The following is a 111,948-nucleotide window of genomic DNA, read 5'->3' as shown; positions in this document are numbered from 1 at the left end:
CTTGGCCTGCCCGACGGCACCGTGCTGGCGCTCGGCGAGCGCGACTGCTCGGTGCAGCGTCGCCACCAGAAGGTCGTGGAGGAGTCTCCCTCTCCCGGGATCACGCCCGAGCTGCGCGAGCGCATGCTGGCGGCGGCGGTCAAGGCGGGCGAGGCGGTCGGCTATCTCGGAGCGGGCACGGTCGAGTGCCTGGTCGACGCCGACAAGCAGGACTTCGTGTTCCTCGAGATGAACACCAGGCTCCAGGTGGAGCATCCCGTCACCGAACTCGTCACCGGGCTCGACCTGGTCGAGCTCCAGCTCAGGGTCGCCGCCGGCGAGAACCCGTCGGTCACCTCCGAGGTGAGGGGCCACGCCATCGAGTTCCGCGTCTACGCGGAGGACCCGAAGCGCTTCTTCCCCGGCCCCGGCGCGATCACCGTGTGGGAGGAGCCGTCCGGCCCCGGCATCCGCGTCGATTCCGGCTACGCTGCCGGCACCACGGTCACGCCGTTCTACGACCCGCTGATGGCCAAGCTCTGCGTGTACGGCGCCAGCCGTGCCGAGGCCATGGAGAAGGGCAGGGAAGCGGTGGAGTCGTTCAAGGTCGAAGGGCCGAAGAACAACCTGCCGTTCTGTGCCGAGCTGCTCGACCACGCCGAGTTCGTCAGCGGCGACTACGACACAGGCCTGGTCGGCCGCATGCGCGCCAAGTGAACGTGAAACAGTTGAGGCACTGAAAGAGGGGAGTTGCGGTGGCTGAGGTACACGCCGAGATGGTGGCGAACGTGTGGAAGGTCGTCGTCGCCGAGGGTGACACGGTCGAGGAGGGCGACACGCTCGTGATCCTCGAGTCCATGAAGATGGAGATCCCGGTGCTGGCCGAGGACGACGGCGTGGTCACGCTGAAGGTGGCCGAAGGCGACGTGGTGCAGGAAGGCGACCTGATCGCCGTCATCGGCTAGACGTACCGCCTGGCGCGAGCCGCCCGAGGAACCTTTCCCTGTCGACGACCACCCGCTCGATCGTGCCCTTCCCCACCAGCGTGGCGCGATCGTGGGCGGTGAAGCCGAACACCAGGCGCCTGCCGTCGACCGCGGTCAGCTCGGCGCTGATCTCGATGTGCGTGCCGACGGGGCTGGCGGCCAGGTGGTCGAGCTCCACCCGGGTGCCGACGGAGGTCTCGCCCGCTTCCAGATGCTCTCTGACCGCCTGGACGGTCGCCATCTCCGCCAGCGCGAGCAGTCGCGGCGTGGCCAGTACGGGCACGTCGCCACTGCCGATCTTGGTGGCGAGGTCCTCCCTCTCGACCATGATCAGCAACGAGGCGCGGAGACCTGGGGCGAGCGTCATGCGGCCAGCCTACTGAGATCACATCTCGGCTTTCGGGCAGACAGGATTCCGTCCGGGCCGCCAGGATAGGTTTGTACGGCTTGCGGCAATTTTGTGGTGACGGAATGGCGCAAGCCGTACACTTCTCAGAATTCCGTGACCTCTGCGTTACCTCGCCGCGATACAAATCCGCTTTGTTGGAGAACCCTGGGGTGGGAGAGGTTCCAGACGACAGGGGGTAACGGGGGAGACATGGTGGCCCAAGGGACGACGCTGGCGGGGCGATATCGCCTGGATACCCGCATCGGCGCCGGCGGCATGGGCGAGGTGTGGCGTGGAGAGGACATCGTCCTCGCCCGCACCGTCGCCGTCAAGGTGCTGCTTCCGGGCCGCACGGACGACCCGGGTTTCGTCGCCCGCTTCCAGGGCGAGGCGAGGGCGATGGCGACGATCAACCATCCCGGTGTGGTCGACGTCTACGACTACGGGGTTCATCAGGTGGCGGGCGCGGGGGCGACCGTCTATCTGGTGATGAAGTTCGTCGACGGCGAGCCGCTCGACCGCTTACTGCAGCGCATGGGGCGCATCGCGCCCGAACCGGCCATGGAGCTGATCGCCCAGGCGGCGTCGGCGCTGCAGGCCGTACACGACCAGGGCATCGTGCATCGCGACGTCAAGCCGGGCAACCTGCTGGTGCAGCGCGACGGCACGCTGGTCCTGACCGACTTCGGGATCGCCCGCCAGGACGTGGCCAACCGGCTCACCGACGCGGGCATGGTGCTGGGCACCGCCGCCTACTGCGCGCCCGAGCAGGCCGAGGGCGCGCCGGTGACGCCCGCCGTCGACATCTACGCGCTCGGCGTGGTGGCCTACGAGTGCCTGGTGGGTGTGCGCCCGTTCGACGGCGACAGCCCCGTCACGATCGCGCTGAAGCACATCAGGGAGGCTCCGCCGCCGCTGCCCGCCGAGATCCCGCCCGCGGTGCGGGCGGTGGTGGAGCGTGCGCTGTCCAAGGACCCTGTGCGGCGCCATCCCAGCGGCGCGGCCATGGCGGCGGCCGCCAGGCAGGCCGCGCAGTCTCCCCATGCCCCCGGTTCGCCGCCTTCGCTGACGGACCTGTCGGTGGTGACGGGCGCGGTCGCCGCCGCGCCGTCGCCGGCCACGGGAGCGATCCAGCCGCCCGACCAGTCCACGGTCGCCACGCAGGGGTCGCGGCGCGGCGCCCGCAGGGCCGCCAAGGCCGCCAGGGCGGGCGGCGGCAGAGGTGTGCTGGTGGCGGGCATCGCCGCGGTGGCGGTGCTGGGCGTCGGAGCGGGCGCCGTCGCGCTCACCGGCATGGGCGACGAGAACGGAGGCACGACGGCGGTCACCACGTCGCCGGTCGCCGGCGGCACCAAGACGACCCCGAGCAAGACCTCGAAGTCGCCCAAGCCGCCCAGGCCCACAGAGCCGACCGAGGAGCCGGAGCCGACGCAGGAGGAGCCCCCCACCAGGACGCCTTCCACGCCGCCGACGACGAAGAGGGCCGTCGTCGAGCCCAGCGAGACGCCGACGCCGACGCACGTGAAGCAGCCGTTGGTGCCGAGCGTCCTCGACATGTACGTGGACCAGGCGACCAAGACGCTGGCGAAGGCGGGCTACAAGATTCGGGTCAAGGCCGTCATGGTGATGGAGCCGGACAGCTGCCCGAAGGTCTCGGCGCAGCTGCCCGAGGCGGGCAAGGCGCTGGCGAAGGGCATGACGGTGACCGTGTCGACGGTGAGCGACCAGTGCCCGCCGGGCAGGTCGCCCAGCCCCTCTCCGTCGCCGAGCCCGACGCCCGGCTCCGGTTCGCCCACGCCGACCAACGCCAAGCAGTAGCCGCTCAGACGCCCGTGGTGGTGCGCGGGTAGGCGACCTGCGGATCGGTGGCGATGTTCACCAGGTACGGCACGCCGGAGTCGAACGCGCGCCGCAGGGCGGGCCCGATCTCCGATGGCTTGGTGACCAGCTCGCCACCTCCGCCGAGCGCGGTCACGACCTGGTCGTAGCGCGTCTCGGGGCGCAGCTCGGCGGCCACGTCGTAGCCGTACAGCATCTGCATGGGGTGCTTCTCCAGGCCCCACATGCCGTTGTTGCCGCACACCATGACCACCGGCAGGTTGTGCCTGACGAGGGTGTCGACGTCCATCAGCGAGAAGCCCGCGGCGCCGTCGCCGAGCAGCAGCACCACCTGCGAGGAGGGGCGGGCCAGGCGGGCGGCGATGGAGTAGCCCAGCCCGGTGCCGAGGCAGCCGTAGGGGCCCGGGTCGAGCCAGTTGCCCGGCTGGCGGGGCTCGACGTACTTGCCCGCGTAGGAGACGAAGTCGCCGCCGTCCCCGATCACCACCGCGTCGTCGTCGAGGATCTTGCCCAGCTCGCCGTAGACGCGCATGGGGTGGATCGGGTCGGAGGAGGCCGACAGGAGCCCGGCGTCACCCGCGATGGCCGCTGCGGCCGCCTGGGAGAGCGTGTCGAGCCATGGCGCGTAGCGGGAGGGCTTCACCCCCGCGTCGCCACAGGCCGTGCCGAGGCTCCAGAACACCAGCGACAGGTCGCCCGCGGCGGAGGCGGCGGGCTTCATGTGGGTGGCCAGCTGCGAGGGGGCGTCGGCGAGATGGACGACGCGGGCCGGCGGCGCGCCCTCCTTGCCGCCGAACCAGCCGTAGCCGAGGCGGAAGTCCAGCGGGGTGCCGATGACGATCACCAGGTCGGCCTGGCCGAAGGCGAGGCCGCGGGCGCGGGTGACCAGTAGCTCGTGCCCCGCGGGCAGGATGCCGCGGCCCTGGCCGTTGGGGATGACGGGCAGCCGCCACGCCTCCACGAAGTCGCGGGCCGCCTCCTCGGCGCGGTCCATCCACACGTCGGAGCCGAGCACGACGACAGGGCGCTCGGCCTCGGCCAGCAGCGCCGCCACGCGGGCGACCGCGTCGGGGTCGGGCTCAAGCGGGGAGGGGGTCTGCGTCTGCGCCTGGTGCATCTCCGACGGGGAGAACAGGTGGTCCATGAAGAAGTCGACGAACACCGGGCCTCTGTGCGGGGCGATGGCCGTGCGGAAGGCGAGCTCGACGTCCTGGCCGATCGAGTCGGCCGCGGAGGCCGTGAACGACAGCTTGGTGATCGGCTCCAGCAGCGGAGGATGGTCCATCTCCTGCAGCGCCCCGCTGCCCCACCGCGACTGCGGTGCGCGCCCGCCCATGACCACGACGGGTGAGCCGTTGAAGTGCGCGGTCGCGATGCCGCTGACGCCGTTGGTGATACCGGGCCCCGCGGTGAGGACGGCGAGGCCGGGATTCCTGGTCAGCCTCGCCGTCGCCTCGGCGGCGAACACGGCGCTCTGTTCGTGCCTGACGTCGAGGATGCGCATGTCCTCGTGCACGGCGCCGTCGTAGAGGGGGAAGACGTGCCCGCCGGAGAGGGTGAACATGGTCTCGATGCCGTAGGCCTTGGCGACGGCGACAGCGGCGTCGCCAGCGTGCTTCGCAGACTCCATGGCCGGGAACCTACCAGCCAGTCACCGTTCCAAACAGGTGCGTGGTCAGGGCTTGCGTCCGACGGCGCCGTACCCGTCCACCTCGGGAGGCGTGATCCCCTCGGGACGCCACCTCGACACCGACACCAGTCCGGGCTCGACCAGCTCCAGTCCGTCGAAGAATCGGGCGATCTGTTCGGGACTGCGCTGGATGTACGGCAGTGCCCCGCTCTCGTTGTACTGCTGGTGCGCCTGCCTGTTGGCCTCGCTGTGCACGTTCGTGCCGTCGTTGAGTGCCAGGTAGCTGCCGGAGGGAAGCGCGTCGAGCAGCTTGCGGACGATCGACAGCGCCGTCTCGTCGTCGGCCACGTGGCCCATGATCCCGCTCAGGTTGAGCGCGATCGGCGCGTCGAAGTCGAGCGTCTTGGCGGCCGCGGTGAGGATCGCCTCCGGCTCGCGCACGTCGGCGTCGATGTAGTCGGTGGCGCCCTCTGGCGTGCCGGTCAGCAGGGCGCGGGCGTGGGCGAGGACGAGAGGGTCGTTGTCGACGTAGACGACGCGGGCCTCCGGCGCGATCCGCTGGGCGATCTGGTGGGTGTTGTCCGCCGTCGGCAGGCCCGTGCCGATGTCGAGGAAGTGCCTGACCCCGGCCTCGGCCGCCAGCCAGGTGATCGTCCGCCGCAGGAACGCCCTGGAGGCCCGCGCGCCCGCCGCCATGCCAGGGAAGATCTTCAGGAACTCCTCGCCGGCGATCCTGTCGACCTCGTAGTTGTCCTTGCCGCCGAGCCAGTAGTTCCAGATCCTGGCCGAGTGCGGCACGCTGGTGTCGATCTCACTCATCGCCCCAATGTAGCGATCAATAGTGTGAGAAAGCAGGACACGCGGGCCCGCGTGATCCGCACCTCTGGGCCCGGGAGAGCCGGCCCGCTCCGCCGAGGTGACGTGCCTGCTACCCATTCGTCACCAACTTCGTCCGGCGTCGTCGCGTCTATCAGGCATGGGGATGATGACGACGGGGGCGGCGGTCATGACCGCCGCGAGCATGCTGATGGGAAGCGCGGCCACGACGCTGCCGAAGGGCTTCCTGCTGTGGGAGAACAGGTCGAGCGGCTGGGACATCTGGGAGGTGTCGGACCGGGCGTCGACACCGCTCATGATCGACGCCTGCCATGACAGCTACTGGAACAAGCGGGGCGGCGTCGAGAAGGGGCGCGTCGCGGCCAGGACCATCTACCGGCAGCAGGAGATCGACCTCGGCGGCGAGCAGGTGGCGCTCTACCAGGACGAGTCGGGCGCCCGTGCCGCCATGGACGCGATGCGGGCCGAGCTGAAGAGGTGCGCGTCGCGGGGCGAGGGCATCGAGAAGATCACCTACTACAGCAAGCCGCTCAAGCTCGGCGACGAGGCCATCAGGGTGGGGGCCAGGTACTGGGAGGGCGGGCTCAGGCAGGTCGCGGTGCGCAGGGGCGCGGCGGTCATGGTCTACACGGAGACGGCGTGGCCGGCGCCTTCGCTGCCGATGAAGGAGTTCAAGACGTTGCTGGGGGACGCCAGGGAGATGGCAGGCAAGGTGTGCTGGCTACCCGAAGTCTCCTGCCAGTGACCCTGGTAAGGCATGGCCGCAGGGCGGGGGCCCTACGGCCATGCCTGCCGTACCGGGGCCGTCTCGTCAAGGACGGCGCAGGCGGGTGACGAACTTGTAGCGGTCGCCCCGGTAGAGGGACTGGGCCCACTCCACCGGGTTGCCGTCGGCGTCGAAGGCGTGCCTGGTGAGCAGCAGCATCGGCAGGCCCACGTCGACGCCCAGCATCTGCGCGTCGTACGGCGTCGCCAGGACGGTCTCGATGACCTCCTCGGCGTCCGTCAGCCGCACGTTGTAGGCGTTGTGCAGCGTCTCGTACAGCGACGAGTGCACCTCGAGCTCCCGCCGGAGCCTCGGGAAGCGGCGCGCCGACAGGTGGGTGGTGTCGATCGAGACGGGCTCGCCGTTGGCCAGGCGGAGCCGGTGGATGCGCAGCACCCTGCCGCCGGGGTTGATCGCCAGCCGCCTGGCCAGCGCCTCGTCGGCGGTGATGTAGCTGATGTCGAGGATCTTCGTGTCGGGCTCGAGCCCGGCGGTCCGCAGGTCGCCGATGTAGGAGGTGAGCTGCAGCACCTGGGCGACCTTCGGCTGGGCGACGAAGGTGCCCTTCCCCTGGATGCGTACCAGCCGGCCTTCCACCACCAGCTCGGTCAGCGCCTGGCGGACGGTCGTACGGGAGGTCTCGAAGCGAACGGCGAGGGTCCGCTCGGGCGGCAGCGAGCTGCCCGGCGTGAGGCTCTTGGTGAGCTCCAGCAGGCTCCGTTTGACGTCGTAGTACTTAGGTACGCGAGGGGACTCTTCTGTCACGCTCTCACCTTCACTCCAGCCACGGCGGTGAGGGCGTGTCTGATCACCGCGAGATCATCGGAACTCAGATTGGCCCGAGTGGTCAACCGCAGGCAAGAGTGGCTTGCGGGCACCCGGATCCGTTGGGCCCTCGCACGCGCATATATGGGCTGCTCGGGCTGATTGTGAAGGATATCCATGGCCGTGAGTGCGGTGACAACCGCCTCTGGTCTCGCACGCCGGATCAAGGCCTCGACCACTTTCCTGCGCTCCGCGGTGTGATGGTTCTCACAATGTGAGATGCCCCAAAAGCGCTGTAACCGCACTTTGCGCAGGGCGAGTTGGTTGTTGTGGCCGAAACCACGCATGATGCACTCGTGCCGACTCTCAGCGACCTCGTCGTCCGCCATACCGCGCTCGACGCGGCGGACCTCGACTGGCTGCACTCGCTGGTCTCCGACTGGCAACTGCTCGCCGACCTGTCGTTCGCCGACCTCATCCTTTGGGCTCCGCTGCTCGACCGCGGAAGCCAGGCCGGCGTACCCGCGGCGGAGTCCGACCAGCCGCGGGGCGACAGCGGATGGATCGCGATCGCGCAGATGCGGCCGACCACGGGACCCACCGTCTACCACGACGACATCGTCGGCAGCGTCGCCGCCAAGGGCGAGCGCAACCTCATCGACACCGCCTGGAACGAGCGGCGCATCTGCAGGGAGGGCGACCCCGACTGGTCCACGGGCGTGCCGGTCCGCGAGGAGACCATCCCGGTACGGCGGGCGATGCCCGACGGCGACGGCCGCTTCCTCGGCGTGATCCAGCGCTCGACGAACCTGTCGTCGGCCCGCACCCCCTCGCGCCTGGAGCTCACGTACCTGCAGAGCGCGTCCGACCTGGCGCAGATGGTGGCAGAGGGCCGCTTCCCGTTCTCCGGCGAGGAGCCGATCCTGGTCCGCTCGCCCCGCGTCGGCGACGGCCTGCTGCGGCTCGACCGCGCGGGCAGGGTGACCTACGCCTCGCCGAACGCCCTGTCGGCCTACCGCAGGCTGGGCTTGCACGCCGATCTGGTGGGCGCCGAGCTCGGCAGGCTGACTGCCGCGCTCTGCTACTCCGACGAGCCCATCAACGAAGACCTGATGATCGTGGCCAGTGGCCGCGCGGCCAAGGAGACCGAGGTCGAGTCGGGCGGCACGATCGTCCAGCTGCGGGCAATCCCGCTGATCGTCGGCGGCGGCCGCATCGGCGCCCTGGTGCTCATCCGCGACGTCACCGAGCTGCGGCGGCGCGAGCGCGAGCTGATGACGAAGGACGCGACGATCCGCGAGATCCACCACCGCGTCAAGAACAACCTGCAGACCGTCGCCGCCCTGCTGCGGCTGCAGGCGCGCCGCCTGCAGGTCCCCGAGGGCCGCGAGGCGCTCGAGGAGGCGGTACGGCGGGTCGGCTCGATCGCCATCGTCCACGAGACGCTGTCGATGGCGCCGGAGGAGTTCGCCGACTTCGACGAGATCGCCGACAGGGTCATCGCCATGGCGGGCGAGGTGTCGGCGCCCGAGGCGGCGGTGACGCCGCGCAGGGTCGGCACCTTCGGGGTCCTGCCGTCGCTCATCGCGACGCCGCTGGCGATGGCGCTGACCGAGCTGCTGCAGAACGCCCTGCAGCACGGGCGGCCCAGACGGCTCCAGGTGGTGGTGGAGGCGGGGGGCGACCGGCTCAACGTCGTGGTGTGGGACGACGGGCGCGGGCTGCCGGAGGACTTCGACCTGGACAACACGACCAGCCTCGGCCTGCAGATCGTCCGCACGCTGGTGGAGGGTGAGCTGTCGGGCAAGCTCTCGATCGAGCCGCGCGGAGGTGGGGGAACCGAGGTCACGCTGTCGATCCCGCTGCCCGCGTCGTGACCCGGGCGGACGGGCCGGGCGTCGTCCGGAGGCGCCTGCGACGGGCTCGGGCCCGGACGGCGGCCGAGGACAGAGGCCGTGAAAGACCGCGGTCCGCGCCCCGTCGTGCGGGGCGCGGACACTGGTCTCGCGTTCCGCGGCCCCTCGGGGCCGCGGGCCTGGCAGGAAAGACTCACTCGCCAGGCGTCATGGAGACGATGGGGTTCAGGCGGTGGCGCGAGCGCGGGCGCGGGCCGTGCGGCGCTTGAGGGCGCGACGCTCGTCCTCGCTGAGACCGCCCCACACACCGGCGTCCTGTCCGGATTCGAGGGCCCACTTCAGGCACGAGTCGACGGCCGAGCAGGAACGGCAGACCTGCTTGGCCTCCTCGATCTGCATCAGGGCCGGGCCCGTGTTGCCGATCGGGAAGAACAGCTCAGGGTCCACGTCACGGCAGGCAGCTCGGTGGCGCCAGTCCATGCGTCCACTCCTTCGTAGATGGAGCCGTCGCTAGCCGGCTCCGTGCGGTCTACTTTGTGAAGACTTTCACTAACTAGCGCGAGCCTTTACCCGAATCCTGGGTTGGACCCGGGGGTGTCCGCGCCGTCGCCGGTAGGAGCCTTGGGTGGTTTAAAGGTCCTACGTTCCGACGTCACTGATGAGACTTCCAGCCACGCTTAGTACACGCAAGAGGTTTGGGGCGAAGTTTTGGTGGATATGGATGTCGGATGCATCACACAATGACCGAATGTAACCGTCTAGACCAGTACTTGTAACGCGTTCGGGATAGACCGGAACGTTACGGACTCGCGTTCTCCGAGGTAGTCCCCGTCGAGCTGGAAGGCGACAGGGCGCTCCGCGGAGATCGTGAACTCGGGCTCGTCATGGAGCTGGACGAGGTGCCTGCCCTTCGGAAGGGTGTCACGCTCCGTGAGGATCTGATGGATGATCGAGGCCATCGACGGGAGGCCCATGCGCTGGAGCCCCAGCAGGTCGAGCCCGGTCTCGAAGCTCGCCCATGGAGTCGGCGAGACCGCCTGCGAGCCGACGTAGGTCCATGGAGTGGTGTTGCAGATGATCGCCATGAAGACGCCCTCGGCGGTCGGGATGCCGGGGCCCTTCACACTCATCGCGGCATGCCGCTTGTCCGTGGACAGATAGTGCCGCAGAGCGGTGTTCACATAGCGTGCGGGAGTCGCCTTGCGGCCGGCGCCACGAAGGCCCTCGACCGCGCGCACCACCTCGGCGTCGTAGCCGAGCCCCGAGCAGAAGGTGAAGTAGCGGCTCTGGTCGTCCCAGAGGGCCTGACCCAAACCCACCGACCTCTTGCGGCCCTCCTGCAGTGCCTCCAGCACCGCACCGGTCGCCTGGACAGGGTCGTTCGGCAGGCCCAGCGCGCGGGCGAAGACGTTCGCGCTGCCGCCGGGGATCACCAGGAGGGACGGGCGTTCGCCCTGGTCATGGCCTTCGCCTTCGAGCAGGCCGTTGACCGTCTCGTTCACCGTGCCGTCGCCGCCGAGCACCGCGACGGTGTCGTAGCCCTTGGCGTGCGCGGTGCTCGCCAGCGCTGCCGCGTGCCCTCGGTAGCCGGTCTCCTCGACCGTCAGGTCGACCGCCGCGCTGAGGGCGCGGATGAGCACGTCTCGCGTGCGGTGATTCGTCGTCGTGGCCTTGGGGTTGACCAGGAGCATCGCGCGCATACGGCCAGCGTAGCCAACGATCCATGTCCGTCTTGTCCATAAACGGTCACGGCTGACCAAGATGTCGGCTTGGGTGGCTTTCGTGCAGGGCGGCCGGTTGGGAGACCGAAGGGGCGGAGCGGGATGATGGGAGATCGCAAGCCGGTCCATCGATCCCGATGTGACGGCGGCCGGCCGAAGTCCCGCTGGAGTAGCGTGGAGGACGGCCGGTCACCGGTGACCGGCGTTGGCCTTGACCCCGCTTGCCGTACAAGAGGAAAGAACACACGCATGCGCCCTTGGAGTTTGGTGGTGGCGGCCGCGATCGTGGCGCTGGAAGGGCTCGTGGCGCTCGGGCTCGGGATCTACGCGGCGGTCGGCACCCTGGCAGGGCAGGCGGGCGACACCACCGCGGCCGTCGCCGAGGCGGCGTTCGGCATCCTCATCGGCGCGGGACTGATCTGGGTCGCCTGGGGCGGGCTGCTCAGGGCAGAGCGCTGGGGCAGGGCACCCGGCGTACTGACCCAGATCTTCATGATCCCCGTGTCGGTGACGGTGATCCAGTCGGGCCAGCCCGCGATCGGCATACCACTGCTGGTCGTCGCGATCGCGGGACTGGGCACGCTGCTCGCGCCGCCGACCACGAGGGCGTTGTACGGCGGCTAGTCCTCGGCCGTCAGCCCCTCGCGCAACTGCGCGAGCGTGCGGGCCAGCAGCCGGGACACGTGCATCTGCGAGATCCCCAGCTCGGTGGCGATCTGCGACTGGGTCATGTTGCCGAAGAACCGCAGCAGCAGGATGCGCTTCTCGCGCGGAGGCAGCCGCTCCAGCAGCGGCTTGAGCGACTCGCGGTACTCGACGCCCTCGAGCGACTCGTCCACGATCCCCAGCGAGTCGGACACGGCGGGCGCGTCGTCGTCGCCCGAGTCGGGGGCGTCGAGCGAGACCGTGGAATAGGCATTGGCCGACTCCAGACCCTCGAGCACCTCCTCCTCGGTCATCTTCAGGTAGGCGGCCAGCTCGGCCACCGTCGGCGCACGCCCCTCGCGCTGCGAAAGCTCGCTTATCGCCTTGGTCAGCGACAGCTTCAGCTCCTGGAGCCTGCGCGGCACCCGCACGGCCCAGCCCTTGTCACGGAAGTGACGCTTGATCTCGCCGACGATGGTCGGCGTCGCGTACGTGGAGAACTCCACCCCGCGCGCCAGGTCGAACCTGTCGATCGACTTGATCAGGCCGATGGTGGCGACCTGGGTCAGGTCGTCGAGCCATTCGCCCCTGTTGCGGAAGCGACGGGCCAGGTATTCCACCAGGGGGAGATGAAGCTCGACCAGCTCGTCCCTGATGCGCTGCCTGCGCGGCTCGTCGGGGCCCAGCTCGGCCAGCTCGGCGAAAAGCATGCGGGCGCGCACCCTGTCGGGCACGGCGTGGTCGCTGGCGGCCATGGCTCCAGTCCTTTCCGTCACGCCGGCCTCGCCGCGCCTCGGCGCTTACGCAGAACGATCGCCATGCGGTCGGGGGAATCGGTGACCGCGTCCACGTCGTCGGCCAGGGCGGTCAGCACCATCCACGCGAAGTCATCGCGCTTCGGCGCCGAACTGCCCACGGTCGCGACTTCCACCCTGACCTGCATCTCCTGCCCGGTCAGTTCGAACTCGGCCGTCAAGTCGGTGCCCGGCACCGCCTCGTTCAGCAGCATGGCGCACGCCTCGTCGACGGCGATGCGCAGGTCCTCGATCTCGTCGAGCGTGAAGTCAAGCCGTGCGGCCAGGCCGGCGGTCGCCGTACGCAGCACGGACAAGTACGCGCTCGCGGCGGGAAGCCTGACGCTCACCACATCACGGATCACGCGCGCCTCGGTGTCCTCGGTCACGTTCCTCCTCGCGTATAGGACGCTCTCTGCAACTTACCGCCACCTGGAGCCGATTGGCGTCCTCAGACGCGCCAACCAACGAAAAAGGCCCCGCAGTCGCGGGGCCCTTCAGCGGCTGTTCAGGCCGCCTTCGTCTCCCAGAAGATCTTGGAGATCTCGTCGATCTTGCCGAGCAGCTCGTCGGCCTTGCCCACGTCGACCGTGCCCTTGCCGCCCGCGGCGCCCGCGAGCTTGGTGGCCTCCCAGAACAGCTGGTGCAGCTGAGGGTAGGTCTCCAGGTGCGGCGGCTTGAAGTAGTCGGTCCACAGCACCCACAGGTGGTGCTTGACGAGCTCGGCGCGCTCCTCCTTGATGGTGAGAGCGCGGGCGCGGAAGACGGGGTCCTCGTTGCCGGCGTACTTCTCCATGATCGCCTTGACCGACTCGGCCTCGATCCGGGCCTGCGCGGGGTCGTAGACGCCGCAGGGGAGGTCGCAGTGCGCCGAAGCGACGTGCTTGGGTCGTAGCAGTCGTGCGAGCATCAGAAAGTCCTTCCTTGATGCTGTGTCAGCTTGGTCCAGTTACCGACCTTACTCGTGCAGGGAGATCGCAAGCCCATGAGGGTGCGTGTCGAAGGAGACTCCATGCGGCCCGCGCTGCGGCCGGGTGACTGGCTGCTGGTACGGCGTGGCGCGGCGGTCCATCCCGGCGACCTGGTCGTGGCCAGACTGCCCGGCGAGCCCTCGAAGCTGATCGTCAAACGCGCCCAGTGGCACGGGGCCGAAGGGTGGTGGCTGGAGAGCGACAACCAGCGCGCCCCCGGACGCAGGGACAGCTGGGACTTCGGGCCCGTCGACGACATCGTGGGCCGCGTCGTGCTGCGCTACTGGCCGCTTCTGCGGCGGGTCAGGTAGGTCCTGCCGCTGCCGCGCGGCTACCGGCCGCTCTTACGGCGCGCGCGGTAGGCGGCGACGTTCGCCCTGCTGGCGCAGCGCTCGGAGCAGTAGCGGCGCGAGCGGTTGGAGGAGGTGTCGACGAACACCTTCGAGCACCGCGCCTCCCTGCAGACGCCCAGCCTGTCGGCGCCCAGCTCGGTGACCACGACGGCCAGGCCCATCACCGGGCCGCCCTCCGACAGGTGGAGGTGCCAGTCCTGCCCGTCGTGCGCGGAGATCTGCGGACGCACGGGATGCCGCGCGAGCAGCACGTTGAGCAGCTCGACCGCCTCCTCGTGCTTGCCCGCGTCGGCGAGCGCGAAGACGGACGCCAGTTCCTCGCGCAGGCCGTTCTCGTCAGGAAGCTCACCGTTGATGAGAAGGACCGCCAACTCCGCGTATGAGGTCAGATCCAACCTGTTAACACTCCTTACACATGCGCGCGTCTCAGTATGTGGCAGAATCAAAAAACGGGTGACCCCCGTACCCCCTCACGAAGACGCCTGCTCCACGACACCTTTCGTGCGGCGTCTGGTTCGTGCCCATTCCGATGACTACTGGGGTCGCTGTGGCTGTCACGCCCGCTTCTGTCTCTCTCGAATCCCTCGACCTGGATCCCGCCTTCGCCCTGCACCGCGGGGGCAAGCTCGAGGTCCGCTCCACCATCCCCGTCCGCGACGCGGACGACCTCTCCCTCGCCTACACGCCAGGCGTGGCCAAGGTCTGCACGGCCATCGCCGAGTCCCCCGAACTCGCCAGGGACTACACCTGGGTGTCCAACGTCGTCGCGGTCGTCTCCGACGGCACCGCCGTCCTCGGGCTCGGCGACATCGGCCCCTCGGCCGCCATGCCGGTCATGGAGGGCAAGGCGCTGCTGTTCAAGGAGTTCGCCGGGGTCGACGCGGTGCCCATCTGCCTCGACTGCACCTCGGTCGACGCCCTGGTGGAGACCGTCGCCAGGCTCGCGCCCTCCTTCGGCGGCATCAACCTCGAGGACATCAGCGCACCCCGCTGCTTCGAGGTCGAGGACAGGCTGCGGGACCTGCTGGACATCCCCGTCTTCCACGACGACCAGCACGGCACGGCCATCGTCGTGCTGGCCGCCCTCCAGAACGCCGCCCGCCTGACGGGGCGCCCGCTCAGCGCGCTGCGCGCCGTCGTCGCAGGGGCCGGGGCCTCGGGCGTCGCGGTCACCCGCATGCTGCTCAACGCGGGCATCGGCGACATCGCGGTGTCCGACTCGCGCGGCATGATCTACGAGGGCCGCTCCGGTCTGAACCCCTTCAAGGAGGCCCTGGCGGCCGACACCAACAGGAACGGGCTCACGGGCTCGACCGAGGAGGCGCTGTCGGGCGCCGACGTGTTCGTCGGCCTGTCCGGCTCGACCGTGTCGGAGGCGGCCATCGCCTCCATGGCGGCCGACTCCATCGTGTTCGCGCTGTCCAACCCGACGCCCGAGGTGCACCCCTCGGTGGCCGCCCGTCACGCGCGGGTGGTGGCGACGGGGCGTTCCGACTTCCCGAACCAGATCAACAACGTGCTGGCCTTCCCCGGCGTGTTCAGGGGGGCGCTGGACGTCCGGGCCTCCACCATCACCGAGAACATGAAGGTGGCGGCGGCGACGGCGCTCGCGGACGTGGTCGGTGACGAGCTGCGGGAGGACTACGTCATCCCCAGCCCGTTCGATTCCAGGGTCGCCCCCGCCGTGATCGCCGCGGTGGCCGCCCAGGCCCGCGAGGACGGCGTGGCCAGGCTCTGACACTCGCGTGGGCCCCCGGCACGGTCACCGCCGGGGGCCTTCCGCGTCCGGCGCGTCTCCCCACCGTCGTCCGCCCTGGGCGATCCACGATCCCGAGTGTGGCGGCGGTGTGGAGGTATCGGGCAGGTCGTGTGCAAACAGTCGCCCGGGCGGGGCATCGCGCCTACCGTCGCAGGATATGCAGACAGTGGATGTCCTGGTCGTGGGTGCGGGCCTGGCCGGCCTGCACACGGCCCGCCTGCTCGCGCGACAGCGACTGAAGGTGATGGTGGTCGACCGCCGCAGGTCGCTGTCGACGGGTATTCGCACGACCGGGATCTTCGTGCGTCGCACCCTCGATGACTTCGACCTGCCGGACCATCTGCTCGGGCCCGGCGTGCGGGACGTGCTGCTGTATCCGCCGTCGCGGCGGGCACCGATCCGGCTCGCCAGTGACCGCGACGAGTACCGCGTGGCCGACATGGCGGCCGTCTACGAGCACGCGCGCCGCGCGGCGGAGTCGGCCGGGGCACGGGTCCTCCTGGGCGTACGGTATGTCGACGCGTCGATGGGTGTCGTGCGGTTCGCGGGTGCGGGACCGGTGACGGCCCGTTTCGTCGTTGGCGCGGACGGCGCCCGCTCCCGGGTGGCCCGTGATCTCGGCCTCGATGTCAACCGGCGCTTCCTCGTCGGTTCCGAGCTCGTCCACCCGATCGCGTCGGGCACGACGACCCCGGCGTTCCACTGCGTGCTGGACCCACGGGTCGCTCCGGGGTACCTGGGGTGGGTCATCGACGACGGCCGGCACGCGCATGTCGGCGTCGCCGGGTATCCGGAGGCCATGCGCACCGGCATCCGCCACCTGCTGGACGCTTTCGCCGCGGACGCGCCAGGCCGCGCGGCGCCGGCCGGTCAGGTCGAGCGCCGAGGTGGTCCGATCCCGGTCGGCGGTGTGCTGCGACGGTTGGCGTGCCCCGCAGGGCTGCTCGTCGGAGACGCGGCGGGCGCGGTGTCGCCGCTGACGGCCGGCGGGTTGGACCCCTGCTTGCGCATGTCCGAACTGGCCGCGGCGGTCGCCGCCGGGTACCTGCGTACCGGCGACCGGCGCGTGTTGAGCCGGTACGACGGGGATGCGTTGCGGCGCCGGTTCCGTGGCCGGCTGTTGCTGCGCCGCGTGTTCGCCGGCATCCGATCTCCCGCCGCGGCAGAGGCGGCGGTGACCGTGCTACGCGGACGTGCCGGTCGTGCCCTGGCGGCGCGGATCCTGTTCGGTGACGGCTCGTTCCCCGATGTCGGCCCACGGCCGGCGGACCCACCGATCGACCGTCCATGCCGGTAGCGCCGCCCGGCTCGCCTGACCCGGGCGGTGCGACCCGCGGGTCAAGGGCAGGTCCAGGTGCGTGGCGGCGACCTGTCTCGCGGGGAAGTTTGCCGTTCCTTTTGGGAACGGCGATATTGGCGTTACGTTCCGTGCTACAACTGGAGCTCCCTGTAATGACGTGCGACTCTCCGCTGGGGGGCCCATGGAACGTGAGGCCAACCGGCCGCTCCAGGCGCTCATCGCCGAAGCGGGCTTCTCCCACAAGGGGCTTGCCCGCAGGCTCAACGACCTGGGCGCGGCCAGAGGCACGCCAGGCCTGAAGTACGACCACAGCTCCGTTCTCCGCTGGATCGGTGGCCAGCGGCCGCGTGACCCCGTCCCCTCGCTGCTGACGGAGATCTTCGCGCTGCGTCTCGGCCGCAAGGTCACACCGGAAGATCTCGGTATGCCGGTCATCGCGACGCCCCTCCACCTCGGGCAGGAGTTCACGCACACCTGGCAGGAGGGGGTCGCGACAGTGACAGCTCTGTGGCGAGCGGACGTGGAACGACGCAAGTTCCTGGTCGACTCCACCTTCGCGATCGGGGCGGGTTCGGTCGGAGCCATCCGCTGGCTGACGTTCCCGCCCGAGGCGCACCCCTCGGCGACCGGCGGGCGCAGGGTGGGGATGGCCGACATCTCCGCCATCCACGAGGTCACCCGCTCGTTCGGCGAGCTCGACAACCGATTCGGCGGGGGCAGGGTCCGCTCGGCCGTGGTCAAGTACCTCGACACCGCCGTCACGCCGCTGCTCAAAGAAGGTTCGTACGGCGAGAGCACGGGCAAGCGCCTCGCCTCGGCCGCCGCCGAGCTGACCAGGCTGGCCGGCTGGATGGCCTACGACCTCGAACAGCACGGCCTCGCCCAGCGCTACCTCATCCAGGGCCTCCGGCTGGCCCGCGGCGCCGGCGACGACGGGCTGGGTGGCGAGATCCTCGCCGGGATGAGCCACCAGGCCCTCTACATGGGACAGCCCGCCCACGCGCTCGACCTGGCCCGCGCCGCCCAGCAGTCCGCGCTGCGGGCGGGCATCCACACGCTCATGGCCTCCTGCCACGTCCTCGAGGCCCACGCGCACGCCGGGCTGGGCGACAAGACGTCGTGCGCCGCCTCGCTCAACGCCGCCGAACGCGACTTCGCGCGGCGGGCGCCGGGGGAGGAGCCAGCCTGGCTGTCCTACTTCGACGAGGCCTACCTGGCGGCGAAGTTCGCCCACTGCTACAGGGACCTGGGGGAGGGGGAGCGGGCCGTACGATACGCACGCAGATCGCTGGAGATGGACGGCCGGTACGTGCGAGGGCGGATGTTCAACCTCTCGCTGCTGGCGGCCGGGCTGCTGCAGTGCGGGGAACTCGAGGAGGCCTGCGAGACGGCCACGGAGGCGCTGGGGCTGGCCAACGAGCTCCAGTCGGTCAGGACGCGGACCTACGCGCTCGACCTGCGGCGGCGGCTGGAGCCGTACCGCTCGGAACCACCGGTGGTCGCCCTCAACGAACACGTCAAGGAACTCACCCCTGTGTGACGCGCATGAGGCGGCCCGGCTGGTGGCGAGCCGGGCCGCCGCACACACTCAGCCGAGCATCTCGCCCTTGGGGCCGATGATGCTCTTGGTCTCCGCGAACTGCGCCTTGTTGTAGACGTCGGCGGTCTCACCGTCGAAGTACGCCGAGCTGATCAGGTCGACCCGGTCGTTGCCGTCCTGGTCGTGGAACAGGCTGGTCACGCCGTTGACGTAGCCGAGGCGCTTGCTGTTGCTGTACTTCAGCAGCCACGGCCCGCCGTCCGCGCCGCCGGTCATCGAGCACTTCAGGACCTGGTGGGTCTCGACCCTGAAGCTGTTCACCTGGTACGTCTTCGTGCCCGTCTTGCCGTAGCAGTACTTGGGCGTGACGCCGGTGTACGGCTTGCTGCCGTCGGGGTGCTCGTCCGCGGGGTAGCCGAAGGCGAACACCGGCTGGCCCTGCGGCTGGTTCCATGCCATGCCCTGTCCGCCGACTGTGTCGCCGAGCTTGCCGGTGTCCTTGGCCAAGCCGATCATGAAGTGCGGGTCGCCAAGGAAGTAGGCGGCGTCGGCCCCGGGAATGATCCACTGCTTGACGTAGTACCTGGTGAGCTTCGCCGAGCCGGCTCCGCCCGTCACGGTTCCGAGGAAGGACTCCGACTTGTCCCAGTACTTGACCTGGTTCTTCTCGAAACGCTCGGCTCGCTGGGCTGCGGTCAGCGCCTTCAGGCTCTGGTACTCCGCGGCCTCCTGGTCGGAGAGGACGGTCGTGGTCGAGCGGGCCTTCGCACCGATCCGCGTCACATCGAGCCCTGCCGCGTCGTCGTAGGTCTCCGACGAGACCTCCTTCGGCTGGAAGACCCCTCGCTTGTCCTCAGGCCCCGTGGTCTGGGTGGCGACACCGTCGACGATCCTGCCGAGTCGCCCGGCGTTGACGCCCTTCTCGTAGTCGTCCTTCGCGACCTTCTGCCACCTGTTGTCGACCCACTTGTCGCCCTTCCACTCAGCGAACTCGCTCGGGGAGACCTCACGCGAGCCTGGAAGGTCGAAGCCGTTGTGGACCGCCACGAAAGCGAAGTCGCCGTCGTAGTCGTCGTAGGTGTCGAGATCGTAGGTGGTGAAGGCGTACGCGCCGGCGAAGACACCGAAGGGTGCCTTGCCCTGGTAGTAGCCGGGCACGAAGACCCATTTGGCGAACACGTCACGGCCGCGCTCGTACACGCAATGGCCCGCGGTCGCGACCAGGTTGCGGTGCCTGGACTGGACCGAGGTGGCCGAGCACCAGCGGTAGTCGCCCTTGCTGTCGACGAAGAAGACCTTGCCGATCGTCTTGGGCAGGTTGACGTTCTTCACCTTGCCGCCGGTCGTCGCGGCGCCGATGGGGGCGACGACGCCGGGCTTACCGTCATCGGGGGTGTCGCTGCTCACCCGGACAAGCTTGGTGATGTTCTTGTAGTCCCAGTGGTACTGGGCGGCCTTCTTCAGGGCAGCGCCGTTGGCGTCGAGCCAGAACAGGGCGGTGCTGTAGGCGTCCGCGGGCTTGGGTGCGAGGGGATCGGTGACCCAGCTCGGCGCGGCGGCGGCCGGCGCGGCGAGAGCTGCGGCCGCCAGGCCGGCAGCCGCCAGGGGGATGAGCAGGCGCTTCAACGGGAGGCTCCACAGAGTTAACAAAAGGGTGTAAGGACCCTATCGACCCTTGCGTCACTTGCGTAAGGGATCTTTTCTGAGTGTTTTCTCCAGAAAAGGCCGAAGGGCCCGGCAGAAGCCGAGCCCTTCGGATGAAGCATGGTGGAGTTCCGAGGTTTGGACCCTCAGGCTCCGGGTGATCGCGAAGACTAGCTACCGACGGTCGGCAGGATCTTGCCGGACGCCTGGTTGGCAGCAGCCTTGTACACGGCGGCGGTCTCACCGTCGAAGTACGGGCTCGAGATGTAGTCGACGCGCTCGTTGCCGTCCTGGTCGTTGAAGGTGCTGGTGACACCGTTCACGTAGCCGAGACGCTTGGCGTTGCTGTACTTCAGCAGCCACGGGCCACCGTCGTAACCGGGGGTCACGGGGCACTTCAGCGCCACGTGCTCCTCGATCTTCTTGGCGGCGGAGCCAACCAGCTTGGCGCTGGTCTTGCCGTAGCACCACTTCGGCGTCACACCGGTGTACGGCTTGGAGCCGTCGGGGTGCTCAGCGTAGGGGTAGCCGAAGGTACGGACGATGCCACCGGTGGGCTGGTTGTACGCGAAGCCCTGGCCACCGACGACGTCACCGAGACGGCCCGTGTCAACGAGCTTCTCGATGATGAAGTGCGGCTTGAAGATGAAGTACTGCGCGTCCGAGCCAGCGATGACCCACTGCTTCACGTAGAAGCGGTCGATCTTCCACTGCTTGGTGGCGGGGTCCTGGTACGCCTTGCCCAGGCCCGGCTTCTCAGCCTCCTGCTCGGAGACGACGGTGGTGGTGACGAACGCCTGCGCGCCGACCTTGACGTCGGTCGGCCCGCCGACAGCCGCAGCGGCCTTGTAGTCGGCCTCGTTGACTTCCTTGGGCTCGTACACGCCGCGCGAGTCCTGCGGACCAGTGGTCTGCGGGGCGGTGGCGGGCACGACGTCACCGGTGTTGCCGGTGGTGGCAACCCACTTCTCGTACTCGTCCTTGGAGACCTTGATCTTCTCGACCTTGACGTCCTTGCGACCCGTGTGAGCCTTCCACGCGTCGTAAGCGACCTCCTGGCCACCCACGCCACCGATGCCGTTGTACACGGTCACGAACGCGTAGTCGCGGTCGTAGTCCTCGTACACGTCGAGGTCGTAGTGGGTGTAGGCCTGCTTGCCGACGAAGATGCCGTAAGGCGTCTTGCCCTGGTAGTAACCGGGGACGAAGACCCAGCGGGACACAACCTCGCCGTTGTTGGCCAGGTCGTAGACGCAGTGACCGGCAGTCGAAACCAGGTTCTTGTAGTTCGACTGGATCGAGGTGCCGGAGCACCAGTACAGCTTGCCGTCCCGGGCCTCGAAGAAGACCTTACCGATGGTCTTCGGCATGTTCACGTTGTGAACCTTGGCCGCGACCTTCTTCTCCTCGCCGATGGGCGCGACGACACCCGGCTTGGTGTCGGCGGTGTAGCCACCCTTGGAGACGAGCTTCTTAACTTCCTTGTAGTCCCAGTGGTAGGCCGTGGCCTGCTTCAGGGCGTAGTTGTTCGACTTCGTCCAGAAGTCGATCGTGTTCAGAGCAATCTCGGTGCTCTTCGCGAGGTACTCGTCCTGGGGAGCAGGCGTCGCCGAGGCGGTACCGGCGAGACCAGCGGCCAGCAGACCGGTGGCCAGAACGGCACCACCAGCAGGGAGGAGGATGCGCTTCAAGGTAACTCCTTGCGCTGTCGTGGAACGCCTCTTGCGTCCCATGCGTCAGTAAAGGGATAGCCAGGAACATACAGTGCCGATCTTGAAAACTGGAAGCCGCTTTGGCAGGAAAAGGCCGCACAAGTCGGGCGTGATCGTTCTGTGATGTTTAGGCGTCCGAAGCGCACGCTGGGTGTCCGCGGGGACAGGGGACTGTTTCCGCAGATCATCATAAAGATGTGGTTAGTGTGGCGAATGAGGTTGCAGTGCCCCGGTCGCACCGGGTGAGGATCGCGTGTGATGCAGATCACATTCGTCTGATGGCACCGTTTCGCGCCGTCGTGCGTCGAAGGGGCCAGCAAATTTCGATCAGACCTACGAATGTCACCCAAACGCAGAGGGGCCCGACTGTCGTCGGGCCCCTCTGGTGTTGCTAGGTAAGCCGAGGATCACCCCTCAGCTCGGTTGTACGACAGCTCAGCCGGTGATCTTGCCGGACCACACGTTCGCAGCGGCCTTGTAGACGGAGTTGGTCTCACCGTCGAAGTAGGGGCTGGAGATGTAGTCGACGCGGTCGTTGCCGTCCTGGTCGTTGAAGGTGCTGACGACACCGTTCACGTAGCCGAGACGCTTGGCGTTGCTGTAGTTGAGCAGCCAGGGGCCACCGTCGGCGCCCTCGGTCATGGAGCACTTCAGTGCGATGTGCTCCTCGATCTTCTTGGCGGCGGAACCAACGGTCTTGGCCGTGGTCTTGCCGTAGCACCACTTGGGCGTGATGCCGGTGAAGTTCTTGTGACCGTCGGGGTGCGCCGCAGCCGGGTAACCGAACACGCGGACGTACTTGCCGGTGGGCTGGTTGTAGGCGAAGCCCTGACCACCGACGTTGTCACCGAGGCGGCCCGCATCCGTCACGGGGACGATGATGTAACGGCTCTCGATGATGTAGTACTCGGCGTCCTTGCCGGGGATGACCCACTGCTTGGTGTAGTAGCGGTCGATCTTCCACTGGCCGTTGGCCTTGTCCTCGTAGGCGTTGCCCGGGCCCTTGTAGGCCGCCGCCTCTTCCTTGGACACGAGGGTCGTGGTCTTGAACGCCTGGGCGCCCACCTTGATCACGGTCGGGCCGCCGACGCTGGCCGCGTCGTTGTAGGCCTTCTCGCTGACCTCGAGCGGGGTGTAGACGCCGCGGTTGTCCTCGGGGCCGGTCGTCTGAGGCTTGACCTCGTCAACGACCTTGCCGACTCGACCGGTGGTGCCGACCCACTTCTCGTACTCGTCCTTCGTGACCTTGACGTCCTTCTCGTCCACGAACTTCGGACCCTTGAAGGCGTCGAACTCGGACTTGGTGACCGTCTTGGCACCGTCGAACTTGATGCCGTTGTAGACGGTGACGAACGCGTAGTCGCGGTCGTAGTCCTCGTAGACGTCGAAGTCGTAGTGCGTGAACGCCTGCTTGCCGACGTAGATGCCGAACGGCGTCTTGCCCTGGTAGTAACCCGGGACGAAGACCCACTTCGACATGACGTCGGAGTTACCGGCCGTGTCGTAGACGCAGTGACCGGCCGTGGCGACCAGGTTGCGGTACCTCGACTGGATCGAGGTGGCGGAGCACCACCGGCGCTCGCCCTTGGAGTTGATGAAGAAGACCTTGCCGATGGTCTTCGGCATGTTGACGTTCTGCGACTTGGTCGCGGTCTTCTTCTCTTCGCCGATCGGCGCGACGACACCCGGCTTGGTGTCGGCGCTGTAGCCGCCGGTCGACTTCAGCTTGGCGACGTCCTTGCTGTCCCAGACGTTCGACTCCTTGGCGGCCCTGAGGGCGGCACCGTTCGACTCGGCCCAGTACTTGGCGATGGACGTGGCGACTTCAGCGTTCTTCGCCAGCGGGTCGCTGGCGATGTCGCTGGCGGCCTGAGCGGTACCGGCCAGACCGGCAGCCAGAAGGCCGGTGGCCAGAACGGCGCCGCCGGCGGGGAGGAGGATGCGCTTCAAGGGAACTGCTCCTTGCTCTGTCGTGGGACGCAACATGTGTCCCATGCGTCAGTAAAGGGATAGCAAGGACCATAACGCGGTGATCTTTGCAGGTGGAAGCCGTCTCGAGGCATCTGAGAATCGCCCTTACCGGCGTGACCCTTCCGTTATCAGTCAGAGATGATCGCGGGGAGTGATCGTCGCACCACGTTTTCGCAGGGTCTCGTGGGGTTGTTGCGCATGAGGCGGAAGTGGAGTGAGTGGGGGGACACTCTGCGTAAGGGCTCTAATGTGACTCAGATCACAGGAACCGGATGGCACCGAATCGGGACTCACTCCGTCTAATATCACTCGATCTTGCCAGGAAACGTTCAGGAAAGAGACTTCGGGCTACGTTTCGGGCGCTTGCCGTAACGGTGAGTGATCGCGTTGGCACGGTCCATGGAAGGGCAACAGAACGGGCCGCCCCGTGGGGCGGCCCGTTGGTCGGTTTTCAGTCAGGTTTTGAGGAAGTCCGGGGGTGATTCCGTCCACCCGGGGGCCTTCAGCGCGTTGAGCGCAGCGGTGATCTGGCGCTCCTCGAAGGCGAAGTGGGACTCCATGATGGCGGCCAGGCCGTCGAGCTCCCGGCTTACTCGCTGGACCTCGGCCTCGCCCGGCTCTATCCCGGCGTCGCCGGCCAGGGCCTCGATTCTGCGGAGGATGTCGGCCACCAGGTGGTGGTCCTGCTGGAGTTTCTCCAGGACGGGGCGGAGGTCGGGGAACTCCTCGGCCAGGGCGGGGAAGGCGGTGTCGTCCTCGCCCGTGTGGTGCCTTTCGAGGGCCGAACAGAAGGTCAGGCAGTGGGCGCGGAGTTCGCGCGGGCGGCGGGTGTTGCCCTCCAGGCTGTCACGCAGCTTCGAGAGCTCTTCGCGGAGCCAGAAGTGAACGTCGATCAGTTGGGTGCCGAACGCTTCGAGGCGTTCGGCGGGGTCGGTGGGTGATGGCACGTGTTTCCCAGGTTTTCGGCGCCTCCATGCCCGCGGCGGTCTCTTTGCCGGGTGCACTGCGACGCTGACCCGGGATCTCATCACCCTTTGGAGAAGCCGTCAATCGGGCGTGGCCACCGACCGTCCTGCTCGTGGTGACCGGCGAACGGGTGGGGGGACGCGCCGCGCGGTACGAGGCCGGCCTGTGGTCCCCGAGGAGAGTCGCGGCGCGTGTGGCGATGTGGGGTGCGTGGGGGGTGGTCGCTCGACCTGGTGGGCGGCGGGCAACCTGAAGGCCTTCTGGCTCCGGGGGATTCGAGGACGCCCCCCGGTGGGGGAGCACAGAAAGAAGGGTGTTGGACGCGGGGACGCCGGGTGGAGACATGGAGAAGGGCCCGGCGGGGGCCGGGCCCTTCTCAGGAAACGCTGGGTGTTACTTGAGCAGCTCGCCGCTCGGGCCGACGATCTTGCCGGATGCCGTGTTCTTGGCCGCGTTGTACACAGCGGCCGTCTCGCCGTCGAAGTACGGCGAGGAGATGTAGTCGACGCGGTCGTTGCCGTCCTGGTCGTTGAAGGTGCTGGTGACACCGTTCACGTAACCGAGACGCTTGGCGTTGCTGTAGTTGAGCAGCCACGGGCCACCGTCATAACCGGGGGTCACGGGGCACTTCAGCGCCACGTGCTCCTCGATCTTCTTGTCCGGCGCGCCGACGGTCTTGGCCGACGTCTTGCCATAGCAGTTCTTGGGGGTGACACCGGTGTACGGCTTGCTGCCGTCGGGGTGGGGCGCGTACGGGTAGCCGAAGGTGCGCACGATCTTGCCGGTCGGCTGGTTGTAGGCGAGGCCCTGGCCGCCGACGTTGTCGCCGAGACGGCCCGCGTCCTCGGACAGCAGGATGTAGCGGCCGCCGAACTTGGGCCCGACGAAGCGGTCGTAGTCGCGGCCGTCGACCTGCTTGACGCCGGTGAAGCGGATGCCGTTGTAGACGGTGACGAACGCGTAGTCGCGGTCGTAGTCCTCGTAGACGTCGAAGTCGTAGTGCGTGAACGCCTGCTTGCCGACGTAGATGCCCCACGGCGTCTTGCCCTGGTAGTAGCCGGGGACGAAGACCCACTTGGACATGGTGTCGGCGTTGCCGTCGGTGTCGTAGACGCAGTGACCGGCGGTCGCGACCAGGTTCTTGTAGTTGCCCTGGATGGAGGTGGCCGAGCACCAGCGGGGACGGCCGCTGGCGTCGAGGAAGAACACCTTGCCGATGGTGCGGGGGATGTTGACGTTCTGGGCCTTGCCGGTGCTGGTGGAGTTACCGGTCGGGGCCACCATGCCGGGGTTGCCGTCGGGGGTGTAGCCGCCCTTGGAGACGAGCTTCTTGACCTCCTTGGAGTCCCAGTAGTAGGCGCTGGCCTGGCGGAGGGCGGCGCCGTTCGACTTCCACCAGAAGGTCGCGATGGAGGCGGCGTCGCCGGCGTTCCGCGCCATGGGGTCGGAGGCGATGTCGCGGGCGGCCTGGGCGGTGCCGGAAAGGCCAGCGGCCAGGAGACCGGTGGCCAGGATCGCACCACCAGCGGGGAGGAAGATGCGCTTCAAGGTATAACTCCAGGTTTCCTTTGCGCTGACCGTGACGCCTGTTGCGTCCCAAGAGTCAGCAAACGGATAGCAAAGGAACCTACAGGGGCGGCTTCGGTCATGTGAATTTCCACTTGATCACGTCAACGGACAAGTCGGGCGAACTGCGCGGACCGTGATCTGTCTGAGATGAAGTGACCTTGCGTGATCTGTGCTGATCAGCGCGCCCTTGACGCGTAGGTGATCAAATGGTTGCCACGAGTGTGTGTGATCTGGGCCACATTTTGCCGAGGTGGCCGTCCGAAATCCCGAAATTTCAGGTGATGGAGTCGTTGGCCGCGTGATCGTAGACCTCGAACGTCGTCGCGGCGAAGTACGGCGAGGACACCGCGTCGTACTTGCCCACCGCGTCCAGGTTCCACGTGAGGCTGTTGATCCCGTTGAGGTAGCCCAGGCCCGTCGACGGCTTGTAGCCGAGCATCCACGGCCCGCCACTGGCTCCCGCGCTGAAGTCGCAGCCGGTGAGCAGCACGCCCCACTGCAGGTTGCGGGTCGGGTTGACGGTCCGCTTGGTCTTGCCGTCGCACGTCTTGAGCGTGCGGCCGTCGAACGGGTGCGAGTTGTCGGGCTGCGCGCCCGCGGGGTAGCCGAAGGCGCTGACCTGGTTGCCGGTCTTCTTGCCGACCGTCAGGCCCAGCCCGCCGACGTTGTCCGCCAGCCTGCCGACGTCCTTCATGACGGCCTTGCCGTTCTCTGTCGTCCAGCGGAAACCGCGGTGGACGGAGATGAAGGCGTAGTCGTAGTCGTAGTCGCCGATGGCCGCCCAGTCCTCGTGCATGTAGAGCGTCGAGCCGACGTAGACGCCGTCGGGCGCGTCGCCGTCCTTGCCGGGGTTGGGGACGAACACCCAGTTGGCGCTCTTGCCGAGGCGCGGGTCCCACGCGCAGTGGCCCGCGGTGGCGACGAGGCTGCGGTTCTTGGCGGCGACCGCGCTGGCCGAGCACCAGAACTCCCTGCCGCCCTGCTGGAAGTAGACCTTGCCGATCGTCTTGGCGACGCCGCCCTTGGCGGGTGCGGCCGGCGCGATGTCGCGTGGCGCGCGCCTCTTGGCGGCGCTGTTGTTGATCAACGAGCCCGCCGAGGTGGAGGGCGAGGACGACGGCGTGGACACCTTGGTGCCGGGCGTGGCGGGGGAGTTGTTGTCGGCGTCCTTGAGGCGCTCGGGCTTCCAGTACTCGGCGACCTTGCGCATCTCGGCGTCGGACTTGGCCAGCGGCTCGGAGTAGACGTAGTCGGGCGGAGCGGTGGCGGCGGCGTGGGAGACCCCCGTGATTGCGGGCAGCATCAGCAGAACGCCGCTGGCAGCGGCGATCGCGAGTTGCCTCATGCGGGGGATCATGAAATGCCTTCCTTGGACCGTAACGAGCGATTTTTCCAGATCGTAAGCGCTATTGCAGCCTGGATTGGCGATCGTTATCTGATCAAGAAAGGCAAGTGCTTGTATGAGGGCATCGTCCGATAGGTGCCCAATATCCCGCGCGTCGGTCGTTGTCCCTGGTCAAAGGCCCAGGAGAGGCTTCTTGTCATGAGAAGACTCGCATGTTTGGCCGTGCTTTGCTGTACGGCTTTCGCCGCGTCTCCCGCGCCCGCGACGGCGACCCCCGACCCGAACCCTGATCCTGTGCGGGGGATCGCCGACGTGATCATGAAGAAGGTCAACCAGAAGCGGATGATCATTCTGAGCGCCGGGTCGCGCCTGGCACTTCTGACGTGTGATCCGTCCCAGGCCTCCACGCATCCGAACCCGCAGCAGGCCTGCGCGGAGCTCGACGCGGTCGGCGGCGACCCCGCCGCGCTCGAGCCCGACCCGAGCCTCAGATGCACCGCGGGGTACGAGCCCGTCCGCGCGACCGCCACCGGCGTGTGGGACGGCAGGACGATCAAGTACAGGGAGACCTTCAGCAACGCCTGCAAGATGCGGGCCGAGACGAGATCGGTCTTCACCTTCAGAACGGCGACATCGAGGCAGCGGCCCGAGGAGGGCGACTTCGGGCGCCGACCCGGCGAGGGCGACCTCAGGGGGATGACCTGGAGCGGTCGGTTCCAGGGCGAGGAGCACAGGGGGGCGACCTCACGTGATCGGATCCCCGACGAGGAGCACAGGGGGACGGGCTCGCGGGGCTGGTTCCCCGGTGGCGAGCACAGGGGGACGGGCTCGCGTGGTCGGTTCCCCGACGGCGAGCGCGGGGGGATGGGCTCGCGGGGCTGGTTCCCCGGTGGCGAGCACAGGGGGACGGGCTCGCGTGATCGGTTCCCCGGCGGCGAGCGCGGGGGGATGGGTTCGCGGGGCTGGTTCCCCGGTGGCGAGCACAGGGGGGCGACCTCGCGTGATCGGTTCCCCGGCGGCGAGCGCGGGGGGATGGGTTCGCGGGGCTGGTTCCCCGGTGGCGAGCACAGGGGGACGACCTCGCGTGGTCGGTTCCCCAACGAGGATCGCGGGGGGATGGGCTCGCGGGACTGGTTCCCCGGAGGCGAGCACAGGGGGACGACCTCGCGTGGCCGGTTCCCCGACGGGGAGCACAGGGGCATGACCTCACGAGGCCGGCTCCACGAGGGTGACCTCAGAGGGGTGAGCTCGCGAGGTCGGCCGCACATGAACGACCTCAGGTGGGGGCCCATGGACGGCCGCCGGTAGGCGGCGACACCGGATCGAGGCCCGAGGCGGACAAGCTCTCGCGGACGGCCCCTGCGCGTCCTCGGGCAGGGGCCGGGCGGCGGACGGCGGCGCCGAGGCTGCCGAGGGCGGCGATGCCGCGCGCGAACCCTCCGCCGACACCGCGACCACGTTGTCCGCCTGCCCGACGAGCAGCAGCCCTGCGAGCCGACGGCCCGCGCTCGGACGGCCCGCGCTCGGCATGTCTCGACATGTAGCGTCGAATTCATGAAGTACATGTTGATGATCTACACGAACGCCTCCGCAGCGCAGGCCGTCAGCGAGAACATCGACCAGGCCATGGCGACGGTGGAGGACCTCATGGCCGAGCTCACCGCCGCGGGCGAGTGGGTGGGCGGCGAGGCGCTCGCCGACCCGGCCGGCTCGCGGACGATCACGCTGAAGAACGGCGTGCCGGCTGTCACCGACGGGCCCTTCCTGGAGTCGAAGGAGTACCTCGCGGGCTACTGCGTCATCGACTGCGCCTCGCCCGAGCGGGCGCTCGAGGTGGCCATGCGCTGGCCGGACGTGGCCTACGGCGGCGCGATCGAGCTGCGTCCCGTCTTCGAGGAATGACGCGGGCATGAGGGAAGAACTGCTGAGAGAGCCGGCGCCGCAGGTGCTCGGTGAATGACGCGGGCATGAGGGAAGAGCTGCTGAGGGAGCTGGCGCCGCAGGTGCTCGTGCGGCGTTACGGCCGGTTCGACGCGTGCGAGGACGCGGTGCAGGAGGCGCTGCTCGCGGCGGCGACGCAGTGGCCGAAGGACGGCGTGCCGGACAATCCGAAGGCCTGGCTGGTCACGGTCGCCTCCCGCCGGATGATCGACGAGATCCGCAGTGAGGAGGCGCGGCGGCGCAGGGAGGTGGAGCAGGCCTACGAGGAGCCGCCGGAGGTCTCCGACCAGGACGACACGCTGACGCTGCTGTTCATGTGCTGCCATCCCGCGCTGACGCCCGCCTCTCAGATCTCGCTGACGCTGCGCGCGGTCGGGGGTCTGTCGACCGCGGAGATCGCAGGGGCCTTCCTGGTGCCCGAGTCGACGATGGCCCAGCGGATCAGCAGGGCGAAGGCGACGATCAAGAAGTCCGGCGCCACCTTCGAGCTGACGCCCAACCGGCTCGACGTGGTCATGCACGTGCTCTATCTGATCTTCAACGAGGGTTACACCGCCACCTCGGGGCCCGACCTGCATCGCGCCGACCTCACCGGTGAGGCGATCAGGCTGGCCAGGACCGTGCGCCGGCTGCTGCCGGACGACGGCGAGGTGGCGGGGCTGCTGGCGCTCATGCTGCTTACCGACGCCCGTCGCGCGGCGCGCACGAGCGTGGACGGCGCGCTGATCACGCTGGACGAGCAGGACAGGAGCCTGTGGGACAAGGATCTGATCGGCGAGGGCGTCGAGCTGGTGACGGCGGCGCTGTCGCGGGGGCCGCTGGGGCCGTACCAGCTCCAGGCGGCGATCGCCGCCGTGCACACCGAGGAGGGGGAGACCGACTGGCCGCAGATCGTGGCGCTGTACGAGCTGCTGGCGCGGGTGGCGCCGGGGCCGATGGTGACGCTCAACCGGGCGGTGGCGGTGGCGATGGCGCGGGGGCCGCGCGAGGGTCTGGCCCTGCTCGACACCATCGAGGGGCTCGACGGGCATCACCGGCTGCATGCCGTACGGGGGCATCTGCTGGAGATGGCGGGGGAGGAGCGGGCCGCGCGCGAGTCGTACGCCAGGGCGGCGGCGCTGACGGCCAGCGTGCCGGAGCGGCGCTACCTGGAGGAAAAGGGGAGGCCCCGGCCCTGAGAAGGACCGGGACCCCGGTGGCAGGTGCTGCCCTCGATGTCTAGCCGGGCTGGTTGCCGCTCCAGCGGTTGGCGGCGGCCTTGTACACCTTGTAGGTGTCGCCGTTGAAGTACGGCGAGGAGATGCGGTCGTAGCGGTCGTTGCCGTCGGTGTCCCAGGCGACGCTGTTGACACCGATGAGGTAGCCGGTCCTGCTGGAGTTCTTGTAGTTGTACAGGAACGGTCCTCCGCTGGCGCCGGCGGTGAAGGAGCACTTGAAGCCGATGTGCTCCTCGATGCGGAACTTCGGCGCGGGCGGCATGGCGGCCGTCGTGCCGTAGCACCACTTCATGGTCTTGCCGGTGAAGGGCTTGTCACCGTCGGGGTGCTCGCCTGCCGGGTAGCCGAAGGAGAACACGGTGGCCTTGGTGCTGCGGTTCCAGGTGAAGCCCTGACCGCCGACGTTGTCGCCGAGCCTGCCGACGTTCTTCTTGACGACGTGCCAGACTCCCTTGTTGTCCTTCTCCCACTGCGGCTTGAAGCCGTTGTAGACGTTGACGAAGGAGTAGTCGTAGTCGTAGTCCTCCTTCACGACGAAGTCGTCGTGAGCGTTGAACGTCTTGGCGGCGTAAATGCCGTAGGGGGTTTTGCCGTCCCACTTGTTGTTGCCGTCCCAGTACGACGGGATGAACACCCAGTTGTCGTAGAAGACGTTGTGCTTGACGTCGTAGACGCAGTGGGCCGACGTGGCGACGAGGTTGCGGTACTTGCCCTGCACCGAGGTGCCTGAGCAGTACTTCCAACTCCTGCTGGCGTTCTCGTTGGCGCCGGGCAGCGTGAAGAAGATGCGGCCGACCGTGTTCGGCAGGTTGACCTGCTTGGTCTTGGTGGCCTTGGCCTTCTCCTGGCCGATCGGCGGGACGGATCCGGGCGGGCCGTCAGGGGTGGAGTTGGTGCCCTTCGCGCCCCTCACGTCCATGGACAGGTCGTCGTTGATGTCGGTGGCCGCGCGGAGCTTGTCCGGCGTCCAGAACGCGATGGCGCTGGCTGCTGAGGTGGTCGCGTCCTTGGAGACGACATCGCTGGGGGCCGCGGCCTCGGCCGCGGTCGCGCTGATCAGACCCGCGGCCATTCCGATGGCCGCGACGCCGACCGTGAGGCGCCTTGCTCGGGAAAACATGGAGCTCCTTCCGGTTCTCGGCGGCCCAGAGCGGGGAACGGTGCCCCGGTGGGCCAGGAAAACGTTGAGGACGCTACTGAATGGCGCAAGGCGTGAACCAGGAAACGACGCGAAAAAGTCTGGGACGGTTCCATTCCGTTATTGAAATAACCAATTCGCATGTATTCAAGAATGGTATTTCCGCAGGTGGCCGACGGTGTCGAATATCGCTGGCAACACCATTAACAAATGTCCCAGCCTTTACATACCGAACATTGCTCTGGTTATATCGGCGTTATGGATCCACGCACCCCCTGCCTCGTCGGAGCCGCCCAGCTCACCGTTCGCGACCAACCGGGACCCGAGCCGCTGCTGCTGTGGGAGACGGTCGCGCGGCAGGCGCTGGCCGAGGCGCGGCTGGGCGGCGCCCGCCTCGACTCCGTCCAGATCGTCTACACCGACTCGTGGCAGTACGACGACCCCGTGGCGCGCCTGGCCGAGCGGCTCGGCGCCGCTCCGCGGCACAGGGCCTACTCCAGGGTCGGCGGTACGGCGCCGCACCTGCTCATCGGCGAGGCGGCAGGCAGGATCGCCGCGGGGGAGATGGACGCGGCGCTGGTCGTGGGCGCTGAGGCGCTGGCAACCAGGCGCGCCTACCGCAAGGCGGGCGAGCACGTGACGTGGAGCCATCCCGCCGATCCCAAGCCGCCCTACGGGTGGGAGAGGGGGCCGCACCAGGCCGAGCTGGCGCACGAGCTCTTCCTGCCCGTGCACACCTACGCGATCATGGAGACCGCCCGGCGCGAGGGAATCGCCGAGGAGCGGGCCTCACGCGGTGAGCTGTTCGCCCCGTTCACCGAGGTCGCCGCGGTCAACCCGCACGCCTGGCACCGTGCCGTGCTGTCATCCGACGAGCTCGTGACGCCGGGGCCCGGCAACCGCTTCGTCGGCTGGCCGTACACGAAGAAGACCGTCGCGGTCATGGAGGTGGATCAGGCGGCGGCGCTCGTGCTGGTCGGCACCGGGCTGGCCGACCGGCTCGGCGTGCCCCGCGACCAGCGGACCTACCTGAGAGGGTGGGCGTACGCGGAGGACACGTGGGAGGTGGCGGCCAGGCCCTCGCTCGGCTCCTCGGTCGCGCTCGGCGCGGCGGCGGGCGCGGCGTTCTCGCGGGCGGGCCTGTCCCTGGACGACATGGTCGCGCTGGACCTCTACAGCTGCTTCGCCGTCGCGCTGCGGATGGCGTGCGACGCACTCAAGCTGGACCCGCTGGATCGGAGGGGGCTGACGGTCACCGGTGGCCTGCCGTACGCGGGCGGGCCGGCCAGCGGCTACGTCCTGCACTCGACGGCGACGATGGCGGGGGTGCTGAGGGACGGCGGGCACGGCCTGGTCAGCGGGGTGGGCATGCACCTGACCAAGCACGCCTACGCCGTGTGGTCCAGCGTGCCGGGCGGGACGCGCGGCACCGCCGAGCCCGTCCACACCGCGCCGCCGGTCCCGATCGTGCCCGTCCACGAGGGCGCGGCGACGGTCGCCGGGTACACGGTCGCGCACGAGCGCGACGGGTCGCCGTCGAAGGGGCTGCTCGTGGTCGACCTGCCCGAAGGCGGGCGTGCCCACGCGTGGGTACTGCAGGCGGACCTGCTGGCCGACGCCATGGACAGGCAGCTGGTGGGCCAGGCGGTGCGCCTGACGACCGACGGGAAGGTCAACACCGCGGTCTGGTGAACGGATCACGCCCGAGGTCTTGCGTGAAGCGGCGTGAGGTCACCTGAATAAAGGTGTGCGTGACGTCATAGAGGCAGGCACTCCCAGGCGCAGGCGATGGATCGGCATCGTGGTCCTGGCCGCCGTTCTCGCCGTCCCCGCCATCAGCCTGCTGATCAGTAGGAACCCTGGAGAGCAGCAGGCGGGCAGGGCCCCGCAGGCCGCCACGACCGGGCCGGGGACGGGCGACGGACGGGGCGAGGCGACAGGAGGGCAGGCCAGCGTACCCAACATCCTGCGCGCCGGTCCGAGGACGACCGGCGACGAGGAGACCATCGACGTGGTGTTCCCCGACGGGACGAAGGCCCGGGTCCGCTACCCCGCGACGCTCCGGCTCGGCGACAGGGGGTCCAGGCCCTACCAGGGCGCGTGGATCAGCGGGGAGCGGGCGATGTTCCGCAAGCTCTACGCGCCCGTCGGCGGCGTGCCCCGGGGCACCACGTGGATCAGGAGCATGACCGGCGACGTCTCCCTGTGGTCCGGCCGCGACGGGCAGCTGCTGATCTTCGCTTTCGGCAGGTGGCGGATCGCGTTGCAGGACAGCCGCGACGGGCTGACCTTCGAGCAGCGCATGGAGTGGGCCAGGTCGCTCAAGGGCAAGGAGACGCGCGACGGCTATCTCGTGCTGTCGGCCAAGGACCCCGTCCACCTGTCCAAGCCGGGCGACCGGCTCGGCGGCGAGCCCGCGGGCCCCGGCCTGCTGTTCGGCGACGGGCGCAGCGAGCTGGTGTCGCTGGTGCTGACCCGTGACTGCCGGCGCAACAGCGGCATCCCGCCCGAGCTCCGGTGGAACGCCACCTACACCGACGGGGTGTGCAGGGGGGACGTGTTCGTCTCCGCGGCGGGGAAGGAGGCGTTCGTTCGGACGGCGCTGCTGGGGATCAAGGTGAAGCTCACCGAGTAGGGTGCGGCCATGTTCGCCGTTACCGCTACACAGACCGATCCCGACAACCCGCTGGCCGGGCTGACGCTCGGTGAGCATCCAGATCCGAAGGCCCCGGACGGCTGGACCACGGTGTCCGTGAAGGCCGCCGCGCTCAACCACCACGACCTGTGGACGCTCAAGGGCGTCGGCATCCGCCAGGACCGGCTGCCGATCGTGCTCGGCTGCGACGCGGCGGGCGTGGACGAGGAGGGCAACGAGGTCATCGTCCACTCCGTCATCGGCCAGGGCGCCGACGAGACGCTCGACCCCAAGCGGTCGCTGCTGTCGGAGGTCCACGACGGCACGTTCGCGGAGAAGGTGGCGGTGCCGCGCCGCAACCTGGTGCCCAAGCCGTCGGCGCTGAGCTTCGAGGAGGCCGCGTGCCTGCCGACGGCGTGGCTGACCGCTTACCGGATGCTGTTCGACAAGGCAGGGCTCCAGCCCGGCTCGACCGTGCTCGTCCAGGGCGCGGGCGGCGGGGTCGCCACCGCGGTGATCGCGCTCGGCAGGGCGGGCGGGTTCAGGGTGTGGGCCACGTCCCGCTCGGAGGAGAAGCGGCAGAGGGCGCTCGAGCTGGGAGCCGACCAGGTCTTCGAGCCGGGGGCCAGGCTGCCGGAGCGGGTCGACGCCGTGATGGAGACCGTGGGCCAGGCCACGTGGGACCACTCGCTGAAGTCGCTGCGCCCTGGAGGACGGATCGTCGTGTCGGGCGCGACCAGCGGGGCGGTGCCGCCCGCCGACCTGAACAGGGTCTTCTTCCTGCAGCTGTCGGTGGTCGGCTCGACGATGGGCACCCGCGACCAGCTCGGTCGCCTGGCGGTCTTCCTGGAGCAGACCGGCGTACGCCCGCTCATCGACAGGTCGATGCCGATGGCCGAGGCGCGTGAGGGGTTCGCCGCGATGCACGAGGGCGAGTTGTTCGGGAAGGTCGTGTTCACGCTCTGAGATAAGTGACGGGTTACTTCGCCGTCTCCCGGGTGATACAAAGGGAGAGAAGATGTATCACCCGGGAGGTCATGACCCATGGAGCCGTTCCGTCCCGGCACGATTCATTGGGACACCGCAGGCGAATACCGCAACCTCCTCGTGGCGGGCAGCGCGCTCGTCCTCCAGACGATGCACCCCGCCGTGGGCGCGGCCGTGGCCGAGCACTCCACCTACAGGCAGGACCCGTGGGGACGGCTCACCCGCACCCTGACCTCCGTCCAGAAGTGGGTGTACGGCGGCCCCGAAGCCGAGCGCGAGGGACTGCGGCTGCGGGAGATCCACTCCCGGATCAGCGGCACCGACGAGCGGGGCCGCTCCTACCACGCGCTCAACGGCGAGGCCTACGCCTGGGTGCATCTCACGCTGTTCGAGCGCTTCGTCGTGCTCAACCGCTACTTCGGCACGCCGTACTCCAGGGAGAAGGAGCGCCGGCTGTACGCCGAGTCGCGGCAGCTCGGGCGCATCCTGCGGGTGCCGGAACGGGAGGTGCCGCCGACACTGGACGACTTCTGGCCCTACTTCGACCGGATGGTCGCCGAGCGGCTCGAAGCGCATCCGACGGCGCTCGAGGTGCTGGCCACCATGCGCGGCACGCCCGCGCCACCGATGGTGCCCAGGCCGCTGCGCGGGATCTGGCGGCCCGTGGGGATGGGGTCGGGCGAGTTCAACTCCTTCGTCACCGTCGGAACCCTGCCGCCCGCCGTACGGGAGGTGCTCGGGCTCCACTGGTCGCAGAAGGACGAGCGGCGGCTGCGGCGGCTCGGGCGGGCGGTCGCGGCGCTGACGCCTCGCCTGCCCGAGCGGGTCCGCTACATGCCGATCGCCTACCGGGCCAGGCGGGCCGCGCGCGACCGGCGGGAGCTGCTATCCGCGTAGCGAGTCGCGGATCCGCTCCGCGGCCTCGTCGAGTGCCTCTCTGCAGTCCGACAGCGTCTCGCGGGTGAGGCGGCTCTCCGAGGCCTCCTCGCGCACCTTGGCGACGAAGTCGGCCAGCAGCTCGCCGAGCTCGGCGTCGAGCTCCGCCCTGTTGTCGGGCGTGGTGTCGTCGGAGGGGCCGCCGAGGTCACTCCACACCTGGGTCCAGACGCGGCGCCACTCCTTGCTCAGCCGCTCACCCTGGCTCTGCCACTGGGCGGCGTGCTCCATCCACTGGCGCTTCTGCTGCTCCTTGATCCGCAGCACGTCGGCCTTCTGCTGCTCGCGGATGCGGCGGGCCTCGTCGCGGCCGCCTCTCTTGACGTCCTTGGCCATCGCGGTCAGCTCCTCGCGGAGCGTCTTGACCGTCTCGCGGACGTCCTCCTTCACCTCGCGGGCGATGTCGCGGACCGAGTCGGTGATCTCCTGCTCGAGGTCGGCCAGCTCGTCCAGGCGGGAGTTGAGCTCGGCGCGGCCCTTGTCGGTGATCGAGAAGACCTTCTTGCCGTCGACCAGCTCGTGCGTGACCAGGCCCTCCTCCTCCAGCCTGGCCAGTCGCGGGTAGATCGTGCCGGGCGAGGGGGAGTAGACGCCGAGGAAGCGGTCCTGGAGCAGCCTGATCACCTCGTAGCCGTGGCGGGGGCTCTCCTCCAGCAGCTTGAGCAGGTACAGGCGGAGCCTTCCGTGGCCGAACACCGGGCTCATTCCTTCTCCCCCTTGAGCAGCGTGACATCGGCCGAGACGGTGTTGGCCGTGAGAGAGGCCATTCCACCACCCAACCTTCCTGACAGCGACTTGGTCGCTGGACGGCCGCTCGAGCGCAGCTCATCGAAGGCCGAGTCCAGGCGCCCGGTCGTGGAGCGGATCATGACATCGCTCTCCACGTCGTACGGCAGGCGGACAAGGATGTCGCCGGAGACGCTGGTCAACGTGACGTGGCCCGTCGGGCGCAGGGCCAGGTCGGCGGTGATGCGGCCGGAGATCGTGTTGGCACGCAGCCTTCTCGGCGTGCCGCCCGCGACCGCCAGGTCGCCCGACACGCTCTTGAACGCCAGGTCGCCCTCCATCGCCCTGCTCTCGACGTCACCGGAGACGGTCTCGGCGTTGACGTCGCCGCTGACGCCGTCCAGGACGATCTCGCCGGAGACGCTGCGGACGTTGGTGCGGCGCTCGAACCCGGCGACGACGGCCGAGGCGGAGACGACGCCGACGCTGAGCGGGCAGTCCTTGGGAACGGTGATCGTCAGAGTGGTCGCGCGCTTGCCGGACCGCTTGAGCCAGCCGAGCAGGCCGTCCCACGTGAGGTCCTTGTAGGCGACGGTGAGCGTGCCGTCCTCGTCATGGGTGACGATCAGCGGCGAGGAGTCGATCTCGGCGACCTCGAGCGTCGGTGGTCCTTCGCTGGCCAGGACGGCCAGCCGTCCTGCTACCACGCGCACGTTGAGCGCGCGCACGGCGTCGAACGTGAGCTGCTGGGGGCTCTCGATCGTCCACTGTGACATGGTTCCGTCCTTCGTTCCCGACACGTCCGACACAAGACACGATATGTCGCGTTTCGCGAAACATCAAGATGTATCGCGTTTGGCGTGTCGAGAACCAGGCGTCACTCGTCGTCGTCGGACTCGTGGCGCGCCAGCCACGTGGCCAGGCGCTCGATCGGCGTCTCGAAGTCGGGGTTGAGGTCGACGAACTCGCGCAGCCGCTCGCCCAGCCAGAGGATGCTGACCTCCTCCTCGCCGCGACGCTCGACGAGCTCCTCGATCCCCCGGTCGGTGAAGTACATCTCTCTCCTGTTCACTCGGTCGAGGCGGTCTCGCGACCGTGAGGTAACTCTAACGAGCGGCCACGACTGCTCTGCCTGCGCCTCCGCCCGCCATGAACCTTTTGCGCGCGGGCCGGTAAGTACAGGCGTTCGCCCCCATCCCGGACTGAAAGGCACTTTATGCCCCAGCCCGCCGCGACCCTCGAGGTCGCCGACGCCGAGCTGATCCGGCGGTCGTGGCAGGAACCCGAGGCGTTCGCCGCGGTGTTCGACCGCCACGCCCCACGGCTGCACGGATATGCCGTGCGGCGGCTCGGCCCCGACGCGGCCGAGGACGTCGTCTCCGAGACGTTCCTGGCCGCCTTCCAGAACCGCCGCCGGTACGACCCGGAGTACCCCGACGCCACGCCATGGCTGTACGGCATCGCCTCCAACGTGATCGGCAAACGCCGCAGGGAGGAGATCACCCGCTACCGCGCCTACGTACGAGGCGGCGTGGACCCCATGGAGATCGCCGGCGGCCTCGTCGAGGACGGCGTGACGACGCTGACGGTGAACCGGCCGCTGGTCGCTGCGCTGGCCGGGCTGAGGTCAGGCGACCGCGACGTGCTGCTGCTGATCGCGTGGGTGGGACTGAGCTACGAGGAGGTCGCGCGGGCGCTGGACATCCCCGTGGGGACGGTCCGCTCACGGCTCAACAGGGCCAGGAAGAAGGCCCGGCAGGCACTGGAGGACACCGAACGGAAGGACGGCATCGATGGATGAGATGAATGAGATGGACGCGCTGCGCCGCCTGTGGGCGGGCACGCCCGACGGGTCGGCGGCGGACCTCGCCGGCTCCCGCGCCCTCATGGAGCGCGCCTATGTGAAGGACCGGCAGGAGGACCGGCGTGCGCGGGGGCCGCGCCGGATCCTCCGCAGCGCGGTCAGGATGCCTGGCCCCCTGTTCAAGGGCATGGCCGCCGTCACCGTCGCGGCCGCCGTCGTCGTGGCGACCCAGCTCGTCCCCGGTGCGGTGCCCCCCGCGAGCGCCCAGGAACTGCTCGCGAGGGCGGCCGACGCCGCGTCGGAACAGACCGAGCTGAAGCTGAGGCCGGGGCAGTACCTCCATGTCAGGTCGGTGGCCGCACGGCACATGACGGTCGGGCGCAAGGACGGCACCGGCGTCGACCACCTGGCCATCAAGGTCGCCGAGGACACCTGGGAGCCCGCGGAGCCGGGTAAGCCGTGGCTTGTCAGGGAGGAGCCCAAGGGCGTCGCCCCCTATCCGGGCAGCAGACCTGTTCCCTCCGTACCGGGAATGGCGGGCGTCGACGAGAGCGTCTACGAGTCCTCCTGCGACAAGACCCCCGGCGACGAGCTCTCCTACCTGCGGCTCGGCGAGTGGCCCACCGACGTGGCCGCGCTGCGCGCCAGGATCGAGAAGGTCGCCGCGCAGCAGGAAGGGCCAGGACACCTGCGGCTGTGGCTGACGATCAGCGACCTGATCAAGAAGTCGGCCGCCAGGCCCAGCCTGGCCGCGCCCCTGTTCGAGGTGGCGTCGAGCCTGGAGGGCATCACGCTCGTCCCCGACGTCACCGACGCCGCGGGCAGGCCCGGCATGGCCGTCGGCATGGCCGAGGACGAGACCATGCGCTCCGAGCTGGTCTTCGACAAGGAGACCTACCGCTACCTCGGCATCCGCTACGTCGTCACCAAGGACAGGACAGAGAACCCGGGCGGCCGCGCGTACGTCGTGCCCAGGGGCACCGCCACCGGCACCGCCCTGCTCGGGGTCGAGGCGGCCGACGCGATGCCCGAGCCGTCACCTCAGGCTTCCCGACTCCGGATTCCCTGCTAGGTAAGGAAGAACACGCACCATGTTGTTGATCAACGCCCTGCTGGTGGCGGCCGTCGCCGTCACCCCCTCACCCGAGTACGACACCGCCCACGCCAACGCGGTCAAGCTGGAGCAGGCCCAGCTCTCCTGCATGAAGGCGGCGGGCCTGGAGTACCGGCCCGACGACATCGAGAAGGCCACCAGGAGCGACGCCGACCGCAGGGCCCTCAACGGCGACTACGCCGCCATGCGCGCCAAGCGGGCCAAGGAGGGCTTCGGCGTCTGGTCGTGGCACGTCTACCCCGAGAGCCACGAAGGAAGGGACCACCCGAACAACAAGATCGTCCTGGCGCTGCCAGAGAAGGAGCACAAGGCCTACAGGGCCGCCCAGGACAAGTGCTTCGTCGAGTCGGTCAAGACCGTCCTCGGCAAGGACGTCGACTCGTGGGAGGACTACGCCGCACAGCACGACGCCACCTACGACAAGCTGGCCGACACCGAGCTGAACGGCTCGGCGAACCTGGTCAAGCTGGGCAAGTCCTTCGCCACCTGCCTCAAGGTCACCCCCGCCAAGCCGACGGACATGGCCGAGCGAGGGCGCAAGGTCTTCCTCGACGAGCGCACGGAGGTCGCTCGTCAGCAGGGCGTGCGCGCGCCGGCCAACGCCAAGATCATGTTCCCGAGCATGACGCCCGCGCAGGCAAGGCCGTACCTGAAGAAGGAGGTCAAGGCCGCGCTCGAGGACCTGGCCTGCGGTAAGGACTTCTACGCCGCCTACGCGCCCCAGGCGTGGAAGCTCCAGCAGAAGGTCTACGCGGAGTACGGCCTGCCCTTCGCCTGGTAGACCCCCGGCACCCTCCGGGAAGCCGAACGCCCCGGCCTGTCACACAGGCCGGGGCGTTTCGGTGTCACGTCAGCCGAACAGCGCGTGCTGGATCTCCTCCAGCTCCCTGTCGTGAGCGGCGTGGGAGCCGGTCGCGGGGGAGCTGTTGGGCGTGCGGGAGACCCTGCGCAGGCGGCGACCGCCGAACAGGTCGGGGTTCTCCGCCAGCTTCAGCGTGAGGTACGGCCACGGCCCCATGTTGACCGGCTCGTCCTGCGCCCAGACCAGCTCCACGGTGGGGCTGTAGCGGGCGAGCTCGGCGTTGAGCTCGTCCTCGGGGAACGGGTAGAGCCGCTCGATGCGGACGATCGCCGTGTTGTCGGCGGCGGGCGACTTCTCGCGGGCCGCGGCGAGGTCGTAGTAGACCTTGCCGGAGCACAGCACGACCTTGGTGACCTTGCCGGGGTCGACCGTGGTGTCGCCGATGACCGGCTGGAAGGTGCCGGAGGTGAACTCGGCGGCGCTCGAGGTCGCCTTCTTGTGCCGCAGCAGCGACTTGGGCGTGAAGACGACCAGCGGCTTGTGCCTGCCCGACTCGACCTGCCAGCGCAGCAGGTGGAAGTAGTTGGCAGGGGTGGTCGGCTGCACGACGGTCATGTTGTCGAGCGCGCAGACCTGCAGGAAGCGTTCGATGCGGGCCGAGGAGTGATCGGGGCCCTGACCCTCGTAGCCGTGCGGCAGCAGCAGCACGACGCCGGACTTCTGGCCCCACTTCTGCTCACCGGAGGAGATGAACTCGTCGATGATCGTCTGGGCGCCGTTGACGAAGTCGCCGAACTGCGCCTCCCACGCGACGAGCGCGTCCGGCCTGACCACGCTGTAGCCGTACTCGAAGCCCAGCGCCGCGTACTCGCTCAGCAGCGAGTCGTAGACGTAGAACTTCGTCGTGCCCTGGTTGAAGGTCTTGAGCGGCGTGTGGTCCTCGCCGGTGAGCCGGTCGACCAGCACGGCGTGGCGCTGGACGAACGTGCCGCGGCGGGAGTCCTGGCCGACCAGCCGGACGGGGTGACCGTCGATGAGCAGCGAGCCGAAGGCGATGGTCTCGCCCATGGCCCAGTCGATGCTGTCCTGCTCCACCATCTGGCCGCGGCGCTGGATGATCGGCGCCAGACGCGGGTGAGGGGTGAAGCCCTCGGGCAGGTTGAGCTGGGTGTCGACCACGCGCTTCAGCGTCTCGTCGGAGATCGCCGTCGGCGTGTCGGCGTGGGACCACTTGACGACCTCGGTGGCGCGCACCTGGAGCTCGCCGGAGTCGGTCGGGTGCTTGGCCGCCTCGCGGACCTCGGTGAAGGCCTGCTCCAGCTTCGCCTGGTAGTCGCGCAGCGCCGACTCGGCCTCCTCGACCGTGATGTCGCCGCGGCCGATCAGCGCCTCGGTGTAGAGCTTCCTGGTCGAACGCTTGGCGTCGATGATGTCGTACATCAGCGGCTGCGTGTAGGCCGGGTTGTCGCCCTCGTTGTGGCCGCGGCGGCGGTAGCAGACCATGTCGATGACGACGTCCTTGCGGAAGGTCTGGCGGTACTCGTAGGCCAGCCTGCCGACGCGGACGACCGCCTCGGGGTCGTCGCCGTTGACGTGGAAGATCGGCGCCTGGATCATCCGCGCCACGTCCGTCGCGTAGACGCTGCTGCGCGAGGAGGCGGGCGAGGTGGTGAAGCCGACCTGGTTGTTGACCACGATGTGCACGGTTCCGCCGGTGCGGTAGCCGCGCAGCTGCGACAGGTTGAGCGTCTCGGCCACCACGCCCTGGCCCGCGAAGGCGGCGTCGCCGTGGACGAGCACGGGCAGGACCGAGAAGCCCTCCTCGCCGCGCTCCAGCAGGTCCTGCTTGGCGCGCACGACGCCTTCGAGGACCGGGTCGACCGCCTCCAGGTGGGAGGGGTTGGCGACCACGGAGGAGACGATGGTCTTGCCGGTCGGCGCGGTGAAGGTGCCGCTGGCGCCCAGGTGGTACTTCACGTCGCCGGAGCCGTGGGCGGTGCGCGGGTCGATGTTGCCCTCGAACTCGCCGAAGATCTGGCCGTAGGACTTGCCCACGATGTTGGCCAGCACGTTGAGGCGGCCGCGGTGGGCCATGCCGATGACGACCTCGTCGAGGTTCTCGCCCGCGGCCTCGCTGATGACCGAGTCGAGCAGCGGGATGAGGGACTCGGCGCCCTCCAGGGAGAAGCGCTTCTGGCCGACGAACTTCGTCTGCAGGAAGGTCTCGAACGCCTCCGCCGTGTTGAGGCGCGCGAGCACGTGGAGCTGCTCCTCGCGGTCGGGCTTGGCGTGGGGCTTCTCCACCCGAGCCTGGATCCAGGCCCGCTCCTCCGGGTTCTGGATGTGCATGTACTCGATGCCGACGGTGCGGCAGTAGGAGTCACGCAGCACGCCGAGGATCTCGCGCAGCTTCATCAGCGGGCGGCCGCCGAAACCGCCGGTGGCGAACTCGCGCTCCAGGTCCCACAGCGTCAGGCCGTGGGACTGGATGTCGAGGTCGGGGTGCTTGCGCTGCTTGTACTCCAGCGGGTCGGTCTCGGCCATGAGGTGGCCGCGAACCCGGTAGGCGTGGATGAGCTCGATCACGCGGGCGGACTTGGCCACGTCGTCGTCGTGGGAGGCCGAGACGTCCCGCGTCCAGCGGACCGGCTCGTACGGGATCCTGAGCGCCTCGAAGATCTCGTCGTAGAAGCCGTCCTCGCCCAGCAGCAGCCGGTGGATCGTGCGCAGGAAGTCGCCCGACTGGGCGCCCTGGATGATCCGGTGGTCGTAGGTGCTGGTGAGCGTCATCACCTTGGAGACGGCCAGGCGCGAGAGCGTGTCGGGCGAGGCGCCCTGATACTCGGCCGGGTACTCCATCGCGCCGACGCCGATGATCGTGCCCTGTCCTGGCATCAGGCGCGGCACCGAGTGGACGGTGCCGATCGTGCCAGGGTTGGTCAGCGAGATCGTGGTGCCGGCGAAGTCGTCGACGCCGAGCTTGCCCGAGCGGGCCTTGCGGACGACGTCCTCGTAGGCCATCCAGAACTGGCGGAAGTCCATGTCCTCGGTGGCCTTGATCGACGGCACGAGGAGCTGGCGCTCGCCGTTGCTCTTCTGGACGTCGATCGCCAGGCCGAAGCCGACGTGTTCGGGCTTGACCAGCGTGGGCTTGCCGTCGACCTCGGCATAGGAGAAGTTCATCTCCGGCATGGTCTTCAGCGCCTTGACGATGGCGTAGCCGATCAGGTGCGTGAAGGAGACCTTGCCGCCGCGACCGCGCGCGAGGTGATTGTTGATCACGATGCGGTTGTCGATGAGCAGCTTGGCGGGAATGGCCCTCACGCTGGTGGCCGTCGGCACGACCAGCGAGGCGTCCATGTTCGCCGCCGTGCGGGCCGCGGCGCCGCGGAGCTTGACCTCTTCGGCGCCGGCGGGCACGGGGGTGGAGACCTTGGGCTTCTCAGTAGCGGTGGTAGTCACGGCGGCCTTAGGAGCAGCGGGGGCGGGCGCGGTCGCTGTGCCGTTCGCCGCCTCCCTGGCCGGGGTTCTGCCCGGTCCATAGTCAGGGTTGTAGTCAGCGAAGAAGTTCCACCAAGCCTTGTCTACAGACTCGGGGTCCTGGAGATACTTCTGGTACAGCTCGTCGACAAGCCATTCGTTCTGCCCAAAGCTTGCCAGCGGGTTTGTCCGCGACGACTCAGACGACACGGCGGAAATCGCCCTCTTCCGCAGATCGGCGTTGATGATAGAGAACCTGTCCAAGGCTACTCGCCTCGACCGGCAGAGTGTGCCCTTGAGGCCACACCACTCCGCCTGATCCTCTCAGGAGAGTCCGAAGTGGTCACGCCTCCCCAGTCATTCCTGGGGGTGCAGCCATTGTTACCATTCGGTATCAACGATCAGGGGGAGTTTTTACCTCCCGCTAACAATGAGCCGGGTTTCGACCCTTATGTCCGGTGTGATGCGAATCAGCAGGTCGGCCAGCTCCTCCCCGGCCTCCTTCAACTCCTCCAGCGAGAGCGGTTCGAGCCGTTCCAGGAGGAAGAGCGCGTCGGTGGTCTCCTCGGTGATCCTGGTGCGCACCACCTGCCGCCAGTTCCAGCGCCTGCAGGTGACGCCGGCGTCGTCGCGCCAGATCACCTCGCCCGCGTCGGGCGTGCCGAGCGCCTCCTCTGAGGGCTCGTCTCCCGCGGCCCGCATCAGGTGCGCCGCGCCCCGGTAGTGGCGCAGGTCCTCGCCGCCGATCGGGAGCACGTGCTTGACGCTGACGGAGTTGTAGGCGTCGACCACGAGGTTGATCTCGGGCAGGGGCAGCCGGCGGGTCAGCGCGTCGACCGAGGGCCTGGTCCGCTGCGGCTTGGCGCCGAAGGCCCGGTAGGCCTCGCGCCACGGGTCGATCTTCTCCTGCCGTACGGCATGCGACGATGCCTCCTCGAGCCACGCGCGCGAGCGGTCGTCCGTGGGACCGTTGCGCAGGCCGTACGCGGTCATGGCCAGAACGGCGAAGTCGGGCCTCAGCTCGAAGATCTCAGGATCAACGCGAACGTCTTCAATCATCTCCCCAGCCTAGAAGGACCCTGGTATGAACCATCTCGTCCTCGACCTGAAGTACCACTGGGCCGTCTTCGGTCTCGCCATCTTCAAGCCCGTGGTGACGCTGAACGGCTACCCGGTCCCTGTCGCGTGGGGGCGGAACGTGATCCCCGTGGCGCCCGGCGCCCATCACCTCCACGTGCACATCCCCGGCATCCTGCCGCCCCAGGTCGGCAAGGCCGACCTCCAGGTGTGGGTGGCGCAGGGCCAGTCGCTTCCCGTGGAGTACCGCGCCCCGGTGTGGTCCTTCTCCCCGGGCGCGCTCGGTCAGGCCCCGCAGCCGTGGAACGGCCTGGTCTACCAGCTGGTGCTGCTGGGCGCGCTGCTCGTTCCGCTGGCGTTCATCCTCGTCCTGCTCGGCGCGGTGCTGGTATCGATCGCAAATTAGTCTTTGCAAAATACTCTTTGCGATTTAGCCTGGGCGGCATGGAAGAGGCGTTCCACATCAGCGATCCGCGCACGCTGAAGGTCGTCGCCCACCCGCTCAGGGTCAGGCTGCTCGGCCTGCTGCGCGCGGAGGGGCCCGCCACGGCCAGCGCGCTGGGGCGGAAGGTGGGAGAGAGCTCAGGCTCGACCAGCTACCACCTGCGCGAGCTGGCCAAGTACGGCTTCATCGAGGAGGACCCCTCGCCCGACGCCAGGGAACGCCGCTGGCGCGCCCGCCACCGCTACACCGAGTGGAACACCGCCGAGCTGTCGGCCACCCCTGAAGGCAGGGAAGCCGTCACGATCATGGCGCTGCGCCAGATCGAGGCGATCGTCCGTTCGATGGAGGAGTTCCAGGCGGACGACTGGCCCGCGGAGTGGATCGAGGCGGCAGGCATGGGCGACGCGCTGGTCAGGCTCACTCCGGAGGGGGTGAAGGAGTACTTCGCGCGCGTCGCGGACCTGCAGCGCGAGCTCGAGGCCAGGTACGGCGACGCCGCCTCCGCCGAGCAGGTCCACCTCGGCACCACGGCCTTTCCCAGGAGGAAGCGATGACTCCCCTGTCCGCGCGCCGCCGGTACATGCTCGTCAGCCTGCTCACCTGGCTGCCGCCCGGCCTGATGATGGCGCCGATGGTGCTGCTCATGACCGAGCGGGGGCTCAGCATCTCCCAGGTCGGTGCGGTCATGGCGGTCTACTCCGCCGTGAGCGTCGCGCTCGAGCTGCCCACGGGCGGGCTGGCCGACGTCGTGGGACGCAGGGTCGTGCTGTCGGCCTCCGCGGCCTTCACGGCAGCGGGGCTGTCGCTGATGGTCGTGGCGGACTCCTTCCTGCTCTTCGCGGTCGGCGCGGTGCTCAAGGGCGCGGCGAGGGCGCTGTCCAGCGGGCCCGCGGAGGCGTGGTACGTCGACACCCTGCACACGCTCGAAGGCCCTGACGCCGACCTCAAGCCGGGGCTGTCCAGGGGGCACGCCATGGAGTCCGTGGCGCTGTGCGGCGGCACGCTCGCCGGTGGCCTCGTGCCGCCGGTCGTGCCGGGAGGGCTGGCCGTACCGCCCGCGATGGGCGCGGGCGCGGCGGTCCTGCTGCTGGTGGTGGCGCTCTTCGCGCTGCCCGAGCCGCCGCACGCGCGGCGCGGGCTCGGCGAGGTCCTGAGGGCCGTGCCCACGACCGTCGTCACGGGGCTGCGCATGGCGCTGCTCGACGTCGTGCTGCGGCGGCTGATGCCGATCGCGGCCGTCTTCGGTGTGGCCCTGGTGGCCGTCGAACTGCTGACCCCGGTACGGCTGGCCGCGCTCACGGGACAGGCGGAGACCGGCGCGACCGCCTACGCCTTCGTCGCCGCGATCGGCTTCGCCGCCAGTGCCCTCGGCAGCGCGCTGGCCCCGAGGATCGCCGTGCTCCTGGGCGGTTCGGTGGGGGGCTCGGGGTCCGGCACGGTGCGCGGCTCGGCGGGCGGCGCGGCGGGCGGCGCGGCGGCCGGAACGGTGGGCGGCTCGGTGCGCGGCGCGGCGGCCGGCATCGTGGTGACGGCGCTGTCGCTGGCCGCGCTCGCCGCCACCGCGGGGCTGACAGGGGCGGCGGGGCTGGTGTCGGCGGGGCTCGCCTACGCGGGCATGTTCACCGGGCTGTCGATCAACGCCCTGCTGCTCTCCGAGCTGACCCACCTGCGCGTCACCGCTGCCGAGCGCGCCACCATGACGTCGGTGTCGTCCATGTCGCTCCAGGCGGGCGCGGGACTGGCCAACCTCGGGCTCGCCTCGCTCGCGCTCGGTCTCGGCACGGCCGGCGCGTGGTGGCCGGCCGCCGCGCTCGTGCTGGCCTCCGCGCTGCTTCTCGTGAGGCTGCCCGCCCTACAGCCATCCGTGCTCGCGAGCCAGCCTGACGGCCTCCGCCCGGTTTGACGTGCCGAGCTTGGTGACCGCCGCCGCCAGGTAGTTGCGGACGGTCCCGTTCGACAGATGCGTACGGCGGGCGATCACCGCCACCGGCGTGTCGAACTCCGCCAGCCGCAGCACCTCCAGCTCGCGCGGCGTGAGCGGGCACTCGGGGGCGGTCAGGGCGTCGGCCGCCAGACCGGGATCCACGTACCGGCCGCCACCGTGGACCCGCCTGATCACCTCGGCCAGCGCGCCGCCGGGCGAGCCCTTGGGCAGGAAGCCCTTCGCGCCCGCGTCGAGTGCCCGCTTGAGCAGCGGCGGCCTGCCGTGCCCTGTGAGGATCACCACTCCACACGAGGGCAGCGCGGTGGCCAGCTCGGCGCTGACCTCGAGCCCGCCGAGCGCGGGCATCTCCAGGTCGACCACGGCCACGTCGGGGCGGTGCGACAGCGCGAGGTCGACGGCGGACCTGCCGTCCGCGGCCTGGGCGACGACCTCGAGGTCGGGTTCGAGCCCCAGCAGCGCGGCCAGGGCCGTCCTGATCAGCTCCTCGTCGTCGGCGAGCAGCACCTTGATCACAGCGTCACCTCCAGCGTGAACACGTCGCCCTCGGCCCGCGCGCGCAGCGTGCCGCCCGCCTCCGCGAGCCGGTCGCGCAGTCCGCGCAGGCCCGAGCTGTGGCGGTCGGGTGTGGAGGGCCCTGCCCCGTCGTTCGTCGCGCCGTCGTTCGTCACGGTCATGCGCACCCTGCCGGCCTCCCGCGCCATCTCGATCGTGCACCAGGCGGCCTTGCTGTGCCGAAGGACGTTCGTCGACGCCTCGCGCAGCACGACGGCGAGGTGGGCGGCGCTCTCCCGCGGCAGCTCGCCCGCCGTACCGTCGACCGTGCAGCGCACGCCGGAGGAGCGCAGCACCTGGGCGACGGCGGCGAGCTGGGCGGGCAGATCCACCTCGCGGTAGCCGTGGACGGCCGCGCGCAGGTCGGTGAGCGCGGTGGCGGCCAGACGGCGCAGGTCCGCGGCCTCCCGCGCGGCCCGCTCGGGGGAGAGCGTGATCAGCCGCTCGGCCAGCTCGGCCTTGAGCGCGATCACCGACAGGTCGTGACCGAGCAGGTCGTGCACGTCGCGCGCGAACCGCAGCCGTTCCTCCGCGGCGGCGAGCCTGGCCTGGGCGGCCCTGCCCTCGTGCGCTTCGAGCAGCAGGTTCCAGAGCCACACGTGCAGGCCGCTGACCGCGAGCGTGGAAAGGCCGAGCAGGAGCGTGATCACGACGTACAGGCGGACCTGGTCGCCCACCCACAGCGCCACGCCCGCGGAGGTGGCCGTGGCGGCCGCCATGATCGCCAGGGTCGCCCATCGCCGGGTCGTCACCAGCGGCGCCGTGGCCAGCACCGCGCCGCCGATCCACGCCCATGTCTCCCACGCCGGCGCGGCCAGGGGGCCGGCCAGGGGGATGGAGGCCACGGTCGCCGCGGCGAAGAGCAGGCGCTGGACGCGCCCGCGCACGGAGGGGGTGATGGCCGCGTAGAAGAGGGCCGCCTGCGCGGCGGTGAACAGCGTGACGCCGAGCCCGCCGAGGGCCGCGCGCAGGGGGTCGGGCTCGCGTAACACGCCGATGCCGGGCATGACGAGGCTCGCCATCACAGTCATGCCCAGTGTCGCCAAGGTCGCGATCCTGGCCCAGCGCAGCACGCGCGCCATTCTAGGCCGCGACTCCAGGCGGGCCGCGCCGCCGCTTCACCCCTGGGCCACCAAAACCGAACATGGTTCTGGAACAATGGTGAAATGTCGAAGTTTGTGGTGACGGCGGCGAACGAGGCTCAACGGGCCGCCTGGCTGGACGGAACGCTCCCCGCGGTCGAGAGGGTACGGCCCGGCCTGTGGTCGATCCCGGTGCCGATCCCGGTCAATCCGTTGCGCTACGTCCTGGTCTACGCCCTCGAACTGCCGGACGGCGTGGCGATCATCGACGCGGGCTGGAACACCGACGAGGCCTACGACGCGCTGGCCGCGGGCCTCGCCACGGCCGGCTACGCGATCACCGACGTCAAGGCCGTGCTCGTCACCCACATCCACCCCGACCACTACGGCCTGGCCGGACGCGTCCGCGAGGCGTCGGGCGCGTGGATCGCGCTCCACCCCGCCGACGCGAGCCTGCTGAGCGACCGCTACGACGACGAGTACGTCGAGTCGCTGGTGGAGAGGGAGAAGGCGCTCCTGGTCAGGTCGGGTGTGCCGGCGCAGACGCTGGGCGAGCTGGCGGGGGCGTCCATGATGATCAGACACATGGTCACGATGGCGCGCCCCGACCGGCTGGTCGAGGACGGCGACCGGCTCGACCTGCCCGGCTGGGACCTGCGGGCGGTGTGGACGCCGGGACACTCGCCGGGGCATCTGTGCTTCGTCTCCGACGGGCGCAAGGTGCTGTTCTCCGGCGACCACGTGCTCGCCAGGATCACTCCGATCGTGGCCGTGCACCCGCAGTCGGGGCCGAACCCGCTGGCCGACTATCTCGACGCGCTGCTCGCCGTACGCAAGCTCGATGTGGAGGAGGTGCTGCCCGCGCACGAGTACCGCTTCATGGAGCTGGCCGAGCGGGTGGACTACGTGATCGGGCATCACGAGGAGCGGCTGGCGGAGATCGCGGCCGTGGTGGCCGCTCACGACGGCATCACCTGCTGGGACATCGCGACCAGGCTGACCTGGTCGCGGCCGTGGGAGACGATCCAGCCGTTCATGCGCAGGGCCGCCAACAACGAGACGCTCGCTCACCTGGCCTGGCTGGAGGCCAGGGGGCGTGTCGTGTGCGTCCAGGGCGAGCCGGACGTCTGGCATTCTATGTAAATCAAGTAGGAAAAATTGACTTACCCCCTCTGGATGCGTAGCGTCGGTCGCGAAGGCTGAGCAGTGGCCAGAGGAGAGCGATGAGCATCGTCACCGTCGTCGGCAACCCGCGAGCGGGATCCAGGACCCATGGCGCCGCGGTGGCGGCCACCGACGCCATCGCCGCCAGACTCGGCCACGAAGGGGAGCGGGACGTGGTCGACCTGTCGGCCCTGGCCACCCACCTCCTCGACCCTGGCGCGCACGCCGGCCTGGAGGTGGCGCTCGACCTGGTGCGGGGCGCGTCGGTGATCGTGGTGGCCAGCCCCACCTACAAGGCCACCTACACGGGGCTGCTCAAGGCCTTCCTCGACCGGCTGCCGCCGAGGGGGCTGGCGGGCAGGACGGCACTGCCGGTGCTGGTCATGGGCGACCCCAGGCACGCCCTCGCCGTCGAGGCCCACTTCCGCCCGCTGCTGGTGGAGCTCGGGGCCGTCGTGCCCACCCCGGGGCTCGCGCTGCTCGAGTCGGACCTGCCGGGCGACGAGGTGCTCGCGGCGTGGGCCGACCTGGTCGCGCCGCAGATCCGGCTGAAGGAGAGCGCTCTGAGCTGACCGCCGGCGACGGCCCTGCGGGCTGGTGAACGGCCCGCTGGGCGGACGCCGATCGACGGCCGGACTGTTCGGCTGAGGGAGGGCACGCTGAGCGGAGGCCGATCGACGGCCAGGCGGTCGGCTGGGGGAGGGTGCTCAGCGGGCCGCCGGTGACGGCCGGTGGCGGGTGACGGTGTGGCGGCCGGTCGGAACCGGCAGGTCGAGCATGGTGCGGATCCCGGGCGGTGCCGCGCACACGGCGGGCACGTTGTTGACGGCCCTGGCCGCGGCCGCGGCGAGCCCGTGGGAGACCTCGTCCACGGTCACCGTCATCTGCGGCACCCCCTCGATGTGGATGGCGAACCCGGGCTCGGGCCAACGGCGCACCTTGGTCGCGTCGGCCTTGTAGACGCATTCGATGGTCATGAAGGGCCGCCCGCGTACCAGCCCGGAGAAGACCCAGCGCGACGCGCACACCGTGCCCTCGCGGACCAGCCCGGCCGCGATCTCGAACTCCTCGGTCGCCAGCTCGAACTCGTCGCTCTCCTCCACCTCGTCGAGCCGCACGTCGAGCGCGTCGGCCACCAGCTGCACGCTCTCCGCGAAGAGCGAGCGCTGGAAGGCCCGGTACGGCCGGACGGCGGCGGTGTAGTCCTTGGCCGAGCGGGTGAATCCGACCAGGTCCACCACGATCTGCCGGGAGGGGTGTCCGCGGAAGTCCGAGGACTCGCGCACGTAGATGTGATCGACCCTGCTGGAGAGCCCGGTCAGGGCCAGCGGCAGGAAGTCGCTCATGAAGCCGGGGTTGATCCCGGTGCCGTGGAGCGAGGTGCCGCCCTTCTTGCAGGCCTGCTCGATGCGTTCGACGACGCCGGGGCCGTAGGAGCGCGGGTAGACGAACCCGGTGGTGGTGATCACGTTCTTGCCCGAGGCGAGCAGCGCGCAGATCGTCTCGATGTCCGAGGTGTGGTCGCGGCCGAAGTAGGAGGCGGGCAGCGGCATGTGCAGGACGCAGTCGGCGTCGAGCGCCATGATGCGCTCGACGTCGTCGGTGCACCTGACGCCCGTCTCCGGCATGCGCACCAGCTCGCCCGCGTCCATGCCGACCTTGTCGGGGTCGTAGACGAGAACACCCGCGAGCTCGAACTCCGGTCTGGTGAGCACGCTGCGCAGGGCGCAGCGTCCGACGGCGCCAGTGGCCCATTGGATCACGCGGAGGGGCGGCTGTGCGGGCATGCAAGGCCTCCAGCCCGGATGGTGGGCGGGGCCGTAACAGGGAGGGGTGTCGTCTTTGACCGCCGCCCTAGCGGGGTGAAGAACTCTAGCAGAAATCCGCATGACTGATCACTGTCCGCAACAGCTCCATCGAGATATTGTGCCCTTACTAGAATGTTGTTCTCCTACGGTGGAGGGTTCGCATGCTCCGGTTCGACGGCAAGGTCGCGATCATCACGGGCGCCGGGCACGGTCTCGGTCGCTCGCACGCGCTCCTCCTGGCCGAACGAGGCGCGCGGGTCGTGGTCAACGACCTCGGCGGCGCGCTCGACGGCACCGGCGCCTCGACGGGCCCGGCGGCGGAGGTCGTGGAGACGATCAGGAAGAACGGCGGAGAGGCCGTCGCCAACACCGACAACGTCGCCACCCCTGAGGGCGCCAAGGCGATCGTCCAGTCCGCCGTCGACGCGTTCGGCCGGGTCGACATCGTCGTCAACAACGCGGGCATCCTGCGCGACAAGTCGTTCGGGAAGATGACGGTCGAGGAGTTCGACGCGGTGCTCGCCGTCCACGTGCGCGGCTCCTACCTGGTCAGCCAGGCCACCTACCCCTACCTCAAGGAGCAGGGTTACGGGCGCATCGTCAACACCTCCTCGCCCGCGGGCCTGTTCGGCAACTTCGGCCAGGCCAACTACTCCACGGCCAAGATGGGCCTGGTCGGGCTGACCAAGACGCTGGCGATCGAGGGCGCGCGCAGCGGCATCAAGGCCAACGCGATCGCGCCCATCGCGTGGACGCGGATGACGGAGGCGCTGCTGCCGGCCGAGTTCGAGGCGAAGTTCACCGCGGAGCGGGTCAGCGCGCTCGTGGCCTTCCTCGCGCACGAGTCGTGCGAGGCGTCGGGCGAGGTGTTCAGCGTCGGCGGAGGGAAGGTGGCGCGGGTGTTCGTCGCCGAGGGGCCGGGGTGGAAGACCGACGACCTGTCGCCCGAGGCGATCGCCGACAACTGGGACTCGATCATGGTCGAGCAGCCCTACGTGCTGTCGGCGGCCGACTCGATGAAGGCGATGCTCTAGCGGCACGCGGACGCGCAGGGGGCCACCTCGTCGGAGGTGGTCCCTTTTTTGACGACTGGGCCCGGTGCCGCTCGGGGAGATCGGTGACGGAAAGCCGCAGGTTACGCCGATAGAGATCCAACTTTGTTCGATCCTCAGCGGAAGAGGTGCGGATCTCCGTCGAATTACAGGCTCTTGATCCCTTGCTTTCGTCATAAGTGCCCTCTTATCGTCGCGGCATGACGGGTGACGTCCCCGGCACGCCGGGCGATGTTCTGACGCTGATCGGCAGCGGCTCGGCCACCACGCGGTCGGACCTCGCCAGGATCACGGGCCTGGCCAGGTCCACGATCTCCCAGCGGGTCGACGCGCTCATCGAGCGCGGGCTGGTCGAGGAGGCGCACGCGGGCGACTCCACGGGCGGCAGGCCGCCGCGCCAGTTGCGTCTGCACACCGAGGACCACGCTGTCGCCGGCGTCGACCTCGGCGCGACCCACTGCAGGATCGCGTTGATGGACCTCACGGGGCAGGTGATCGCCGAGGCGGAGGATCCCATCCGCGTCGCCGAAGGGCCCGTGACCGTGCTCGACCACGTGGACCGCAGGGTCCGCGAGCTCCTCGACCGCGCGGGCCGCCCGTATGCGGCGCTCAGGGCGATGGGGGTCGGCGTGCCTGGCCCGGTCGAGTTCGCGACGGGCAGGCCGAACAATCCACCGATCATGCCGGGCTGGAACGGCTACCCGATCCCCGACCACTTCGCCACCATGAGCCTGGTCGACAACGACGTCAACGTGATGGCGCTGGGGGAGCACCGCAACGCCTTTCCCATGGTCAGGCACCTGCTGTTCGTCAAGGTCGGCACCGGCATCGGGTGCGGCATCGTGGCCGACGGCGGGCTGCACAGGGGCGCGCAGGGCTCGGCGGGGGACATCGGGCACATCAGGGTGAGCGGCCACGACGACGTGACCTGCCACTGCGGCAACAGCGCGTGCCTCGAGGCGGTCGCGGGCGGTCACGCGCTCGCGCGCAGGCTCACCGAGCTCGGCCTCGCCGCCGAGACGGGCTCCGACGTCGTCGCGCTCGTCCAGAAGGGCAGTACCCCGGCCCTCCGCCTGGTCAGGGAGGCGGGCAGGGTCATCGGCGAGGTGCTCGCGGGGCTCGTCAACTTCTTCAACCCCGAGGTCATCGTCATCGGCGGCGTGCTTGCCAGGGTGCACGAGCACCTGATGGCGGGCATCCGCGAGACCGTCTACCAGCGCTCGCTCCCTCTGGCCACCCACGAGCTGGTCATCGTGCCCAGCCGTACGGGAGTCGACGCGGCCGCGCTCGGCGCGGGGACGCTGGCCATCGAGCACTACCTGGCTCCCGACAACATCAACAGGATCGTCACATGTTGATCATGAGAGGCATCGTCAAGCAGTTCCCCGGCGTGCGGGCGCTGGACGGAGTGGACCTCGACGTGCGGGCCGGCGAGGTGCACTGCCTGCTCGGCCAGAACGGCGCGGGCAAGTCCACGCTCATCAAGGTGCTCGCCGGCGTTCACCGGCCCGACGCGGGAACCATCGAACTCAACGGCACGACCATCGCGCCGAGCAACCCCGTCGACGCCATCAGGCTCGGCGTGGCCACCATGTACCAGGAGCTCGACCTCGTCGACGGGCTCAGCGTGGCCGAGAACATCATGCTCGGCCACGAGCCCACCCGCCTCGGATTCACCCGCAGGAAGGCGCTCAGGAGCACCGCCACCGAGATCCTCACCAGGCTCGGCCATGGCGAGATCAGGCCGTCGAAGGAGGTCGGCAGGCTCTCCCCGGCCGCCAAGCAGGTGATCTCGATGGCTCGCGCGCTCTCCCACGACGCCCGCGTGATCGTCATGGACGAGCCGTCGGCCGCCCTCGCCCACGACGAGGTCGCCAACCTGTTCCGCATCATCAGGGAGCTCACCGCGCAGGGCGTCGCCGTCGTCTACATCTCCCACCGCCTGGAGGAGATCAGGGAGATCGGCGACAGGGTCACCGTGCTCAAGGACGGCAGGACGGTCGCGGTGGGCCTGCCCGCTGGCGACACGCCGACCTCCCAGGTCGTCTCGCTCATGACCGGCCGCAACGTGGAGTACGTCTTCCCTCCGCGCTCGGGCGCCGCCCCAGGCGCCGACGTCCTGCGCGTGGAGAACCTCAGCGCTCCGGGCGTCTTCGCCGACGTCTCCTTCTCGGTGCGGGCCGGCGAGATCGTCGGCCTGGCGGGCCTGGTCGGCTCGGGCCGCTCGGAGATCCTCGAGGCCGTGTACGGCGCGCGGCCCGCCACGGGCCGGGTCCTGCTGGACGGCAGGCCCGTGTCCAGGTCCACCGCGCGTGCCGTACGGCAGGGCATGGGCCTGGCCCCTGAGGAACGCAAGGCGCAGGCGCTGCTGCTCGACCAGACGGTGACGGCCAACATCACGCTCGGCAGCCTCGACCGCTACGCCAGGTTCGGCTGGCTGGACAGGGCGCGAGAGGACGCCGAGGCCAGGCGTCTGGTGCAGACGCTCGACATCAGGCCCGCCGACCCGCAGCGGCCGATCAAGACGCTGTCGGGCGGCAACCAGCAGAAGGCGGTGCTGGCCCGCTGGCTGCTCAACGACCGCAAGCTGCTCCTCCTCGACGAGCCGACCCGAGGGGTGGACGTGGGTGCGAGGGCCGAGCTGTACGCGGTGATCAGAAAGCTGGCCGACGACGGCATAGGAGTCCTGCTGGTCTCGAGCGAGGTGCCGGAGGTGCTGGGGCTGGCCGACCGGGTGCTGGTGGTCCGCGAGGGCCGCGTCATCCACTCGGCCTCCGCCCAGGAACTCGACGAGCACACGGTGCTGGACATGATCATGGAAGGTAGTGCGGCGTGAAGACCGATGGTGCTCCCGCGACCGCGGGCGTGGGCGGCGGCGTGTTCGCCAGGTTCGGCGAGGTGCGACATCTCGGGCTGGTGGCGGCGCTGGTGCTGCTGGCCGTCGTGGGCCTGGTGACCGTACCGGACAACTTCGCCACCACCTCCAACCTCGTCAGCATCCTCTCGCTGGCCGCCACCATCGGCGTCATCACCGTCGGCATGACCTTCGTGATCATCGGCGGTGGCATCGACCTGTCCGTCGGCGCGGTCATGGCGCTGGCCTCGGTATGGGCGACCACGCTCGCCACCCAGTCCTACGGCCCGTTCGTCATGGGCCTGTGCGCCGTCCTCGTCGGCACCGGCGCGGGCCTCGTCAACGGCCTGCTCATCGCCTACGGGCGGATGGTGCCGTTCATCGCCACGCTGGCCATGCTCGTGGCCGCCCGCGGCCTGGCCCAGCGGATGTCGGACCGCAAGACGCAGCTCATCCAGCAGGGCAACGAGGCGGTGGTGGCGCTGTCGACCACCAGGGTGCTCGGCGTCCCGCTGCTCGTCTACATCTTCGCGCTGGTGGTCGCGGTCGGCTGGATCGTGCTGAACCGCACGACCTTCGGCCGCCGTACCTACGCCGTCGGCGGCAATCCCGAGGCCGCGCGGCTGGCCGGAATCGACGTGCGGCGGCACACGATGCTGCTGTACGCGCTGTCGGGATTCTGCTGCGGGATCGCCGCCATCCTGATCATGGCGAGGACCACCACGGGCTCCTCCACCCATGGAGACCTCTACGAACTGGACGCGATCGCCGCGGTCATCATCGGCGGCACGCTGCTCACCGGGGGACGGGGCACGATCATCGGCTCCATCCTCGGCCTGCTGATCTTCACGTTGATCACCAACCTGTTCATCCTCAACGGGCTCAACACCAGCGACCAGCTGATCGCCAAGGGCCTGATCATCGTCATCGCCGTCCTTCTCCAGCGGCGAAACCTCAAGGAGAGAGCACCATGACCGAGAAAGTCGCGCGCAGAGGTTTCCTCGTTGGCGGGGCCGTCCTGCTGGCCACCGGATGCACCAGCAACCAGCCCGCGGCCCAGCCGTCCGCCCAGAGCGCCGCACCCGCGCCCGCGCCCGCCGCCGGCGGCAACGACCAGCCGGGCACGAAGGTCGTCATCGGATTCTCCGCGCCCGCCGCCGACCACGGGTGGATCGCCGCCATCGCCAAGAACGCCGAGGCCGCCGCCAAGCAGTACTCCGACGTCGAGTTCAAGGCCGTCGAGCCGACCAACGACATCAACGCGCAGATCTCCGCCGTCGAATCGCTGATCGCGGCCAAGGTGAACGCCCTCGTCATCCTGCCCAACGACGGCCAGCAGCTGAACCAGATCGCGCTCCAGGCCACCGCCGCGGGCATCCCCGTGGTCAACCTCGACCGCGTCTTCCCCGACAAGCTCGCCTACCGCACCTGGATCGGCGGCGACAACTACGGCATGGGCGTCGCCGCGGGCCACTACGTCGGCAAGAAGCTGAAGGACAAGGGCGTGACCAACCCGGTGATCGTCGAGATCCAGGGCATCGCCACGCTCCCGCTGACGCAGGACCGCACCAAGGGCTTCGCCGACGCGCTCAAGACGTACGGCTTCAGCGTCACCGCCAAGCAGGACGCCCAGTTCACGGTCGAGACGGGCAACAAGGTCGCGGCCAACCTGCTCCAGGCGCACAAGAAGATCGACGCGATGTGGAACCACGACGACGACCAGGGCGTGGGCGTCCTCGCGGCGATCAAGGAGGCGGGACGCAACGAGTTCTTCATGGTGGGCGGCGCCGGCTCGGCCAACGCCATGCGGGAGATCCAGTCGGGCGACTCGGTGCTGGAGGCGACCGTCACCTACAGCCCCACCATGGCATCGTCGGCTATCAAGCTCGCGAGGTTGATAGCCCAGGGAAAGGGCATGAGCGACCTCGTGGAGAACCAGGTTCCGCAGTCGATCACGCTCGCTTCGGAGACCATCACGAAGGAGAACGTGCAGAAGTACCTACCTCTGGGGTTTGAATCCTGATGACTCGAACGACCATCGGCGTCGGCATGGTGGGGTACGCGTTCATGGGGCGCGTCCACTCCCAGGCCTGGCGCAACGTGGCGGCCTTCTTCGACCTGCCGGTGACGCCCGTCATGGCGGCCCTGTCCGGCAGGTCGCTCGAAGCCGCCACCGACGCCGCGGCCCGGATGGGCTGGGCCGCGGTCGAGACCGACTGGAGGGAACTGGTCAACCGCGACGACGTGCAGATCGTCGACATCTGCACGCCCGGCGACTCCCACGCCGAGATCGCCGTGGCGGCGCTCCAGGCCGGCAAGCACGTCATCTGCGAGAAGCCGCTCGCGAACACCGTCGAGGAGGCGCAGACCATGGTGGCGGCCGCCGCCGCCTCGCCGGGCAGGTCGATGGTCGCCTTCAACTACCGGCGCGTGCCCGCCATCGCGCTGGCGCAGCGGATGGTCGCCGCGGGTGAGCTCGGGCAGATCAGGCACGTCAGGGCGCAGTACCTGCAGGACTGGATCGTCGATCCCGACTTCCCTCTGGTGTGGCGGCTGCAGAAGGACAAGGCGGGGTCGGGGGCGCTCGGCGACATCGGAGCGCACATCATCGACACCGCCCAGTTCGTCACGGGGCAGACGATCGTGGGCGTCTCGGCGCTCACCGAGACCTTCGTCAGGGAACGGCCGCTGGCGTCGGCCTCCTCGGGGCTGGGCGGCAGCGGTACCTCCGAGAAGGGGAGCGTCACCGTCGACGACGCGGCGCTGTTCATCGGGCGGATGTCGGAGGGGGCGCTGGCCTCCTTCGAGGCGACCAGGTTCGCCACGGGGCGCAAGAACGCCCTGCGCCTGGAGGTCAACGGGTCGCTGGGCAGCCTCGCCTTCGACTTCGAGGCCATGAACGAGCTGTGGGTGTCCTCCGGCGACACGGGCTTCAGACGCGTCCTCGTCACCGAGCCCGACCACCCCTACGTGGGCGCGTGGTGGCCGCCGGGACACGGTCTCGGCTACGAGCACACGTTCACGCACGAGATCAAGGACTTCCTCGAGGCGGTCGGCAACGGGACGGACCCATCGCCTTCGTTCGCCGACGGGCTGAGGGTGCAGCGGGTGCTGGCGGCCGTCGAGCAGAGCGCGGCCGAGGGTTGCTACAAGGAGATCGCATGACGAGACCAGTCACGTTGTTCACGGGACAGTGGGCCGACCTGCCGTTCGACGAGGTGTGCAGGCTGGCCGCCGAATGGGGCTACGACGGCCTGGAGATCGCCTGCTGGGGCGACCACTTCGACGTCAGCCAGGCCGTCGCCGACCCGGCCTACATCGCCGCCAAGCGGGCCCAGCTCGACAAGCACGGTCTCAAGGTGTGGGCGATCTCCAACCATCTGGCGGGACAGGCGGTCTGCGACCACCCCATCGACGCCCGCCACCAGGCGATCCTGCCCGCGCGCATCTGGGGCTCGGGAGACCCCGAGTTGGTACGGCAGGCCGCGGCCGAGGAGCTCAAGAACACCGCGCGTGCCGCCGCGCTGCTCGGCGTCGACACCGTCGTCGGGTTCACCGGGTCGTCCATCTGGCACACGGTCGCGATGTTCCCGCCGGTCCCGCCGTCGATGATCGAGGCCGGCTACCACGACTTCGCCGACAGGTGGAACCCGATCCTCGACGTGTTCGACGAGGTGGGCGTGCGGTTCGCGCACGAGGTGCACCCGTCGGAGATCGCCTACGACTACGTGACGACCCAGCGGACCCTGGAGGCGATCGGGAACAGGCCCGCCTTCGGCCTCAACTGGGACCCCTCCCACATGGTGTGGCAGGACCTCGACCCCGTCGGCTTCATCCTCGACTTCGCCGACCGGATCTACCACGTCGACTGCAAGGACACCAAGGTGCGCGTCGGCGACGGGCGCAGGGGCCGGCTGTCGTCGCACCTGCCGTGGGCCGACCTGCGGCGCGGCTGGGACTTCGTCTCGACAGGGCGGGGCGACGTGCCGTGGGAGGACTGCTTCAGGGCGCTGAACTCGATCGGGTACGCCGGCCCCATCTCGATCGAGTGGGAGGACGCGGGCATGGACCGGCTGGACGGGGCGCCCGAGGCGCTGGCCTACATCAGGAAGCTGAACGCGATCACTCCGCCGACGGCGGCGTTCGACGCGGCCTTCGCCTCGGAGTAGGCGGGCGGGCGGGTCTCCGCCCCCTCGGCGGCCCGCCCCCTCCCACGTTGACCCCGGCCGCGAGGTCAGGATCGTGCGCGGTGGGCGCCAGGGGTGTGGCCGAAGGCGCGGCGGAAGACGTCGATGAAGGCGCTGCTGGAGGCCCAGCCGCACTGGTGGGCGACGACCGTGACAGGGGTGCCCTCGGCCAGCAGGCGCAGGGCGTGGTGCAGGCGCAGCTGGGTGCGCCACTGCGGGAAGCTCATGCCGAGTTCGGCCTTGCACAGCCGGGTCAGCGTGCGGTCGCTGACGCCCACCTCGGCGCCGAGCCGCGCCAGGGTCCTGTTGTCGGCCGGGTTGTCACGAAGGATGGCGCACACCGCGACCAGCCGCGGGTCCTTGGCGGCCGGCACGTTGACCGGCGCCTGGGCGGAGTGGCGGAGCTGGTCGAGCAGGACGGCCCGCAGGCGGCGGCGCTCGGCGGTGCGTTCGGCGGGCTGCCTGGTGTAAGCGATGATCAGCTCGCGCAGCAGCGGGCCGACGCCGATGACCGCGGGCTGGTCCAGGCGCAGCGGGTTGTCCTTCACCGGCAGGCCCAGCAGGTAGAGGTCGGTGTCGCCGTAGGCGCGATGCTCGTGGACCGTACCGGCCGGAATCCAGATCGCCCGGGTGGCGGGAGCGATCCAACTGCCCGCGTCCGTGGTGACCGACAGCACGCCGCGACCGGCGTAGACGATCTGGTTCTCGTCGTGCCAGTGGGCGTCGACTCCGGTGCCGGCGGGCAGAGGGAGGAGGCCTGTCGTGGCACGCGGAGTATGGCGGATTCCCGACATTGTTTGTGATTCTATCGAAATCAGCGTGATCCCATCGGGCATCCGTCGGCCGCGGGTGGGGGCGAGGGGCCCTCACCCGCGGCCGGCGGACGGCCTAGTCGAACAGGACGATCTGGCGAAGTGCCTCTCCGTTGCGGAGAGCCGTGACCGCGTCGTTCAGGTCCGTCAGCTTGATCCGGGCGCTGATCATCGAGTCCAGGTCGAGCTGGCCCGACTTGTACAGCTCGGCGAAGTAGGGGAAGTCGTGCCTGACGTCCGCCTCGCCGTACAGGGAGGAGAGCAGGTTCTTGCCTTCGAACAGCAGGCTGAACGCCGAGATCTGCACCATGTCGTCCATGGCGCCCGCCCCGACCACGATGACGTCGCCGCCCTGGCGGGTGAGCTGCCACGCGCTCTGGATGGTGGCGGACTTGCCGACCACCTCGAAGCCGTAGTCGAACCCCTGCCCGCCGGTGAGCTCCTGGAGCGCGCCAGGCAGGTCGTCGGGGGTGACGGCGTGGGTGGCGCCGACCTTCAGCGCGAGTTCGTGCTTCGACGTGAGCGGGTCGACGGCGAGGATGGTGCGCGCACCCGAGATGCGGGCGCCCTGGATGACGGAGAGGCCGACGCCGCCGCAGCCGATGACGGCGACGGTGGAGCCTGGCCGGACGCGGGCGGTGTTGATGGCCGCGCCGACGCCGGTGGTGATGCCGCAGCCGATGAGCGCGGCGGCCTCCCACGGGACGCCGGGGTCGACCTTGATGGCGCCCTCCCACGGGATGACGATCTCCTCGGCCCACGTGCCGCAGCCCGCCATGCCGTACACCATCGTGTCGCCGAGCCTGAAGGTGCCGGTGCTGAAGGACTCGATGATGTACTTCATGCACAGGTACGGCTGGCCACCCACGCACAGCTCGCAGTTCTGGCAGGACGGGCGCCAGTTGATGATGACGTGGTCGCCCGGCTGGACGGTGGTGACGTGGTCGCCGACCTCCACGACCTCGCCCGCGCCCTCGTGTCCGAGGATCAGTGGCACGGGCTGCGGCACGACGCCGGTCATGGCCGACAGGTCGGAGTGGCAGACACCGGTCGCCTTGATCTTGACGCGGACCTGCGACGGGCCGACGGGGGCCAGGGTGATGTCGTCGCGGATGTCGAGCTTGTCGTCTCCTACGGTGTGGAGCAGCGCTGCGCGCATGGGGGGTTACTCCTCCAGAGAGAGGGCGGCTTTCGGACATGACCGCACCGCGTGGCGGACGCGGTCCAACATCTCCGGCGGCGGCTCAGGCAGCAGGATGTGCAGCTGGTCGTCGTCGTCCACCTCGAAGACCTCGGGCGCGAGTCCCATGCAGACGGCGTTGGCCTCGCAGACCAGGTCATCGACTTTGATCTTCATGACAGCCTCCTGTGGTCCCATGAGACCACTTTGGTCGGCTCCACGACGAAGGCGGTGCGCTTTTTCCCCGTATGTTCGACGTACTCGCGGAGCAGCTCATCGGGTACGCCAGGGGTCATCCGCCTGGCGATCTCCATGCCGATGTCGAGCGTCTTGTCGACCTGCTCGGCCACGCCGTACACCAGGACGCCGCGGAGGTCGGCGTAGTCGTCGCCGGTTTCGATCAGGCAGCTGACCCGCGGGTCGCGTTCCAGGTTCCGTGTCTTCTGCGCCTTGCCGTAGGTCCAGAAGGCGATCCGGCCGGCGTCCATGGCGTAGAACATGGTCACCAGATGCGGCGTGCCGTCCTGGTTGATGGTCGCGAGCTGCAGCTTGCGCGATTCCTGGAGGAAGGCGGCGATGTCGTCGTCGGACATCGCGATGCGGGCGCGCTGGTTCACGTGCCAAGTAGAACAGGTTCCAGAATGTCGTTCAAGAGGAATGTTCGGTTGGGGTCGTGAGTAAGGTGCTCACCATGGAGATGCCGCCCGATCTACTGCTCGCCGCCGAGCGCGCCAAAGGGTTCATGCCCGCCGACGAGGGCATGGCGCTGTTCGAGGCCGCCCTCCGGTACGGCGCGCGCGGCCCCATCTGCGAGATCGGCACCTACTGCGGCAAGTCGGCCGTCTATCTCGGCGCCGCCGCCCGCCTGACCGGCTCGGTCGTGGTGACGGTCGACCACCACAGGGGTTCGGAGGAGATCCAGCCGGGCTGGGAGCACCACGACCCCACGCTCGTCGACCCGCGCTTCGGCAGGATGGACTCGCTGCCGACCTTCCGCGCGACGATCGCGGAGGCGGGCCTCGAGGACGAGGTGATCGCGATCGTGGGCAGGTCGGAGCAGGTGGCGCGGCTCTGGAACACGCCGCTGGCCATGCTCTTCATCGACGGCGGGCACTCGGAGGAACCGGTGACGCGCGACTACGAGGGCTGGGCGCCGCACGTGATGGTGGGCGGCGCGCTGGTCTTCCACGACATCTATCCCGATCCCGCCGACGGCGGGCAGGCGCCGTACCGGGTCTATCTGCGCGCGCTGGAGAGCGGCGCCTTCAAGGAGACCTCTGTGACGGGCTCGCTCCGGGTTCTCACTCGCCTTCATTAGCCTGAAAATCTTCATCATTCTATTGACGTTGAAGACACCTTCATTGGGATGAAGTCATGACGAACGACAGCACCCCCGAGTCCGTCGCGGCGATGCTCGGCGCTGTCGGAACCCGCGTCCGCACCCTGCGCAAGGAGCGAGGCTTCACCCTCGAACGGCTCGCCGAGCTGTCGGGGCTGAGCATGGGGATCATCAGCCAGGTGGAGCGCGGTCTGGCCAACCCCGCGTTCTCCACGCTCGTCCAGCTGGCACACGGGCTCGGCATCCCCGTGGGCCTGCTCTTCCAGGTGCAGGAGGAGCACCGCTCGCCCGTGGTGCGCAAGTCCGAGCGCCGCAGGCTCGGCGGACACGGCGTCGGCGACGACGACAGTGCCGTCCACGAACTCCTCACCCCCGACCTCTCCGGCGCGCTCGAAGTGACCTGGGTCGAGACCCGTCCAGGCCACGACACCAGCGCCACCCCCTTCACCCATCTCGGGGAAGAGGTCGGCATCGTCATCACAGGGCACAAGGATGTGTACCTGGACGGGGTCAGACACGAGCTGGGCCCTGGCGACTCCATCCGCTACCCGTCCACCATCCCTCACTGGTACGCCAACAACGGCGACGAGGTCTGCACCGCCATCTGGGTGATCACACCTCCAACCTGGTGACAAGCCCGTCCACCTCGGCTACGAGTGAGCCACCCTCACCGGTTCCTGTGGGTCCACACCCTGCGGGTGTGGGCCTGCCAGCCGAGCAGGTCCTCGTGCGTGTGCGGGTCGTGACCGAGCCCGATCAGCGCCCTGTCCGCCCACGAGGCCGCCTCCTCCGGCTCCGCCCCCGCCAGCAGCTGGACGGCCTGAGCCGTACGGTCGGGCACGTGCCCCTCACGGAGCCTGGCGGCCGCCGCGAAGGCCGCGCCCTGCGTCAGATGGGCGCGGAAGCCGTCGGAGGCGGCGTAGGCGGTCAGCCTGCACATCTCGTCCACGTCCGCGCCGCCCACGTACGTGGCGGCGAACGCCACCCCGCTCCACAGGTCGGCCCTGCGCACCGAGGGGAACTCGGTGAGGCGCGCCGAGACGTCCTCGGGCGAGGCGCAGTCATGGAACCACAGCATGCGCCCGAGCCCCTGGTCGAACAGGGCTCGCTGGCTCCTGGTGAGCAGATGGGGGACGGCTCGCTCACCCACCATCGTGTCGGCGCGGGTGAGCGAGCGCTGGAAACCGAACCCGTCGACCGCCAGCCAGCGCAGCAGCGGGTGCGTGCTTCCCAGACCCCACAGCGGGCGCACGCGCAGCCCGGCGTAGGCGCGGCCCACGCCCAGATGCGCGGCGTGCTGGTGCCGTACGGCGGGACCGGCCAGGAGCTCCCGCAGGCGACGGCCCCTGGTCATGGTGAGCAGGTCGAGGGTCGCGCACGCCATCGCGGCGCCACCGTAGGCGAAGCCCCGCTGCTCGGGAGGCAGCTCGTCGATCTTGCCAGTCTCGTGGGAGAGGACGGCGTTGTAGCCGAGCACGTGCGAGCGTTCGGCGCGCTCCATGGCGGCGCGGGCGGGTCCAGATCTCAGGCGGAAGCGGCGCCTGCCCAGGTCGGCCTCGTCGGGATCCTTCGCCAGGAGGCGTCGGAGACCCGACGAGGGGGAGACGATCGGATCGGTCCTGACCTGATCCAAGAACGCAAGTGTGCCCGTGTCGCCCACTCTTCCCCCGAAGACGCATCGAACGGCCACTCACGAACCTAGTGAGCGCTTCGCGGCGGCCCTCGGCGGCGCTCCGCCTCTCGCGGCAAAGAAGCGGTAAAACGGCTTGCGGGTCCTAACGATCAGCCGGCGCCGGCGGGCGTGCCGTACGGGCGGTCGGCGCGTCCCGGTGCTCCCCGGTCATGCTCGCTTGTCGTACTGGAAGGGGTGGCTCTGGCCGGAGACGGGGATGTCGCGGAACAGGCCCGCGCCCTGCGTGAACCCGGACAGGGCGTCGGCGGCGAGGATCACGGCGGCGGCGGTGTAGCCGGAGCGCTCGTGCGGGAAGTGCTTGAGGTTGGCGAACTGCCAGCCGGTCCAGTACGAGCCGTCCTCGTGGCGCAGGTGCTGCATGTCGGCGAACAGCCGCTCGGCGCGCTCGCGGTCGCCGACCGCGTCGAGGGCCAGGACGAGCTCGCACGTCTCCGCGCCGGTCACCCACGGCTGGTCGGAGACGCAGCGGATGCCGAGACCCGGGACGACGAAGGTGTCCCACTCCTTGTCGAGCAGATCGAGCGCCAGGTCGCCGCGGACGGCGCCGCCGAGCACCGGGTAGTACCAGTCCATCGAGAAGCGGCTCTTGTCGGCGAACGCCTCGGGGGTGTTCTGCAGGGTGTTGGCCAGGCGGTCGGCGGCCAGCTCCCAGTGCGGCTGCGGGTCGTCCAGGCGGTCGGCGAGCAGGACGCCGCTGCGCAGCCCCTGGTGGATGCTGGAGCAGCCGGTCAGCAGCGCGTAGCCGGAGGGGCGGCCCAGCGCGTCGCGCTCCCACACGACCTCGCCGCGCGGCGTCTGGAGGTCGACGACGTAGTCGAGGGCCTTCTTGACCATGTCCCAGCGCCGCCGCGCGTTGTCCAGGTCTTCCGTGACCAGGAGGTCGTGCCAGACACCGACGGCGACGTAGGCGGCGTGGTTGGTCTCACCGCCGCGCTCGACGGCCTCGCCCGCGACCAGCTTCATCGGCCACGAGCCGTCCTCGCGCTGGTGGGCTGCCAGCCAGGCATAGCCGCGCTCGACCTCGTCCTCGAGGCCCGCCACCGACATGGCCATGAGGCACTCGACGTGGTTCCACGCGTCGACATGCCCTTCGGGCCACGGCACGCCGCCGTCGTCCTCCTGGATGGCCGCGATGCTCAGTGCGGTCTGGAGGACGTGCTCCCGCGTGATCACGCAGGCTTCCTGATGTAGAGCACCAGGCTCTTGCCGACGACCTGGTTCAGCACGGCCTCGGCCACCCTGGTCGTCTTCGGGCCCTTCATGATGTCCCAGACCAGGAGCTGGTGGTACGCCTTCACCAGCGGGTGACTGTCGTTGTCGACACCCACCGCGCACTTGATCCACCAGTACGGCGCGTGCAGTCCGTGCGCGAAGTGGTGCGGCCCGACCCTGAAGCCTGTCGCCTTGAGCTTGGCCCGCAGCTCCGCCAGCGTGTAGATCCTGATGTGCCCGCCAGGAGCCGTGTGGTAGTCCTCGCTCAGCGCCCAGCAGATCCGCTCGGGCAGGAACGCCGGCACGGTGATCGCGGCCAGCCCTCCAGGCTTGAGCACGCGCAGGATCTCCCGCATCGCGGTCGTGTCCTCGTGGATGTGCTCCAGCACCTCGGCGGCGATCACCCGGTCGAAGCTGTCGTTCTCGAACGGCATGTCGAGCGCGGTGCCCTGCACGGTCTCGCCCGTGCCCTTGGCCTCGCCCGTCTCCTCCATGGCCGCGAACATGGACTTGACGCCGTCGAGCTCGCCCTGGTCCATGTCGAAGGCGACCACGTCCGCGCCCCTGCGCAGCACCTCGAAGGCGTGGCGGCCGGCGCCACAGCCCAGGTCGAGCACGCGATGGCCCGGCCCGACCGGCAGCCGGGCGAAGTCGACGGTCAGCACTTGCCGAACTCCTCAATGGCCTCTCTGTAGGCCTCGACGGTCTTCTTGGCGACGACGTGCCAGGTGTAACGCTCCATCACGCGGTCGTAGCCCGCCTTGCCGACCCGCTCGCGCTCCTCGGGGTCGTCGTGCAGGCGGCGCAGCACCGCGGCGAGCTCCTCCGGGTCGCCGGGCGCGACCTGAACCGCGGCGTCCCCGACCACCTCGGGCAGCGCCCCCGTACGGCTGGCGACCAGCGGGGTGGCGCACGCCATGTGCTCGACGGCGGGCAGCGAGAAGCCCTCGTAGAGGCTCGGGACGACGGAGATCTCGGAGGTGGCGATCAGCTCGCCCAGCTCGTCGTCGGAGATGCCGTGGACGAAGCGGACCCTGTCCTGCAGCGAGAGCTCCTGGACGAGCTGCTCGGTGGGTCCCCCAGGTGTCGGCTTGCTGACGACGGTGAGGTTCACGTCGCGCTCGGTGGCCAGCTTGGCGACCGCCCTGAGCAGCGTCGCGACGCCCTTCATGGGGGAGTCGGCGGAGGCCACGGCGACGATGGAGCCCTTCCTCCTCGGCTTGTCGGGCCGCGGGTGGAAGTAGCGCGTGTCGACGCCGAGCGGGATCAGACGCATGTTGGCCTGCGGGACGTTGAAGTCGCGGTGGATGTCGGCCAGGCTCGACTCGCTCACCGTGAGGATCGGCTTCAGCCTCGGCGCCACCTTGGCCTGCATCTTCACGAAGCCGTACCACCTGCGCATGGTCAGCTTCTTGGCGCCCTTGGCCGCCTCGAGCTCGATGCGCCTGTCCACGCTGATCGGGTGGTGGATGGTGCCCACGACGGGGAACAGCTTCTGGATGCCGAGCAGGCCGTATCCGAGGGTCTGATTGTCCTGGACGACGTCGAAGTCGCCGAGGCGCTTCTTCAGCTCGCGGTAGGCGCGCAGGGTGAAGGTCAGCGGTTCGGGAAAGCCCGCCGTCCACATCGTCCCGACCTCGAGCCAGTCGATCCAGTCGCGGTACTCGTGCAGCTTCGGCGTGCGGAAGGGGTCCTCGTCGCGGTAGAGGTCCAGGCTCGGAACCTTGTTGAGGATCACGCCCTCGTCCAGCTCCGGGTACGGCTGGCCGGAGAAGACCTCCACGTGGTGACCCAGTGCGACCAGCTCTCTGCTGAGATGGCGGAGGTAGACGCCTTGGCCGCCGCAGGTGGGCTTACTCCGGTAGGAAAGCAGCGCGATCCGCACGGATACCCCTTTCTCCACCGGTACCGTGAAAGATGACCTTAGTCTGCGCACCTTACCATTGGGTAGGTATGCGGGGTCTCTTGTGGAATTGTTCCTCGCATGGCTTTCACCGGGCTCGAACTGGGAAGTTAGCCTGACCGAACTGCGTTCGGTGGAACGCGTTCTATGAGGCTTGATGCTTCCCCAGGGAACGTCGCTGTACATTCCCGTCCCAACGACTAACGATGGAGGACCCGTTGGCCAGGCGCGCGCTGATCACCGGCATCACCGGGCAGGACGGTTCCTACCTGGCCGAGCATCTGCTCTCCCTGGGCTACGAGGTGTGGGGCCTCGCCCGAGGGCAGGCCAACCCCCGGGTGTCGCGGATGCGCAAACTGCTGGCCGACGTCCAGGTCGTCAGAGGCGACCTGCTCGACCAGGGGTCGTTGATCTCCGCGGTGGAGAAGGTGCAGCCCGACGAGGTCTACAACCTCGGGGCCATCTCGTTCGTGCCCATGTCGTGGGAACAGGCCGAGCTGACGGCAGAGGTCACCGGCATGGGCGTGCTGCGCATGCTCGAGGCGATCAGGGTGTGCTCGTCGCGTGGCGCCTCCATCCGGTTCTACCAGGCGTCATCCTCCGAGATGTTCGGGCAGGTCAGCGAGACGCCGCAGAACGAGCGCACGTCCTTCCACCCGCGCTCGCCGTACGGCGTGGCCAAGGCCTACGGGCACTTCCTCACCCAGAACTACCGGGAGTCGTACGGGATGTTCGCGGTGTCGGGCATCCTGTTCAACCACGAGTCGCCACGGCGCGGCGCCGAGTTCGTGACCCGCAAGGTGACGCTGGGCGTGGCGCGGATCAAGCTGGGGCTGGCCTCCGAACTGCGGCTGGGCAACCTGGAGGCGCGGCGCGACTGGGGATTCGCCGGCGACTACGTCAAGGCGATGCACCTCATGCTGCAGGCCGACGCACCCGAGGACTACGTGATCGGGACCGGGCGCACGCAGTCGGTGAGGGAACTGGTCGAGGCGGCGTTCAAGGCGGCCGACCTGGACTGGGAGCAGTACGTGGTGTGCGACCAGGCGCTGCACCGGCCGGCCGAGGTGGACCTGCTGTGCGCCGACCCGAAGAAGGCGCGGACGCAGCTGGGGTGGGAGCCCACGGTGTCGTTCGAAGAGCTGGTGGCGATGATGGTCGAATCGGACGTCCGTCTGCTGTCCAACGGCGGCGACCCCGACCAGGACAGCTCCTGGCCCTGACCACCCCTCCCGCGCTCCCGCGCTCCTGTCACGGCCGGCCGGTTCCCGTGTTCCACGGTTGGCCCGTACCCGCCTCGACGGGCACCTCCGCAGCACGGCGGCCGATCTGCGGGGAGCGCCATCAGAGTGCGCATTCGTGGGAGGGCGCGGCCCTGTGGACAACCGCGCCCCGTCCACAGAAACCCGCTCGGTCGCCCGCCCCTGGCCCCCTCCCCGCCAAGCTGACCCCGTGCAGACCTCCCTCCTCGACCGAGCACGCCTGTTCACCGGCCTCGTCCCCGGCTCCACCGCGTGCCGCCGCACTGCCGCCCACATCTGGGGCCTCAACGCCCTCACCGAGTGTGAGGACGAGTGGCCGGTCGAGCTTGCCATGCCGTACCCGGCCCATGTCCGGGGCTGCACCGTCCACCAGGCCACGCTTCCGCCCGCCGACGTGACCGAGCACAGGTCGGTCCGCGTGACCACCCCCGAACGCACCGCCTACGACTGCGCTCAGCACCTCCCGAGACGCGACGGCGTGGCCATCGTCGACCAGTTCCTGCGCCGAGGCGTCGACCACGACGCGCTGATGCGCCGAGCCACCGGCTTCCGCGGACTGTGGGAGACCCTCGCCATGGCCGACAAGGGCGCCGCCTCACCACGAGAGACCTGGCTGCGCGTCATCCTGGTCGAAGGCGGCCTGCCCAGGCCCACCACGCAGATACGCGTCGACCTGCCCAGTGACAGGCTCGCCTACCTCGACCTCGGCTGGCCCGAGTTCCGCCTCGGCGTCGAGTACGACGGCCACGAACACCACACCTCGCCCGCCGACCGCCATCGCGACGCCACCCGCCGTGCCGCCCTGCGCACCGCGGGGTGGCGCGTCATCCCCGTCAGACGCGACGTCATCCCCGCCCGCTCCGCCGACGTCGTCGAGCAGGTCGCCAACGCCCTCATCGAATGCGGATGGAAACCGGCTCCCACCCAGGTGACCCGCATTCTCGGCCGCCTGCGCGCCGCCCGCCGCCGACGTTGGTGATCACAGATGCAGCGACAACCCCTTCGTCACCTTGTCCACCGCGTTCTTCGGCCCGTAGATCGCCAACCCGACCAACTGCAGATCCTCGGCCTCCACCGCCCGCACCGCGGCCCTGTTGTCGTCGTCGTTGCCCGTCTTGAACAACTCTTCCGTGTAGACAGCCACCCGCAGCCCCCTGGCCATGGCGCGCTCCCGTACCCGAGCGAGCCCTTCCTCGTCGCTGGCGTAGACCAGCACAGGCTGCCTGAACATCGGGAGGTAGACGTTGCCCGAGCCGTCCTCGTACGGCAGCCCGACCGTCTCGGGCTCCCCGCCAGCCACGGCGCTGGAGAGGAAGGCGGTGACGTTCAGCTTCTGCCAGACAGCGAGGTCATCCCGGACCACGATGCCGATCTTCGTATCGAACCGCATGCCCCCAGCCTGCCCGCCCCGCCGAACCCGGTCTTGAACGCTCGTGCGCCCGACAAGACCCATCCCGCACGCCGACCCCCTTCAGAACCCCATCCAGCCCGAAACCCACGTAACCCACCGCGGGCCCCATCTCAACCCACTCCCGCCGCCCACGGACTCCTTCCACCCGTCACCGCATGGACCTTCCGGTCGCCACGGGCCGGTCCGACCCGTAGACGCCGCCATCTTCCGGCCTTCGGCCGCAGGGATTCCGATCAGCGGAGGGCGTCATTCGAGGCACCATCGTGTGCCGGGGGAGTCCCGCCTGCGGGCGGTCTCATCCAAGATCCCTTCCACATCCACCCGGGGGAGACCAGTGCGGCTCACCTGCGGCGAACAGCCATAACGATGTCCCGATCAGCGGGTGGTGCCAGCCCGGGTCTCTCATCGGCCCAGGAGGGACCGGTGCGGCTCACCTGCGGCGAGCAGCCATAACGATGTCCCGATCAGCGGGCGATACCGGCCCGGGTCTTTTCCGCCTTCGGCCCCGGGAACCGGTGCGGCTCACCGGGGCCCAGCAGCCACAATGGAGGGGTGACGCGTGACTGGTCTTGCTACTGGCGCTCTCCCGACAGGCCGCTGGAGGCGATGCACGCCCACTTCGAGCAGCACGTCTACCACCGCCACAGTCACGACACCTACTCCTTCGGCGTCACCGAGATCGGCGCGCAGGCCTTCACGTGCCGGGGCTCGGCGCACACCAGCGCCACCGGCATGGTCATGGCGTTCAACCCCGACGATCCGCACGATGGTCACGCCGCGGACCAGTTCGGGTTCACCTACCGGATCATCCACATCGGGCCCGAGGTCGTCGCCGACGCCCTGGAGGACACCACGGGCCACCGAACGGGCCTGCCCCTGTTCACCGACCCCGTTCTCGACGATCCCGTCCTCGCTCATTCGCTGCACGCCTTCCACCTCGCCCTCCTCGGCGGCGCCTCAGCCCTGCGCCGCGACGAACTGCTCAGGGCCACGGTCGCCGCGATGGTCCGCCGCGGCAGCACCACCAGCCGAGCATCCGGCGGAACACTCCGGACGGGCGGAGCACCCCGGACGGGCGCCCAACTCATCGCCGAACGCGTCCGCCGCCGCCTCGACGACTCGCCGCTCGACGACCTCACCGCCACCGACCTCGCCGCGGCAGCCGGATGCAGCCGCTTCATGGTCTACAGGGCGTTCCAGGCCGCGTACGGCCTCGCCCCGAGCGACTACCAACGCCAGCTCAGGCTCAGAACCGCCCGCCGCCTCATCGCCCGAGGCCTCCCTCTGGGCGAGGTGGCCGCCCAGTCGGGCTTCGCCGACCAGAGCCACCTGACCCGCTGGTTCACCCGCACCTACGGCGTGACCCCCGGCACCTACCGCAGAGCAGGCCGCCAGCCCACGGGATGATCACGCGCCTCATCCCGCCTGCGAGAAGAGGCCTCCACCTTGTCTTCAACGAGCGGTCCACCCGAGGTCCGCGAGTGGCCCACTTGGGTTCGCCAGCCAGGCAGCTCCGGGCTGGGACCTGGCGTGGCGCAGGGCGATCCGGTCGGGGTCCAGGCCGGGGGATGATCTGGCCAGGGACCGGGGTCGGGCTGATCCGGCCGGCTTCCGGGGGCGATCTGACCGGGGGCCGGGCCCGGGGGTAATCCGGCCAGGGTTCGGGGGCGATCTGGCTGGGAGCCGGGCTCGGGGGTGATCTGGCCGTGATCTGGGGTCGGGCTGATCCGGCCGGCTTCCGGGGGCGATCTGACCGGGGGCCGGGCCCGGGGATGATCCGGCCAGGGTTCGGGGGCGATCTGGTCGGGAGCCGGGCTCGGGGGTGATCTGGCCGTGATCTGGGGTCGGGCTGATCCGGCCGGCTTCCGGGGCGATCCGACCGGAGTCCGGGCCCGGGGGCGAATCCGGCCCGGGTTCGGGGGTGATCCGGTCGGGGTCCGGGCCCGAAGGTGATCCAGCCGGGGTTCGGGCTCGGGGGGTGATCCGGCCGGTGTGTGGAGGCGACCCGGCCGTGATCCGGGGCCGGGGATGATCTGGCCGGGGTTCGGGGGCGATCTGGCCGGGGTCCGGGGCAGGGAAGATCCGGCCGGGGTCCTGGGGCGATCCGGCGGGGGTCCGGAGGCGGGTGGACCTGATCCGGACGCGGGGTTGGAGGATCCGGTTGGGAGTCGGGACTGGAAGAGCTGGTTGGGGGGTTGGGTCAGGAGAGGGTGACGGGGAGATCTTTGATGCCGTTGATGAAGTTCGAGCGCAACCGCCGTGCCTCTCCCGTTTGGCGCATGCGGGGGAACCGCCGGGCCAACTGCTCGAACAGCACCCGCAGTTCCAGCTTGGCCAGGTGGTTTCCGAGGCAGAAGTGCGCCCCTCCGCCTCCGAAGCCGATGTGCGGGTTGGGGCTGCGTCCGATGTCGAACGTCTCCGGGTCGGTGAAGACGGAGGCGTCCCTGTTGGCCGAGGAGTAGAAGACGACCACCTTGTCGTCCGCCTTGACCTGCCGGCCGCCGAGTGTGAGGTCGGCGGTGGCCGTCCTGCGGAAGAGGTTCACGGGAGAGACCCATCGGACGATCTCGTCGGCGGCGGTCCTGGCGAGCGTGGGGTCGGCGGCCAGCCGTTCCCACTGGGACGGGTTCTCGAAGAGGGCGAGCATCCCGCCGGACGCGGCGTTGCGGGTGGTCTCGTTGCCCGCGACGACGAGGAGCAGGACGAACAGCTCGAACTCGTTCTCGGTGAGGCTTTCGCCGTTCTCGTCTGGTTGGAGGAGCTTGGTGACGATGTCGTCGCGTGGCTCGGTACGGCGTTGGGCGGCCAGGACGGAGGCGTAGGAGTAGACCTCCGTGGCCGCGGCGCCGCCCTCTTCGGGGGAGGAGGCGTAGTCGGGGTCCTGGGCGCCGATCATGCGGTTCGACCAGGTGAAGAGCTTGTCGCGGTCGGCGACGGGGGCGCCGAGGAGTTCGCAGATCACGTAGAGCGGCAAGGGGGCGGCGATCTCGGTGACGAAGTCGGTCTCTCCCGAGCACTTGTCGAGAAGATCGTCGCAGATGTCGCGGATGTGTTGTTCGAGGGCGCTGATCGTGCGAGGGGTGAAACCGCGGTTGACCAGGGAACGCCGCCGGGTGTGCTCGGGCGGGTCCTGGTTCAGCATCATCATCCGCTGGAGCTCGCGCTGCTCTTCCGGCATCTCGTTGAACAGGGCGAGTCTGCGCGCCGACGAGAACAGGTCCGAGTGGCGGGAGACGTGGGTGACGTCCTCGTGCCGGGTGACGGCCCAGAAGCCCGGCTCGCCGGGATGCCAGTAGACGGGCGCGTTCTCCCGTAGCCAGCGCAGTTGCTCGTGTGGGGGTCCGAAGGCCGCGTAGTGGTCCTGATCGACGAGATCGATGTGCACGAGCCGTCACCTCGACTTGATCAAGCGCTTGGTAGGAGCAGTACTGAAACGTGTTCTATTACAGGCCCGCACGACGGTCAAGGCACGAGAGCCGCCGAGGAGGTCGGTGCGGCCCCACGGCCTCGGCGTTCCGAGGGCCCCGTGGCCATGGCGTTCCGAGAGTCGCACGGGCGTTCCGGCGGCCTCGCGACCTCGGTGTCCGAGATGCTGACCAGGTCCGGCGGCCTCGCGACCTCGGTGTCCGAGATGCTGACCAGGTCCGACGGGCCCCTCGACTCGTGGGCGTCCCTCGACCGGCTGGAGGGTCGCGCAACTGCGGCGTTGCGAGGGGCGCACGACCGTGCCGTTCCGGTGGCCTCGCGGCCTCGGTGTCCTTGACGCTGACCAGGTCCGACGGACCCCTCGACTCGTGGGGTGTCTCTCGACGGGCTGGAGGGTCGCGCAAATGCGGCGTTGCGAGGGCTGCACGACCGCGCCGTTCCGGCAGCTTCGCGACCCGGTGTCCGAAGGCCTCGAGACCGTGGTGTCTCAGGCATCGAGTCTCGACGTTCTGGCGGCTCGCGATCGCCGTGTCCGGAGGCGTCAGGACTGCCTTTGCGTTCCGACAATCGCACCACTGCGGCATGGGAGGGGCTCGCGACTGCGGTGTTCTGCCGGGCTTCCGACTGCGGTGGGCCGACGGTCTCACGGGCTCGGCGGTCCGAAGGAGACCCGCATCTCCTTGATGCCGTTGATGAAGTTGGACCGCAGCCGGCGGACCTCTCCTGCCGGAGCGATGTCGGGCAGGCGGCGGGCGATGGTCTCGAACAGGACCCTCAGCTCCATCCTGGCCAGGTGGGCGCCCAGGCAGAAGTGCGGTCCGCCGCCGCCGAAGCCGAGGTGCGGGTTCGGGTCCCGGCCGATGTCGAACACGTCGGGACGTGTGAAGACGGAGGGGTCGCGGTTGGCGGCGCTGTAGTAGACCACGATCTTGTCACCCCGGCTGACCGGCTGCCCGCCGATGGTCGTGTCGGTCATGGCGGTCCTGCGGAACTGCATGACGGGCGTGGCCCACCTGACGATCTCCTCGACCGCGGTGTCGAGCAGGGAGGGGTTCGCCACCAGCCGCCGCCACTGCTCGGGATGGTCGAAGAACGCCTTCATCCCGAGCGAGGCCGCGTTGCGTGTCGTCTCGTTGCCCGCCACGGCCAGCAGGATCGTGAACATCCCCACGTCGTCGGGCGACAGCACGGCCCCGTCGGCGTCCGGTGTGATCATCCTGGTGATCAGGTCGTCGCGGGGGTCCTCGACGCGGTCGGCCGCCAGCGCGTTGCCGTACGTCATCAGCTCGGTCCCCGCTGCCTGCCCGTCCTCGTACGTGGTCTGGAACTCGGGGTCGTCCCAGCCGATGAGCCGGTTCGACAGGTCGAACAGCAGGTCCCTGTCCTCCACGGGCGCGCCGAGCAGCTCGCAGATCACCTGCAGCGGCAGGGGTGCGGCGACCTGGGTCACGAAGTCGCCCTCGCCCGAGCAGCGATCGATCAGGTCGTCGCAGACCTCCCTGATGTGCTGTTCGAGCTTCCCGATCATGCGAGGGGTGAATCCCTTGTTGACCAGCGAGCGCCGCTTGGAGTGCTCGGGCGGGTCCTGGTTGAGCATCAGCAGCCGCTGCAGCTCCTTGTCGGGCTCCGGGTACTCGCCGCTCATCGCCAGGCCCTCGTAGGAGGAGAACAGCTCCGGGTGCCTGGAGACGTGCACCACGTCGGCGTGCCTGGTCACGGCCCAGAACCCAGGAGTCTGCGGGTCCCTGTGCCAGTGCACGGGGGAGTGCTCCCGCAGCCATGCCAGATCCCGGTACGGCACGCCGCGCTCGTAGACGGACGGGTCGTAGAGCTCGATCATGCGGCCACTCCTGTTTTGATCAAGCGCTTGGTTTTGTAAGTGTTCTATTACGGTCCTGTACGCCCGTCAAGGACTCATGCGCCACTAGCTAGATTGCATTCCTAACTAGCTTGTTCTACCGTCTAAGTCGTACCGGAAACTCCCTGGCTGTCGGAGGCCGCTCCCATGTCCCTCGTCCTGTTCGCTCTCCTGGTGGTTCACCTGGCCGTCGTGAGCCCGCTGCTCGGCCGCCGCAGCTACGCGGCCCTGCGCGAGGACCGGAGGCTGTACACGCGGATGTCCCTCGTCTGGATCGCCGAGCTGTGGGCCCTGGCGCTGGTGGCCCTGGCGATCGTCGGCCTGTCTCCTGACCTGGACATCGCCGGCATCGGCCTGGTGCCGGCCGAGGACCTGTCCACCGTGCTGGGCATGATCGTCGGTGCGACGGTCGTGGCCGTGGCCGTCGGTCTGGTGACGCGGTTGAAGAAGATCGCGGTGTCCGGGCAGGCCGCGTTCGAGGCGCTCATTCCCAGAACGGCCGCACAGCGCTGGCTCGCGCTCGCGCTGGCCATCAGCGCCGGCGTCTGCGAGGAGATCGTCTACCGCGGGCTCCTGATCTCGGGCTTCATGTCGATCTTCGACGTCCCCAGACCGGTCGCGGCCGGGCTCGCGCTGGCGATCTTCACCGTCGGGCACCTCTACCAGGGGTGGAAGGGCATGGTGATGGTGACGCTCGCCGGGTTCTCGCTGACGATGCTCTACTTCTCGACCGGCTCGCTGCTCCTGCCGATCGTCCTGCACATCCTGATCGACGTCCGCTCCCTGCTCCTCACGCCCCGGCTCGCGCCCACCTCCGAGTCCGCCGGAACCGTCGAGTCCGCCGGAACGGTCGAGTCCGCCGGAACAGTCGAGTCCGCCGGAACGGTCGAGTCCGCCGGAACAGTCGAGTCCGCCGGAACGGTCGAGTCCTCCCAGATCACCGAGTCCACCCAGATCACCGAGCCCTCCCAGATCACCGAGCGCTCCGTGTCCGCCGGGGACGCCAGGATCGCCGGATCCGGCCGGTAGCAGAGCTCGGCGGGAACGCCGAGTGCGCCATGGCGACCTGGGGCGCCTCGACCGCCGCCAGCCCCTGACACACCTCCCGATCGTGATCCGCACCCCGTGAGACCCGGAATCCCTCCGCCCCGAGCGCGCCAGGCCGAGGTCGACGGTTTGGCTCGAGGCGAGAGGCCAGGCCGGGCGCGTCGCCGACGCGCGGATCGGGGAGACCCGGCGCGTGCAGGAACCGGGCGATCGTGTAGGTGGTGGAGCGGCGTAGGTAGCATCGCTACCGTGGAAGGATGGCCTAATGACCGCTGATCGTCGTGCGAGCTGGCTCAAGGGCGTGCTCGACCTGCTGGTCCTCGCCAGCCTCACCGAAGGCGAGAACTACGGCTACGAGATCGCCAAGAGCCTCGCCGACTCCGGCCTGGGGCAGATCAAGGGCGGCACCCTCTATCCCGTACTCAACCGGCTGGAGGAGGCGGGCCTGGTCGCCGCCGAGTTCAGGGTGACCGAGCGGGGCCCGGGCCGCCGCTACTACCGGCTCACCGAGCAGGGCAGGCAGACGCTCGCCGAGCAGGGAGGCCTGTGGCTCGCGTTCGACCAGTCCGTACGGTCCGTGCTCGAACAGGGAGGCGTCAAGTGACCGGCTACTTCGACGAGCTCGCCGTACGGCTGCGCGAACGTGGGGTCCCCGAGGACACGGTGAGGGCCACGGTCGCCGATCTCACCGCCTACCTGTCCGAGACCAGCGGTGACCCCGAGGAGGAGTTCGGGCCGGCCGCGGAGTTCGCCGAGCAACTGGGAGTGACGCCCGTCGCGGAGCCCGTGGCCGAGGAGGACACCTGGCGCTGGACCGCCGACATCTTCGTCGACGAGCGGCGGCTGAACGAGTTCGGCGACCAGGGCTGGGAGGTCGACAGGGTCGACGCCGTCGGCTGGTTCATCAGCCACCGCGACCTGCGCGAGCCACAGCGGTGGGAGTACCGCAGGGAGGTCGTCACCCGCAAGGGCAGGCAGGCGCTCGTCGAGCGGCTGGCCCCCGACGGCTGGGAACCGTGCGGCACCTGGGTGTTCTACGAGTACTTCAAGCGTCCGAAGGCCGCGAGCCTGGGTCCTGAAGCCGGGATCGACTCTCCGCCGAGCGCTCCGGTGAAGGGCGTCTTCTTCAGCAAGCGGTTCTACCTCCTGATGGTGGTCATGCTGGCGGGGCTGATCTTCGCGCTGGCGCTGCTGCCGTCGGCTTCGGGCGCGGGCGAGGGGTTCGTGGTCGGCCTGCTCATTGGTGCGGCGGGTGGCGCGCTGGCCGGTCTGGGAGCCCTCTGGTTCGCCGCCCGCCGACACAACAGGTCCCGCTGAACCGCCGCCCGAGCCCCCACCCGAAACCCGCATCTCCCTTCGGACTCCGAACGCCCGCCCAGATCCTGGACAGCCACCCAGACCCTGCACACCCGCCCAGACCTTGGACACCCGAGCGGGCCCGCCCTCGATCCGAACCCCGGACACCCGAGCGGCCCCCGGCCCTGTGCCTGGCCCCCGGCCCTGTGCCTGGCCCCTGGACCTGTGCCTGGCCCCTGGACCTGATGCCCGGCCCCCGGACCTGTGCCCAGGTCCTGGACCTGCGCCATCCCGGGAATCCCGGGCTCCGCCCGGCGGCCGGGCTCCGCTGGGAAACGAAGCCGGCGCCCGCGGGGGAGAGAAGCCGGCGCCCGCTGGGGAAAGTAGCCGGCGCTGATCTTGACCAGAGCGGCGAGCCGGTGGCCGACGGCGTCGCGGAGGAGCTCAAGCGGCTGGTCCGCGGCGGCCGCATCGTCGTGCACCGAGGCAGGACCCGCGGCCCCTGGGAAGAGGGGCCGCGGGTCTCGACCGGCTTCAGGCATCAGAACGCGAGCCGCTGCCACTCCCGCGCCTCGGCCGCCGTCAGCGTCCGGGCGAAGATCGCCATCCGGTCGACGGCCCCGCTGAGACGCTGCCCGCCGCCCTGGTCGGCGGCGAAGCGCAACGGCCTGGTGGCGCATCCGGTGATCCCGTCGCCGGGCACCTTGGCCCCGCCCGCTCGTACGCCGTCCACGTAGACGTTGATCGTCCCGTCGCGTCCCATCGTGATGACCAGGTCGACGTACTTGCCGGTGGGCACCGTCGCGTCGGTGGTCACGTTCAGCCCCGCCCCGATGAACCGGACCTTGGCGGCCGGCGTCAGGTCCATCAGCACGCCGTCGGTGCCCGGGTCGCCCGATGGCTGGAAGTCGAACAGCCGGCGATACCCCGACCCGGCCACCTTGACCCTGGCCGCGAAGGACGCCTCGGGCAGGAAGCCCAGCGTGGTCGGCGCGGTCGTCAGGTAGGTGGACCCGTCGAGCACCAGTCCTCCCTCGCCGTCGTAGGCGGCGTTGCCGGTCACGGTGGCGTTCCTGCCGTTGCCAGAGGTGTCGGCGACCGTCGAGCCGGAGGCGGGATCCCACGCCACGAGGGGCTTGTCGGGCGTGGGCACCGCGCAGGGGGCGACGGCGAGCACGGCGCCGCCGGTGCCTGACCATTCGTCGCCCTTGGCGGTCGCGACGACGCGTGCCGTGCGCGAGCCGTCGGCGGGTCCCGAGGTGACGGTGAACGTCACGGTCCTGCTGCCGCCGCCGGGCACGCCCGGCAGTTGGGCGGCCTCCGGGGTGGCGGTCCAGCCGTTCGGCAGCGCCAGCGTGACCTCGCCGGCCGGTACGGCCCGCCCGCCGGTGGCCGACACCGTGACCTCGACGGGGAAGCTCGCGCCGGGCCCGGTCTCGGCGGGCGCCTTCACCGCGACGGCGACCTGCCCGACGAGCGTGTAGGTCTGCCCGGCCTTGGCGGTGAAAGTGATCGTGTCGCCTTCGCGGGTGTGCGCGACGTTCCTACCCGCGGCGTCGACCAGGCGGTACCTGCCGGCGATCACCTTGTTGCGGACCTTCAGCGGCCCTGCGGCTCCGGCCCGCAGGTCGATCCGGGTGGCGGTGCCGTCCTTCCACGCGGCGTCGACGGTCACGCCGCCGCGGGCGCGCAGCCCCTTGACCGACCCTGTGGCCCACGCCGAGGGGAGCGCGGGCAGCACGTCGACCACGCCGGACTGCGACTGGAGCAGCATCTCCGCCATGCCTGAGGTGGCGCCGAAGTTGCCGTCGATCTGGAACGGCGGGTGGGTGTCCCACAGGTTGTCCAGGGTGCTGCCGCGCAACTGCTCGCCGAGCATCTTGAACGCGTGGTCGCCGTCCAGCAGCCGCGCCCAGAAGTTGATCTTCCAGGCTTTCGACCAGCCGGTGCCGCCGTCGCCGCGGGCGGTCAGCGAGACCTTGGCCGCCTCGGCCATCGGGGTGCCGGCGACGAGCTGGCGGCCCGGGTGCAGGGCGAACAGGTGGGAGACGTGCCGGTGGGTGTTCTTCGGGTCGTCCCAGTCGGTCTTCCATTCCTGGAGCTGGCCCCAGCTTCCGACGCGCAGGCCTGGGTCGAGCTTGGCCAGCGCCTGCCGTACCTCGGGCTCGTCCTCGCCGAGGACGGCGGCGGCCTCCAGCACGTTGGTGAACAGGTCGTGGACGATCTGCTGGGACATCGACGCGCCGGCGGAGAAGTCGCCCTGCTCGGGGGAGTAGCTGGGGGAGACGACGAGCTTGCCGTCGCGCGGGTCGGTGTGGAGGTTGTCCACCCAGAACAGCGCGGCCTCCCGCATCGCCGGGTAGACCGAGCGCAGGTACTGGACGTCGCCGCCGAAGCGGTAGTGGTCGAACATCTGCTGCGTGGTCCACGCGGCCGCCTCGGGGAACCAGAAGGCGGTCGCCCAGTCGTGCACGCCGGTGAAGCCGAACGGGTTGGTCTCGTTGTGGACGACCCATCCGCGCGAGCCGAACATCTCCTTGGCGGTCTGCCTGCCTGGGGCGAGCATCGCCTGGATGTAGTCGTCGTAGGGCTTGGTGGTCTCGGCGAGGTTGGTCTGCTCGGCCAGCCAGTAGTTCATCTGCAGGTTGATGTTGACGTGGTAGTCGGCCGACCACGGCGGGCTGGTGGAGTTGTTCCACACGCCCTGCAGGTTCGCCGGCAGGGAGCCCTCCCGCGAGGAGGCGATGAGCAGGTAGCGCCCGTAGGCGAAGAACATCGCCTCCAGCGCCCTGTCGTCGGTGGAGCCGCCGCCGGTGTAGGCCCTGAGAAGCTGGTCGGTGGGGACGCGCGGGGCCTGCTGCCCGAGGTCGAGCTTCACCCTGTCGAACAGGTCCCGGTAGTCGGCCAGGTGCGCGCGCTTCAGCCCGTCGTAGCCGAGCGCCACGGCCTTGTCGACGTCCGCGGTGACCTTGGCGTGCGGGTCGGCGCCCCGGTAGGCGGGGTAGACGCCGGCGTAGTCGGTGCCCGCCGACAGCACGAACACCGCGCTGTCGGCGCCCGTCACGGTGATCCGATCGGTGCCGTCGATACGGCTGCCGCCGCTGGTGATGACCTGGACCTGCGACTCGAACGCCATGCCGTTGTCGGCCAGGGCGCCGCGGACGGTGAGGCGGCCGTCCTTGACGCTCACGGTCTTGTCGTTGCGTGGGGAGGAGTTGCGCAGCGTGAAGGAGACCTTGCCCGTCTCCGAGGCACTGAGCCTGCCGACGATCACGTTGCCGGGATGGCTGGCGAAGTACTCGCGGGCGTAGGCGACCCCGCCCGAGGTGTAGCCGACCCTGGCCACGGCCTCGCGCAGACTGAGCTCCCGGCGGTAGCCGGTGGCCGCGGCGTGCCCGGTGTCCAGCCAGAGGTCGCCGAAGGTCTGGTAGGCGCCGAACCCGCTCTTGGGCTGGCCGAGTTTCCTGGCGACCGCGTCGGGCGACATCTTGCCGTCGCGATCGATCTGCGCCTGCACCTCGGCGATCGCGCCGGGTCTCGGGGTCTTCCAGTTGCCGAAGTCGTATCCGCTTCTGGATCCGGGGCCGCCGGTCCACAGCGTCTTCTCGTTGAACTGGAGCTGCTCGGTGGCCACGCCGCCGAACACGGTCGCGCCGAGCGCGCCGTTGCCGATGGGCAGCGACTGCGTCTCCCAGTTCGCGGCCGGCTTGTCGTACCAGAGCGTCAGATCGTCGGGCGGGTCGAGGGCGGCGGCGGCCGCCGCCGGGGAGTGCACGGGTGACGCTCCGATCATGAGGGCGGACAGCAGGACTAACGCAAGCCGTGGGGCCACGGATTCCTCCGGTGACTGGTGGATGTCCGCCATGTTGTTAGCACCTGAAACGTCGGTGCAACAAGAGCTTCGATCCGATGTTTAGTTGGATTTTTCGTTCACATATGCAGATCGAACCCCATCAACCGAGGTCACGGATCGGATGTATCTGTGGTGGAGGGCTTGACAGCGCCACGTGCGCCAACGAGCATCGGTTAGCGAGACATCCGATGTATAGCTGAGGGATGCGGTGTGAAGCTGCTGCGAGTTGGACCGGTCGGCCAGGAGCGGCCCGCGGTGATGGACGCCCGGGGAAACCTGTACGACATCGGGGAGCCCGAGATCGACGGGGCCTTCCTCGCTTCGGGGGGAGTGGCGCGCGTCCGGGCCGCGCTGGAGCGCGGCGACCTGCCGGTGATCGACGCCGAGGGCCTGCGTGTCGGCCCGCCGATCGCCAGGCCCGGCAAGATCGTGTGCATCGGCCTCAACTACAGCGACCACGCGGCCGAGACGGGAGCCACCCCGCCCACCGAGCCCGTCGTGTTCATGAAGGCGCCCAACACCGTGGTCGGCCCCGACGACGAGATCCTGGTGCCGCGCGGCAGCGTGAAGACCGACTGGGAGGTCGAGCTGGCCGTCGTCATCGGCGAGACCTGCCGCTACCTGGAGTCGAGGGAGGAGGCGCTGGCCAGGATCGCCGGTTACGCGATCTCCAACGACGTCTCCGAGCGCGAGTTCCAGCTGGAGCGCGGCGGCCAGTGGGACAAGGGCAAGTCGTGCGAGACGTTCAACCCGCTCGGCCCATGGCTGGTGACCGCCGACGAGGTGGGCGACCCGCAGGACCTCGGCATGCGGCTGTGGGTCAACGGCGAGCGGCGCCAGGACGGCAACAGCAAGAACATGATCTTCGACGTGGCCGAGGTCGTGCGCTATCTCAGCGGGTTCATGGTGCTGGAGCCCGGCGACGTCATCAACACCGGCACGCCCGCGGGGGTCGCGCTCGGCCTGCCGGGCCAGCCGTACCTCAGGGAAGGCGACGTCGTCGAGCTGGAGATCGACAAGCTCGGACGGCAGCGCCAGACGGTGGGCCAGGCATGAGCGCCTATCGCATCGTGGGCATGGAGACCCACGACATCCGCTTCCCCACCTCGCTGGAGCTGGACGGCTCCGACGCGATGAACCCCGACCCGGACTACTCGGCCGCCTACGTCGTGCTCAAGACCGACGACGGCTTCGAAGGACACGGGTTCGCGTTCACGATCGGGCGCGGCAACGACGTGCAGACCACCGCGATCAAGGCGCTGGAGCCGTACGTGATCGGCAGGGACGCCGAGGACCTCGGCGGGCTGTACAAGGAGATGGTCTGGGACTCCCAGCTGCGCTGGCTCGGCCCCGAGAAGGGCGTCATGCACATGGCGATCTCCGCCGTGGTCAACGCCCTGTGGGACCTCAAGGCCAAGCGCGAGGGCAAGCCGCTCTGGCTGCTGCTGGGCGAGATGACGCCCGAGCAGATCGTGGACCTGGTCGACTTCCGCTACCTGAGCGACGCGATGACCCGCGAGGACGCGCTGCGGATCCTGCGCAAGGGCGCGGAAGGCAAGGCCGAGCGGATCGCGCACCTGAAGGAGCACGGCTACCCGGCCTACACGACCTCGCCGGGCTGGCTCGGCTACGGCGACGACAAGCTTCGCCGCCTGTGCAAGGAGGCGCTCGACGACGGCTTCGAGCAGATCAAGCTGAAGGTCGGCGCCGACCTCGACGACGACATCCGCCGCTTCAAGGTCGCCCGCGAGGTCTGCGGGCCCGACTTCCCCATCGCGATCGACGCCAACCAGCGGTGGGACGTCGGCGCCGCCATCCGCTGGGTCAACGCGCTCGCCGAGTTCGCCCCTCACTGGGTGGAGGAGCCGACCAGCCCCGACGACGTGCTCGGCCACGCCACGATCGCCAGGGCCATCGCCCCGATCAGGGTCGCCACCGGCGAGCACGTCCAGAACCGGATGATCTTCAAGCAGATGCTGCAGGCGGGCTCGCTGTCCTTCCTCCAGCTCGACTCGGCCAGGGTCGGGGGCGTCAACGAGAACATCGCGATCCTGCTGCTGGCCGCCAGGTTCGGCGTGCCCGTCTGCCCCCACGCGGGCGGCGTCGGGCTGTGCGAGCTGGTCCAGCACCTGTCGATGTTCGACTACGTCGCGGTCACGGGCACCATGGAAGGACGGGTCATCGAGTACGTCGACCACCTGCACGAGCACTTCGAGGACCCTGTGGTGATCGAGCACGGCCGCTACACGGCACCGACGCGGCCCGGCTTCAGCTCCGAGATGCGCCGCGAGTCGATCGCCGCCCACTCCTTCCCCGACGGCGAGGTCTGGAGGAATCAGTGACAGACATCAGAGCTCTCGTCACCGGCGGCGGGTCGGGCATCGGCCTCGCCACCGCCGAGGCGTTCGCCGCGCGTGGCTGGCAGGTCGCCTGCCTGGACCTCAACCCGCCGGGCGACCCGTTCATCGCGGTCAAGGCCGATGTCACCGACGACGACCAGGTCCGTGCGGCCGTCGCCGAGGCCGCCGAGCGCATGGGCGGTCTGGACGTCCTGGTGAACAACGCGGGCATCGGCGCGCAGGGCACGATCGAGGACAACCCCGACGCCGAGTGGCAGCGGGTCTTCGACGTCAACGTCCTCGGCATGGTGAGGGTGTCCAGGGCGGCGCTGCCGTACTTGAGGGAGTCGGGCCACGCCTCGATCGTGAACACCTGCTCCATCGCCGCCACGGCGGGACTGCCGAACAGGGCCCTCTACAGCGCGACCAAGGGCGCCGTGCTGTCGCTGACGCTGGCCATGGCGGCTGACCACGTGCGGGAGGGGATCAGGGTCAACTGTGTCAACCCCGGCACCGCCGACACTCCGTGGGTCGGCAGGCTGCTGGACGCCGCCGAGGATCCGGAGGCCGAGCGGGCCGCGCTCAACGCCCGCCAGCCGATGGGTCGCATGGTCTCCGCAAGGGAGGTGGCCGCGGCCATCACCTACCTGGCCGGCCCGGAAGCGGGCGCGACCACCGGCACCTCGCTCGCTGTGGACGGCGGCATGCAGGGCCTCCGTCTACGCCCGAGCAACGAAGTACACACCCCCCAAGAAGAGGCGAAATCATGAAGTTCGGCCCCGTGGTCGCGAGCGCGGCCCTATTGGCTCTCATCACCGCGTGCGGCTCCACCGAGAGCGGCACCAGCCCGAGTGCCGCCGCGGGCGGCGGCGCGGGTGAGAAGATCGGCATCGACCACCCGCGGGCCGACTCCGACTTCTGGAACTCCTACATCAAGTACGTCCCGAAGATGGCGGCCGAGCTCAAGGTCGACCTGATGAACCCGACCAACTCGCAGAACGACGTCGCCAAGCTGGTCGCCAACACGCAGGCGCTGGTCAGCCAGGGCGCCAGGGTCATGGTCATGGCGCCGCAGGACACCGGCGCGATCGCCTCCACCCTCCAGCAGCTGGAGAACAAGAAGATCCCGGTCGTGACCGTGGACACCCGTCCCGACAAGGGCAAGGTCTTCATGGTCGTGCGCGCCGACAACCGCGCCTACGGCACCAAGGCCTGCGAGTTCCTCGGCGAGAAGCTGGGCGGCAAGGGCAAGGTCGTCGAGCTGATGGGCGCGCTGTCGTCGGTCAACGGCCGCGACCGCGCCGAGGCGTTCCGCGAATGCATGAAGAGCAAGTTCCCCGGGATCACGGTCTTCGAGGAGCCCACCGAGTGGGACGGCGGCAAGGCGGCCTCGATGCTGCAGACCCGCCTGGAGCAGAACCCCGACGTCAAGGGCATCTACATGCACGCGGGCGGCGTCCACCTGGCCCCGACGCTGCAGGTGCTGAAGGCCAAGGGACTGCTGGTCGCCCCCGAGGACCCCAAGCACGTGTTCGTGGTGTCGAACGACGGCATCCCGCAGGAGTTCGAGGCGATCCGCAAGGGCGAGATCGACGCGACCGTCTCCCAGCCGGCCGACCTGTACGCGAAGTACGCGCTCTTCTACGCCAAGGCCGCGGCGGAGGGCAAGACGTTCAAGGCGGGGCCGACCGACCACGACTCGACCATCATCGAGCTCCCGAACGGGCTCGAGGACCAGCTTCCCGCTCCGCTCGTGACCAAGGAGAACGTCGACGACCCCAACCTCTGGGGTAACCAGGTCAAGTAATGAACAATCACGTTGAAGCCCGGAACATCGTGAAGCGCTTCGGTCCGACCGTCGCGTTGAACGGGGCCGGCATCACCATCAAAGAGGGCGAGACCCACGCCCTTGTCGGCAGGAACGGCGCGGGGAAGTCCACCCTGGTGTCGATCCTGACCGGGCTCCAGCGCCCAGACGAGGGCGAGGTGCTGTTCTCGGGACAGGCCGCGCCCGCCCTCGCCGACAGGGACGCCTGGCGGCGGCGGGTCGCCTGCGTCTACCAGAAGTCGACGATCATCCCGCAGCTGTCGGTCGCGGAGAACCTCTTCCTCAACAGGCAGACGGACGGCGGGATGATCAGGTGGAGGGGCCTGCGCGCCAGGGCCCGCGAGGTGCTGGAGACCTACCAGGTCGACATCGACGCCGATGTGCTCGCCGGAGACCTCGGCGTCGAGCAGCGCCAGCTCGTCGAGATCGCCCGCGCGCTGTCGTTCGGGGCGACGTTCATCATCCTCGACGAGCCGACCGCCCAGCTCGACGGGCCCGCCATCGAGCGGCTCTTCGAGCGCATGCGCTCGCTGCGCGAGCAGGGCGTCACCATGATGTTCATCTCCCATCACCTCGACGAGGTGTACGAGATCTGCCAGAGCGTCTCGGTCTTCCGCGACGCCCGGCACATCATGACCAGCCCGGTCGCCGATCTGCCGCACGACGAGCTGGTCGCGGCCATGACCGGCGAGGCCAGCGCCGCCTACGAGTACCGCTCCCGTACGGCGGGCGACGACGTGGTGATCGCCGCGGAGGGTCTGGCGCTGCGGGGCCGCTACGAGGACGTCGACCTGCGGGTGCGCTCCGGCGAGATCGTCGGGCTCGCGGGCTCGGGCAGCAGCGGCAAGGTCGGGCTGGCCGAGACCCTGGTGGGCCTGCGCAGGGCCGACGCGGGCGTGGTGAGCGTCAACGGCACCCCGATCAGGGACGTGCCGTCGGCGCTCAGGGCGGGGCTCGGGTTCGTGCCCCAGGACCGGCACCACGAAGGCTTCGTCCCGCTGCTGTCGATCGCGGAGAACGTCACCATTCCCATCGCTCACAAGCTCGGGAGGTTCGGCTACGTGTCGCCCGCTGCTCGGCGGGCCCGTGGCGTACAGATGATCGACGAGCTGGACATCAAGACCGAGGGGCCGGACCAGCCGGTCGGCGACCTGTCAGGCGGCAACGCCCAGAAGGTCGTGCTCGCCAGGGCGCTGGCGGACGATCCCCGGGCGGTCGTGGTGATCAACCCGACGGCGGGCGTCGACGTCAAGGCAAAGCAGTCGCTGCTCGGCGCGGTCGAGGACGCCGTCGCGCGAGGCGCGGGCGCCGTCCTGGTCTCCGACGAGCTCGACGACCTGCGCGTCTGCGACAGGGTGCTGGTGATGTTCCACGGCAGAATCGTGAAGGACGTGCCGCGTGGCTGGAGTGACCACGAGCTCGTGGCCGTGATGGAAGGTATCGAACAGTGACGACGATGACCGCACCCGCCCCCCGCCTCAAGATCGCGAGATTCCGCGACCTGACGTTGGTGCCGGTGATCGTGCTCCTGCTGGTCGTGGGCGCGTTCGTGGACCCGGTGTTCCTCAGTCCCGGCAACCTGATCAACGTCCTGCAGCAGCAGTCGGCGCTCGCGCTGGTCGTGCTGGCCGAGGCGCTGATCCTGATCGCGGGCAAGTTCGACCTGTCGCTGGAGTCGACGGTCGGCATGGCGCCGGCGATCACGGTGCTGATGATCCCCGCGGCCTCCGGCGGCATGGGGCTGCTGGCCATCCCGATCTGCCTGCTCATCGGCGCGGCGATCGGCGCGTTCAACGGGTTCCTGATCCTGAAGTTCCAGCTGTCGGCGTTCGTCGTGACGCTGGCCATGCTGATCGTCGTGCACGGCCTGCACCTGGGGCTGACCGGCGGCAAGAGCCTGTTCGAGCTGCCCGACTCGCTGCTGTACCTGGGCAGCGCCACCTGGCTCGGCCTGCCCGCCGCCATCTGGATCGCCGGCGTGCTGTTCGCGATCGGCATCGTCGCGCTCGGCTACTTCCGCCTCGGCCGTGCCCTCTACGCCATCGGCGGCAACGCCGACGCCGCCAGGGCCGCGGGCATCAGGGTCGAGCGGGTGCTGTGGAGCGTGTTCATCATCGGCGGCGCGCTCGCCGCGCTGGCGGGAATCCTGGAGACGGGCCGCCTCGGCGGCATCAGCGCCAACCAGGGCGTCGGCTGGATCTTCATGGTCTTCGCGGCCGCGGTCATCGGCGGCGTCAGCATGGACGGCGGCAAGGGCACGATCTTCGGCGCCCTCACCGGCGTCCTCGTGATCGGCCTGGTGGAGAACATCCTCACGCTCAAGGGCGTGCCGGGCGAGTGGAAGCAGCTCGTCTACGGAGTGATCATCCTGGTGGCTCTGATGATCAGCCGGGTGGCCGGAGGAAAGGCACAGGACTGATGCAGCGACTGGCGCTGAGGGCCAGGCTCAAGGCGGGGTGCGAGGAGCTCTACGACAGGGAGCACGCCACCATTCCCGCCGAGCTCGAAGAGGCCATGAGGGAGCACGGCGTCTACTCGTGGCGGATCTGGCGCGACGGCCTCGACCTGTTCCACTTCGTCGAGGTCGAGGACTACGCCGCGCTCCAGGAGGCGCTGAAGGACAACGCCGCCGACCAGGCATGGCAGGCCAGGATGAACCGCCTGCTCGACGGCGACTTCGACAAAGACTCCTGCGGGCTCAAACTGGTCTGGGAGATGCGATGACGCTCACGCTGCCGGCGTTCGGCTTCGGTGGCGCGCCGATCGGCAACCTCTACGCGGAGGTCACCGACGAGGACGCGCGCGCTGCCGTCGAGACCGCATGGGACACCGGGACGCGCCTGTTCGACACCGCGCCCCACTACGGCCTCGGCCTGTCGGAGCGCCGTCTCGGCGCGGCGCTGGCCGGGCGCGCGGGCTACGTCCTGTCCACCAAGGTCGGCCGGCTGCTGGTGCCCGCCGAGCCCGCGCCCGACACCGACGGCTTCGCCGTCACCGCCGGCCTGCGCAGGCGGTGGGACTTCTCCGCGTCCGGCGTCCGCAGGTCGATCGAGGAGTCCTTGGTACGGCTCGGCCTGCCCTCGATCGACCTCGCGCTCATCCACGACCCCGACGACCACGCCGAGCAGGCGCTCTCGGAGGCCTACCCCGAGCTGGCCGCCATGCGCGACGAGGGCCTGGTCAAGGCGATCGGCCTCGGGATGAACCAGTGGCGGCTGCCGCTGCGCTTCGTCCAGGAGACCGACATCGACGTGGTCATGCTCGCGGGACGGTACACGCTCCTCGATCAGACGGGCCTGCCGCTGCTGGAGGAGTGCGCGGCGCGCGGCGTGCGGGTGATCGCCGCGGGAGTGTTCAACAGCGGCCTGCTCGCCACCGACGAGCCGGGCGCCACGTTCAACTACACGCCCGCGCCCGCCGAGCTGGTGGAAAGGGCGGCGAAGATCGCCGCGGTCTGCGCGCGGCACGGTGTGACGCTGCCGCAGGCGGCGATCGCGTTCCCGCTGCGGCATCCCGCGGTGGCCTCGATCGTCCTGGGCGCGAGGAACGCGGACGAGGTGCGCAGGAACGCCGCGCTCGCCGAGCGGCAGGTGCCCGAGGAACTGTGGGAGGAGCTCGGTTAGCGGCCGGGGCGGTGAAGGACCCGGCCGCCGGGTGTTCCGCCACGGTGGATGAGGTGTCGCGCGCCCGGGTCAGCCGGGCGCGCCCTGGCGCATCCCGTTGAGCGCCGTGTCCACGAGGGCGTTGACGTACTCGTGGGTGAGCGGCCCTCCGCGCTGCATCCAGCGGTTGAGCAGCGGCCCCCACAGCAGGTCGATCGCCAGGTCCAGATCGAGGTCTACGGCGAGCTGTCCCGCCTCCTTGGCCGCCCGCAGCCGTTTCCTCTTGAGCTCCCGCATCGGCAGGTCGAGCCGCTCGGCGTAGGCGGCGGCCAGTTCGGCGTCATGGACGATCTCGGTGTTGAGCGCGCGCATCGGCTCGTCGAAGCGGGGATCGTTGAGCTCGTCCACCGTGGCGGACAGGACCGTCTTCAGGTCGGCGGCCAGGTCGCCGGTGTCGGGCAGGGCCGCGTCGTCGCCCGGCCCTCCGCCCATGAGCGCGAGGAAGGCGTCGAAGAGCACCGCGCCCTTGGACGGCCACCAGCGGTAGATCGTCTGCTTGCCGACGCCCGCGCGCGCGGCGATGCCCTCGATGCTGAGCTTGGCGTAGCCGACCTCGCCCACGAGGTCGAAGGCGGCGGTGAGGATGGCCTGCCGAGAGGTCTCGCTCCGCCGGGCCGGGTTCGCTGTCACGGGACACACCCTACATTAGACGAGACGGACCGTCTTGACATCGCGATGGCAAGGGGTCATAGTTGCCTTCACGAAGCGAGACGAACCGTCTCGACTCACATAGCGATCGGAGCCGTACCCATGCGTACCCCGCGAACCGTCAGGACCTGGTTCATCACCGGCGCCAGCCGCGGTCTTGGCCGCGCGTTCGCCGAGGCCGCGCTGGAGCGTGGCGACCAGGTGGTCGCCGTGGCCAGGAACGTCGAGCCGTTGCGCGAGCTCACCGCCGCCTATGAGGACACCCTGCTCGTGATGCCACTCGACGTCACCGACCGCGCCGCGGTGCTCGCCACGGTGTCCGCCGCCCGCGACCACTTCGGCAGGCTCGACATCGTCGTCAACAACGCGGGCACCATGTCCTCCGGCATGATCGAGGAGTTCACCGAAGAGGAGGCCCGCGCCCAGCTGGAGGTCAACTTCTTCGGCGCCCTCTGGGTCAGCCAGGCCGCCATGCCGTACCTGCGCGAGCAGGGCGCGGGGCACATCGTGCAGATCTCCAGCATCGCCGGGCTCGGCGGGTTCCCCACGACCGGACTGTACAGCGCGAGCAAGTTCGCGCTGGAAGGCATGAGCGAGGCGCTGGCCATGGAGGCCGCGAACTTCGGCGTCAAGCTCACGATCGTGCAGCCAGGCGGCTACTGGACCGACCTCTACACCAGCATGACCGCGACCACGCCGCTGCCGCCCTACGCGCCCCTGCGGGCGGAGCTGGAGAAGCAGTGGGCGGAGGGCTCGATCGACAGCGAGCCTCGCCTGGCCGCCGAGGCGGTGCTGAAGCTCGTCGACAGCGAAGAGCCGCCGCTGCGGCTCCTGCTCGGCAGCATGGTGTACGACCTAGCCTTCGGCATCTCCCAGCAGCGGATGGCCACCTGGGGCGCGTGGGAGCAGGTCAGCCGCGCGGCCGAGCACGCCGTCCAGGCCCCGGGCACGTGAGCGGTCACGCGCCGGTCGGCACGAAGATCCACGCCTTCGACTCGCCGTGCTCGTAGGGCGAGTCGAGGCGCTTGGCCACCACGCCGGGCAGGCCCTGCTCGCGAGCGGCCCTCCCGACCGCCTCGGGCGCGCCGGGCCACGCCGGCGCGGTCTGCCATCTGGCCCCCGCGATCTCCAGTGCCTCCAGCGCCACCCTCCGCTTCCTGTACGGCTCGGCGACCAGCGAGCGGCCGTCGTCGTAGAGCAGGTCGTAGGCGATGTACACCTCCTCCTCGCCCGCCAGAGTGACGATCTCGCCGTCGAGCACCGCCGTACGGCTGCCGAACCGCCCGGCCAGCGGTCTGAGCAGCGGCACGCTCGTGCGCCCTCCCTCGATCAGCGCCGGCGTCCTCCGCCCGCCCCACGCGAACTCGAACGCGTACTCCCCGGCGTTCCTCGGCGGCTTGGCGCGTCGCACCGGGAGCATCGGGACGAGCTCGGGCAGCGGATCCCTCAACGGCGGATCCATGCGATGGATCATCCAGTTCTTCCCGCGCGTCTGGAACAGCACGTACCTGCCCTGCGCCCGCTCGCCGCGCAGCACCACCTTGACCTCGCGGTCCGACCACTTCTCCGTCTCGTAGGCGCCCCGGTCCCAGACCGTCATCGTGCCGCCGCCGTACTCGCCGCGCGGGATCTCACCCTCGAACGTCAGGTACTCCATCGGATGGTCCTCGGTGCGGACCGCCAGATGGTTGGTCGCCGGATCCTCCGGCAGGCCCTTCGGTATCGCCCACGAGGCGAGCACTCCGTCGCGCTCCAGCCGCAGGTCCCAGTGCAGCGACCGGGCATGATGCTCCTGGATGACGAACGTGTCGTCGCCCCCCGGCTCGGGCGCCTCGCCGGGCACCGGCTCAGGCGTCTTCGACGGGTCTCTCTTGCCGCGATACTGCTCCAGCTTGTCGGCCACGAGGTGGTACTACCCGTTACGTTCGTACCTGGTGATCCACAGGCCGGGAATCACCTCGACATCCTCGACCCGGGTGAAGCCGAGCCGCTCGTACAGGGTCCGCGCGGGCACGTTGTCGCGGCCGGTGGACACGACGGTCGTCCTCCCACCGGCTCTGCCGAGCAGCTCGCCGACCAGCGCCCGCCCGATGCCCCGCCGATGCGCGCGAGGGTCGACGACGAGGCGGTCGATGTCGACCAGGTCCTCGGTCTCCGTCCACGCCACCGCGCCGACCAGCGTGCCGTCGTCGTCGAACGCGCCCCGCCACGCGAGAGGGGCGGCGAGGAGTTCGTCGAGCGACTCGCGCAGGGGTGGGATGCGGTCGTCGCCGATGAGGGCCGCTTCCACGGCGTAGGCGGCGTGCTGCAGGTCCAGGAGGGTCTTGTCGGGCTTGAGATCATCCATGCGCATCCGCTGAGTATCCCAGCCCGCGCCCTGCTCGGCCGGGTCCGCCCGCGCAGCCCTCGAGGCCCTCCGACCCGAGGGCCGGTCGCGTTCGCGCGGTCGTCCAGGGCGGTCCTCGAAGCCCCTCCGCTCCGAGGACCGCCACGCGTGACCTGCTGTCCGGTTCAGATGGACGCGATCGGCTCCGGGGGCCTGACCGTGCACGTGGGGGCGTCTTCCGCCCGCATCGCCCTGACCTCGGCCATGAACAGCTGGGTCGGCAGCACGTACGGCTCCGCCGCCGCCATGTCCACCTGGTAGCCCATGTCCTGCAGGGCCGCCACCGAGGTCCTGCTGATCGGGTTGCCCAGGTGCGACACCCTGCTGGTCATCAGCTCGACCCCGAACACCGACTCGCGCCAGTGCCCGCCGACGCTGCCGGGACCGCCGACGTTCTCCACCGGCACGGGATGCGCCTCCGCCGCCCCCAGCAGCACGCCGAACTCCCTGCCCGCCGCGGGCCCCACGAAGATCGGGTCGGTTCCGCCGAGCCCCGTCACCAGCCCGAGAGACTCCCAGATCGTGCCGAAGCCCAGCGCGTGGCCCATCTCGTGCACGATCACGTCGTGCAGCAGCCCCGTCTGCTCCATCCGGTCCAGGTCGAAGGTGTCGAACCGCATCACGCCGACCGCGGGGAGCGAGCTGCCGTTCCTGATCAGCAGCGGCCCCGCCTGCCCCAGAACGTTGCCCTGCTCGTTCCCAGGACCGTCGATCTTCGCTCCCTCCGCGAGGATCACGAGGTCGTCGATCCGCTCGCCCGCCACGATGCCCTCCGGCAGGCCCTCCAGGTCCGGGATCCGTACGTCGGGGAGGTCGCCCACGATGACCCGCGCCCAGCGATCGGCCGCGGCGGCGAACGCCGCCTTCTGCGTCTCGCTCAGCCCGCCGAGGAAGCGGACCTCGATCGTGTACGGCGACTCGGTGTTCGCCAGCGCCTTTGCTCGCCGCGCGTCGGCACGCGCCAGATGGATGTCCATCTCCCACCATCTCCTCGAGATGTCGTCTGATGGGAGTTTCCGTGACGACATGGGGATCGCGCCTGAGTACGCCCCTACTCATCCCCGCGTGCACGGGACTCGCACCAGAAGGAAAGGCAGGCCCGTCACCAGCGCACGTGACCTTCGTCCGTGCCGCCGCCCTGCAGGCCGTCCTCCCGTCCTCGCGCGGCACGTCGGTCACCTCGACGTGGCCAGACTCCCCCTTCGCCACCGCGAGCGCCCTCGTCCTCACCGGGCTGCCGAGCTTGCTCCAGTTCGTCCTGCCTGACCTGGAACCCAGCCTCATGCGCGATACTGCCGCCATCGCCGACGGCCAGTGGTGGCGGATGGTGACAGCCCTGGTGGTGCAGGACGGCGGCCTTCTCGGAACGTGTCAACCTCGCCACGCTGGCCGTGGTCGGCTATGTCGCCGAGCGCGCGCTCGGACCGGCCCGATGGGTCGTTCTGTACGCGGCGGGCGCGGCGGCCGGGGAGGTGAGCGGCTACCTGCTCAACGATCCGGGCGCGGGAAGCTCCATCGCCGTCTGCGGCCTGGCGGGCGGGGTCGCGCTGGCGTCGTCCGCGCTCGAACGCTCGGTGGGCGCCCGTTACGCGGTCATGGTCGGCTTCTCGGCCTTCGCGGCTCCACCCTGGGCGCCATCGTCATGGTCGCCGGCTGCGCGGCCGCCGTCCTACTCGTCGTCCACCGTGACCGCGTCCCCGCCTCGGCCCTCGCCGCCGCCCCTCTGGTCGTCGGGCTCGCGCTGGCGGCCGTGCCCGACCTTCACGGACCCGCCCTGCTGGGCGGCCTGATCGCCGGATGGGTCACGAACGGGAAGTTCCCTTCGACACCCAGGAGCGCGCCGCTCGCGTGACGAGCGATCCCATCGCGGATCCCTCGTCAGACGAGCGGCGGGGGCCGTTTCGAGCGTCACGCCTCCACGCCTCCACGCCTCCACGCCTCCACGCCTCCACGCCTCCACGCCTTGCGTCGCCACCAGGCCAGGGCTCACCTTCGCCTGCCAGGCGGGCTTGACATCATGCTGCCCTGCGGTAATCTCTTCCCTAGAGAAGATAAATATCCAAAGCAGATTCTTCTTCAAAGAAGCTAATTGCCGGAAGGGTAGTGACATGAACCACAGCAGCACCATCGAGGCCGACACCGCCGCCGTTCGCGCCCTGCTGGAGCGGACCTGTGAAGCCTGGGGACGCGGCGACGGCGCGGCCTACGGCGAGTCGTTCACCGCCGACGCCACCGACGTGACCTTCGTCGGCACCGTCTACCACGGCGGAGAGGAGATCGGCCGAGCCCACCAGGTCCTGTTCGACAGCTTCCTCAAGGGCACCCGTCTGGCCATGAAGATCGTCGACATCCGCTTCTACGGCCCCGACACCGCCGTCGTCGTCAGCCACGGCGACGTCTACAAGACCAAGCCCAAGAAGCTCGGCAAGGTGCAGACCTACACCGTGGTCCGCGAGCAGGACGGCCAGTGGCGCATCGCCGCCATCCAGAAGACCAAGCGGCAGAACCTCATGGAGGCCATCTCCTTCAGGTTCCAGCCCGCCAGCAGGCCCCGTACCTCCCGCTGAGTCGCACCAGCCGGCACCGAGGAGGACACCTCCATGGCCTCCATCGCCGTCGCGCACCCACCGGCAGGACGACCCCCGCACCTCCCGAAGGTCCTGGCGACTCCCATCCTCAGTACCTCCTGCGAAGGTTCTGGCTGCCTCCATCCTCGGTACCTCCTGCGAAGGTTCTGGCTGCCTCCATCCTCGGTACCTCCTGCGAGGTCCTGGCTGCTTCCAACCTCAGCACCTCCCGCGAGGTCCTGGCGGCTTCCAACCTCGGTACCTTCCGCGAGGACCTGGCAGCCTCCATCCTCAGCACTTCCTGCGAGGTCCTGGCCGCCCCCGCTCCTCGACGACCTCGCCAGCTACCGCCCAGCGGTGGCCGCCCCTCCCTTGCCCGCCCACGTCTCCTACCGGGCCGCCCACCGTCTCTTCCCGTCCGCCGACGGTCGACCAGCCGTGCGCTTCCCCGCCCCGCCCCGATACCTCTGGCGGCGACGGTCTGGCCCGCCGCCTCGGCTGGATACCTCTGGCGGCGACGGTCTGGCCCGCCCTCCCGCGGCACCGGCCGGCTCGCGGTGGCGGCGCGCCGACCCGGTCATGACGACGGTGCGCTGGTCGCGGTCATGACGACGGTGCGCTGGTCGCGGTCATGACGACGGTGCGCTGACTTCGTCATGACGACGATGTGCTGACTCCGTCACAACGACGATGTGTGGACCGGTCGTGGTGGCGCGCCGACCGGGTGGGGGCGGGCCGTCGTGCCAACCCGGTAGCGTCAACACGGTCGCGATCGGCGAAACCGGCTCGGGCACCATCGCGTGGGTGGTGTGATGGGTGATGCTCCGGGCAGCCGTTCGAGGGCGTGCCCGATGTGAGCCATTGCCGAAAGGAACTGAGGGCGAGACGTGACGTTCGTGAAACGCCTCTACCGGTGGTTCGCCACCATGATCCATGAGCTGACAAAGTTCGGCATCGTCGGCGCTCTCGCCTTCGTGCTGGACACGGGCATGTTCAACCTGCTCAACCTGGTCCTCGGCATGGGCCCGCTGACGTCCAAGGTGCTGACGGCGGCGGTCTCGATCTCCTTCGCCTACGCCGGCAACCGCTTCTGGACCTTCCGCCACCGCGAGCAGAGCGGGCTCGGCCGGGAGTACTTCCTGTTCTTCCTGCTCAACGGCGTCGCCCTGCTGTTCGGCCTCCTGGTGATCGGCTTCACCACGTACACGCTCAAGCTGACCGACCCGCTCAGCGTGAACATCGCCAACATCGTCGGCGTCGGTCTCGGCACGCTGTTCCGGTTCTGGTCCTACAAGCGCTGGGTCTTCCTGGAGGCCACCGAGCCCATCCCCGTCGAGCTGCCCGAGGCCAAGCAGCGCCGGTAGGCCGTGCACGCTCCTTGACCGCGCCACGACCCCCAGCGGCGGGCGGACGCGCGAAGGAGCGACCGCGCCCTAGCCGGTCGTGTAACTCACCAGGAGGTCCGCCACCTGTTTCGGGCGGCTGAGCGCGACACAGTGGCTGCCCGGGATCTCGTCAGGGGTGATGCCGAGGCGTTCGGGGACGATCCTGCGGAAGAGGTCGGCGGGGAAGAAACGGTCGTCCCTGCACAGCACGAACCTCGTCGGCACATCGGGCCACTTGTCGAGCGGCCACGGCGAACCCATCGGCGTCGCCGACTGGTCGCGCCCCCTGCGCAGCGCCTCCTCGGCCAGCGGCCGGGGGACATCATGGAGAAAGCTGACGAACGGGTCGTCGCTGCCGGTCTTGCCGCCGTCTCGTGCCGCCTGTTCCCGTACGGCGTCGGCGTAGCCGGTGTTGTCCCACCAGTCTCCCGGTGCCTCCCCGGGGGAGGGGACCATCCCGGCCAGCAGTACCAGCACCTCGGTGGGAAGCCGAGCCGCGACGAGCGGCGCGGTGAAACCGCCGAACGACTGGCCCACCACGACCAGGCCCTCCCGGTCGCCGACGGCCTCGACCACGGTGTCCGCGTATTCGGTCAGCCCGGCGGAGTCGTCGTCGCACGGCAGGTCGGGAGCGACCACGTCGTGTCCGCGCGCACGCAGCTCGGCCTCCACCAGGTGCCAGTACCAGCCGACGTCCGCCGCGCCGTGGATCAAAACAAAGGTGGCCATGGCCGCAAGCCCCCGTTCTTGAGGTGACCAGCGTGACGCTACCTCCGGCCACTGACAGTTCCGGGGGTCCCGAGACGCGCGTGAGCCCTTTCCGCCGACGGACGCGACGCCAGGGGCCTCGTGCTCGCGATCGGCCGGAAGACCTGGTTCGCGCACACCCCGGCGTCGCGAACCCCCGGCGTCGTGGACAGGCTGGTGTCGCGGGGCGCCGGGAGGAAGGGGCCGCTCCGTCCAAGCGGTACCGCCCCGATAATGGGTCGATGTCCGGATGGGAAGCGGCTGTGCGGCGGATGTACGACGTCTTCGGGCACGTCACCAGACCCGAACGCATGGACGGCTGCCTCCACTGTGTCGAGCCGGGCCAGGAGCGGCCCCTCCTGGCAGGACCGGTCGGATCGATCGAGGCCGCCGTACTGGCTCGCTACGCCGCCAGAGCCCTCAACACCTGGGGTGGTGTCGCCGAGTTCCGCTACTTTCTGCCGCGCCTGCTCGAGTGCGCGGCCGCGGATGCCTTCGTCTACCCCGATCCCGAGATCGTCTTCGGCAAGCTCGCCTCCGCTGAATGGCGGACCTGGCCGGACGAGGAGCGCGACGCCGTCACGGGATTCCTGAGCGAGTGGTGGCACGAGACGCTGCGCCGTCATCCTGTCCACCCCTCGATGGACACGGTGGTGTGCGCCCTGGCAGCCACCGGCATGGACCTCGCGCCCTGTCTGCAGGCCTGGAGCAGGCTCGACACCGACGCCGCCATCAACCATCTGTACGACTTCGTCCAGACCGGCCTGTCGGGTCAACGCCTGACCAACGCCTTCTGGGACCGCCGCAGCGCCGCCTACCGGCAGCTCCTGACCTGGCTCACCGGCGGGCCTGCCGCCGCCGCCGTCGAGGCCGCCTTCGCCGCGGAGACGCGCGAGCCCGTGCTCGAACGGCTCGCCGCCATCCACCCGGCCCTGCTCCCATCCCCATGAGGCCTGGACGAGCAGGTCAGGCGACATCGCCCCTGTGCCGAGGATGAGGCCGACGGGGCGGTGCCCACAGGCGATCAACGGCCGCCGGCGGGTCGGCCTGTCACGCGGCCGCGAGACACGTACGCTGACGGGTCGGCCTGTCACGCGGCCGCGAGACACGGACACCGGCAACCCCGTGCCGAACCAGACCGAGAGGCACGACGAAGACGAGAGCGTCAGGGCTCAATCTTTGGAAGTCCTCCCCGGAGAAGGCAGGCGTTGTCCGGAGGCGCGCCCCGGCTGGGGGTTCAGGGGGCTCGACCCGCAGGAAGATCTGCCCGAGCCGCGCCCGCCCAAGGGGAAGGTCGATGCCGTCAGAGGGCCTTCTTGAGCCAGGATTCCACCCCGGCCACGTGCACGATCGCCCACGAGCGTGCCACCTCGGCCTGCCGTGAGGCGATCGCCTCGTAGATCGCGATGTGCTGTTCCTGCGTCTTCTCCAGCGCCCCCTCCTGTGTCAGTCCGCGCCAGATGCGGGCCCTCGTCGTCGGCCCCGAGAGGCTCTCGATGAACGAGCACAGGACCGCGTTGCCCGACCCCTGGGCGATCCGCTGGTGGAAGGTGAGGTCGTTGGCTACCAGCTCCTCGATCGTCGGCTCGGCGGGCAGCGAGTCGAGGACCGCCTTCAGTTCGGCGATGTCGTCGTCGGTCATCGTGACCGCGGCCATCGCGGTGGCGGCGGGTTCGAGGATGCGGCGTACCTCGAAGAACTGGATCACGGTGTCGTCACGGTGCAGGTCGAGGACGAACGACATCGTGTCGAGCAGGAGCCGTGGTTCGAGGCTGGTGACGTAGGTGCCGTCGCCCTGCCGTACGTCGAGGACGTTGATGAGCGCCAGGGCCCGTACGGCTTCGCGCAGCGAGTTGCGGGACAGGCCGAGGCGTTCGGCCAGGTCGGCCTCCTTGGGCAGCCTGTCGCCCGGGGAGAGCTCGCCCGAGAGGATCATGTGCTTGATCTTGTCGATCGCCGCGTCGGTGACCGCCACGTGTTTCCCCCTAGACATCGGATGTCTAGGAGTGTAAGGCCACGAAGCGGACAGGATCGACCTCTGGGAGCCGCCGGATCAGGCCGCGGGCCTCCAGGGCGCGGAGGTGGGCGGCCGCTTCGCCCGCCGCCATGCCGCGGAGTATGGGGGAGAGGTCCGCCCACGGGCGGTTCCACGTCATGCGGGCGGCGATCTCCCAGATGGTGAGAGGCTCGGTGACCAGGGCGGCCAGCCGTTCGAGCTTGTCCTCGTGGTGGGCGCGGATCTCGGCGGCGCGCGCGGCGGCGTCGGGGAGGGTCCACTCGTGGGCGGGGAGCGCCTCGGTGAGGCCCAGCGCGGCGACCCGGTCCAGCGAGGCTAGAAAGTCCGCCAATGGATCAACATCGTCCCGATCGTAGGGATAAATGCCGATATGGGGGGTGATGTCGGGCAGGATGTGGTCGCCGGTGAACAGCCGGGCGGCGTCCTCCAGATGAAGGCACAGGTGGCCTGGCGTGTGGCCGGGGGTGTGGACGGCGCGCAGGACCCGGCCCGGCACGTCGATCAGGTCGCCGTCGCGCAGCTCCCTGTCGGGTTGGGCGGGCGGGTCCGGCCGTGCGTCCGCGATGGAGGGCAGCTCGTGCGCTCCCGCGCCCGCCCGCCGCAGCATCTCTGACTGGAAGTCGTGGTGCTCGCCCTCGCCGAGGCCGCGCATGAGCTTGACCAGCTGTGCGTCCGCCTCGTGCATCGCGATCCACGCGCCCGACTCCTCGCGCACCCGTCCGGCGAGCCCCGCGTGGTCGGGGTGGAAGTGGGTGACGACCACGCCGCGCACGTCGCGCACGTCGACGCCCACGGCCGCCAGCCCCGTGCGCAGCGCCTGCCACGCGTCGTGGTGGTTCCAGCCCGCGTCCACCAGCACGGGGCCGGCGGGGGAGTCGATCGCGTAGACCAGCGTGTAGCCGAGTGGATTGCCGGGGATGGGGACGGGCACGCTGCTCACCCCGCCGCCGAGATCGCGGGGTCGCTGGTCGGCGTACGGCCTGCGGCGCGTTCTGGTCATGCGGCTGGCCCCGTTTCGCTCGGCGTCCCCCGTGCCACCGTACGCGCCAGGGCCGGCGTCACGCGACGCGTTCCAGGATGGTGGCCGTGGAGAGCGCGCCGCCCGCGCACATGGTCACCAGCGCCGTCGACAGGTCCGCGCGCTCCAGCTCGTGCAGGGCCGAGGTCACCAGCCTGGCGCCGGTCGCGCCGACAGGGTGCCCGAGCGCGATCGCGCCGCCGTTGACGTTCACCCGGTCCATGTCGGGCTCGTGCACCGAGGCCCATGACAGCACGACCGACGCGAAGGCCTCGTTCACCTCGAACCTGTCGATGTCGCCGATCGTCATGCCCGTCCTGTCCAGCACCGCCGCGGTCGCGTCGACGGGACCGTCCAGGTGGTAGTACGGCTCGGCGCCCACCAGGGTCTGCGCGAGGATGCGGGCTCGGGGCCTCATCCCGTGCCGCCTGGCCGCCGACTCGCTCATGAGCAGCACCGCCGCCGCCCCGTCGGAGATCTGCGAGGAGGTGCCCGCGGTGTGGAACCCGTTCTCGCCGAGCACCGGCTTCAGCGCCGCGAGACTCTCCGCGGTGGTCTCCCTGAGCCCCTGGTCCCTGGAGACCTCGCCCACGGGCGTGATCTCCCTCGCGAACCTTCCGTCCGCCCACGCCTTGGCCGCCAGTTGCTGCGACCTGGCGCCGAACCAGTCGAGCCGCTCCCTGGTCAGCCCTCTCCTGCGCGCGATCCGTTCCGCCGCCGTGAACTGGTCGGGCAGGTCGATCGCCCAGTCGTCGGGCCTGGGTCTGGCGGGCGCCACGTTGCTGCCGAGCGGGGCCCTGCTCATCACCTCGACCCCGCAGGCCACGCCGACCTCGATCACCCCCGCCTGGATCAGCGCGGCCACCAGGTGCACGGCCTGCTGCGACGACCCGCACTGCGCGTCGACGGTGGTGACCCCCGTCTGGTACGGCAGGCCCGCGTACAGCCAGGAGTACCGCCCGACGTGGCCGCCCTGCTCGCCCGCCTGCGTGACGCACCCGGCGAACACCTGCTCGACCAGGCGCGCGTCGAGTCCCGCCCGGTCGAGGAGCCCGTTGAACGCGGTCGCGAGCACCTGCTGGGGTTTGAGCTCCGACAGCCATCCGTTCCGTTTGCCGATCGGCGTCCTGACGGCCTCGACGATCACCGGTGCGCTCACAGCTGCCTCCAGAATGATGCTCTAGAGGCAGACTGTAACGCGTTCTACTTTTTCGCGGAAGGCCCGATTTCCAGGACGATCTTCCCGGTGGTCCTGCCGGTCTCACCGAGTCTGTGGGCCTCGGCCGCCTCCTCCATGGGCAGCACGGCCGCGATCTCCGCGCGCAGCTTCCCTGCCTCGACCAGCGCCGCGATGGCCTTCATCGCGGCGTGATCGGGCTCGACGAGCACGTTCACCGCCCGCACACCCAGCTCGTCGGCTCGCGCGGCGAGCTGCTCGTCCAGGCGCGACAGCACGATCGAGACGAGTGTGCCGCCCGGCCTGAGCGTCTCCAGCGAGCGCTGCCCGTAGTCGCCGCCGATCGTGTCGAGGACGATGTCGACGTCCTTCACCGCGGTGGCGAAGTCCACGGTGCGGTAGTCGATCAGCTCGTCGGCGCCCAGCGAGCGGAGGAGGTCGTGCTTGGGCTCGCTGGCCGTACCGATGACATGGGCGCCGCGCGCCTTGGCGATCTGGACGGCCAGGTGACCGACGCCGCCGGCGGCGGCGTGCACGAGCACCCGGTGGCCGGACCGCAGGCCCGCGGCGTCGACCAGCGCCTGCCAGGCCGTCAGCGCGGCCAGCGGCAGCGCGCCCGCCTGGACGTGGTCGACGTTGGCGGGCTTCCGGGCGAAGGTCCTCGAGGGCGCGGTGACGTACTCGGCGAACGCGCCGTGCGCGAACGGGTAGCGCAGCATGCCGAAGACCTCGTCGCCCGGCTGGTAGAGGGAGGCGCCGATGCCGACCGCCTCGACCACGCCGGAGACGTCCCAGCCGAGCACGAACGGCGGCCGCCCGAGCATGCCGCCCCCCGCCCTGTGCTTCCAGTCGGTCGGGTTGAGCCCCGCCGCGTGCACCCTGACCAGCACCTCGGTCGGCCCCGGCGTCGGCACGGGGACCTCGATCTCCTTGAGGACCTCCGGCCCGCCCAGAACGTCCTGACTGATTGCTCTCATGGGCTCCAGCCTGTCGCTCCCCCGAACAGGGGGCCAAGTGGCCCGATGGCCAAGATATGTAAGGATCGGGCCATGCATCGTGTGGTTGTCCTGGCGCTGGACGGCGTCATCCCCTTCGAGCTCAGCCTCGCCGCGCGGATCTTCGGCGCGGCGGGCGACCGCTACGAGGTCATCACCTGCACGCTGGACGGCGCCCCCGTGCGGACGCACGCCGACTACTCCATCGCGGTCGAGCACGGCGCCGGCGTGCTCGCCACCGCCGACACGGTCGTCATCCCCGCCGCCGAATGGTTCGGCGACGTCAGGCAGCCGGCCGACCTGCCTGCCGCGCTGGTCGAGGCCCTGTCCACGGTACGGCCCGGCACCCGCGTCGTCTCGATCTGCCTGGCCGCGTCCGTCCTGGCCGCCCTCGGCCTCCTGGACGGCCGGCCCGCCACCACGCACTGGGCCCACGCCGAGGACTTCAGACGGCGCTTCCCCGCGGTGGCGGTCGCGCCGGAGGTGCTGTTCGTGGACGACGGCGACGTGCTCACCTCGGCCGGCGCGGCGGCCGGGATCGACCTGATCCTCCACCTCATCAGACGCGACCACGGCAGCGAGGTGGCCAACCAGGTGGCGCGGCGCTGCGTGGTGCCGCCGTGGCGCGACGGCGGCCAGGCGCAGTACATCGAGCGTCCCGTCCCCGCGCCGTCGTCCTCGGGCACGGCCGAGGCCAGGCAGTGGGCGCTGGCCCGGCTGCACGAGCCGCTGCAGCTCGACGACCTGGCCGCGCAGGCGCAGATGAGCAGGCGCACCTTCACCAGGCGGTTCAGGGAGGAGGTCGGCATGAGCCCTGGCCAGTGGCTGATCGCGCAGCGGGTGGAGCTGGCGAGGCACCTGCTGGAGTCCAGCGACCTGCCGGTCGACAGGGTGGCCGAGCGTGCGGGCTTCGGCACCGCCGCCTCCCTGCGCCAGCACCTGCACGCGGTGTGCGGCGTCTCGCCGCACACCTACCGCAGGACCTTCTCGGGAGCGGTGGGCGCGGGACGCCCGTGATCGCTTCGGCCGCCGCCGAAGTGACCTGCTCCTACGGTCGACATCATGCACACCACGGACATCGCCGCCGGACATGTGACGATCACGCCGAGCATCCTGTACTTCGGGACGCCAGTCGTGCTGCTGTCGACCGAGAACGAGGACGGCTCGGCCAACCTGGCCCCGATCTCCTCCGCCTGGGCGCTCGGCCAGGTGGTCGTCATGGGCCTCGGGGCCGAGGGCCACACGGGCGGCAACCTGGCGGCCAGGCCCGACCTCGTGATCAACCTGCCGGAGCCGCGACAGTGGGCCGCGGTGGAGCGGCTCGCGCCGCTGACCGGGAGCGACCCCGTGCCCCCGGACAAGCGGGGCGCCTTCCGCCACGAGCCCGACAAGTTCGCGGCCGCGGGACTGCGGCCCGAGCCGTCCGAGCTGGTCCGCCCGCCCAGGGTCGCCGGATGCCCGATCCAGTTGGAGGCCAGGGCCGCGCGGGTCAGGCTCGACGTGTCGGACGACTTCCTCATCGTGGAGGCCCGCGTGCTCAGGGTCCATGCCGATCCGCGCATCGTCGTGCCCGGCACGCAGTACGTCGACCCCGCCCTGTGGAGCCCGCTGATCTACAACTTCCGCCACTACTTCGGGCTCGGCGACGAGCTCGGCCACAGCTTCCGCTCCGAGACCCCGCGCGGCTGAGCGTCCGCCCGGCCCGCGGCGTTCAGAAGTCGGACAGCAGGCGGGTGGCGGCGATCTCGATGCGGCGCTGGATCTGCTCGTGCGTGCGCCGTCCGCGCAGCATCTCCAGCAGCTCCTGCACCCACACGCTGGACAGCAGCCCGGTCAGGACCAGGTCGTCCTCGGAGGTGTGCTCGCCGCCGGCCACCCGCAGCAGCAGCCCCGCCATCCTGTCGCCGAACGGCGTCTCGACCTCGGCCATGATCAGCGACCGGATGAGCGCGTCGGCGAGCTCGGGCTCGCGCATCAGCCCGCGCGTCGCCCTCATGAGCACGTCGACCGCCCGCCCCGGGGCCGTGGTCGCGCTCGGCGGGCGCCGCTCGATGCTGTTCTCCAGCAGGTCGATCTCCTCGCCGACCACCGCGACGACCAGGTCCATCTTGGAGGGGAAGTAGCGGTAGAGGGTGCCGAGGGCGACCCCCGCGCGCTCGGCCACCGTGCGCATCTGCATGGCCTCGACGCCGCCGCGCGAGGCGAGGGCGGCCGCGGCCTGGACGATGCGCTTGCGGCGCTGGTGCTGGCTCCTGGTGCGGACGCCGGTGGTGGGCTGGTCCTCCTTGCCGGGAGGTGTGGGGAGAGTCACATGCGGAGGGCGCATGAGAACACGTTATCCGATGTCCATCGCGCCCCGCTTGTTACTCGCGGGTCACAAGGAAGCGCATGTCTCCAGCATCGCGCGAAGATTCCGTCGTTCGCCCCGCGAGCGGGCACTGGACAGGTACTAGAATCTGTTCTAGTTTGCGGAACGGCTGACCGAGCGCTTGCTGGGAGGCGCGATGACCGCGGACACGCTCGCCTGCTTACTCGAACGCAGGGCCGCCGACGACCGTCCCGGCCTGCTGTTCGAGGACGCCACGTGGACGTGGCGCGAGGTCGTCGCGGCCTGTCGCGAGCGGGCGGCGGCGCTGGCGGGGGTCGGGCACGTGGGCGTCCTGTGCGACAACGTCCCCGAGCTGGTCTTCCTCATCGGCGCCGCGGCGCTGGGCGGGCCCGTGGTCGTCGCGCTCAACACCACGAGGTCGAGGGAGGAACTGGCCAGAGACGCCCGCGCCACCGACGTCGACCTCCTCCTCTGGGACCCTCCGTACGGCCCGGCCGCCGCGTCCGTCGGCTTGCCCACCCTGCCGCTCGCCACTCTGCCGCTCGCCACGCCGACGCTCGCCACTCTGCCGAGCGCCGGCCTGCCGCATGCCACGCCGCCGGAGAGCCGCGACGAGCGAGGGCGTGCGAGCGGCGACCGCGCACCCGGCGAGCTGGTGATGCTGATCTTCACCTCGGGCACCTCGGGCACGCCCAGAGCCGTGCGGATCACGCAGCGGAAGATCGCGATCCCCGGTCTCAGTCTCGGCGCGATGCTCACCCCCGATGACGTCGTCTACTGCTCGATGCCGCTCTTCCACTCCGGCGCGCTCATGGCCGCCCTGGCCCCCGCGGTGGCCTCGGGGGCGGCGCTGGCCGTACGCCGACGGTTCTCCGCCTCGAACCTGCTGCCCGACATCCGCCGCCACGGCTGCACCTACCTGCACTACGTCGGCAAGGCGCTCTCCTACGTCCTCGCCACGCCGCCACGACAGGACGACGCCGACAACCCGCTCCGGATCGCCTTCGGCAACGAGGGCAGCGCGAGCGCCACCCGGCGCTTCGGCGAGCGGTTCGGCTGCCACGTGATCGACGCGTTCGGCTCCACGGAGAGCGCCGTGTCGATCACTCCCGACCCCTCGGGACCGGCCGGCGCGCTCGGCAGGCTCCCCGACGGCATCGAGATCAGGAACCCCGCCACCGGCGAGCGCTGTGTCCCCGCGGTCATGGCGGACGGCAGGCTCGCCAACCCCGACGAGGCGATCGGCGAACTGGTCAACGTGGCGGGCCTCGGCCTGTTCGACGGCTACTACAACGACGAGGCCGCCGACGCCGAGCGGATCAGGCAGGGCGCCTACTGGTCGGGCGACCTGGCCTACGCCGACGCCGCGGGGTACGTGTACTTCGCCGGCAGGGGAACCGACCGGCTGCGCGTGGACGGCGAGAACCTGGCCGTCGCCCCGATCGAGGCGGCCCTGCGCGAGTTCGGCGGCGTGGTGGAGGCCGCGGTGTACCCGGTGCCCGACCCGGCGGCCGGCGACCAGGTGATGGCCGCGCTCGTACTCGACGGGCCGTTCGACCCCGCCGCCTTCGCGGCGTTCACCGCGCGCCTCGGCGCCAAGGCCGTGCCCCGCTACGTCCGCCTCTGCGAGGAACTGCCGCAGACGCCGTCCCACAAGGTCGTCAAGCGGGTCCTGGTGAAGGAGGCCTGGCGCACCGCCGACCCCGTGTGGTGGCGTCCTCCCACGCGGGACGCGACGGGTTTCAGGATCTTGACCGAGGAGGACATCAGCGTGATCGAGGACGAGTTCGCCCGGCACGGCCGCACGCACCCACTGGAGAGCTGAGTGGATTTCACCCTGGACGAGACCCAACAGGACCTGCGCACCCTCACCGCCGACCTCCTGGCCAAGGATCCCACCTGGCCCGCCATGGAGCAGGCGGGCCTGGCCGCCATCTGCACCCCCGAAGAGGGGCTGGGCGCGGTGGAGATGGCCGTCGTCCTGCGCGAGGTGGGCATGGCGGCGGCCGACGTGCCCGCGCTGCCCGTTCTCGCCGCCACCCTCGCCTTGGCCGCGTACGGCAGGCAGGTCGACGGCCTGCCCACCGTCGCCGTCAAGGGCATGAGCGCTCCCTACGCCCAGCAGGCCACGCACGTCCTCTACACCACCGACGAGGGCCTGTTCCTCACCGACGACTTCACGCTCACCCCGGAGTTCACCGCCACGGGGGAGCCCTCGGGCACGATCACACCCGGCCGCAGCGAGAAGCTCGCCGACCCCGGCCACGGCCTGCGGAAGATCGTCACCGTCGCGGTGGCCGCCCAGGCCGGCGGCGTGCTCGCCGGAGCGCTGAAGCTCACCACCGACTACATCAAGACCCGCAGGCAGTTCGGCCGCCCGCTGGCCGAGTTCCAGGCCGTCACCATGCAGATCGCCGACGTGTACATCGCCTCCCGCGCGCTCGACGTCGCGATGTGGTCGGCCGCGTGGGGCATGGACGGCGACGACGCGGCCATCGCGGGCTTCCACGTCTCCGAGGCGTTCAAGGCGCTGTTCACCTGCCAGCACCTGCACGGCGGCCTCGGCCTCGACGTCACCTACCCCCTGCACCGCTACTTCGGGCACGCCAAGCACCTCTCCCACCTGCTCGGCGGCGCCGACGCCCAGCTCGACCTGATCGGAGCGCACCTCTGATGCTGATCGACCTGACCCCTGAGCAGCGCAGGCTCCGCGACGAGCTGCGCGAGTACTTCCACGCCTGCCTCAGCGCCGAGGACCGCAAGAAGATCGCGGAGGATCCCTTCGGCCACGCGTACATGGACCACTGCCGCAGGCTCGGTAGGGACGGCAAGCTGGGGCTCGGCTGGCCCAAGGAGTACGGCGGAGCCGGATACGGTCCTCTGGAGCAGCAGATCTTCGCCAACGAGATCGCCAGGGCGGGCGTGCCGTACCCGATCATCACGCTGCAGACCGTCGGCCCGACCCTCATGCAGTACGGCACGCCCAAGCAGAAGGACTTCTTCCTCCCGCGCATCCTGGCGGGCGAGTGCCACTTCGCCATCGGCTACAGCGAGCCCGAGGCGGGCACCGACCTGGCCTCGCTGCGCACGACCGCGGTGAAGGACGGCGACCACTACGTCGTCAACGGCCAGAAGGTCTTCACCAGCGGCGCGCACTACGCCCAGTACATCTGGATGGCCGCGCGCACCAACCCCGACGCCAAGAAGCACAAGGGCATCACGATGATGATCGTGGACTGCGCCGACCCCGGCTTCTCCTGGACGCCGATCGTCACCATGGACGGCCGCCACCACACCAACGCCACCTACTACCAGGACGTGAAGGTCTCCGAGGACATGGTCGTCGGCGAGGTGGACAAGGGCTGGGACCTGATCGTCAACCAGCTCAACCACGAGCGCGTCACGCTCGGGCCCGCCGGCAACCTGGCGCAGACCTACGACCGCTTCGTGGCCTGGGCCCGTGCCAACGACCTGCTCGGCGTCCAGGACGTGCGGCGCGCGGTCGCCAGGATCTACGCCTACTACCGCACGAACGAGCTGCTCAACTGGCAGGTCGCGGCCAACATGGACCTCGGCTGGCTGGGCGCGCCCGACGCCTCCGCCACCAAGATCTACGGCTCGGAGCGGATGCAGGAGATCGGCAGGATCGTCTGCGACGTCCTGGCCAGGTACGGCGACCCCGCCGACCCCGAGACCGCGCAGCTCATGGAGCGCGTGGACCACGGCGTGAAGGGCGCGGTCGTGCTCACCTTCGGCGGCGGCGTCAACGAGGTGCAGCGCGAGCTGATCGCCATGCTGGGCCTGTCGCTGCCGAGGCCGCCGCGATGAGCGCGCACGAGGAGCTCATGGAACTCGCGGGCAAGCAGATCGCGCTCGGCGAGGTGGACGGCGCGCCGGCGCCCGACCCGGTCAACGAGCCGATGATCAGGCACTGGCTGGACGCCATGGGCGACGCCAACCCCGTCTACCTGGCCGACGGGGTGGCGCCGCCCGCGATGGCGCAGGTGTGGACGATGCAGGGGCTCGGCCCCCGGCAGCCGAGCCCGGTCGACGAGATCATGGTGGCGCTCAACGACGCCGGGTACACCGGTGTCGTCGCCACCAACTGCGAGCACACCTACCACCGCTACCTACGCGTGGGCGAGCGCGTCACGGCCACGACCCGCTTCGCCGAGCTGAAGGGCCCCAAGACCACGGCGCTCGGTGAGGGCTACTTCGCGACGTGGAACGTCACCTGGTACTCGGGTGACGAGGCGGTCGCCGAGATGCTCTTCAGGGTCCTGAAATTCCGCCCCAAGCCCAAGAAGAAGCCCTATCCGCTGAAACCGGCCATCAACCAGGACACCGCCTTCTTCTGGGAGGGCGTGAAGCAGGGCGAGCTGCGCATCCAGCGTTGCGGCGACTGCGGCGAGCTCAGGCACCCGCCGGGGCCGCTGTGCCCGTCGTGCCGGTCTGCCAACCGCGACCACGTGGTGGTGAGCGGAGAGGGCACCGTCTACAGCTTCGTCGTCCACCACCACCCTCCCGTCCCGGGAAGGGAGACGCCCTTTGTGGTTGCTGTGGTGGAGCTGCAGGAAGGGGTGAGGATTGTGGGCAACATCGTGGACTGTCCGGTTGAAGACGTGGGTATCGGTATGGAGTTGCGTGTGACCTACGTCTCTATAGACGATGAACTGACCCTTCCTCTGTGGGCACCGCGGGAGCCGTGATGCGTACGCTGACCGAAGGACAGGCCGAGCTCGGTGCGGTCCTCCCCGAGCTGTCGATCGACCTCACTCCCACGATGATCGTCTCCACGGCGCTGGCGACGATGGACTTCACCCCCGTCCACCACGACGTCGAGGGGGCCCGCGCGCAGGGCTCCAAGGACATCTTCCTCAACATCCTCACCACGATGGGGCTGGTCGAGCGGTACGTCACCGACTGGATCGGGCCCGAAGCCGTGATCAAGCGCATCAACGTCAAGCTCGGCGTTCCCGCCTACGCGGGCGACAGGCTGTCGTTCACCGGCACGGTCGTCGACGTCGAGGACGGCGAGTACACGGTCGAGGTGCGCGGCAAGGTGAGCCTCGGCGACCACGCCACCGCCACCGTCGCCTTCCGGCTGCCCGACTCGGGTACGGCGCGGCCGCGGGAGGGCGTGTGAGGTCCCACGCGGCGATCGCGGGCATCGGTGCCACGGAGTTCAGCAAGGAGTCGGGACGTTCGGAGTTACGGCTGGCGGCCGAGGCGGTGCTCGCCGCGCTCGACGACGCCGGGCTGACACCGTCCGACGTCGACGGCATGGTCACCTACACCCAGGACACCAACCAGGAGATCGCCGTCGCCCGCGAGGTCGGCGTCGGAGATCTCACCTATTTCTCCCGCGTCCACTACGGCGGCGGAGCCGCGTGCGGCACCGTCATGCACGCGGCGATGGCGGTCGCGACGGGCGCGGCGCGGACCGTGGTCTGCTACCGCGCCTTCAACGAGCGCTCCGGGCGCAGGTTCGGCCAGCCCGACGCCCGGGTGGGCGGGGAGCCGTCCTCCCAGGGGCTCGAGATGAGCTGGCACGTGCCGTACGGGCTGATGACGCCCGCGGCGTGGGTCGCGATGTTCGCGCGCAGGTACATGCACGTCTCCGGGGCCACCTCCGAGGACTTCGGCAGGGTGGCGGTGGCGATGCGCAGGCACGCGGCCACCAATCCCGCGGCGTGGTTCCACGGCAGGCCGATCACGCTGGAGGAGCACCAGGCGTCGCGGTGGATCGTGGAGCCGCTGCACCTGCTCGACTGCTGCCAGGAGAGCGACGGCGCGGTGGCGATCGTCGTCACCTCGGCCGAGCGGGCGCGTGACCTGCGGCGCTCGCCTGCCGTGATCGCCGCGGCGGCGCAGGGCTCCGGAGCGGGCCAGATGATGATGACCAGCTACTACCGCGACGACATGACCGGGCTTCCCGAGATGTCAGTCGTCGGCACGAAATTGTGGGATATGTCGGGCCTAACGCCCGCCGATATCCAGACCGCGATCCTCTACGACCACTTCACGCCCTTCGTCCTCAACCAGCTGGAGGAGCTCGGCTTCTGCGGCAGGGGAGAGGCCAAGGAGTACGTCAAGGACGGCGGCATCGAGATCGACGGGCGCCTGCCGGTCAACCCGCACGGCGGTCAGCTCGGCGAGGCCTACATCCACGGGATGAACGGCATCGCCGAGGCCGTCCGCCAGATCAGAGGCACCTCCGTGAACCAGGTGCCGGGCGCGACGAACGTGCTGGTGACCGCGGGCACGGGCGTGCCG

Annotated in this window: 108 protein-coding genes and 1 pseudogene (1 of these 109 only partly in view); 62 read left to right on the top strand and 47 right to left on the bottom strand. The window is 69.7% G+C overall.

Annotated features, from left to right (window positions below):
• Positions 1-696: the 3' portion of an acetyl-CoA carboxylase biotin carboxylase subunit gene (locus AC3EO4_RS42270; protein WP_379576298.1), read on the top strand. Its footprint begins 660 nt before the window's first position; only the last 696 of its 1,356 coding nucleotides appear in the window; the start codon falls outside the window, past its left edge; the stop codon is at positions 694-696.
• 38 nt (positions 697-734) lie between these two features.
• Positions 735-944, top strand: coding sequence for a biotin/lipoyl-binding carrier protein (locus AC3EO4_RS42265; protein WP_379576297.1), 210 nt, complete (start codon positions 735-737; stop codon positions 942-944).
• On the opposite strand, the gene AC3EO4_RS42260 is transcribed toward AC3EO4_RS42265, so the two are convergent.
• Positions 934-1,332 (bottom strand): thioesterase family protein, encoded by a 399-nt coding sequence (locus tag AC3EO4_RS42260; protein WP_431901249.1) that lies wholly within the window; start codon positions 1,330-1,332, stop codon positions 934-936. The two genes, AC3EO4_RS42265 and AC3EO4_RS42260, sit on opposite strands and share 11 nt — an antisense overlap.
• A gap of 231 nt (positions 1,333-1,563) precedes the next feature.
• Between AC3EO4_RS42260 and AC3EO4_RS42255 the strand changes: the two genes are divergently transcribed.
• Positions 1,564-3,171 carry a serine/threonine-protein kinase gene (locus tag AC3EO4_RS42255; protein WP_431901246.1) on the top strand — a complete coding sequence of 536 codons (1,608 nt, stop codon included), beginning with the start codon at positions 1,564-1,566 and terminating at the stop codon, positions 3,169-3,171.
• 4 nt (positions 3,172-3,175) lie between these two features.
• On the opposite strand, the gene AC3EO4_RS42250 is transcribed toward AC3EO4_RS42255, so the two are convergent.
• Positions 3,176-4,822, bottom strand: a complete 1,647-nt coding sequence (locus AC3EO4_RS42250) for an acetolactate synthase (RefSeq protein ID WP_431901244.1) — start codon at positions 4,820-4,822, stop codon at positions 3,176-3,178.
• Between the two features lie 45 nt (positions 4,823-4,867).
• Positions 4,868-5,641: an SAM-dependent methyltransferase gene (locus AC3EO4_RS42245; RefSeq protein WP_431901241.1), complete on the bottom strand. Its 774-nt coding sequence runs from the start codon at positions 5,639-5,641 to the stop codon at positions 4,868-4,870.
• Positions 5,642-5,798: 157 nt separating this feature from the next.
• On the opposite strand from AC3EO4_RS42245, the gene AC3EO4_RS42240 reads away from it, so the two are divergent.
• Positions 5,799-6,404, top strand: a complete 606-nt coding sequence (locus tag AC3EO4_RS42240; RefSeq protein WP_431901238.1) for a hypothetical protein — start codon at positions 5,799-5,801, stop codon at positions 6,402-6,404.
• Between the two features lie 66 nt (positions 6,405-6,470).
• On the opposite strand, the gene AC3EO4_RS42235 is transcribed toward AC3EO4_RS42240, so the two are convergent.
• Positions 6,471-7,190 carry a GntR family transcriptional regulator gene (locus tag AC3EO4_RS42235; protein WP_354921679.1) on the bottom strand — a complete coding sequence of 240 codons (720 nt, stop codon included), beginning with the start codon at positions 7,188-7,190 and terminating at the stop codon, positions 6,471-6,473.
• A 356-nt stretch (positions 7,191-7,546) separates the two neighbouring features.
• Here AC3EO4_RS42235 and AC3EO4_RS42230 point away from each other — a divergent pair, with 356 nt between their 5' ends.
• Positions 7,547-9,067 carry a sensor histidine kinase gene (locus tag AC3EO4_RS42230; protein ID WP_431901235.1) on the top strand — a complete coding sequence of 507 codons (1,521 nt, stop codon included), beginning with the start codon at positions 7,547-7,549 and terminating at the stop codon, positions 9,065-9,067.
• Positions 9,068-9,271: 204 nt separating this feature from the next.
• Here the strand turns inward: AC3EO4_RS42230 and AC3EO4_RS42225 are convergent, their stop codons facing one another.
• Both AC3EO4_RS42225 and AC3EO4_RS42220 read right to left on the bottom strand, forming a co-directional pair.
• Complete coding sequence (locus AC3EO4_RS42225; protein WP_358135037.1) at positions 9,272-9,526, bottom strand: WhiB family transcriptional regulator; 255 nt, start codon at positions 9,524-9,526, stop codon at positions 9,272-9,274.
• A 278-nt stretch (positions 9,527-9,804) separates the two neighbouring features.
• On the bottom strand, positions 9,805-10,746 hold the full coding sequence (locus tag AC3EO4_RS42220; RefSeq protein ID WP_379576290.1) for a diacylglycerol/lipid kinase family protein: 942 nt from the start codon (positions 10,744-10,746) through the stop codon (positions 9,805-9,807).
• Positions 10,747-11,016: 270 nt separating this feature from the next.
• Here AC3EO4_RS42220 and AC3EO4_RS42215 point away from each other — a divergent pair, with 270 nt between their 5' ends.
• On the top strand, positions 11,017-11,391 hold the full coding sequence (locus tag AC3EO4_RS42215) for a hypothetical protein (RefSeq protein ID WP_379576289.1): 375 nt from the start codon (positions 11,017-11,019) through the stop codon (positions 11,389-11,391).
• Here AC3EO4_RS42215 and AC3EO4_RS42210 read toward each other — a convergent pair.
• The 3 genes from AC3EO4_RS42210 to sodN form a co-directional block, all read right to left on the bottom strand.
• Entirely contained in the window at positions 11,388-12,167 is a 780-nt protein-coding gene (locus AC3EO4_RS42210) for an RNA polymerase sigma factor SigF (protein ID WP_379576288.1), read from the bottom strand. The two genes, AC3EO4_RS42215 and AC3EO4_RS42210, sit on opposite strands and share 4 nt — an antisense overlap.
• A gap of 17 nt (positions 12,168-12,184) precedes the next feature.
• A complete protein-coding gene (locus AC3EO4_RS42205) occupies positions 12,185-12,595 on the bottom strand; it encodes an ATP-binding protein (protein WP_183655876.1) in 411 nt (136 codons plus the stop codon).
• 119 nt (positions 12,596-12,714) lie between these two features.
• Positions 12,715-13,116, bottom strand: a complete 402-nt coding sequence (gene sodN / locus AC3EO4_RS42200) for a superoxide dismutase, Ni (RefSeq protein ID WP_358135023.1) — start codon at positions 13,114-13,116, stop codon at positions 12,715-12,717.
• Between the two features lie 30 nt (positions 13,117-13,146).
• Between sodN and AC3EO4_RS42195 the strand changes: the two genes are divergently transcribed.
• On the top strand, positions 13,147-13,488 hold the full coding sequence (locus tag AC3EO4_RS42195; RefSeq protein WP_379576287.1) for a S24 family peptidase: 342 nt from the start codon (positions 13,147-13,149) through the stop codon (positions 13,486-13,488).
• A 20-nt stretch (positions 13,489-13,508) separates the two neighbouring features.
• Here the strand turns inward: AC3EO4_RS42195 and AC3EO4_RS42190 are convergent, their stop codons facing one another.
• Positions 13,509-13,925 (bottom strand): CGNR zinc finger domain-containing protein, encoded by a 417-nt coding sequence (locus tag AC3EO4_RS42190; protein ID WP_431901233.1) that lies wholly within the window; start codon positions 13,923-13,925, stop codon positions 13,509-13,511.
• A 134-nt stretch (positions 13,926-14,059) separates the two neighbouring features.
• On the opposite strand from AC3EO4_RS42190, the gene AC3EO4_RS42185 reads away from it, so the two are divergent.
• The 3 genes from AC3EO4_RS42185 to AC3EO4_RS42175 all read left to right on the top strand — a co-directional run bounded on the left by AC3EO4_RS42185 (position 14,060) and on the right by AC3EO4_RS42175 (position 18,129).
• A complete protein-coding gene (locus AC3EO4_RS42185; RefSeq protein ID WP_379576285.1) occupies positions 14,060-15,268 on the top strand; it encodes an NAD(P)-dependent malic enzyme in 1,209 nt (402 codons plus the stop codon).
• 178 nt (positions 15,269-15,446) lie between these two features.
• Positions 15,447-16,586, top strand: coding sequence for an NAD(P)/FAD-dependent oxidoreductase (locus AC3EO4_RS42180; RefSeq protein ID WP_431901279.1), 1,140 nt, complete (start codon positions 15,447-15,449; stop codon positions 16,584-16,586).
• 184 nt (positions 16,587-16,770) lie between these two features.
• Positions 16,771-18,129, top strand: coding sequence for an NsdA family TPR-like regulatory protein (locus AC3EO4_RS42175; protein WP_379576283.1), 1,359 nt, complete (start codon positions 16,771-16,773; stop codon positions 18,127-18,129).
• A 48-nt stretch (positions 18,130-18,177) separates the two neighbouring features.
• Here AC3EO4_RS42175 and AC3EO4_RS42170 read toward each other — a convergent pair whose 3' ends face one another.
• The 6 genes from AC3EO4_RS42170 to AC3EO4_RS42145 form a co-directional block, all read right to left on the bottom strand.
• The gene (locus tag AC3EO4_RS42170) at positions 18,178-19,755 is read right to left on the bottom strand and encodes a trypsin-like serine peptidase (protein WP_431901230.1); all 1,578 of its coding nucleotides are present in this window, start codon (positions 19,753-19,755) and stop codon (positions 18,178-18,180) included.
• 188 nt (positions 19,756-19,943) lie between these two features.
• On the bottom strand, positions 19,944-21,464 hold the full coding sequence (locus AC3EO4_RS42165; RefSeq protein WP_379576281.1) for a trypsin-like serine peptidase: 1,521 nt from the start codon (positions 21,462-21,464) through the stop codon (positions 19,944-19,946).
• Between the two features lie 456 nt (positions 21,465-21,920).
• Positions 21,921-23,435 carry a trypsin-like serine peptidase gene (locus tag AC3EO4_RS42160; RefSeq protein WP_379576280.1) on the bottom strand — a complete coding sequence of 505 codons (1,515 nt, stop codon included), beginning with the start codon at positions 23,433-23,435 and terminating at the stop codon, positions 21,921-21,923.
• 476 nt (positions 23,436-23,911) lie between these two features.
• Positions 23,912-24,403, bottom strand: coding sequence for a hemerythrin domain-containing protein (locus AC3EO4_RS42155; protein WP_431901227.1), 492 nt, complete (start codon positions 24,401-24,403; stop codon positions 23,912-23,914).
• A gap of 412 nt (positions 24,404-24,815) precedes the next feature.
• The gene (locus AC3EO4_RS42150) at positions 24,816-25,970 is read right to left on the bottom strand and encodes a trypsin-like serine peptidase (RefSeq protein WP_431901225.1); all 1,155 of its coding nucleotides are present in this window, start codon (positions 25,968-25,970) and stop codon (positions 24,816-24,818) included.
• 295 nt (positions 25,971-26,265) lie between these two features.
• Positions 26,266-27,336 (bottom strand): trypsin-like serine peptidase, encoded by a 1,071-nt coding sequence (locus tag AC3EO4_RS42145; RefSeq protein WP_431901223.1) that lies wholly within the window; start codon positions 27,334-27,336, stop codon positions 26,266-26,268.
• A 198-nt stretch (positions 27,337-27,534) separates the two neighbouring features.
• Here AC3EO4_RS42145 and AC3EO4_RS42140 point away from each other — a divergent pair, with 198 nt between their 5' ends.
• From AC3EO4_RS42140 to AC3EO4_RS42130, 3 genes are all read left to right on the top strand, one after another.
• The gene (locus AC3EO4_RS42140; RefSeq protein ID WP_431901221.1) at positions 27,535-28,644 is read left to right on the top strand and encodes an SSI family serine proteinase inhibitor; all 1,110 of its coding nucleotides are present in this window, start codon (positions 27,535-27,537) and stop codon (positions 28,642-28,644) included.
• 246 nt (positions 28,645-28,890) lie between these two features.
• The gene (locus AC3EO4_RS42135) at positions 28,891-29,238 is read left to right on the top strand and encodes a YciI family protein (protein WP_379576275.1); all 348 of its coding nucleotides are present in this window, start codon (positions 28,891-28,893) and stop codon (positions 29,236-29,238) included.
• Positions 29,239-29,303: 65 nt separating this feature from the next.
• Positions 29,304-30,455 (top strand): RNA polymerase sigma factor, encoded by a 1,152-nt coding sequence (locus AC3EO4_RS42130; protein WP_431901218.1) that lies wholly within the window; start codon positions 29,304-29,306, stop codon positions 30,453-30,455.
• A 40-nt stretch (positions 30,456-30,495) separates the two neighbouring features.
• Here the strand turns inward: AC3EO4_RS42130 and AC3EO4_RS42125 are convergent, their stop codons facing one another.
• On the bottom strand, positions 30,496-31,614 hold the full coding sequence (locus AC3EO4_RS42125) for a trypsin-like serine peptidase (protein WP_431901216.1): 1,119 nt from the start codon (positions 31,612-31,614) through the stop codon (positions 30,496-30,498).
• 276 nt (positions 31,615-31,890) lie between these two features.
• Here AC3EO4_RS42125 and AC3EO4_RS42120 point away from each other — a divergent pair, with 276 nt between their 5' ends.
• The 4 genes from AC3EO4_RS42120 (at position 31,891) to AC3EO4_RS42105 (ending at position 36,151) form a co-directional block, all read left to right on the top strand.
• Positions 31,891-33,324 (top strand): acetyl-CoA synthetase, encoded by a 1,434-nt coding sequence (locus AC3EO4_RS42120; RefSeq protein ID WP_431901214.1) that lies wholly within the window; start codon positions 31,891-31,893, stop codon positions 33,322-33,324.
• 55 nt (positions 33,325-33,379) lie between these two features.
• The gene (locus AC3EO4_RS42115) at positions 33,380-34,267 is read left to right on the top strand and encodes a hypothetical protein (RefSeq protein WP_431901213.1); all 888 of its coding nucleotides are present in this window, start codon (positions 33,380-33,382) and stop codon (positions 34,265-34,267) included.
• Positions 34,268-34,276: 9 nt separating this feature from the next.
• Positions 34,277-35,233 (top strand): zinc-binding dehydrogenase, encoded by a 957-nt coding sequence (locus AC3EO4_RS42110; protein ID WP_431901211.1) that lies wholly within the window; start codon positions 34,277-34,279, stop codon positions 35,231-35,233.
• A gap of 78 nt (positions 35,234-35,311) precedes the next feature.
• Positions 35,312-36,151: an oxygenase MpaB family protein gene (locus AC3EO4_RS42105; RefSeq protein WP_379576269.1), complete on the top strand. Its 840-nt coding sequence runs from the start codon at positions 35,312-35,314 to the stop codon at positions 36,149-36,151.
• Here AC3EO4_RS42105 and AC3EO4_RS42100 read toward each other — a convergent pair.
• The 3 genes from AC3EO4_RS42100 to AC3EO4_RS42090 all read right to left on the bottom strand — a co-directional run bounded on the left by AC3EO4_RS42100 (position 36,140) and on the right by AC3EO4_RS42090 (position 37,973).
• Positions 36,140-36,895, bottom strand: a complete 756-nt coding sequence (locus tag AC3EO4_RS42100) for a PadR family transcriptional regulator (protein ID WP_379576268.1) — start codon at positions 36,893-36,895, stop codon at positions 36,140-36,142. The genes AC3EO4_RS42105 and AC3EO4_RS42100 overlap by 12 nt on opposite strands.
• Positions 36,892-37,692, bottom strand: a complete 801-nt coding sequence (locus AC3EO4_RS42095; protein ID WP_379576267.1) for a DUF4097 family beta strand repeat-containing protein — start codon at positions 37,690-37,692, stop codon at positions 36,892-36,894. Before AC3EO4_RS42095 ends, AC3EO4_RS42100 begins: the two co-directional genes overlap by 4 nt.
• A 101-nt stretch (positions 37,693-37,793) precedes the next feature.
• The gene (locus AC3EO4_RS42090; RefSeq protein ID WP_379576335.1) at positions 37,794-37,973 is read right to left on the bottom strand and encodes a DUF6104 family protein; all 180 of its coding nucleotides are present in this window, start codon (positions 37,971-37,973) and stop codon (positions 37,794-37,796) included.
• Between the two features lie 159 nt (positions 37,974-38,132).
• Between AC3EO4_RS42090 and AC3EO4_RS42085 the strand changes: the two genes are divergently transcribed.
• From AC3EO4_RS42085 to AC3EO4_RS42075, 3 genes are read left to right on the top strand one after another with little or no spacing between them, the layout of a single operon-like run.
• Complete coding sequence (locus tag AC3EO4_RS42085; RefSeq protein WP_431901207.1) at positions 38,133-38,717, top strand: RNA polymerase sigma factor; 585 nt, start codon at positions 38,133-38,135, stop codon at positions 38,715-38,717.
• Positions 38,710-39,792 carry a CU044_5270 family protein gene (locus AC3EO4_RS42080; protein ID WP_431901206.1) on the top strand — a complete coding sequence of 361 codons (1,083 nt, stop codon included), beginning with the start codon at positions 38,710-38,712 and terminating at the stop codon, positions 39,790-39,792. Before AC3EO4_RS42085 ends, AC3EO4_RS42080 begins: the two co-directional genes overlap by 8 nt.
• 19 nt (positions 39,793-39,811) lie before the next feature.
• Entirely contained in the window at positions 39,812-40,615 is an 804-nt protein-coding gene (locus tag AC3EO4_RS42075) for a hypothetical protein (RefSeq protein ID WP_431901204.1), read from the top strand.
• Positions 40,616-40,684: 69 nt separating this feature from the next.
• Here the strand turns inward: AC3EO4_RS42075 and AC3EO4_RS42070 are convergent, their stop codons facing one another.
• Together AC3EO4_RS42070 and AC3EO4_RS42065 are read right to left on the bottom strand one after the other, a co-directional pair.
• Positions 40,685-44,326 carry a multifunctional oxoglutarate decarboxylase/oxoglutarate dehydrogenase thiamine pyrophosphate-binding subunit/dihydrolipoyllysine-residue succinyltransferase subunit gene (locus tag AC3EO4_RS42070; protein WP_379576263.1) on the bottom strand — a complete coding sequence of 1,214 codons (3,642 nt, stop codon included), beginning with the start codon at positions 44,324-44,326 and terminating at the stop codon, positions 40,685-40,687.
• A 204-nt stretch (positions 44,327-44,530) separates the two neighbouring features.
• Positions 44,531-45,175: a B3/B4 domain-containing protein gene (locus AC3EO4_RS42065; protein WP_431901202.1), complete on the bottom strand. Its 645-nt coding sequence runs from the start codon at positions 45,173-45,175 to the stop codon at positions 44,531-44,533.
• Positions 45,176-45,200: 25 nt separating this feature from the next.
• On the opposite strand from AC3EO4_RS42065, the gene AC3EO4_RS42060 reads away from it, so the two are divergent.
• From AC3EO4_RS42060 to AC3EO4_RS42050, 3 genes are read left to right on the top strand one after another with little or no spacing between them, the layout of a single operon-like run.
• On the top strand, positions 45,201-45,599 hold the full coding sequence (locus tag AC3EO4_RS42060) for a hypothetical protein (protein ID WP_431901200.1): 399 nt from the start codon (positions 45,201-45,203) through the stop codon (positions 45,597-45,599).
• A gap of 38 nt (positions 45,600-45,637) precedes the next feature.
• Positions 45,638-46,192 carry a helix-turn-helix domain-containing protein gene (locus AC3EO4_RS42055; RefSeq protein WP_431901197.1) on the top strand — a complete coding sequence of 185 codons (555 nt, stop codon included), beginning with the start codon at positions 45,638-45,640 and terminating at the stop codon, positions 46,190-46,192.
• Positions 46,189-47,541, top strand: a complete 1,353-nt coding sequence (locus AC3EO4_RS42050; protein WP_431901195.1) for an MFS transporter — start codon at positions 46,189-46,191, stop codon at positions 47,539-47,541. The genes AC3EO4_RS42055 and AC3EO4_RS42050 overlap by 4 nt, the downstream gene beginning before the upstream one ends.
• On the opposite strand, the gene AC3EO4_RS42045 is transcribed toward AC3EO4_RS42050, so the two are convergent.
• The gene (locus AC3EO4_RS42045) at positions 47,491-48,096 is read right to left on the bottom strand and encodes a response regulator transcription factor (RefSeq protein WP_379576258.1); all 606 of its coding nucleotides are present in this window, start codon (positions 48,094-48,096) and stop codon (positions 47,491-47,493) included. The two genes, AC3EO4_RS42050 and AC3EO4_RS42045, sit on opposite strands and share 51 nt — an antisense overlap.
• Entirely contained in the window at positions 48,093-49,208 is a 1,116-nt protein-coding gene (locus AC3EO4_RS42040) for a sensor histidine kinase (protein ID WP_431901193.1), read from the bottom strand. Before AC3EO4_RS42040 ends, AC3EO4_RS42045 begins: the two co-directional genes overlap by 4 nt.
• A gap of 93 nt (positions 49,209-49,301) precedes the next feature.
• Between AC3EO4_RS42040 and AC3EO4_RS42035 the strand changes: the two genes are divergently transcribed.
• Both AC3EO4_RS42035 and AC3EO4_RS42030 read left to right on the top strand, forming a co-directional pair.
• On the top strand, positions 49,302-50,360 hold the full coding sequence (locus tag AC3EO4_RS42035) for an MBL fold metallo-hydrolase (RefSeq protein ID WP_431901190.1): 1,059 nt from the start codon (positions 49,302-49,304) through the stop codon (positions 50,358-50,360).
• Positions 50,361-50,440: 80 nt separating this feature from the next.
• Positions 50,441-50,953: an NADPH-dependent FMN reductase gene (locus AC3EO4_RS42030; protein WP_379576255.1), complete on the top strand. Its 513-nt coding sequence runs from the start codon at positions 50,441-50,443 to the stop codon at positions 50,951-50,953.
• Between the two features lie 135 nt (positions 50,954-51,088).
• Here the strand turns inward: AC3EO4_RS42030 and AC3EO4_RS42025 are convergent, their stop codons facing one another.
• A complete protein-coding gene (locus AC3EO4_RS42025; protein WP_379576254.1) occupies positions 51,089-52,168 on the bottom strand; it encodes an NAD(P)H-dependent amine dehydrogenase family protein in 1,080 nt (359 codons plus the stop codon).
• 182 nt (positions 52,169-52,350) lie between these two features.
• On the opposite strand from AC3EO4_RS42025, the gene AC3EO4_RS42020 reads away from it, so the two are divergent.
• The 7 genes from AC3EO4_RS42020 to AC3EO4_RS41990 all read left to right on the top strand — a co-directional run bounded on the left by AC3EO4_RS42020 (position 52,351) and on the right by AC3EO4_RS41990 (position 60,264).
• Complete coding sequence (locus AC3EO4_RS42020) at positions 52,351-53,223, top strand: SDR family oxidoreductase (protein ID WP_431901188.1); 873 nt, start codon at positions 52,351-52,353, stop codon at positions 53,221-53,223.
• A 218-nt stretch (positions 53,224-53,441) separates the two neighbouring features.
• Complete coding sequence (locus tag AC3EO4_RS42015) at positions 53,442-54,599, top strand: ROK family protein (protein WP_431901185.1); 1,158 nt, start codon at positions 53,442-53,444, stop codon at positions 54,597-54,599.
• The gene (locus AC3EO4_RS42010; RefSeq protein WP_379576251.1) at positions 54,593-56,077 is read left to right on the top strand and encodes a sugar ABC transporter ATP-binding protein; all 1,485 of its coding nucleotides are present in this window, start codon (positions 54,593-54,595) and stop codon (positions 56,075-56,077) included. The genes AC3EO4_RS42015 and AC3EO4_RS42010 overlap by 7 nt, the downstream gene beginning before the upstream one ends.
• Positions 56,074-57,069 (top strand): ABC transporter permease, encoded by a 996-nt coding sequence (locus AC3EO4_RS42005; protein WP_379576250.1) that lies wholly within the window; start codon positions 56,074-56,076, stop codon positions 57,067-57,069. The genes AC3EO4_RS42010 and AC3EO4_RS42005 overlap by 4 nt, the downstream gene beginning before the upstream one ends.
• Positions 57,066-58,118: a substrate-binding domain-containing protein gene (locus AC3EO4_RS42000; protein ID WP_379576249.1), complete on the top strand. Its 1,053-nt coding sequence runs from the start codon at positions 57,066-57,068 to the stop codon at positions 58,116-58,118. The genes AC3EO4_RS42005 and AC3EO4_RS42000 overlap by 4 nt, the downstream gene beginning before the upstream one ends.
• A complete protein-coding gene (locus AC3EO4_RS41995) occupies positions 58,118-59,260 on the top strand; it encodes a Gfo/Idh/MocA family protein (protein ID WP_431901180.1) in 1,143 nt (380 codons plus the stop codon). The genes AC3EO4_RS42000 and AC3EO4_RS41995 overlap by 1 nt, the downstream gene beginning before the upstream one ends.
• On the top strand, positions 59,257-60,264 hold the full coding sequence (locus AC3EO4_RS41990) for a sugar phosphate isomerase/epimerase family protein (protein ID WP_431901179.1): 1,008 nt from the start codon (positions 59,257-59,259) through the stop codon (positions 60,262-60,264). Before AC3EO4_RS41995 ends, AC3EO4_RS41990 begins: the two co-directional genes overlap by 4 nt.
• A gap of 65 nt (positions 60,265-60,329) precedes the next feature.
• Here the strand turns inward: AC3EO4_RS41990 and AC3EO4_RS41985 are convergent, their stop codons facing one another.
• The 4 genes from AC3EO4_RS41985 to AC3EO4_RS41970 form a co-directional block, all read right to left on the bottom strand.
• Complete coding sequence (locus tag AC3EO4_RS41985; protein ID WP_431901177.1) at positions 60,330-61,076, bottom strand: AraC family transcriptional regulator; 747 nt, start codon at positions 61,074-61,076, stop codon at positions 60,330-60,332.
• 94 nt (positions 61,077-61,170) lie between these two features.
• Positions 61,171-62,253, bottom strand: coding sequence for a Zn-dependent alcohol dehydrogenase (locus AC3EO4_RS41980; RefSeq protein WP_379576245.1), 1,083 nt, complete (start codon positions 62,251-62,253; stop codon positions 61,171-61,173).
• A 6-nt stretch (positions 62,254-62,259) separates the two neighbouring features.
• Positions 62,260-62,451, bottom strand: coding sequence for a ferredoxin (locus AC3EO4_RS41975; protein WP_346129432.1), 192 nt, complete (start codon positions 62,449-62,451; stop codon positions 62,260-62,262).
• Positions 62,448-62,891 carry a pyridoxamine 5'-phosphate oxidase family protein gene (locus tag AC3EO4_RS41970; protein ID WP_379576244.1) on the bottom strand — a complete coding sequence of 148 codons (444 nt, stop codon included), beginning with the start codon at positions 62,889-62,891 and terminating at the stop codon, positions 62,448-62,450. Before AC3EO4_RS41970 ends, AC3EO4_RS41975 begins: the two co-directional genes overlap by 4 nt.
• Before the next feature lie 74 nt (positions 62,892-62,965).
• On the opposite strand from AC3EO4_RS41970, the gene AC3EO4_RS41965 reads away from it, so the two are divergent.
• Both AC3EO4_RS41965 and AC3EO4_RS41960 read left to right on the top strand, forming a co-directional pair.
• Positions 62,966-63,592 carry a class I SAM-dependent methyltransferase gene (locus AC3EO4_RS41965; protein ID WP_431901276.1) on the top strand — a complete coding sequence of 209 codons (627 nt, stop codon included), beginning with the start codon at positions 62,966-62,968 and terminating at the stop codon, positions 63,590-63,592.
• 56 nt (positions 63,593-63,648) lie between these two features.
• Positions 63,649-64,245, top strand: a complete 597-nt coding sequence (locus AC3EO4_RS41960; RefSeq protein ID WP_431901173.1) for a cupin domain-containing protein — start codon at positions 63,649-63,651, stop codon at positions 64,243-64,245.
• 35 nt (positions 64,246-64,280) lie between these two features.
• Here the strand turns inward: AC3EO4_RS41960 and AC3EO4_RS41955 are convergent, their stop codons facing one another.
• The 4 genes from AC3EO4_RS41955 to AC3EO4_RS41940 all read right to left on the bottom strand — a co-directional run bounded on the left by AC3EO4_RS41955 (position 64,281) and on the right by AC3EO4_RS41940 (position 68,403).
• On the bottom strand, positions 64,281-65,246 hold the full coding sequence (locus AC3EO4_RS41955) for a DUF1702 family protein (protein ID WP_431901172.1): 966 nt from the start codon (positions 65,244-65,246) through the stop codon (positions 64,281-64,283).
• 207 nt (positions 65,247-65,453) lie between these two features.
• Complete coding sequence (locus tag AC3EO4_RS41950; protein WP_431901169.1) at positions 65,454-66,479, bottom strand: prenyltransferase; 1,026 nt, start codon at positions 66,477-66,479, stop codon at positions 65,454-65,456.
• Complete coding sequence (locus AC3EO4_RS41945; protein WP_431901168.1) at positions 66,476-67,183, bottom strand: class I SAM-dependent methyltransferase; 708 nt, start codon at positions 67,181-67,183, stop codon at positions 66,476-66,478. The genes AC3EO4_RS41950 and AC3EO4_RS41945 overlap by 4 nt, the downstream gene beginning before the upstream one ends.
• The gene (locus AC3EO4_RS41940; protein WP_379576239.1) at positions 67,177-68,403 is read right to left on the bottom strand and encodes a glycosyltransferase family 4 protein; all 1,227 of its coding nucleotides are present in this window, start codon (positions 68,401-68,403) and stop codon (positions 67,177-67,179) included. The genes AC3EO4_RS41945 and AC3EO4_RS41940 overlap by 7 nt, the downstream gene beginning before the upstream one ends.
• 236 nt (positions 68,404-68,639) lie before the next feature.
• On the opposite strand from AC3EO4_RS41940, the gene AC3EO4_RS41935 reads away from it, so the two are divergent.
• A complete protein-coding gene (locus tag AC3EO4_RS41935) occupies positions 68,640-69,644 on the top strand; it encodes a GDP-mannose 4,6-dehydratase (protein ID WP_379576333.1) in 1,005 nt (334 codons plus the stop codon).
• 229 nt (positions 69,645-69,873) lie between these two features.
• Positions 69,874-70,662, top strand: a complete 789-nt coding sequence (locus tag AC3EO4_RS41930) for a type IV toxin-antitoxin system AbiEi family antitoxin (protein WP_379576238.1) — start codon at positions 69,874-69,876, stop codon at positions 70,660-70,662.
• On the opposite strand, the gene AC3EO4_RS41925 is transcribed toward AC3EO4_RS41930, so the two are convergent.
• A complete protein-coding gene (locus AC3EO4_RS41925) occupies positions 70,663-71,073 on the bottom strand; it encodes a DUF2000 family protein (protein ID WP_431901165.1) in 411 nt (136 codons plus the stop codon).
• A 573-nt stretch (positions 71,074-71,646) separates the two neighbouring features.
• Here AC3EO4_RS41925 and AC3EO4_RS41920 point away from each other — a divergent pair.
• Positions 71,647-72,501, top strand: a complete 855-nt coding sequence (locus tag AC3EO4_RS41920; RefSeq protein ID WP_431901162.1) for an AraC family transcriptional regulator — start codon at positions 71,647-71,649, stop codon at positions 72,499-72,501.
• Between the two features lie 793 nt (positions 72,502-73,294).
• Here the strand turns inward: AC3EO4_RS41920 and AC3EO4_RS41915 are convergent.
• Positions 73,295-74,479, bottom strand: a complete 1,185-nt coding sequence (locus AC3EO4_RS41915) for a cytochrome P450 (protein WP_379576235.1) — start codon at positions 74,477-74,479, stop codon at positions 73,295-73,297.
• 684 nt (positions 74,480-75,163) lie between these two features.
• A complete protein-coding gene (locus tag AC3EO4_RS41910) occupies positions 75,164-76,360 on the bottom strand; it encodes a cytochrome P450 (protein WP_431901159.1) in 1,197 nt (398 codons plus the stop codon).
• A 165-nt stretch (positions 76,361-76,525) separates the two neighbouring features.
• Here AC3EO4_RS41910 and AC3EO4_RS41905 point away from each other — a divergent pair, with 165 nt between their 5' ends.
• The 3 genes from AC3EO4_RS41905 to AC3EO4_RS41895 all read left to right on the top strand — a co-directional run bounded on the left by AC3EO4_RS41905 (position 76,526) and on the right by AC3EO4_RS41895 (position 78,742).
• Positions 76,526-77,407 (top strand): CPBP family intramembrane glutamic endopeptidase, encoded by an 882-nt coding sequence (locus tag AC3EO4_RS41905; RefSeq protein WP_431901157.1) that lies wholly within the window; start codon positions 76,526-76,528, stop codon positions 77,405-77,407.
• 283 nt (positions 77,408-77,690) lie between these two features.
• Positions 77,691-78,029, top strand: a complete 339-nt coding sequence (locus AC3EO4_RS41900; protein ID WP_379576232.1) for a PadR family transcriptional regulator — start codon at positions 77,691-77,693, stop codon at positions 78,027-78,029.
• Positions 78,026-78,742: a hypothetical protein gene (locus tag AC3EO4_RS41895; RefSeq protein ID WP_431901155.1), complete on the top strand. Its 717-nt coding sequence runs from the start codon at positions 78,026-78,028 to the stop codon at positions 78,740-78,742. The genes AC3EO4_RS41900 and AC3EO4_RS41895 overlap by 4 nt, the downstream gene beginning before the upstream one ends.
• A 520-nt stretch (positions 78,743-79,262) precedes the next feature.
• On the opposite strand, the gene AC3EO4_RS41890 is transcribed toward AC3EO4_RS41895, so the two are convergent.
• Positions 79,263-82,553, bottom strand: coding sequence for a glycosyl hydrolase family 95 catalytic domain-containing protein (locus tag AC3EO4_RS41890; RefSeq protein WP_431901153.1), 3,291 nt, complete (start codon positions 82,551-82,553; stop codon positions 79,263-79,265).
• Positions 82,554-82,784: 231 nt separating this feature from the next.
• On the opposite strand from AC3EO4_RS41890, the gene AC3EO4_RS41885 reads away from it, so the two are divergent.
• Genes AC3EO4_RS41885 through AC3EO4_RS41850 form a run of 8 tightly spaced genes read left to right on the top strand, consistent with a single transcriptional unit; the run spans position 82,785 to position 90,364 of the window.
• On the top strand, positions 82,785-83,630 hold the full coding sequence (locus AC3EO4_RS41885) for a fumarylacetoacetate hydrolase family protein (protein WP_431901150.1): 846 nt from the start codon (positions 82,785-82,787) through the stop codon (positions 83,628-83,630).
• Positions 83,627-84,916: an L-fuconate dehydratase gene (locus AC3EO4_RS41880; RefSeq protein WP_379576228.1), complete on the top strand. Its 1,290-nt coding sequence runs from the start codon at positions 83,627-83,629 to the stop codon at positions 84,914-84,916. Before AC3EO4_RS41885 ends, AC3EO4_RS41880 begins: the two co-directional genes overlap by 4 nt.
• On the top strand, positions 84,913-85,683 hold the full coding sequence (locus tag AC3EO4_RS41875; RefSeq protein ID WP_431901148.1) for an SDR family NAD(P)-dependent oxidoreductase: 771 nt from the start codon (positions 84,913-84,915) through the stop codon (positions 85,681-85,683). The genes AC3EO4_RS41880 and AC3EO4_RS41875 overlap by 4 nt, the downstream gene beginning before the upstream one ends.
• Positions 85,680-86,720: a sugar ABC transporter substrate-binding protein gene (locus AC3EO4_RS41870; RefSeq protein WP_431901146.1), complete on the top strand. Its 1,041-nt coding sequence runs from the start codon at positions 85,680-85,682 to the stop codon at positions 86,718-86,720. The genes AC3EO4_RS41875 and AC3EO4_RS41870 overlap by 4 nt, the downstream gene beginning before the upstream one ends.
• Before the next feature lie 29 nt (positions 86,721-86,749).
• Complete coding sequence (locus tag AC3EO4_RS41865; protein ID WP_379576225.1) at positions 86,750-88,192, top strand: sugar ABC transporter ATP-binding protein; 1,443 nt, start codon at positions 86,750-86,752, stop codon at positions 88,190-88,192.
• 5 nt (positions 88,193-88,197) lie between these two features.
• Positions 88,198-89,160, top strand: a complete 963-nt coding sequence (locus tag AC3EO4_RS41860; RefSeq protein ID WP_379576224.1) for an ABC transporter permease — start codon at positions 88,198-88,200, stop codon at positions 89,158-89,160.
• Positions 89,160-89,465: an L-rhamnose mutarotase gene (locus AC3EO4_RS41855; RefSeq protein ID WP_379576223.1), complete on the top strand. Its 306-nt coding sequence runs from the start codon at positions 89,160-89,162 to the stop codon at positions 89,463-89,465. Before AC3EO4_RS41860 ends, AC3EO4_RS41855 begins: the two co-directional genes overlap by 1 nt.
• Positions 89,462-90,364, top strand: a complete 903-nt coding sequence (locus AC3EO4_RS41850) for an aldo/keto reductase (protein WP_431901142.1) — start codon at positions 89,462-89,464, stop codon at positions 90,362-90,364. The genes AC3EO4_RS41855 and AC3EO4_RS41850 overlap by 4 nt, the downstream gene beginning before the upstream one ends.
• Positions 90,365-90,433: 69 nt before the next feature.
• On the opposite strand, the gene AC3EO4_RS41845 is transcribed toward AC3EO4_RS41850, so the two are convergent.
• Positions 90,434-91,033, bottom strand: coding sequence for a TetR/AcrR family transcriptional regulator (locus tag AC3EO4_RS41845; protein WP_431901140.1), 600 nt, complete (start codon positions 91,031-91,033; stop codon positions 90,434-90,436).
• A gap of 120 nt (positions 91,034-91,153) precedes the next feature.
• Here AC3EO4_RS41845 and AC3EO4_RS41840 point away from each other — a divergent pair, with 120 nt between their 5' ends.
• Positions 91,154-92,005, top strand: coding sequence for an SDR family oxidoreductase (locus AC3EO4_RS41840; RefSeq protein WP_431901139.1), 852 nt, complete (start codon positions 91,154-91,156; stop codon positions 92,003-92,005).
• 4 nt (positions 92,006-92,009) lie between these two features.
• Here the strand turns inward: AC3EO4_RS41840 and AC3EO4_RS41835 are convergent, their stop codons facing one another.
• From AC3EO4_RS41835 to AC3EO4_RS41825, 3 genes are all read right to left on the bottom strand, one after another.
• Complete coding sequence (locus tag AC3EO4_RS41835) at positions 92,010-92,954, bottom strand: DNA polymerase ligase N-terminal domain-containing protein (RefSeq protein WP_379576219.1); 945 nt, start codon at positions 92,952-92,954, stop codon at positions 92,010-92,012.
• Positions 92,955-92,963: 9 nt separating this feature from the next.
• Positions 92,964-93,404, bottom strand: a complete 441-nt coding sequence (locus tag AC3EO4_RS41830) for a GNAT family N-acetyltransferase (protein WP_379576218.1) — start codon at positions 93,402-93,404, stop codon at positions 92,964-92,966.
• Between the two features lie 158 nt (positions 93,405-93,562).
• Entirely contained in the window at positions 93,563-94,414 is an 852-nt protein-coding gene (locus tag AC3EO4_RS41825; RefSeq protein WP_431901136.1) for a leishmanolysin-related zinc metalloendopeptidase, read from the bottom strand.
• A 405-nt stretch (positions 94,415-94,819) separates the two neighbouring features.
• Here AC3EO4_RS41825 and AC3EO4_RS41820 point away from each other — a divergent pair.
• From AC3EO4_RS41820 to AC3EO4_RS41805, 4 genes and pseudogenes are all read left to right on the top strand, one after another.
• Positions 94,820-94,999, top strand: a pseudogene (locus AC3EO4_RS41820) (hypothetical protein); the annotation flags it as partial.
• 80 nt (positions 95,000-95,079) lie between these two features.
• Positions 95,080-95,289 carry a hypothetical protein gene (locus AC3EO4_RS41815; protein ID WP_431901135.1) on the top strand — a complete coding sequence of 70 codons (210 nt, stop codon included), beginning with the start codon at positions 95,080-95,082 and terminating at the stop codon, positions 95,287-95,289.
• Positions 95,290-95,545: 256 nt separating this feature from the next.
• Positions 95,546-96,004 carry an SgcJ/EcaC family oxidoreductase gene (locus AC3EO4_RS41810; protein ID WP_431901133.1) on the top strand — a complete coding sequence of 153 codons (459 nt, stop codon included), beginning with the start codon at positions 95,546-95,548 and terminating at the stop codon, positions 96,002-96,004.
• An 887-nt stretch (positions 96,005-96,891) separates the two neighbouring features.
• Positions 96,892-97,368: a GtrA family protein gene (locus AC3EO4_RS41805; RefSeq protein WP_379576214.1), complete on the top strand. Its 477-nt coding sequence runs from the start codon at positions 96,892-96,894 to the stop codon at positions 97,366-97,368.
• Between the two features lie 69 nt (positions 97,369-97,437).
• On the opposite strand, the gene AC3EO4_RS41800 is transcribed toward AC3EO4_RS41805, so the two are convergent.
• Positions 97,438-98,118 carry an alpha/beta fold hydrolase gene (locus tag AC3EO4_RS41800; protein WP_379576213.1) on the bottom strand — a complete coding sequence of 227 codons (681 nt, stop codon included), beginning with the start codon at positions 98,116-98,118 and terminating at the stop codon, positions 97,438-97,440.
• A 260-nt stretch (positions 98,119-98,378) separates the two neighbouring features.
• On the opposite strand from AC3EO4_RS41800, the gene AC3EO4_RS41795 reads away from it, so the two are divergent.
• Entirely contained in the window at positions 98,379-99,086 is a 708-nt protein-coding gene (locus AC3EO4_RS41795; protein ID WP_431901130.1) for a hypothetical protein, read from the top strand.
• Positions 99,087-99,439: 353 nt separating this feature from the next.
• Here the strand turns inward: AC3EO4_RS41795 and AC3EO4_RS41790 are convergent, their stop codons facing one another.
• From AC3EO4_RS41790 to AC3EO4_RS41775, 4 genes are read right to left on the bottom strand one after another with little or no spacing between them, the layout of a single operon-like run.
• A complete protein-coding gene (locus AC3EO4_RS41790) occupies positions 99,440-100,111 on the bottom strand; it encodes a FadR/GntR family transcriptional regulator (protein ID WP_431901128.1) in 672 nt (223 codons plus the stop codon).
• A 25-nt stretch (positions 100,112-100,136) separates the two neighbouring features.
• Positions 100,137-101,153 (bottom strand): MBL fold metallo-hydrolase, encoded by a 1,017-nt coding sequence (locus AC3EO4_RS41785; RefSeq protein ID WP_431901125.1) that lies wholly within the window; start codon positions 101,151-101,153, stop codon positions 100,137-100,139.
• Between the two features lie 58 nt (positions 101,154-101,211).
• Positions 101,212-102,330, bottom strand: a complete 1,119-nt coding sequence (locus tag AC3EO4_RS41780; RefSeq protein ID WP_431901122.1) for a steroid 3-ketoacyl-CoA thiolase — start codon at positions 102,328-102,330, stop codon at positions 101,212-101,214.
• Positions 102,331-102,374: 44 nt separating this feature from the next.
• Complete coding sequence (locus AC3EO4_RS41775; RefSeq protein WP_379576208.1) at positions 102,375-103,325, bottom strand: NADP-dependent oxidoreductase; 951 nt, start codon at positions 103,323-103,325, stop codon at positions 102,375-102,377.
• A gap of 72 nt (positions 103,326-103,397) precedes the next feature.
• Here AC3EO4_RS41775 and AC3EO4_RS41770 point away from each other — a divergent pair, with 72 nt between their 5' ends.
• Complete coding sequence (locus AC3EO4_RS41770; RefSeq protein ID WP_431901119.1) at positions 103,398-104,360, top strand: GlxA family transcriptional regulator; 963 nt, start codon at positions 103,398-103,400, stop codon at positions 104,358-104,360.
• 45 nt (positions 104,361-104,405) lie between these two features.
• Positions 104,406-105,032: a flavin reductase family protein gene (locus tag AC3EO4_RS41765; RefSeq protein WP_379576206.1), complete on the top strand. Its 627-nt coding sequence runs from the start codon at positions 104,406-104,408 to the stop codon at positions 105,030-105,032.
• A gap of 22 nt (positions 105,033-105,054) precedes the next feature.
• On the opposite strand, the gene AC3EO4_RS41760 is transcribed toward AC3EO4_RS41765, so the two are convergent.
• Positions 105,055-105,669 carry a TetR family transcriptional regulator gene (locus AC3EO4_RS41760; protein ID WP_379576205.1) on the bottom strand — a complete coding sequence of 205 codons (615 nt, stop codon included), beginning with the start codon at positions 105,667-105,669 and terminating at the stop codon, positions 105,055-105,057.
• 178 nt (positions 105,670-105,847) lie between these two features.
• Here AC3EO4_RS41760 and AC3EO4_RS41755 point away from each other — a divergent pair, with 178 nt between their 5' ends.
• The 6 genes from AC3EO4_RS41755 to AC3EO4_RS41730 form a co-directional block, all read left to right on the top strand.
• Positions 105,848-107,497: an AMP-binding protein gene (locus tag AC3EO4_RS41755; protein ID WP_431901118.1), complete on the top strand. Its 1,650-nt coding sequence runs from the start codon at positions 105,848-105,850 to the stop codon at positions 107,495-107,497.
• Positions 107,498-108,346: an acyl-CoA dehydrogenase family protein gene (locus tag AC3EO4_RS41750; RefSeq protein ID WP_379576203.1), complete on the top strand. Its 849-nt coding sequence runs from the start codon at positions 107,498-107,500 to the stop codon at positions 108,344-108,346. It begins immediately after the preceding gene.
• Complete coding sequence (locus tag AC3EO4_RS41745; protein WP_379576202.1) at positions 108,346-109,500, top strand: acyl-CoA dehydrogenase family protein; 1,155 nt, start codon at positions 108,346-108,348, stop codon at positions 109,498-109,500. Before AC3EO4_RS41750 ends, AC3EO4_RS41745 begins: the two co-directional genes overlap by 1 nt.
• On the top strand, positions 109,497-110,381 hold the full coding sequence (locus AC3EO4_RS41740) for a bifunctional MaoC family dehydratase N-terminal/OB-fold nucleic acid binding domain-containing protein (RefSeq protein ID WP_431901115.1): 885 nt from the start codon (positions 109,497-109,499) through the stop codon (positions 110,379-110,381). The genes AC3EO4_RS41745 and AC3EO4_RS41740 overlap by 4 nt, the downstream gene beginning before the upstream one ends.
• Positions 110,381-110,818 (top strand): MaoC family dehydratase, encoded by a 438-nt coding sequence (locus tag AC3EO4_RS41735; protein ID WP_379576200.1) that lies wholly within the window; start codon positions 110,381-110,383, stop codon positions 110,816-110,818. Before AC3EO4_RS41740 ends, AC3EO4_RS41735 begins: the two co-directional genes overlap by 1 nt.
• Positions 110,815-111,948: lipid-transfer protein (locus AC3EO4_RS41730; protein ID WP_431901113.1), on the top strand; the 1,134-nt coding region annotated here is incomplete at its 3' end. The genes AC3EO4_RS41735 and AC3EO4_RS41730, both read left to right, overlap by 4 nt.

The organism is Nonomuraea sp. bgisy101, assembly GCF_057708945.1.
Note: the sequence above shows the minus strand (reverse complement) of the source record. Positions and strands in the feature narration are given on the sequence as shown.

Bases quoted from the DNA above. Each gene is read 5' to 3' on its own strand.
- AC3EO4_RS42105 (WP_379576269.1), top strand. From the start codon at position 35,312: ATGGAGCCGTTCCGTCCCGGCACGATTCATTGGGACACCGCAGGCGAA.
- AC3EO4_RS42100 (WP_379576268.1), bottom strand. From the start codon at position 36,895: ATGAGCCCGGTGTTCGGCCACGGAAGGCTCCGCCTGTACCTGCTCAAG.
- AC3EO4_RS41800 (WP_379576213.1), bottom strand. From the start codon at position 98,118: ATGGCCACCTTTGTTTTGATCCACGGCGCGGCGGACGTCGGCTGGTAC.
- AC3EO4_RS42095 (WP_379576267.1), bottom strand. From the start codon at position 37,692: ATGTCACAGTGGACGATCGAGAGCCCCCAGCAGCTCACGTTCGACGCC.
- AC3EO4_RS42215 (WP_379576289.1), top strand. From the start codon at position 11,017: ATGCGCCCTTGGAGTTTGGTGGTGGCGGCCGCGATCGTGGCGCTGGAA.
- AC3EO4_RS42140 (WP_431901221.1), top strand. From the start codon at position 27,535: ATGAGAAGACTCGCATGTTTGGCCGTGCTTTGCTGTACGGCTTTCGCC.
- AC3EO4_RS42175 (WP_379576283.1), top strand. From the start codon at position 16,771: ATGGAACGTGAGGCCAACCGGCCGCTCCAGGCGCTCATCGCCGAAGCG.
- AC3EO4_RS42120 (WP_431901214.1), top strand. From the start codon at position 31,891: ATGGATCCACGCACCCCCTGCCTCGTCGGAGCCGCCCAGCTCACCGTT.
- AC3EO4_RS41990 (WP_431901179.1), top strand. From the start codon at position 59,257: ATGACGAGACCAGTCACGTTGTTCACGGGACAGTGGGCCGACCTGCCG.
- AC3EO4_RS42180 (WP_431901279.1), top strand. From the start codon at position 15,447: ATGCAGACAGTGGATGTCCTGGTCGTGGGTGCGGGCCTGGCCGGCCTG.
- AC3EO4_RS42055 (WP_431901197.1), top strand. From the start codon at position 45,638: ATGGAAGAGGCGTTCCACATCAGCGATCCGCGCACGCTGAAGGTCGTC.
- AC3EO4_RS42135 (WP_379576275.1), top strand. From the start codon at position 28,891: ATGAAGTACATGTTGATGATCTACACGAACGCCTCCGCAGCGCAGGCC.
- AC3EO4_RS42065 (WP_431901202.1), bottom strand. From the start codon at position 45,175: ATGATTGAAGACGTTCGCGTTGATCCTGAGATCTTCGAGCTGAGGCCC.
- AC3EO4_RS42030 (WP_379576255.1), top strand. From the start codon at position 50,441: ATGAGCATCGTCACCGTCGTCGGCAACCCGCGAGCGGGATCCAGGACC.
- AC3EO4_RS41755 (WP_431901118.1), top strand. From the start codon at position 105,848: ATGACCGCGGACACGCTCGCCTGCTTACTCGAACGCAGGGCCGCCGAC.
- AC3EO4_RS41740 (WP_431901115.1), top strand. From the start codon at position 109,497: ATGAGCGCGCACGAGGAGCTCATGGAACTCGCGGGCAAGCAGATCGCG.
- AC3EO4_RS42145 (WP_431901223.1), bottom strand. From the start codon at position 27,336: ATGAGGCAACTCGCGATCGCCGCTGCCAGCGGCGTTCTGCTGATGCTG.
- AC3EO4_RS41825 (WP_431901136.1), bottom strand. From the start codon at position 94,414: ATGGACATCCATCTGGCGCGTGCCGACGCGCGGCGAGCAAAGGCGCTG.
- AC3EO4_RS42225 (WP_358135037.1), bottom strand. From the start codon at position 9,526: ATGGACTGGCGCCACCGAGCTGCCTGCCGTGACGTGGACCCTGAGCTG.
- AC3EO4_RS41995 (WP_431901180.1), top strand. From the start codon at position 58,118: ATGACTCGAACGACCATCGGCGTCGGCATGGTGGGGTACGCGTTCATG.
- AC3EO4_RS42220 (WP_379576290.1), bottom strand. From the start codon at position 10,746: ATGCGCGCGATGCTCCTGGTCAACCCCAAGGCCACGACGACGAATCAC.
- AC3EO4_RS41985 (WP_431901177.1), bottom strand. From the start codon at position 61,076: ATGTCGGGAATCCGCCATACTCCGCGTGCCACGACAGGCCTCCTCCCT.
- AC3EO4_RS41900 (WP_379576232.1), top strand. From the start codon at position 77,691: ATGACCGCTGATCGTCGTGCGAGCTGGCTCAAGGGCGTGCTCGACCTG.
- AC3EO4_RS41980 (WP_379576245.1), bottom strand. From the start codon at position 62,253: ATGCGCGCAGCGCTGCTCCACACCGTAGGAGACGACAAGCTCGACATC.
- AC3EO4_RS41745 (WP_379576202.1), top strand. From the start codon at position 108,346: ATGCTGATCGACCTGACCCCTGAGCAGCGCAGGCTCCGCGACGAGCTG.
- AC3EO4_RS41850 (WP_431901142.1), top strand. From the start codon at position 89,462: ATGACGCTCACGCTGCCGGCGTTCGGCTTCGGTGGCGCGCCGATCGGC.
- AC3EO4_RS42085 (WP_431901207.1), top strand. From the start codon at position 38,133: ATGCCCCAGCCCGCCGCGACCCTCGAGGTCGCCGACGCCGAGCTGATC.
- AC3EO4_RS42210 (WP_379576288.1), bottom strand. From the start codon at position 12,167: ATGGCCGCCAGCGACCACGCCGTGCCCGACAGGGTGCGCGCCCGCATG.
- AC3EO4_RS41735 (WP_379576200.1), top strand. From the start codon at position 110,381: ATGCGTACGCTGACCGAAGGACAGGCCGAGCTCGGTGCGGTCCTCCCC.
- AC3EO4_RS41870 (WP_431901146.1), top strand. From the start codon at position 85,680: ATGAAGTTCGGCCCCGTGGTCGCGAGCGCGGCCCTATTGGCTCTCATC.
- AC3EO4_RS42130 (WP_431901218.1), top strand. From the start codon at position 29,304: ATGAGGGAAGAGCTGCTGAGGGAGCTGGCGCCGCAGGTGCTCGTGCGG.
- AC3EO4_RS42050 (WP_431901195.1), top strand. From the start codon at position 46,189: ATGACTCCCCTGTCCGCGCGCCGCCGGTACATGCTCGTCAGCCTGCTC.
- AC3EO4_RS41860 (WP_379576224.1), top strand. From the start codon at position 88,198: ATGACCGCACCCGCCCCCCGCCTCAAGATCGCGAGATTCCGCGACCTG.
- AC3EO4_RS42125 (WP_431901216.1), bottom strand. From the start codon at position 31,614: ATGTTTTCCCGAGCAAGGCGCCTCACGGTCGGCGTCGCGGCCATCGGA.
- AC3EO4_RS42245 (WP_431901241.1), bottom strand. From the start codon at position 5,641: ATGAGTGAGATCGACACCAGCGTGCCGCACTCGGCCAGGATCTGGAAC.
- AC3EO4_RS41765 (WP_379576206.1), top strand. From the start codon at position 104,406: ATGCACACCACGGACATCGCCGCCGGACATGTGACGATCACGCCGAGC.
- AC3EO4_RS42185 (WP_379576285.1), top strand. From the start codon at position 14,060: ATGACTACTGGGGTCGCTGTGGCTGTCACGCCCGCTTCTGTCTCTCTC.
- AC3EO4_RS42255 (WP_431901246.1), top strand. From the start codon at position 1,564: ATGGTGGCCCAAGGGACGACGCTGGCGGGGCGATATCGCCTGGATACC.
- AC3EO4_RS41880 (WP_379576228.1), top strand. From the start codon at position 83,627: ATGAGCGCCTATCGCATCGTGGGCATGGAGACCCACGACATCCGCTTC.
- AC3EO4_RS42020 (WP_431901188.1), top strand. From the start codon at position 52,351: ATGCTCCGGTTCGACGGCAAGGTCGCGATCATCACGGGCGCCGGGCAC.
- AC3EO4_RS42110 (WP_431901211.1), top strand. From the start codon at position 34,277: ATGTTCGCCGTTACCGCTACACAGACCGATCCCGACAACCCGCTGGCC.
- AC3EO4_RS42035 (WP_431901190.1), top strand. From the start codon at position 49,302: ATGTCGAAGTTTGTGGTGACGGCGGCGAACGAGGCTCAACGGGCCGCC.
- AC3EO4_RS41795 (WP_431901130.1), top strand. From the start codon at position 98,379: ATGTCCGGATGGGAAGCGGCTGTGCGGCGGATGTACGACGTCTTCGGG.
- AC3EO4_RS41770 (WP_431901119.1), top strand. From the start codon at position 103,398: ATGCATCGTGTGGTTGTCCTGGCGCTGGACGGCGTCATCCCCTTCGAG.
- AC3EO4_RS41910 (WP_431901159.1), bottom strand. From the start codon at position 76,360: ATGATCGAGCTCTACGACCCGTCCGTCTACGAGCGCGGCGTGCCGTAC.
- AC3EO4_RS42250 (WP_431901244.1), bottom strand. From the start codon at position 4,822: ATGGAGTCTGCGAAGCACGCTGGCGACGCCGCTGTCGCCGTCGCCAAG.
- sodN (WP_358135023.1), bottom strand. From the start codon at position 13,116: ATGCTCGCACGACTGCTACGACCCAAGCACGTCGCTTCGGCGCACTGC.
- AC3EO4_RS42240 (WP_431901238.1), top strand. From the start codon at position 5,799: ATGGGGATGATGACGACGGGGGCGGCGGTCATGACCGCCGCGAGCATG.
- AC3EO4_RS41975 (WP_346129432.1), bottom strand. From the start codon at position 62,451: ATGAAGATCAAAGTCGATGACCTGGTCTGCGAGGCCAACGCCGTCTGC.
- AC3EO4_RS41840 (WP_431901139.1), top strand. From the start codon at position 91,154: ATGCGTACCCCGCGAACCGTCAGGACCTGGTTCATCACCGGCGCCAGC.
- AC3EO4_RS41905 (WP_431901157.1), top strand. From the start codon at position 76,526: ATGTCCCTCGTCCTGTTCGCTCTCCTGGTGGTTCACCTGGCCGTCGTG.
- AC3EO4_RS41925 (WP_431901165.1), bottom strand. From the start codon at position 71,073: ATGCGGTTCGATACGAAGATCGGCATCGTGGTCCGGGATGACCTCGCT.
- AC3EO4_RS42060 (WP_431901200.1), top strand. From the start codon at position 45,201: ATGAACCATCTCGTCCTCGACCTGAAGTACCACTGGGCCGTCTTCGGT.
- AC3EO4_RS41775 (WP_379576208.1), bottom strand. From the start codon at position 103,325: ATGAGAGCAATCAGTCAGGACGTTCTGGGCGGGCCGGAGGTCCTCAAG.
- AC3EO4_RS42260 (WP_431901249.1), bottom strand. From the start codon at position 1,332: ATGACGCTCGCCCCAGGTCTCCGCGCCTCGTTGCTGATCATGGTCGAG.
- AC3EO4_RS42015 (WP_431901185.1), top strand. From the start codon at position 53,442: ATGACGGGTGACGTCCCCGGCACGCCGGGCGATGTTCTGACGCTGATC.
- AC3EO4_RS41760 (WP_379576205.1), bottom strand. From the start codon at position 105,669: ATGCGCCCTCCGCATGTGACTCTCCCCACACCTCCCGGCAAGGAGGAC.
- AC3EO4_RS41815 (WP_431901135.1), top strand. From the start codon at position 95,080: ATGGTCGCCGGCTGCGCGGCCGCCGTCCTACTCGTCGTCCACCGTGAC.
- AC3EO4_RS41965 (WP_431901276.1), top strand. From the start codon at position 62,966: ATGGAGATGCCGCCCGATCTACTGCTCGCCGCCGAGCGCGCCAAAGGG.
- AC3EO4_RS42075 (WP_431901204.1), top strand. From the start codon at position 39,812: ATGTTGTTGATCAACGCCCTGCTGGTGGCGGCCGTCGCCGTCACCCCC.
- AC3EO4_RS42010 (WP_379576251.1), top strand. From the start codon at position 54,593: ATGTTGATCATGAGAGGCATCGTCAAGCAGTTCCCCGGCGTGCGGGCG.
- AC3EO4_RS42080 (WP_431901206.1), top strand. From the start codon at position 38,710: ATGGATGAGATGAATGAGATGGACGCGCTGCGCCGCCTGTGGGCGGGC.
- AC3EO4_RS42025 (WP_379576254.1), bottom strand. From the start codon at position 52,168: ATGCCCGCACAGCCGCCCCTCCGCGTGATCCAATGGGCCACTGGCGCC.
- AC3EO4_RS41830 (WP_379576218.1), bottom strand. From the start codon at position 93,404: ATGCGCATGGATGATCTCAAGCCCGACAAGACCCTCCTGGACCTGCAG.
- AC3EO4_RS42000 (WP_379576249.1), top strand. From the start codon at position 57,066: ATGACCGAGAAAGTCGCGCGCAGAGGTTTCCTCGTTGGCGGGGCCGTC.
- AC3EO4_RS41785 (WP_431901125.1), bottom strand. From the start codon at position 101,153: ATGACCAGAACGCGCCGCAGGCCGTACGCCGACCAGCGACCCCGCGAT.
- AC3EO4_RS41810 (WP_431901133.1), top strand. From the start codon at position 95,546: ATGAACCACAGCAGCACCATCGAGGCCGACACCGCCGCCGTTCGCGCC.
- AC3EO4_RS42090 (WP_379576335.1), bottom strand. From the start codon at position 37,973: ATGTACTTCACCGACCGGGGGATCGAGGAGCTCGTCGAGCGTCGCGGC.
- AC3EO4_RS41855 (WP_379576223.1), top strand. From the start codon at position 89,160: ATGCAGCGACTGGCGCTGAGGGCCAGGCTCAAGGCGGGGTGCGAGGAG.
- AC3EO4_RS41960 (WP_431901173.1), top strand. From the start codon at position 63,649: ATGACGAACGACAGCACCCCCGAGTCCGTCGCGGCGATGCTCGGCGCT.